The sequence below is a fragment of the Nocardia sp. NPDC020380 genome (assembly GCF_044386975.1).
GTDB lineage: Bacteria > Actinomycetota > Actinomycetes > Mycobacteriales > Mycobacteriaceae > Nocardia.
Genome location: NZ_JBIRVQ010000003.1, coordinates 115,035 through 229,366, shown reverse-complemented (window position 1 = coordinate 229,366; position 114,332 = coordinate 115,035). Strand labels below are relative to the sequence as shown.

The window sequence follows — 114,332 nt, the reverse complement described above, 5'->3', positions numbered from 1 at the left end:
TTCGCCAAGCAGGAGGGCCTCACCGCCATCGTCAAGGGCCTGCGCGACAGCAACGACTTCGGCTACGAACTGCAGATGGCGCAGATGAACCGGAAGCTCACCGGCGTCGACACCTTCTTCATCGCCACCAACCCCGCCTACGGCTTCGTCTCCAGCTCCCTGGTCAAGGAGGTCGCGGCCTACGGCGGCGATATCGCCGACCTGCTACCGCCCACGGTCCACAAGCGCCTCCTCGCCCGCCTGGCCGAACGCAAGAACTGAACCCGGACCCACCCGCGCGGCCGGGCGCCTTGCCTCATTCGACCTCCGATCGCAGCCGCACGATCCGGACCCGGCGGGCATCCGGCGCCGTCGCGGGCTCGATACGCCCATCGGGCCGCAGCGCCCGCCGCCGGGACAGGGCCGCGCGCAATCGCCGCCCCACCCGATCATGGACGAGATCGTCCCAGGTCCACCGCACCACCTCGAAACCCAAGGCGCGCAGGTAGTTCTCCCGGATCTGCTCCCGATGCACGGCGGCCGCCACATCCTGCCCCGGCCCGAGCAGCCGGCCGTGCCGGATGGGCCCGTCGAACTCGCACAACACCCCCTCCGCCGCGTAATAGAAATCCACCCGCGCCACGAACCGCCCATCCGGCGTCAGCACATTCCCCTGCGAGCGGGGGAGCGGCAGCCCGTGCCGCCGGATCATGATGCGGCTCAACGACTCCCCGATACTCTGACTGCGCCCGTCGATCAGCTCCACCACCCGCCGAGCCTGCACAATTCCGTGCCGCCCAGCCGCCCCCGCAAGCTCCCGCGCCAGCTCATCCCCGGCGATCCCGAAGGCCCCCGCCAGCGCATCGCCCGCCACCACCGCCGCATCGACCGGCAGCGTGAGCGCCAGATCGACGATGGTCCGCGCCGGCGCCGTCACCAGCAGCCCCTCCACCTCGGCCGCCGAATCCAGTGGCGACCCATGCACTTTCGTCAACGCCCGCACCCGGCCGCCACCCCGCCGATTCCGCGTCACACACACCCGCTCCAACGGCGTCCGCCACAATGTGGTCCCGTACACCACCGCCGCCGACTGATGACTGACCACCGTCTGCTCACTCATTTCGGCCACTACAACATCGATGAGCTGCCGATGCCCCTCCCGCCGCCCCGCTGCGGAGGCGGCTTCCGATGTTCCGGGCCCGCCGTGTCCGGTGATCTTCCGCAGTGCGGAACCGTGTGCCGCACACTGCCTTCCGGTCCGGCTCGCAGGCGCACCGCCCGCCCGCGTGCTCATTCCGACTCCGGGCGCGGGCGTGAGCGGTGGGTGGGATGGAAGCAGGGGGTGGGGTGGTGGGGGAGATGCGGGGGTTTCGGGCCTGGCGTATTCCGGCGTCGCCCAAGGCATCCGCGCCGTTGCTCCATGTCGGGGCCCCTTTCGTCGTTGGTTGCCCGGTTTGACGCAGACACGACGAAGGCGGTTCCGGTGACATACCGGAACCGCCCGAACGGAATTCGCAGGGGTCAGAAGACCCAGAGACGGAGGGTGAGGAAGCGGAGAGTGCCGACGGCGGCTGTGATTATCACCACCGCAATGGCTTCCGCTATATCGTCGAGGCCGGGCGCGGCCACCGTGAGCAGTGCCAGTGCACCCGAGCTGATGGCCAGGCCGGCCAGCGCCAGGGCGCCGCCCTCCACTTGTGCCGTGTACCAGCGCACCCGGTCGGCCGCATTGAAGGTGAGGCGCCGGTGCAGCTCGTTGGCCACCGCGGTGCTCACGATCGAGCCGATCAGATTGGCCACCTGCGGGCCGTCGCCGTGCAAGGCCAGGAAGAGCAGAACATAGCCGACATTGCTAAGCCCGCCGACCAGGGCGAAGCGAATCAGCTGCGCCAGTACGTGTTCGCTACGAAGCCATTCACCGATACGTGCGAGCCGCCGAGTCACCGTGTACCGCACAACGTCGTAGACATACGCGGTCGCGAACCCGGGTACGGGTACGACAGCCCGCTCCTGGACATCGAGGACAGCCATTGTCTTTCCCATCGAACAGGTCGAGCGCGCGCACAGGGTCACCGCCGCGGCTCGACACTTTCCTGCTGTATGAATTTAACATCAACTGGAGGGGTTTCCTCCACTTGATTTTGTGGGATGGGAAACAGTGCGCGACACGCCGTGTCGGACCTTGTTGACAGCGCGAAGGCAGGCAGACTGGCGGAAGCGGAGTGTCCAGCCGTGAGTCCTGGCAGGAGAGTGGGGTAGCACATGTACCGGGTATTCGAAGCGCTCGACGAACTCGTGGCCATCATCGAAGAGGCGCGCGGCATTCCACCGACCCGCAACTGCATCGTCCCGCGGGGTGAGGTTCTCGAACTCCTCGACGACGTCCGCGAGGCCCTCCCCGGCGAACTCGACGACGCCCAGGACGTGCTCGACCACCGCGACAAGATCGTCACCGACGCCCGCGTCGGCGCCGAGACCACGGTGCAGACCGCCAACGAACAGGCCCACCACACAGTCACTTCCGCACGTGACGAAGCCGACCGCATCCTCGCCGACGCCAAGGCGCACGCCGACCGCATGGTCGCCGAGGCCCGCGCCCACGCCGACCACCTGGTCGCCTCCGCCGAGGCCGAAGCCGAACGTGTTGTGGCCGACGGCAATCAGGAATACGAGACGGTCACCGCCCGCGCCCGCGCCGAGGCCGACCGCGCCGTCGCCGCGGGCCAGGCCTCCTACGACCGCTCGGTCGCGGACGGCAAGGCCGAACAGGAACGCCTCGTCTCCGCCACCGAGGTGGTCCGCGCCGCGCACACCGAATCGGCCCGCCTCATCGACACCGCCCAATCCGACTCCGACCGCCTCCGGCAGGAATGCGACGACTACGTCGACGGCAAACTCGCCGACTTCGAGGAAACCCTGCACAGCACCCTCCGCATCGTCGGCCGCGGCCGCCACCAGGTGCGCAGCGGCTCGAGCGTCCCGGACTACGCCTCCGAGTTCCGCCCCGAGAGCAGTTCGGGTTTCCGCCCCGAGAGCTCGGGTTTCCGCCGCTGAACCGGCCGTTTGGGACTCTGTGCACGCTTCGGTATTGTTGAGTGGTTGCCCATTCCACCCCGAACGTGAGTGAGTCCTTCCATGCCTGCCCAATCCGGTAAAGCCGCGCGTCCTCGTCGCCAGACGATCGACGCGGGTTTCCTGCTGGACACCCGCAGTCTCGGACGCAAACCCGGATCGCTGCGTACGGTGCATCGCGCCTACGCCGTCCCGGACAAGATCGGTCTCGACATGGTCGGCATCCCCGCCGGCGCCGAGATCGAGATGGATCTCACAATGCAGTCGGTCTCCGAGGGCGTGCTCGTCATGGGCACCGTCACCGCGCCGATCGCAGGCGAATGCGGGCGCTGCCTCGAATCGTTCCCCGACGAGATCGAACTGCAGCTCACCGAACTCTTCGCCTACCCGGACAGCGCCACCGAGCAGACCACCGAGGAAGACGAGATCCACCGCCTGGTCGACGACATGATCGACCTGGAACCGGTGATCCACGACGCCGTCGGCCTGGAGCTCCCGCTGCAGCCGCTGTGTGAACCGGACTGTGCCGGACTCTGCCCGGAATGCGGCGTACGGATGGCGATTGCGGGTTCCGACCATGGTCATGAGATACTTGACCCTCGCTGGGCCGGGCTCGCGAATTTCGCTGTCACCGACGGTACTGCCGTCGATAGTTCCAGCCCTGGTACCGGTGCCGATGGCACCGTACCGACCCCGTCAGCCGAAACTGATTCAGAGGAGAAGTAGTCGTGGCCGTTCCGAAGCGCCGGATGTCCCGTAGCAACACCCACTCGCGGCGCAGCCAGTGGAAGGCCACCGCGCCGACCCTGATCACCTGCCCGAACCGGGCTTGTGGCCAGAAGACCCTGCCCCACATCGCCTGCCCGTCCTGCGGCACCTACAAGGGCCGTCAGGTCACCTCGGCGATCTGATTTCGCCGATTCTGCCGACCGTGACCGCCAGCAAGGACGCGGCGGACCTTCCCGCCGTGGGCGCCAGCGCCGACCACGCCAGCCTGCTCGAGGCACTCGGCGTGGACGTACAACCGGATTTGTTGCGCTTGGCGCTGACACACCGGTCGTACGCCTACGAGAACGGTGGGCTCCCCACCAACGAGCGCCTCGAATTCCTGGGTGACTCGGTGCTGGGCCTGAGCATCACCGAACGCCTGTACCTGGAGCACCCGGACAAGTCCGAGGGCGAACTCGCGAAACTTCGTGCGAGCGTGGTCAATATGCACGCGCTCGCCGAAGTCGCGCGTGGTCTCGGCGCGGGCGGCCTCGGCCGGCACCTGCTGCTCGGCAAGGGCGAAGAGCTCACCGGCGGCCGGGACAAGCCGAGCATCCTCGCCGACGGCATGGAATCGCTGCTCGGCGCCGTGCATCTCGAGCACGGCATCGACACGGCACGCGGCGTGGTGCTGCGCCTGTTCGCGGCACTGCTCGAACGCGGACCCCGCATGGGGGCCGGACTGGACTGGAAGACCAGCCTCCAGGAGCTGACCGCCGAACGCGGCATCGGCGTGCCCAGCTACGAGATCACCTCCACCGGACCCGACCACGACAAGGAGTTCACCGCCACCGCGGTGATCGGCGGGAAGGGTTACGGCCAGGGGGTGGGCCGCTCCAAGAAGGAAGCGGAACAGAAGGCCGCCGGCGCGGCGTACCAGGCGTTGAACGCCGAACACGCCGCCGCGGACAAGGCCGACGGTACCGCGCCGAAGAGCTAGGGCGTCATGCCTGAACTTCCCGAGGTCGAAGTCGTACGGCGCGGGCTCGCCGAACATGTGGTGGGCCGCGTCGTCGACAATGTGACCGTCAAACATCCGCGCTCGGTACGGCGGCACGCGTTCGGCGCGGAAGACCTCGCCGGCCGGCTCACCGGACTGCGCGTCGACTCCGCGCAGCGGCGCGGCAAATTCCTGTGGCTCACCTTCGACGAGCCCGATACCGCCCTCGTCGTGCACCTCGGCATGAGCGGGCAGATGCTGGTCCAGCCCGCCGACGCGCCGCTGGAGAAGCACGCGCACATCATCGCCACCCTGGACTCCGGCGCCGAACTCCGGTTCGTGGATCAGCGGACCTTCGGGGGCTGGCAGGTCTCCGATCTGGTCGAGGTGGACGGGACGCTCGTGCCCGAACCCGTCGCGCACATCGCGCGCGATCCGATGGATCCGCTCTTCGACCCGGATCGGGTCGTGCAGAAGCTGCGTGGCAAGCAGTCCGAGATCAAGCGGCTGCTGCTGGATCAGACCGTCGTGTCCGGGGTCGGCAATATCTACGCCGACGAGGCGCTGTGGCGGGCCAGACTGCACGGTGAACGGGTATCGGCCAAGCTGACCAAGCCCGCGCTGCAGAGTCTGCTCACCGAGACCCAGGCCGTCATGGGTGAGGCGTTGCAGGCCGGTGGGACCTCTTTCGACGCGCTGTACGTGAACGTGAACGGTCAATCCGGGTATTTCGAGCGGTCGCTCAATGCCTACGGCCGCGAGGACGAACCGTGCCGGCGCTGCGGTGCGCTCATGCGCCGGGAGAAGTTCATGAATCGTTCGTCCTTCTCCTGCCCGCGCTGCCAGCCCCGCCCGCGCGGCTGAAAAACCCCGTCCGACCGGCTGACGAGCCGTGCCACCGACCGCACCGTCGCTGCCGAACCGCGGTGCGCGGGGTGCGAAGTCGAGTCGAGCCTCCCTATCGAAGGCTTTGAGGCGCTACCTTTTTGACAGCGGCATGTGTGGTGCCGGCTGGAGGAACGAATGCGCAAACTGACCTACTACGTCTCGGCCACCATCGATGGGTTCATCGCCACCGAGGACGGCTCGGTGGACTTCTTCCCCGTCGGGGGCGATCACAGCCCCGCGATCATCGCCCAGTACCCCGAAACCCTGCCCACCAAGGTGCGCCAGGTATTCGGGCTGGACCGGAAACCGTGCCAGAACTTCGACACCGTCGTCATGGGCCGCAAGACCCACGACTTCGGCGTGCGCACCGGCACCTCGAGCCCCTACGCGCACCTACGACAGTTCGTGGTGTCCCGCACGCTGCCCGAAGCGCCGGATCCGGATGTCGAACTCATCGACGGGGATCCGCTCGCCCGCATCCGGGAACTGAAGCGGGAGAAGGGACTCGGCATCTGGCTGTGCGGCGGCGGGGAACTCGCGCAGACGCTGCTACCCGAGATCGATCAGATCCTGCTCAAGCTGTACCCGATCGTGCTCGGCACCGGACGCCCGCTGTTCGGCGCCGGCGCCGCCCTGCCCGAGCCCACGCGATTCCGGGTGCTCACCAGCCGCGTCTTCGAAGACGGTGTGGCGTTCATCAAATACAGCCGGGTGCGCTGAAACCTGTTGCGGGCCCTACTGCGGAATGCGGTGGGGCACGAAGGTCGAGGTGTCGTCGGTGATCAGGCCGACCGTTTCGCGGATGCCCAAGCCGGCGGAGGTGTCGCCGACGATCCAGGCGCCCAGCACCGGGCGCATACCGTCGAATTCCGGTAGCGGGTCCAGCAATTGGTAGACGTAGCCTTCCTCGCCGTAGACGCCGCCGGTCGCGGTCTCCATGCCCGCGCCGACGATCGTCATGTTCGCGCCCTCACGGCCGAGCTTGGGCTTGCGAATGTATTCGGTGAGTTCGTGCGGGTCGTCGAGGTAGGCGGGCAACAGGTTCGGGTGGCCGGGGTACATCTCCCACAGCACCGCGAGGATCGCCTTGTTGGACAGCAACGACTTCCACAGCGGCTCGATCCACATGGTCTGCGGGAGCGACCTCACCACGCGCTGGCCGAACTCGTCGTCCAGCGCCCACTCCCACGGGTACAGCTTGAAGAGGGCCTCGATGGGGGCCTCGGCGAGATCGACGAAACGGTCCAGCTCCGTGTCGAATCCGACATCCTCGATGGGGAGGGCCACCGTGTCGAAGCCGGCCTCGGCGGCGGTCTCCTGCATGTAGGCGGTGGTGACATTGTCCTCACCGGAGGAGTCCGCGCCCGACCAGCTGAAGTGCAGGCGTGACGTGGGGAGCGCCTCACGCATCTCACCCCAGCGCTCGACCAGCTTCTCGTGCAACGAGTTCCACTGATCGTCGTCCGGGTGGGTGTCGGTGAGCCAGTGCCACTGCACGATTGCCGCCTCCAGTAGGGAGGTGGGGGTATCGGCGTTGTACTCCAGCAGTTTCGCGGGGCCGCGGCCGTCGTATCGCAGGTCGAAGCGGCCGTAGATGTGCGGATCCGAACGCTTCCAGGAGTTGGCGACGTGCTCCCAGGTCCATTGCGGCAGACCGAAATCCGCGAAACGCTCGGTCACGATGACCTGTTCGACGGCGTGCAGGCACATCGTGTGCAGCACCTCGACCTGCGCCTCCATGGCGAGGATCTCGTCCATGTCGAACTCGTAGTGCACCGATTCGTCCCAGTACGGCCGGGGCTGACCGTTGGCGTCCATGCCCGGTGACCCGTAGACCAGGCCTTGGCTCTCGATGATCCGCTGCCAGCCCGGTCGCGGGGCGCTGCGCACTCGACGCACTAGGAACCTCCGTGAAGCCGCGCGCCCAGTCCGCCGCGCTGAATCGTGCTGCCGCTCTTGGTCTTGATGGTCGCGCCGCTCGGCGCGGAGATGGAACCGCCGGTCGGCGCGTGGCCGATGCTGCCGGTGCCGCCGTAGTAGTAGCGGTAGGAGTGACCCGCCAGGAAGAAGAAGCCCGGATTGATGCCGCTGCCGTGGTTCTCCGCGTCCGAACAGTAGTTGTCCGGGACGACGATCTCCTGATTGTCCGACGTCGCGGTCACGGTCTGGCCATTGCCGATCGGCACCTGCTCACCCTGCTTGGCGACCACCGTGCAATACGCGGTCACCTCGGGCCCGTTCCACGCGTCGTACGCCAGATACCCGGCCCCCACCAGCGCGGCCACACCCACAATGGCGCCACCACCGATGAGCAGCTTCTTCCGATTCCGCCGCTTCGTCTCAGCAGCCTCGGCCTCCGCCAGCGCCTGCTCCTCGGCCCGCTTCCGCGCCTTCTCCCGAGCCCGCGCCTCCGCCACCGTAGGCGGCCGCGGCCGCGTGACCCCCGCCTCCTGCACCTCGATCTTCCCGCGCCGCGGCGGAGCATCCTCCACGCCGGGCATCGCATTCGCGGATTCGACTGTGGGAACAGGCATCTCGAACGCCGGCGGATACCCCAGCGGCGGCACCCCGAGATGATGCGGCGCCTCGCTACCGGGCCCGCCGTGCTCCGCCGGATTGTCCTGCGCCGCACCGAACATGGGCGTCCCGAACCCGCCAGCCGGTGTGCCGAACCCACTACCGGGTAGGTCAGGCTCCGCACCACTCGGATACGCGAGCGTCGGCTGGTACCCACCGGCCCTCGGCGATTCCTCGGCGAACGGGTTGGTCAACTGCGGTCCGCCGAAAGCGAGATCGCCGCTCCCGGCACTCGGCCCCTCGTGGCCCGCGGCCTCACCGAACGGCAGCGTCGGATGAGTGCCGGACGGCGGCGCACCGAACTGCGCTGCGGGCGTGGACGGTTCCCGCCCAAACGGGGTGGTCGCCTGCGGGCCGGTTCGTGGTGTGCCGGAATGGCTCTCACCCGCCGGAGAATCCTGTGCTGCAGCCGCACCGAACGGCAGGGGCGGCTGCTGGTCCGCGGGTAGTGCTCCGAATTCGCCACCGGGCGCGGGGGATATCGGCGATTGCCACTCGAAGGGCGTAGTCGGTTGGGGGTTCGTCGAGGGCGTGCCGCGGGTGGTCGAATCGTCTTCGGCGGGTGCGGGTTCGCCCGGGGTGGGGTGGGGCGGTGGGGTGTGGGGGTAGGCCGATTCGCCCGGGTGGGGGGTGTTCGGGGCGTCGCCGGGTGCGCCGTTGGGGTGGTCACTGGACATGGTGCGACTCCCTGGACTGTGTGCGCACTATCGTTCTTCGAATCCTGACATGCCGCCCTGGGCGGCACTCCAGTCTTCCACCACCAGGTTTACCCGTCCCGGTGATTCCCCGGAACGTAGCAGTTCCAGGAGCTTCGCGCAGCGGTCGCGCGGGCCCTCCGCGATGACGTGGACGCGGCCGTCACGGTGGTTGCGGGCATAGCCGGTGAGGGCGAGTTCCAGGGCGCGGGAGCGGGTCCACCAGCGGAAGCCGACGCCCTGGACGTCACCGTGCACCCAGGCGCTGAGACGAGCCTGGTCAGCGGTCATTCGTCGACGGTGAAGGTCAGGTTGACGGTGGTGCCGGCCTTGAGGGTGCGGCCCACCGTGCACACCTTGTCGATGGCGCGCTGCGCGGCCACCAGCAGGCGCTCCCGCGCGTCCTTGTCGAGTTCGCTGAGGTCGAGCTCGAACTGCTCGGTGAGTTCCGGATAGACCTCGTTCTCGCGGTCGGCGTCGCCGGAGACCCGCACGGTCGAGTCGAAGTCGTCGCCGAGCCGGCGGGACAGCGTGAAATCGGCGCTCAGGCCGGTGCAGCCCGCGAGGGCGATCTTCAGCAACTCGCCGGGCGTGAAGGCGCCGGGCACGCCCGCGGAGGCGATGAGCACCTCGCCGCCACGATTGTTGCGCCCGATGTAGGCCCGGGTCCCGGTGCGCTCGGCCCACAGTTCGACCGGCTGATCGGCCGTCGCGGGAACAGTGGGCTGGGGTGCGGCGGTCTGCTCGGACATGTCTAGATCCTCCCATTGGCTCCGGATGTGGCTGCCGTGGGTACGGAACGCGGATTGGATCAGCGGAATTCCGCCACCGGGCTCACAGGCCCGCCACGACCTCCGGTGTGACGGAGGTCAATCCGCCCGTGGCCACGAAAGCGGCGAGGGCCAGCGCGTCGGCGGCGGGCGGGTACTTGGGATGCGGGACCGCGATGACCGTCATGCCCGCGGCGTGCGCCGCGCGCAGGCCGTTGCTAGAATCCTCGATGGCCACGCACTGTTCCGGGCCGATGCCCAGTCCGGCCGCGGCGGCCAGGTAGCCGTCCGGCGCGGGCTTGCCGCGTTCCACTTCCTCGGTGGAGACCGTCGCCTTGAACAGGTCGGTGACGCCCATGTGATCGAGCACGACATCGATGAGCCGGCGCGGCGACGAGCTGGCCAGTCCGAGGGTGTAGCGGGCCGCGAACGTCCGCACGGTCTCGACCGCGCCGGGCATCAGCGGCAGGTGATCGGCGTACCGGGCGGCCATGCGGGAGATGACATCGTCGGCCACCTCGGCGGGCGTGCGGCGGCCGTCCAGCAGATCGGTGCTGAGGTACTCGGCCCATTCGGCGGTGCTCATGCCCATGAGCCGGTCCTGGGTGTCGGCGAGCCAGCGGCCGTGCAGTTCGCCGATGTAGGCGCGCCGCACCTCCTCCCAGATGGGCTCGGTGTCGATGAGTACGCCGTCCATGTCGAAAACGATTGCCGCAACAGCCATGTGCACCATCCTCTCGTGCCGGTGTCCACTGGTTGGGATCACCCCGCCGAACGGCGCCGGGAACCCCGCATCCTGGGTAGCGTCCAATCAAAAGACATGCCGTCTAGTGAATAACGAGGTGACCCGTGAGCGCGGTCATGGACATCTACGATCCGGGGCTCTACGTGGACGGCCCGATCCACGAGATCTTCACCGAGCTGCGGCAAACCAGGCCGGTGTACTGGCAGGACATGCCCGGCGAACCCGGCTACTGGGCGATTCTCACACACGCCGATCTCGCGCACGTGGCGCGGAATCCGCATTTGTTCTCCGCCGAACGCGAGGGCGTGATCCTGGAGAACCAGCCCCCGGAACGACTCGAGCAGACCCGCAACATGCTGCTCATGATGGATCCCCCGCGGCACACCGAATACCGCCGCCCGCTCGCCGAGCACTTCAAGGCGCGCGTGGTCGGCGAGATGGAGGACCGCGTAAGGGAATTGACCCGCGCCCTGCTCGACGGCGTCGACGGCGACGTCGAGTTCGTGCACGATGTGGCGGGCGTACTCCCCAGCCAGGTGGTGGGCGGCCTGTTCGGAATCCCCGCGCAGGACTGGCCGAGCCTGCGGCGGTGGGCGGAACAGTCCACCAGCCAGCAGGATCCGGAACTCGTCGGCGATTTCGACGTGCAGGCAGAGCTGACCAATATGGCCATCTACGCCATCCAGTTCAGCATGCGGCGGCGGGCGGTCGCGCCGCAGGCGGATCTCACCTCGCTGATCCTGGCCGGGAACTTCGGCGGAAAAGCCATGTCGGACTTGGAGTTCGGCAGCTTCTTCACCCAGCTGGTGACGGCGGGCAACGACACCACCAGGACCATGCTGTCCTCGGGATTGCAACTGCTGCTGCAACATCCGGAGCAGCTGGCCGCCCTGCGAGCCGATCCGAGCCTGATTCCCGGTGCGGTGGAAGAGATCCTGCGGTTCGCGAACCCGCTGCACTACTTCCGCCGCACCGCCACCGCCGACACCGAGATCCGCGGCGTCCCGATCAAAGCGGGCGACAAGGTGGCCATGTGGTACACCTCGGCGAACCGGGACGAGGGGGTGTTCGCCGACTCGCAGCGCTTCGATATCCGGCGCAACCCCAACCCGCACTTGTCCTTCGGATTGGCGCAGCACTTCTGCCTGGGCGTGCATCTGGCCCGGCTGGAGGGGCGGGTGTTCTTCGAGGAACTGCTCGCGCGCTTCCCGCGCATCGAGCAGACCGGTGACGCCCGCCGTATCCGATCCAATCTGAACAACGGCCTGAAGTCGTTGCCCCTGCGCCTGACCCGCTGAGAACGGGTCAGGACTGGAAGCGGTAGCCCATGCCGGCCTCGGTCAGCAGATGCTTGGGCTGTGACGGATCGTCCTCGAGTTTGCGCCGCAACTGCGCGAGATAGACGCGCAGATAATGGGTTTCGGTGGCGTAGGACGGTCCCCACACCTCACGCAGCAGCTCGCGGCGGCCGACGAGCTTGCCGCGATTGCGGACCAGCATCTCCAGCACACCCCATTCGGTGGGGGTGAGGTGCACGTCGTGGCCGTGCCGGGTGACCTTCTTGGCGGCCAGATCCACTGTGAAGGATGCGGTTTCGATCACCGGTTCGGCGGTGTCGGCGGCGGTGCCGGCCGAACGGCGGACCGCGGCGCGCAGGCGGGCCAGCAGTTCGTCCATGCCGAAGGGTTTGGTGACGTAGTCGTCGGCGCCCGCGTCGAGGGCCTCCACCTTGTCGGAGGAGTCGGTGCGGGCGGACAGCACGATGACCGGTGCGGTGGACCAGCCGCGCAGGCCCTGCAGCACCTCGATGCCGTCCATATCGGGCAGGCCGAGGTCGAGGACCACGACATCGGGGTGTTTCTCGGCTGCCGCACGCAATGCCGCGGCCCCGTTGGACGCGGTGGTCACCTCGTAGCCGCGGACCGACAGATTGATGCGCAGGGCGCGCAGAATCTGTGGTTCGTCATCGACCACCAGGACTTTCGTCGGCGCCGGCGCCGTGTTGGTCACTCGTTCTCCTGTTCATCGCCTGCAGTCGGATCGCCTGCGGGTAGATCGATCACCATTGTCAACCCTCCGCCGGGGGTGGGTTCGGCGTGGACGGTCCCGCCCATGGCGTCCACGAAACCGCGGACCACGGACAGGCCCAGGCCGACGCCGGTGGAATTATCGCGGTCGCCGAGCCGCTGGAACGGCTCGAACAACTGATCCTCCAGGCCGGTCGGTACGCCCGGTCCCGAGTCAACCACGGTGATGGCCACTCGCTTCCCGATACGCTCCGCCGTGACCCGTACGGGTGTGTCGGTGGGGGAGTACCGCACCGCATTGTCGATGAGATTGGCCAGAACGCGTTCCAGCAGGCCGGGATCCGCCCGCACCGCGGTCGTGCCCACCTCGACCTTCACCCGGTCGATGGCCACCCGGCGCAGTCCGCGCGTGCCCATGCCCATCAGCGCATGATGCACCACCTCGTCGAGGTAGATCTTGCGGTTCTGCGGTTTGATCACCCCGACCGCGAGCCGCGAGGAATCGAGCAGATTGCCGACCAGCGCGGTCAGCTGATCCACCGACTCCTCGATGGTCTCCAGCAGTTCGGCCGTGTCCTCGGGCGAGAATTCCACATCGTCGCTGCGCAGACTGGAGGCCGCCGCCTTGGCCGCGGCCAGCGGGGTGCGCAGGTCGTGGCTGACCGCCGACAGCAGCGCCCGCCGCAGCTTGTCCGCCTCCATGACGGCGCTGGCCGCGCTCGCCTCTTCCTGTAGCTGTTTCTGATGGACCAGGCCCGCGGCCTGATTGGCGACCGCGCCGAGCACGAGGCGGTCTCCGGAGGCGAGTGGACGACCCTTGAACAGCAGCCAGTGCATATCGTCGCCTGCTTCCAGAGCGGTTTCGGCGTCGGCAACCTTGGTCGGCGGGTGTTCGCCGACCGTGGCAATGACCTCGTCATCGGTGACCAGCGCGACCGCGTCCTGGTTGTAGGTCTCGCGGGCACGTTCCAGCAGATCGGGCAGGTCGGCGCCGTGCAGCACCGAACCGGCGAACAGCGTCAGCAGTTCGGCCTGGCGAGAAGCCTTGCGCGCCTCGCGTGTTCGTTTCGCGGCCACATCCACCAGTGCCGCCACCGCGACCGCCACCACCAGCAGCACCACGATGGTGAGGAAGTTGTCGAGCTGGGCGATGGTGAGGCTGTAGCGCGGACTGGTGAAGAACCAGTTGAGCAGCAACCCGGACAGCAGGGCCGACAGCGCGGCCGGGGCGACGCCACCGAACAGCGCCACCACGAGGACGCCGATGAAGAACAACGCGGACTCGCCGCTCAGATCCAGCCAGCGGTCCAGCCAGAAATAGGTGACCAGGCAGACCAGCGACGGCACCACGATCGCCGCCGACCAGGACCGCAGCTGGCGTTCCCGATGGGTGAGGGCCGACCAGCGGAAACTCTGCTTGGCCTCCTCGTGGGTCACCATGTGCACGTCGATCTTGCCGGACTCCTGCACCACGGTCGCGCCGATGCCCTCGTCGAGCATGCGCGCCCAGCGGGAACGCCGCGAGGTGCCGAGCACCAGCTGGGTGGCGTTCACCTGGCGGGCGAAGTCCAGCAGGGTGCCGGGGACGTCCTCACCGGTGATGGTGTGCAGGCTGGCGTCGAGGCTGGTGGCCAGGTCGCGCAGCCGGTTCAGGCGTTGCGTGGAGACGCCGGCCAGCCCGTCGCCGCGCACGATGTGCACCACGATCAGTTCGGCGCTGGATTTGGCGGCGATGCGGCTGGCGCGGCGGACGATGGTCTCGGATTCCGGGCCGCCGGTGACGGCCACGACCACGCGTTCGCGGGCCTCCCACGTGGCCGTGATCTTGTGGTCCGCACGGTATTTCGCGAGCGCGGCATCCACCTGATCGGCCAGCCACAGCAGCGCGAGCTCGCGCAGTGCGGTGAGATTGCCGGGGCGGAAGTAGTTGCGCAGTGCCGCGTCGACCTTGTCGGCGGCGTACACGTTGCCGTGGGAGAGCCTGCGGCGCAACGCTTCCGGGGTGATGTCGACCAGCTCGACCTGATCGGCGGAGCGAACCACCCAGTCCGGCACGGTTTCCCGCTGCACGATCCCGGTGATCTGCTCGACCACGTCGTTGAGGCTCTCCAGATGCTGCACGTTCACGGTGGACACCACGTCGATGCCCGCGTCGAGCAGTTCCTGTACGTCCTGCCAGCGCTTTTCATGCTTGCTGCCCGGCGCGTTGGTGTGCGCGAGCTCGTCCACGAGCACGACGGCGGGGCGGCGGCGCAGGACGGCGTCCACATCGAGTTCCGGCAGTGTGGTGCCGCGGTATTCGAGCATCTTCGGCGGGATCCGTTCGATCCCGCCCAGCATCTCCGCGGTCTTGGAGCGGCCGTGCGTCTCCACCACCGCGGCCACGACATCGCGCCCGCGTTCGAGCCGGCGACGTGCTTCGGAGAGCATCGCGAAGGTTTTGCCCACACCGGGGGCAGCGCCGAGGTAGATGCGTAGTTGGCCGCGTTTCACTCGTCCATCATTGCGTGTCGGGTGCGTTCGATCGGCCGGGCCGCGCGAACGGCACTACGATTTCCCCCGGACGTGGCCATGGCCCGCAGGCACAGTGCGGCGCCGAGGAAGCCGAGGATCACCATCAGGGTGACGGCGAGGTCCGGCAAGGTCGTCTCCTTAACTCGAATGTGTGGCCGAGGGCCCGGCCGGCTGCGGATAGGTTCGGCCGGGCCCTCCTCTGTCTACCGTCGGAGCTGCTGAAACGGCTCGCACTGACGATTTCTATACGGGTCGGCCGGTGGATGTTGACAGCATCTGTGCGCCACGCCACGGGCCCCTGTAAGCAGGCCGTCAATGCGCACGTCTGCGACGCTAAGAAGCCGTAAAGGACCTCGATCCCAGTCAAACCGGGCGCTTGACTCACTCCCGGCGCATCTCGAATGCGTCTTGAAAGAGGAAGGTTTCGAGAAATGTCCGTCGTGGTGTTCACATTGCTGACCGTGGCGATCTTCGCCCTGTTCGGCTTGATCCAACGCGGGGTGGAGAAGCTGTGACTCAGAACATTGTCGGTCTGGTCCTGGCTATCGGCATCGCTGTCTACCTGGTCGCGGCTCTGCTGTATCCGGAGAGGTTCTAGGTGAGCACCACTACCGCAGGGATCATCTTCGCTGTATCCCTGATCGTCGCGCTTGCCCTGGTACACGTCCCGCTGGGCGATTACATGTACCGGGTTTACAGCAGCGAGAAGCATTCCCGGGCCGAGAAGGGCATCTACAAGCTCATCGGCGTCCAGCCCGGTGTCGAAATGACCTGGGCCGTCTACGCACGCAGCGTGCTCGCCTTCTCGGCGGTCAGCGTGCTGTTCCTCTTCTTCCTGCAGCTGATCCAGGGTCATTTGCCTTGGCATCTCAACGATCCCGGCACCAAGATGACCGCGGATCTGGCGTGGAACACCGCGATCAGCTTCGTCACCAACACCAACTGGCAGAACTATGCCGGTGAGTCGACGATGGGCCATGTCGTGCAGGCCATGGGCCTGACCGTGCAGAACTTCGTGTCGGCCGCCGTCGGCATTGCCGTCGCCGTCGCGCTGGTGCGTGGTTTCGCCCGCCGGCACACCGGCGAACTCGGCAACTTCTGGGTGGATCTGGTGAGGGGAACCATCCGCATCCTGCTGCCGATGTCGATCATCTTCGCCGTCGTGCTCGTCGCGGGCGGCGTGATCGAGAACCTGCACGTCTACGACCAGGTCGCGACCACGGTCGGCAATACGGGCAAGCAGACCCTGCCGGGCGGGCCCGTGGCCAGCCAGGAAGTCATCAAGCTGCTCGGCACCAACGGTGGCGGCTTCTACAACGTGAACTCGGCGCACCCGTTCGAGAACCCGACCGCGTGGACCAACTGGCTGGAGATCTTCCTGCTGCTGGTCATCAGCTTCTCGCTGCCGCGCACCTTCGGCCGCATGGTCGGCTCGAAGAAGCAGGGCGCTGCGATCGCGGCCGTCATGGCCTCGCTGGCGATCCTCAGCTGCACGCTGATGAACCTCTTCCAGTTGCAGCATCACGGCACCGTGCCCAGTGCCATCGGCGCGTCCATGGAAGGCGTGGAAACCCGCTTCGGCGTATCGAATTCGGCGACCTTCGCCACCGCGACCACACTTACCTCGACCGGTGCGGTGGACTCGGCGCACGACTCGTACACGAGCCTCGGCGGCATGATGACCATGTTCAACATGCAGCTCGGTGAGGTCGCGCCCGGCGGTACCGGCTCGGGCCTGTACGGCATGCTGATCCTCGCGGTCATCACGGTGTTCATCGCCGGCCTCATGGTCGGCCGCACCCCGGAATACCTGGGCAAGAAGATCACGCCGAAGGAGATCAAGCTCGCCGCTTCGTATTTCCTGGTGACGCCGCTGATCGTGCTGACCGGCACCGCGATCGCGATGGCGCTGCCCGGAGAACGGGCCGGCATGGCCAATACGGGGGCGCACGGTCTGTCGGAAGTGTTGTACGCCTTCACTTCCGCGGCCAACAACAACGGTTCGGCGTTCGCCGGTCTGTCGGGAAACACGGTGTGGTGGAACACCGCGCTCGGCCTGGCCATGGTGTTCGGCCGCTTCATCCCCATGATCTTCGTGCTGGCCCTGGCGGGTTCGCTTGCGCAGCAAGGCTTCACGCCGGCCTCCGAGGGCACGCTGCCGACGCATCGGCCGCAGTTCGTGGGCATGGTCGCGGGTGTGACGATCATTCTCGTCGCGCTCACCTTCCTGCCCATGCTGGCGCTCGGCCCGCTCGCTGAAGGAATCCACTCATGACCACTCCCACCCTCGATTCGGCTCCGGTAGCCGAGACGCACGCCGGCTCCAAGGGGCGCGTGGCGAGCGGACTGTTCGACCCCAAGATGCTCCTGAAGTCCCTGCCGGACGCCTTCAAGAAACTGGATCCGCGCACCCTGTGGCGCAATCCGGTGATGTTGATCGTCGAGATCGGCGCCGTGTGGACCACCATCCTGGCGATCACGCATCCGACGTTCTTCGCCTGGGCGATCGTCGTATGGCTGTGGCTGACAGTGCTTTTCGCGAACCTGGCGGAGGCGGTCGCCGAGGGGCGCGGCAAGGCGCAGGCCGACGCGCTGCGCAAGGCCAAGACTGACACCGTCGCGCGGCGGCTGGTGGACTGGTCGCCGGGCGCGCGCGTGGTCGAGGAGAGCGTTCCGGCTCCGGAACTGCGGCGCGGCGACTTCGTGGTGGTCGAGGCCGGACAGGTCATTCCGGGTGACGGTGACGTCGTGGAAGGCATTGCCTCCGTGGACGAATCGGCCATCACCGGTGAGTCAGCGCCCGTCATCCGCGAATCCGGCGGTGACCGCTCGGCCGTGACCGGCGGCACCACGGTGCTGTCCGACCGGGTCGTCGTCAAGATCACGCAGGAGCCGGGCGGCTCGTTCATCGACAAGATGATCGCGCTCGTCGAAGGCGCCTCGCGGCAGAAGACCCCGAACGAGATCGCGCTCAACATCCTGCTGGCCGCGCTGACGATCATCTTCGTCTTCGCGGTGGCGACGCTGCAGCCGCTGGCCATCTTCGCCAAGGCCAACAACCCCGGCGTCGCCGACAACCTGGCGCTGGATCTGAACGGCGTCACCGGCATCGTCATGGTGTCACTGCTGGTGTGCCTCATTCCGACCACCATCGGCGCGCTGCTGTCGGCGATCGGTATCGCCGGCATGGACCGCCTGGTGCAGCGCAATGTGCTGGCCATGTCCGGTCGTGCCGTCGAGGCGGCCGGCGACGTGAACACCCTGCTGCTGGACAAGACCGGCACCATCACTCTCGGCAACCGCCAGGCTTCGGACTTCGTGCCGATGCCGGGTGTCACCCCCGACGAGATGGCCGATGCCGCACAGCTTTCCAGCCTCGCGGACGAGACTCCCGAGGGTCGTTCCATCGTGGTGTACGCCAAGACGGCATTCGGCAAGCGGGAACGCACACCGGGTGAACTGACCGGCGCCACCTGGGTGGAGTTCACCGCTCAGACCCGCATGTCGGGCGTGGACCTCTCCGATGGTCACCAGTTGCGCAAGGGTGCGGCCAGCGCCGTCACCGACTGGGTGCGGTCGCAGGGCGGGGAGATCCCGGAAGCGGTCGGCGTGACCGTGGACGGCATCTCGGCATCCGGCGGCACCCCGCTGGTGGTGGCCGAGGTGCGGAACGGAAAGGCCAAGCTGCTCGGCGTCATCCACCTGAAGGACGTCGTCAAGCAGGGCATGCGGGAGCGCTTCGACGAGATGCGCAAGATGGGCATCCGCACCGTCATGATCACCGGCGACAACCCGTTGACCGCCAAGGCGATCGCGGACGAGGCCGGCGTGGACGACTTCCTCGCGGAGGCGACTCCCGAGGACAAGCTCGCGCTGATCAAAAAGGAACAGGCCGGCGGCCGCATGGTCGCCATGACCGGTGACGGCACCAATGACGCGCCCGCGCTCGCGCAGGCCGATGTGGGTGTCGCCATGAACACCGGTACATCGGCGGCCAAGGAAGCCGGCAACATGGTCGACCTGGATTCCGACCCGACCAAGCTGATCGAGATCGTCGAGATCGGTAAGCAGTTGCTGATCACGCGTGGTGCGCTCACCACGTTCTCGATCGCCAACGACATCGCCAAGTACTTCGCGATCATTCCCGCGTTGTTCGTGTCGATCTTCCCGGGCCTGGATGTCCTGAACATCATGCGACTGCACTCCCCGCAGTCGGCGATCCTGTCCGCGGTGATCTTCAACGCGGTCGTCATCGTGGCATTGATCCCGCTGTCGTTGCGCGGCGTGAACTACCGTCCGTCGAGCGCGTCGAAACTGTTGAGCCGCAACCTGTACATCTACGGCATCGGCGGCATCGTCGCGCCGTTCATCGGGATCAAGCTCATCGACCTGATCATTCAATTCTTCCCGGGGATGTCGTAATGCGTATGTCAACCTGGATCCGTCAGCACATCGCGGCGCTGCGCGCACTGCTGGTGCTCACGGTGATCACCGGAATCATCTATCCGGCTGTGGTCCTGGGTATCTCGCAGATTCCCGGACTGAAGGACAAGGCCGACGGCTCGCTGATCACCAAGGACGGCAAGCTGGTCGGTTCCAGCCTGATCGGTCAGGCCTTCACCGACGGCAAGGGCAACGCGCTGGTGCAGTACTTCCAGACGCGGCCGTCGAACTCGGCGCCTTCGGATGGCAGCATCCCGGACGGCTACGACCCGACCAACTCCTCCTTCGGCAATATGGGCCCGGAGTCCATCGTGGACACCCTGGACCCCGCCGACCCGAAGAAGGACAAGCAGGCCCTGCTGAGCACGGTGTGCTCGCGCAGCCTGGCGGTTGCCACGCTGGAAGGTGTGGACGGCCACCGGCCGTTCTGCACCGGCGGCAGCCCGACCGACTCGGCCAGTGTCGGTTCGGTGCTGGCGGTCATCGGCCCGCGTGACGCGCACGGCAATGTCGAGCACCCGACCAAGGTGATCAGCGTCAACGAGGCCTGCTCGACCGATCCGAAGAACCCGACCAAGCCGTTCCAGCAGGCCTACCAGGGCGTCACGGTGGAATGCGCCCAGCGCGGCGTGGACTACTCCGACGGCCAGATCGTCCCGATCCGCGGCGACGCCTCGGTCGACACCGCGGTGCCGACCGATGCGGTGACCGCCTCGGGTTCGGGCCTGGATCCGCAGATCTCGCCGGCGTACGCGGCCATCCAGGTGGCCCGGGTCGCCAAGGCGCGCGGCGTTTCCGACGATCAGATCAAAGCGATGGTCGACTCCCACACCACGGGCCGGGCTCTCGGCTTCATGGGTGAGAAGACGGTCAATGTGGTTCAGCTGAACTACGACCTCGACAGCAAGTACCCGTTCAAGGGCTAGTTTCCCGCGAGCGAACCGGGCCCCGGCCACTCCACGAGAGTGACCGGGGCCCGCCGCATTTCACCACCGCCTGTTTCACAACTATGGGGGCGTATGGATTCGGTTAAGAATCCGTGCCTCCCCGCATGACCCCCGTCAACGGCCGGCGACCAGGGGGTCCCGTGGACATAGCGTCGGGTAATGAACAACCCGGCGGATGAGCTGTCCGCACTGCGTGCCCTGGTGAATCATCGCGGTGTCGTCGAAGTCATGGATCTGCTCGTGCAGGGTCCGCATACGGTGCGCGAACTCCGTACCGCGCTGGGGATGCGGCGGCCGGGCGTCTCGCGGGTGCTGCGGGTGGCCGCCGCCCACGGGGTGATCACCACGGACGGCTCCGGCAGCTGGGACGAACCACTGAGCCTGGACGGCCCGATCCGGTTGACCGGAAGCGGCTGGCGCATAGTCGAACTGCTGTCCAGCTTCGCGGTGTGGGAAGCGCTGTACCAGCGCTCCAACCCCGTGCGCGAGAACTGAACCCGCTCACCACCAGCCGAGGATCGGCTCCAGCTGCTTGCCCAGTTCCGGTGCGAGCGAACGCGAATAACTCGCGGTCAGGTGATGCTCGTCGTGGTAGATGAGGATATTGCCCTCCACCACGGTGCACTGGTCCGGTTCGCAGACCGCGTTGTTCAGGTCGATGAGATGCAGGTTCGGGAAGGCCGCCGCCGGTGCCGCCGCCGGGTTCTCCGGGGACAGCGCGTCCGCGCGCTTCATGCCGCAGCTGACGCGGTTGCCGCCGCCCGCCAGGCAGTCGATGGCGCGGTAGCGAATGCCATTGCGGCGCAGCCACGGAGTGTCACGGATGCCGACCACGTGCAGGCCGCGATCCTGCAGCGCCGACCAGACGTCCACATAGTCCTGCGGGACCTCGTCGCCGCCATTGTCGGCGGGGCGGGTGGCGGTGGTGAACACCCAGTCCGGCTTCTCCGCGGCGAGCCGATCCAGCACCTCGGCCGACCAGTCGCGGCAGTCCGGATTGTGCTGGCCCTTGTACATGGCATCGTCGGCCACGGTGAGCGGGCAGCCCATCTTGAGATAGACCTCGATGCGGAAACGATGCTGCTCGCCCAGGATCTGCAACGCCGGAATCCAGTGCTCGGCATGCGAATTGCCGACCACCGCGAGCACGCGCGGCGCGTTCTTGTCGCCGTAGGTGCAGGTGATGACCGAGCGGGTGTCGAAGTCGGAGATGCAGCCGTCACGCGTCGGGTAGGCGATATCGGCGGGGGCCTCCTGCACGGTCGGCCGCATGGGCGCCCGCGGCACCAGCGCATTGTCCGTGAGCGCCGCCGCACCAGGGTATTTGGCCGGATCCAGTTCGCCGACCGCGTGCGCGTTCGCGCTGTTGGTCCACTGCCAGGCCAGCGTGGACGCGAGCAGCAGTACTCCGACCGTGCTCACCGCGACGCCGGCGAAGATTCGGGCGCGGGCCGGGAGAGTTGGGGTGGCGCGGATACGCAGCGGCTCCTCGACGAAGCGGTTCGTCGCGTAAGCCAGGACCAGCGAGACCGCGATGATGACCGTGCCGCCGAGGATTCCGGCCCGGCGCTGATGCACTTCACCCAGGTAGAAGATGAGAATCGGCCAGTGCCACAGGTACAGCGCGTACGCGAAACTGCCCAGCTTCACCATCGGCCGGGTGGCGAGCAGCCGGTTCACCAGCGGCTGCTCCGCGGTCGCCCGGCCGGAGCCGGCGAGAATCAGCGCGGCCGCGGCGAGCACCGGGATCAAGGCGGCCGGACCGGGGAACACCGACGAGCCGTTGACCAGCCACCCGCACACGGCGATGGCGGCGATACCGGCCCAGGCGAGACCCTTGCGAATCAGGTTGGGCAGGTGCACATATGGTGCGGCCAGCGCCAGCAGCGCGCCGGCCAGGGGCTCCCAGGCGCGGGCGAAGGTGTCGTAGTAGTTCCAGCCCTGCTGGGTGGAAACACCGTGCGCGGCATAACAGAACGACGCCACCACGATGATCGCGAAGAGCACCGCGAGCGCCACCCGCAGCACGCCGGCCGCGCCGAGACGGCGCAGGACCGGATACCGCAGCGCCGCCGTGCGCGCCGAACCGAATCGAATCGCGATGCGGCACAGCCACGCCACCGTGGCGACGATCAGCAGCATGCCCAGGTAGCTCTGCCCCTGCACCGACATGGACCACAGGTGCTGCAACGGGCTCACCGACGGGTCGGCGGCCAGATAGTCCGACCAGGACAGCGCCAGATACCAGTTCTGGTAGTAGAACAGCGAAGCCAGCGTCTGCGACGCGATATCCGACCAGCGGGTGTGCGGCATCAGCACCACGGCCGCCGCCACCACGGCGCACAACACCACCACCATCGCGGGTAATAGTCGGCGCAGCGTGCGTTTCAGAGTGGCCGGAACCCCGACGGCGCCCGCATCGGAGCGGCGGACGAGCATGCCGGTGAAGAAGAAGCCGGACAGGACCAGGAAGACGTCCACGCCGCCGGACACGCGCCCGAACCAGATGTGGAAGGCCACCACGAGGGCGATCGCGATGCCGCGTAGGCCGTCCAGGTCCAGTCGGTAGGCGCTGGCGGGCTTCACCGGCGCGGCCTCGGGGCCGCTCTCCGGCGTGGTCGGCTGATCGGTGCTGGATATGGACATGGCGGCGACCATTGTCGCTTCCAGGTTGCTGAATCTCCCAATCGCCACACAGAAGTTGACCGTACTGTGCCCATTCCGCCAGGTCAGGAGAATGCGAAGTAGCGTAGCCAGAGATACGGCGCGGCCACGGCGACGGTGATCGCGGTCACCACCACGCCCTTGCGGGTGAATTCCCAGAACGAGATCGGATAGTCGGATCGGCGGGCGATGCCGAGCATGACCACGTTCGCGCTGGCGCCGACCGCGGTCAGATTGCCGCCCAGGTCAGCGCCCAGGGCCAGCGCCCACCACAGGGCGTGCCCCTTGGATTCGTGGTCGATGGACTCCACGAGCTGCGCCACCAGCGGGCTCATGGTCGCCACATACGGGATGTTGTCGATGACACCCGACAGCACCGCCGACACCACCAGGATCAGCATGGTCGCCACCAGCGCGTCCCCACCGGTCAGGTGGGTGGCGTACTCGGCGAGCCGCCGGATCACCCCGGTCTTCACCAGCGCGCCGATCATCACGAACAGGCCCGCGAAGAACAGCAGGGTCTCCCACTCCACCGCGGACAGATAATCGCGTTGCGGCAGACCGGAAATCAAGACCAGCGCACCCGCGCCCAGCAGGGCGACCAGGGCGGGTTCCACCTCGAAGTACGAGTGGCCGAAGAAGCCGGCGAACACGCACAACAGCACGACACCGCACTTGATCAGCAGTTTCGGATCGCGGATGGCTTCGCGTTCGTTCAATTGCATGATGTCGGCGGCACGTTCGGGGTCGACCGTGAAACTGCCGCGGAACAGGCGCGGCAGCACCAGCGTGAACACGACCAGTTCGATCAGCACGATCGGGGTCATATTGGCCACGAAGTCGTTGAAGGTGAGTCCGCCGCGGCTGCCGATGATGATGTTGGGCGGGTCACCGATGAGGGTGCCGGCGCCACCGATATTCGAGGCCAGCACCTCGGCGATCAGGAACGGCTGCGGCGGCACTTCCAGGCGCTCGCACACCAGCATGGTGACCGGCGCGACCAGCAGCACGGTCGTCACATTGTCCAGGAAGCCCGAACCGGTGGCGGTGATGAGCACCAGCAGGATCATCACCCGCAACGCGGAACCCTTGGCGCGCTTGGCCGCCCAGATGGCGGCCCATTCGAACACACCGGTCTGCCGCAGCACGCCGACGATGATCATCATGCCGAGCAGCAGGTAGATGACGTTCCAGTCGATACCCGTCTCGTGCGAATAGAAGACATCATCGGAGTCGACGATCCCGGCCGCGATCACCACGCCCGCACCGCACAAAGCGGCGGTGGTCTTGTGCACGCGCTCGGACGCGATCAGCGTGTAAGCGATCGCGAAGACCGCGATGGCGACGACGGTCATGGAGACCGCCGCGGCGGGTTCAGTTGGCGAGCGCCACTTCCAGCAGCCGCGAGGAGGTGATCACCCCGAGCAGCTTCTTCCCATCCTGCACCGCCACCAGCGGCGACTTGTACCGCGCCATGAGCGCCGCCACCTCGACGATATTGTCGTCCGCCTTGGCCGCCGGAATCTTGGTGAGCCGCTCCGGAATCACGTCGCGCACCTTCTTCCCGCGCAACCGCTTCGCCACCTGCCCGCACATGCTCTCGTTCAGCACCCCCGCCAGCGACGGATCGTCCTGCACATACTTCGGCACGATGAACAACACCACCTGCGACGCCGGCAACACCGAATGCGGCACCCCGGCCGCATCGGTGACCAGAATCCCCGGTAGCCGATGTTCGGCCAACAGCTTCGCCGCGTCCATCGCGTCGGAGTCCAAATCGATCACCGGGTATTCCTCGGCCATCTGAGCGGCATGCATAACTGCAGGATACGACGCCTTGCCGGGGTTCCACGTCAGAAGAATACGTCAAGATCGATTAGCCGAGTGACGGCGAAACCAGCAGGTCACTCACTATTCACAGCGACCGGTGGGGTGCGGCGGCGTACGGATTCCGTCAAGATCACTCCGGAGCGGCCTAGCATCGGAGGGGTGAAGACTTCCGATTTGGGCGCGAAGCTGTTGCGTACCCGCTGGTTTATGCGGGCTCCCATCGGATTGTTCCGGGCCAGACTGGGATTCGTGTTCGGGGGGCGGTTGCTGCTGCTCGAGCATCTCGGGCGGAAGTCGGGGCAGTGGCGGGATGCCGTGCTGGAGACCGTGGCTCGGCCGAAGCCGGACACCGTGGTGATTGCGTCCGGGTTCGGGACCGGGGCGCAGTGGTATCGGAATCTGCAGGCGCAGCCCGAGTGCCGGGTGAGTATCGGGGGGCGGTATCGGGCCGTGGCCGTGGCTCGGACGCTCGCGGATACCGAAGCCGTGTCGGTGCTGGCCCGGTACAAGTGCGAGCATCCGCGGGCTTACCGGGAATCGAGCGGCGTCATCGAGGCTGCCATCGGGGGCAGCATCGATGAGGTGCCGCTGGTGGAACTCACTCTGCGCGGCTGAGGAATTCGCGGCCGCGGGTCAGTGATGTAGCGGTTCCATGTGCAGGGGGACGCCGAGGCGGTTCCACATATTGATCTGGGCGGTGACCGCCACCAGGCCGGCGCGTTCGCCCTCGTCGAAATGCTTTTCGACGGCTGCCCAGACCTCGTCCGTCACGCCTTGGCGGTCGAGGCGGGTGGCGGCCTCGGCGTAGTCGAGGGCGGCCTTCTCGGTGCCGGTGAACTGCGCGGACTCCCACCAGGCGGTGAGGTGGGCGAGGCGGAGATCGGTTTCGCCGGCCTTGCGGGCCTCGTCGGTGTGCATGTCGATGCAGTACAGGCAGCCGTTCAGCTGCGAGACGCGCAACTTCACCAGATGCCGCACGGTGGCGTCGAGCGGGCCGTTGATGATGGCGATCTCGGCGGCCACCCAGCCCTTGTAGACCTCGGGGGCGGCCTCGGCCATGTTCATGCGCTGCATGATGTCGTCCTTTCATCCTCCGAATCGGATATACACCCTGGACGAGACGGCGCCGCGCTACGTGACGGGCGCCGGCCTGTGAAGCCGGTCACCCACCAGCGCGGCGACCACACCCAGTATCAAGGCCGCCCCATGGATGTTCGCGGCCGCCACCAGCACCACCCCCACGACCACCGGGAGTGCCGCGGCCGGGCGGCGCAGATCCACGCCCCGCGCGACGAGCACCCGCGACGGGCCGATGAACAACGCACACGCGACGATCGCGGGGACCAACGCCCACGCCGACAAGGTGGCGAACATGTCCGCACTCCATACCGCCACCGTCACGGCCGCCCACCCCGGTAGCCGGCCGTCCCGTCGCCACAACGCCACCGCAAGCGCCCCGGCCAGACCACAATTCGCGATCGAATTGCCGCCGCCCACCGGCTGCCACGCATACGCGATGAACTCCACGGCCACCCCGACCCCGAAATACTGGACCGCCCAGCGAGATCGGGGGAGCACCTGCTCGGCGAGCACACCGAGCACGGCGAGGAAGATCAAATTCACCAGCGTCCCGCCGACCCCGCCGTCCTGCACGAACAGCGCGGTCCCCGACCGCCACCAATCCCCGTGCAGCCCGGCCGGAGTCCGCTCCAGCCTGGCCAGCACCCCGGGCACCGGCCACTGCAGAACGTTCACGACAGCCGTCACCACGAACACGGCACACGTCAATGCCGGAAAGCGCCGCAACCCGATTCGATCCAGAACAAGCACACGCGCGAGATTAGCCAGCCGGTCCACGCGACAGCAGACCCGACTCGGACCGCCGCGGCAACCTCGGAAGCGACCACCCCGAGGCAGCCCGCTACCACACCCCGGTCCCGAGGCAACGACCCGCCGGAACCGGATCAGCGCACGGGCTCTGGCAGCGGCCACCGCTCCGGCCGGATGTCCGCGCCGGAGCCCCGCCCCCGAATTTCCCTGGCGGAGGCGGCCCGCCCCCTTGCGCGGGCCGCCTGGGCCACGATCAGGGCCGGGTCAGGGCGGCGTAGCGGGCGATGTGCTGGTCGGTGGTGCCGAACTCGTATTGGACGGCGGTGAGGCGCTTGAAGAAATGGCCGATGGCGAGTTCCTCGGTCATACCCATGGCGCCGTGCAGCTGGACCGATTCCTGGCCGATGCGGCGGGCCGCCCGGCCGATGGTGGCCTTGGCGGCGGAGGCGGCGCGGGCGCGTTCCGGCGCCGGGGCGTCCAGTTTGAGGGTGATCAGATAGGTTGCGGCCACTGCCTGTTCGAGTTCCAGGAGCATGTCGACCATGCGGTGTTGCAGGGCTTGGAAACTCGCGATGGGGACGCCGAACTGCTGGCGCTGCTTGGCGTATTCGACGGTGTCGGCGAGGACCTTGCGCATGGCGCCGACCGCTTCCGCGCAGACCGCGGCGATGGCCTCGTCCACGGTGGCGGCGATGGCTCCGCCCGCCTGCGCGAGCAGCAGGGCGTCGGCGGGCAGGCGCAGCTGTTCGAAGGTCAGATCGGCGGCCTGACGTTCGTCGATGGTGCGGTAGTTGTGCGCGGTGATCCCGGCAGGCGGATTCGCCGGGTCGTAATCGACTGCGAACAGGGCGATTTCGCCGTCCACCGCCGCGGACACCAGCAGATGGGTGGCGAGTGGGGCAGAGGTGACAACAGTCTTGACGCCCGTGAGAATCCAGTCCTCACCATCCTTTTCGGCGGTGGTGGCGACCTTGGTGTAGTCGTAGCCGGATTGCGGTTCCAGCGCGGCGAATCCGGTGATGACCTCACCGGCGACAATGCCGGACAGCAGATCCTCGGCGCGTTTGCCGGTGGCGCGGCGCAGCAGGCCGCCGCCCACCACCACGGTGTCGACATACGGTTCCAGCACGAGCGCGCCGCCCAGCGCCTCGGCGATGATCATGGTCTCGACGGGTCCGCCGTCGATACCGCCGGCGGATTCGGGCAGGGCCGCGCCCAGGATGCCGACCTCGTCGGCGAGTCCACGCCAGAGGTCCGGCTGCCAACCGGCCCCGACACGGGCTGCGGCACGGCTGTTCTCGAGGTGATAGCGGGCCGCGAGGAACTCCGTGACGGTGTCGCGGAGGAGTTCCTGTTCGGCGGTGAAAGTGAAGTCCACGACTACAGTCCCAGGGTTGCTTTGGCGATGATGTTGCGCTGAATCTCATTGGAGCCGGCGTAGATCGAACCGGCGCGGTCGTTGAAGTAGCGCAGCGGCGCGACCGCCTGCCACTCCTCACCCGTCACGAAACCGTCCGCGGGCGGGACGAACTCGGCGATCGGGCCACCCGGCTTGACGGCGTGCGGCTGGTAAGCGCGGCCCCGCGGTCCCGCCGCCTCCAGGGCGAGCTCGGTCAGCGCCTGGCTCAGTTCCGTGCCCAGAATCTTGATGGTGGACGCGGCCGGGCCGGGATCCTTACCGCTGGAAACCAGTGACAGCGTGCGGTATTCGAGGATCTCCAGCACGTCCGCGCGCAACCGGGCATCGGCGAGCTTGGCGCCGAAGGCCGGATCATCGATCAGCGCACCGCCGTTCGGGCCGACCGCGGTCTTCGCGGCCTGCGCCAGCTCCTCGGCCATGACCTGCAAGGCCGGCGCGGCCGCGCCGCCACCCCGCTCGAAGTTGAGCAGGTACTTGGCGACGGTCCAGCCGTCGTCGATCGCGCCCAGCACGTTCGCCTTCGGCACCCGGACCTGGTCGAAGAACACCTGGTTCTGCACCTGCTCGCCGGAAGTCATGACCAGCGGCCGGATCTGGATGCCGGGCGTGCGCATATCGATGAGCACGAAGGTGATGCCCTGCTGCTTCTTGGCCTGCTTCGACGTGCGCACCAGGGCGAAGATCCAGTTCGCCTCGGTGGCGTGCGTGGTCCAGATCTTCGAGCCGGTGACCACCAGATCCTCGCCGTCGGCGACGGCGGCCATGCTCAGCGAGGCCAGGTCCGAACCCGCCTCGGGCTCCGAATAGCCCTGGCAGAAGAAGACTTCGCCGGTGAGGATGCGCGGCAGGAAGAAGTCCTTCTGCTCCGCGGTGCCGAACGCCATGATGGCGTGCGAGACCATGCGGATGCCCATGGGGGAGAGGTTGGGCGCGCCGGCCAGGGTGCATTCGCGGCCGAAGATGTAGTGCTGGGTGAGGCTCCAGTCGCATCCGCCGTACTTCACCGGCCAGGCGGGGGCGGCCCAGCCGCGCTCGTGCAGGATGGCCTGCCATTCCATGCTGGCTTCGTGATCGGGGTAGACGCTCGTCGCGAGCCGGCCCGCCCGGCGTAGATCATCGGTTAACTTCTCGTCGAGGAAGTGTCTCACTTCGTCGCGAAATGCCAGATCGGCAGGGGACCAGTCCAGATCCACGGTGACTCCTTGTCAGAGAACTGGCACTAACCATCTCACCGGGTACGGGCCTCTGGCAAATGTGCGGGCACCCGCCCTCACTTAACGCCATTGACATTCCACTGTGGCTGGTTATCATTGGATGCATACATTCCAATGTGGAACGTATCTCCGAGAGGATGCGACATGGACATCACCAGTGGCACCCGCGCCTCCGATGCCGAGCGCGCGCAGGTTGCCGACCAGCTCGGTCGTCATATGTCCGACGGCCGCCTCGACCTAGCCGAATACAACGAACGCCTCACCCGCGTCTACGGCACCGCCACTCGCGAAGACCTGGCGCTGGTCCTGCAGGACCTGCCGAAACTGTCGAAAACCACTGCCGCGCAGGCCGCTTCACGCACCCGCCTGCCCATCTGGCAGCGGATCGAAGGCAGCGCCTGGCTCGGCGTCGGCGTGCTGTGCCTCGCCATCTGGGCCGTGATCTCCCTCGCGGCACACGAATTCACCTACCCGTGGCCGATCTGGGTCATCGGCCCGTGGGGTGCCGCGCTGGTCTTCCGGGTCGTCATGGGCTGGGAATCGGCTGCCTGGCAGCGGTTCCGGACCCGCTGAGCATGCGGTCATGTCCGGCTATCCGGTACTGCTGGCTTCACATGTAATGGTGGGCACCGCCGGGCTGCTGCTCGGCCCGGTGCTCGCATGGGCCGACGCGCGCGCCTGGCGGCAGGCCCGCGGCCTCGGTGACTGGTACCTGGGAGTGCTTGCCGCCGTGTGTCTTACGGCCACCGGCATGGTGTGGTGGCGTCGCCACGATCTGTGGTGGCTCATCCCGGTTTCGGCGCTCACGTTCACGCTCGGGGTGCTGGGCCGGCGGGCGGCGGGGCGGCCGGCGGGCTGGACGCATGCCTACGTGCACGGACTGGGCGGTTCTTATATCGCCTTGTGGACGGCCACGCTCGTCGTGGCCTTCGCCATCGACGGCCCCCTGTACGGCTCGGCCCAATTGGTGGCCTGGCTCGGGCCGACCCTGGTCGCCCTGCCCCTGCTCGAGCTCTGGCGGCGGCGCCTCCCCGCCCCCGTCGCGGTCCGCTGACCGGCCCGGAACACGCAGCAGCCCGGCGTATCGGATACGCCGGGCTGCTAAGCGCGTGCTCGCGAGTTATCGCGAATTACGCAGGCTTGATGTTCTCCGCCTGCGGGCCCTTCTGGCCCTGCGCGATGTCGAAGGAGACCTTCTGGCCCTCCTGCAGCTCGCGGAAGCCCTGGGAGGCGATGTTCGAGTAGTGCGCGAAGACGTCGGGGCCCCCGCCGTCCTGCTCGATGAAGCCGAAGCCCTTTTCCGCGTTGAACCATTTCACGGTGCCGGTAGCCATTGAGCGACCTTTCCTTTTCTGGGTGAATCCGCACCTTGCGGATCCGGTGTCGCCGTTCAGTACCACTGAAAAAACAAATACGCGCCTGCTGGGTGTCTTGCAGGCGCGTACAGAAGTCTGTGAGAACCACAATTGCAACGGCTAGAGCCTACCTGATCTTTCGCTCATCCGACGAATCGCCTGTAGCGACGGCGTTTCACCCCACCCGCCGAACGCGCTTCCCGGCATACCCGGAGCAACCGGGGGTGAGGGGGTAGTCTGAGCCGCTGTGCACCTGAAGAGTCTGACGCTGAAGGGTTTCAAGTCCTTTGCGTCCGCGACGACGCTGCGATTCGAACCGGGGATCACCTGCGTGGTCGGGCCCAACGGCTCCGGAAAATCGAATGTCGTCGATGCCCTCACCTGGGTCATGGGTGAGCAGGGCGCGAAAGCGCTGCGGGGCGGGAAGATGCAGGACGTCATCTTCGCCGGAACCACAGGGCGCGCGCCACTCGGTCGTGCGGAAGTGACGCTCACCATAGACAACTCCGACGGCGTGCTCCCCATCGATTACTCCGAGGTGTCGATCACGCGGCGCATGTTCCGCGACGGCGCCGGCGAGTACGAGATCAACGGGAACACCTGCCGGCTCATGGACGTGCAGGAACTGTTGAGCGACTCCGGTATCGGGCGCGAGATGCACGTCATCGTCGGTCAGGGGCAGTTGTCGGCCATCCTGGAATCCCGGCCCGAGGACCGGCGCGCCTTCATCGAGGAGGCCGCGGGTGTGCTCAAGCATCGGCGGCGCAAGGAGAAGGCCGTCCGCAAGCTGGATGCCATGCAGGCCAACCTGGCTCGCCTCACCGACCTCACCACCGAGCTACGCCGGCAGTTGAAGCCGCTCGGGCGGCAGGCCGAGGTGGCGCGCCGCGCCGCGACCGTGCAGGCCGAACTGCGGGACTCGCGACTGCGATTGGCCGCCGACGACCTGGTCACGCGGCGGCGCGAACTGGAGAGTCAACAGAGTAAAGAGGCCTATGCACGCGAACAGCACGTGAACGTGCAGGCCGAGCTGGATGCCGCGAATGCGGCGCTGGCACAGCAGGAATTCGAGCTGTCGCGGCTGACCCCGAGCGCGGAGGCCGCGGCGCAGACCTGGTTCCAGTTGTCCGCATTGACCGAACGTGTCAATGCGACTATCCGGATCGCGCGAGATCGGGCGCGCAACCTCACCATCGAACAACCGACCGGTACCGGCCGCGATCCGGAACAACTCGAACGCGAAGCCGAACGCGTCGAAGCCGAAGAAGCCGAACTGCTCGCCGCCGTCGAGATGGCCACCGAAACCCTCGAAGCCGCACGCGATCAACTCCACGAACGCGAACAAGCCGCCAAGGCCGCCGAACAGGCCCACCTCGCAGCCGTCCGCGCCATCGCCGACCGCCGCGAAGGCCTCGCCCGCCTCTCCGGCCAGGTCGACACCCTGCGCAGCCGCGCCCAATCCGTCGACGGCGAAATCGCCCGCATCTCCGCCTCCATCGCCGAGGCCCGCACCCGCGGCGCCGACGCCGACGCCGAATTCGAGTCCGTCCAGGCCGAACTGAGCGAACTCGACGCCGGCGAGGCCGGCCTCGACGCCCAATACGAACACGCCGCCGAGGCCCTCGCCCACGCCGACCAGCGCGTCACCGAACTCCGCGAAAAGGACCGCGAGGCAGGCAAACGCGTCGCCTCCCTCACCGCCCGCATCGAAGCCCTGAACATGGGCCTCCGCCGCAAGGACGGCGCCGCCTGGCTGCTGGAAAACCGCACCCACGGACTCCTCGGCCCGCTTTCCGGCCTCCTCCGCGTCCACACCGGCTTCGAAACCGCCGTAGCCGCCGCCCTCGGCCCCCTCACCGACGCCGTAGCCGCCGACACCGCCCCGACCGCCCACGCCGCCGTCCACGCACTCAAGGAAGCCGACGGCGGCCGCGTAGCCCTCGTGTACACAGACGGCGCCGCACCGGCCTCGTACGGCGCTACGGGTGAATCGGCCGGTGCGGCAGCCGGATACACCGCCGCATCGAACGGCTCCGCAAACGGTGGGGGACAGGCCGGTCCGCCGCTGCCGGGGTCGGCGCGCTGGCTGGCCGAGGTGGTGGACTGCCCCGGACATCTGCGGGCTGCCATCGGTGCGCTTACCGCGGGTATCGCTGTGGCAGAGGATCTTGCGGCCGCGACACAGGTGGTCGCGGCGCGGCCCGAGCTGCGGGTGGTTACCCGCGACGGAGATCTGACCGGGCCCGGATGGGTGCTGGGCGGATCCGAACGGGTACCGAGTCTGCTCGAGGTGCAGGCCGATATCGACTCGGCCACCACCGAACTCGCCTCCTGGCAGCGGCAGGCCGAGGAGCTGGAAGCCGCGCTGGCGGGCGCGCTCGCCGAGCAGACCGATCGCAAGGAAGCCGTCGATCACGCACTGCTGGCCCTGCACGAATCCGATCAGGCGCTGGTCTCGATCTACGACCGGCTCGGCCGGCTCGGCCAGGCCGCGCGCAGTGCCCAGACCCAGTGCGAGCGCCTGCTGGCCCAGCGCGCCGACACCGAAGCCGGACGCGAGGAAACCCTCACCAAACTGGCCGAACTCGAAGACCGGCTGCGGCATTCGGAACTCGAACAGGACGGGATGGATCCCGAAGCCGCGGGCACCGAATCCGCGGGACTGCTGCGCGAGGAGGCCGCGGCCGCCCTCGCCGAGGCCCGATCCATGGAAGTCGAAGCCCGCCTCGCCGTCCGCACCGCCGAGGAACGCGCCGAATCCGTGCGCGGCAAGGCGGATTCGCTGCGCCGCACCGCCCGCGCCGAACGCGAGAACCGCGCCCGCGCCGAACGCGCCCACGCCGCCCGGCGACAGGCCTCCGCCGTGGCCGCCGTCGTCGCCGAATCCGCGGAGAAGGTCGCCGCCGAACTCGAGCTCGTGGTGGCCCAGGCCGCCGCCCGCCGCGACGAATTGGTCCGGCGCCGCACCGAATTCGCGGCCCAGGTCGACCAGACCAAGGAACGCGCCCGCGCCCTCGCCACCCAGCTGTCGCAGCTCACCGACGCCGTGCACCGCGACGAGGTGGCCCGCGCTCAGGCGGCCCTGCGCATCGAACAGGTCGAGACCACCATCTCCGAACAGTTCGGCATCTCCCTCGACGACCTCATCGGCGAATACGGCCCGGACGTCCTGATGCCGCCCACTGCCCTCGAACTCATGGAGTACGAGCAGGCCAAGGAACGCGGCGACCAGGTCAGCGAACCGCAGCCGATGCCCTACGACCGCGCCACCCAGGAACGCCGCGCCAAACGCGCCGAGAAGGACCTCACCACCCTCGGCAAGGTGAATCCCCTTGCGCTGGAAGAGTTCGCGGCCCTCGAGGAACGCTACAACTTCCTCGCCACCCAGCTCGAGGACGTCAAGAAGGCCCGCCAGGACCTCCTCGACGTGGTCGCCGAGGTGGACGCCCGCATCCTGCAGGTCTTCACCGAGGCCTACGAGGACGTGGAACGCGAATTCGTGCACGTCTTCAGCAAGCTCTTCCCCGGCGGCGAGGGCCGGCTGCTGCTCACCGATCCGGTGAACATGCTCGCCACCGGCGTCGAGGTCGAGGCCCGCCCGCCGGGCAAGAAGGTGAAGCGGCTGTCGCTGCTGTCCGGTGGTGAGAAATCCCTTGCCGCCGTGGCCTTCCTGGTCGCGATCTTCCGCGCCCGCCCCTCACCGTTCTACGTTATGGACGAGGTCGAGGCCGCGCTGGACGACACCAACCTGCGCCGCCTCATCACCCTGTTCGAGCAGCTGCGCGAGAAGAGCCAGCTGATCGTCATCACCCACCAGAAGCCCACCATGGAGATCGCGGACGCGCTCTACGGCGTGAGCATGCGCGGTGACGGCATCACGCAGGTCATCTCCCAGCGCCTCCGCGGCGAGAACCTGGTCGGCGCGGCAGCGAGTTGACGCGCCGCCGGTGCTCGGCGGCAATGGATTTCAGGCGGACGGGCGGATCAGCTCGTCCGCCAGCCACTGCGCGATTCCGGTGGTGAAGGGCGGCCGCAGGCCGAGGACGATGTGCCGGAAACCGGCATCGATGACCGCGCCGATCGCCTTGCGTGTGTCGGCGGGCTGGTCGTAATCGACCGGGACGTGCACGGATCGGGTGATTTCGGCGGGGTCGCGGCCGATCTCGGCGCAGTAGCGGTCCAGGACGGCACTGCGTTCCGCCAGGTCTGCGGCGTCACCGCCGCCCGGGATGTTCCAGAGGTCGGCATGTTCGGCGACCACGCGCAGGACGCCGGAGGAGCGGCCGGCGATCAGGATCGGCGGATGCGGGCGCTGTACGGGTTTCGGGTTACCGAAGGCGCCGGTGAGGTCGTAGTAGGTGCCGTGGAAGTCGAAGGGGACCGGTTCGGTCCATTCCTTCCGGATGATCGTGCAGGCCTCGGCGAGACTGCCGACCGCGTATTTCGCATCGTGGTAGGGGAGTCCGTGCGCCTCGTACTCGCGCCGGGCCAGGGGATGACTCGGCCGGGAACCGGCGCCGATGCCGAAGTCGAGTCGTCCGCCGGAGACGATGTCGACGGTGGTGGCGATCTTCGCCAGTACCGCGGGTGGCCGGAATCGATTGCTGGTCACCATGATTCCGAGTCGTAGCCGCTGAGTTTGCGCGGCCAGCGCGGAGAGCAGGGTCCAGCCCTCGAATATCGGGCCGTCGATCGGCCCGCCGATCGGCATGAGGTGGTCGAAGAGCCAGGCGTGCTCGATCTCGGGGATCGCGTCGGCTTCTTGCCAGACGTGCTGGATGTCCTGGTATTCGACCTGCTGGGGAGCGGTGGCGATACCGAAGGTGAGTGGGGTGTTCGTCATGTCGAGCCTGTCCTTCCGTGCTGGTCACGGCCGACTGCAGAGCAAACGGAACGCTGCTCCGATAATGATACGGAGCAGCGTTCCGTTTTGGCAAGGGCTCGGCGCGACGACGATCCGGCTAGCCCGCGAGTCGCGACTTCAATTGCGCGGCACCGGTTTCGGTGAGCCACGCCTCGAACGTGTGCAGCGACGGCAGGATCTCGCGCAGCGCGGGGATATCGGCATGCCAGCCCTCGTCCTCCGTCCGGGTCAGCGTCCAGACCCGCGCGATCTGCGCGCCGAGTGCGACCGCCTCCGATTCGGGAACCTCCTCGTATCGCACCGGATAGCCGGTGTGCTCGGTGATCAAGGCCAGCGCGGCGGGAGCGGTCAGCTCGTCACCGGCCAGCTCCAACGTCCGGCCGTGAAAGCGGTCCGGGTCGGCGAACGCCAATTCCGCGAAGGCCGCGATATCGTCCAGCGCGATCGACTGCACCGCCTTGCCTGCTGGGAACAGATGCCGGTGCACGCCGTCGGTGATGCCGTCCACCGGGGCGTTCTGCATCAGGAAGTTCTCCATGAAGCGCACCGGACGCAGCACGGTCCAGCGCAGATCGCTCGCCTGCAAGGCCCGCTCGATGCGCCGCTTCCCCTCCGCGCCCCAGGACTTCTCCTTCTTGAACGAGGCGACGCCGGTGAAGACGATCTGCTCCACCCCGGCCTGCCGGGCCGCCGCCAGCACCGCCTCCCCACGCCCCGCCTCCACTTCGACATTCCAGCCCGCCGGCCCGAAGACCGCGGGCGGCACCAGGAACACCGCGTGCGCCCCGGCCACCGCCGGGCCCAAGGTCTCCGGCGCGTCGAAATCGCCGACCGCCACCTCCGCGCCGAGTGCGGCGAGTTCCTGCGCCACAGCGGATTCCGGATCGCGCACCAGGATGCGGACCGGCCGGCCCGCCGCGAGCAGTCGCCGCGCGGTGGCGTGGCCCTGCTTGCCGGTGGCGCCGGTGATCAGAACGAGGTCGTTCCGAGCAGACATGTTCACCCTGTTTCTTCGGTAGTATTCGGGTCGGTCGACCCGTATTCGAACGCTAGATGCGTACGAAACCGGTTGGCGAGCACCGGAAAGGAACCGCGTAACGAAATGTCCGCGCCCACCCTGCCCCGCACCGGCTCCGGCCCGCGCGCCGATGCCCGCCGCAACCGCGCCCTCGTCCTCGCCGCCGCCCAGCGCGTCCTCGCCGAACGCGGCACCTCGGTCTCCTTGGCCGAGGTCGCCCGCCAGGCCGGCGTCGGCGCGGGCACCGTGTACCGGCATTTCCCCACCAAGATCGCACTGGTGGAAGCGGTCATGCAGCAGCGCATCGACCGCCTCACCGCCGTGGCGCTCCGCCATCGCGGCGCACCCGATCCGGGCGCCGCTTTCTTCGCCTTCTGCACCGAAGTGGTGGTTTCCAGTCACCGCAATCAGGCCGTCTGCGACCTCATGGGCGAGGACGGCTGGCCGCGGGAACTCATCCGCGACGCCGGCACCCGCTTCCACACCGCCATCTCGGACCTGCTCACCGCCGCCCAGCAGCAGGGCGCCGTACGGCCCGGCATCGAACTCTCCGACGTCCTCGCCCTGTTCGTCGGATGCGTTGCCATCCAGCGCCTCTCGCCCGAACCCGGCCTGTCCCGTCCCGCAGCCTTGGTCCTGGACGCCCTGCGCGCTACCCGCCCGCCTGCCACCGTAACGAAAGCCGAAACTGCCCCCGCGGGTCGTGACGAAAGTCGCCGCCGTAACGAAACCCCGGCCACGCACTGCCCGATGTGTGCGGCCCCCGTTCGTCCCACCGCCACCGGCCGCCCCGCTCGCTACTGTTCCTCCGCCTGCCGTCAGAAGGCCCACCGACGCCGCCACGCAACGACATCGGTGCGGTCGGCGGCGGGTGATGTTGCCGTGTAAGGGTTTCGAACAGACTGCCTTGCTCAGCTGCGCGAATCGCCCTGCGCGCGTATGCCGTCCAGGATGATGCCGACGACGCGGTCGACCGTGTCGGGGCGGGACTCGGTGTGGGCGGGGATCTGCAGCATCATCAGCACCTCTATATCCGGCAGGCCGATATCGGGGCGGAGATCGCCGTCGGTGTGTGCGTGGTCGATCAGCTGACGTAGTTGATCGAAGAGCAGGTTCCGGGTCTTCGTCACCGCCGGGTCGTCCTTGACCAGTTGGTGTGCGGCGGGCTCGATGGCCGCGGCTTGGGCGCCCAATTGCATTTCGGCGCATTCGCGGAGTACGCGGCAGAGGGCCGACCAGGCCGTGGGCTCTTCGCGCCGGGCTGTTGTCACCAGTTCGACGATATTGGCCATGTGCGCCGCCGCGGTGGCGGTGAGCAGGGCGTCGCGGTCGGGGAAGCGGCGGTAGAGGGTGCCGACGCCGACGCCGGCCCGGTCGGCGATGTCCTTCATGGGCACGTTGGCGCCGCGTTCGCAGAACACCTCCAGGGCGGCGCGCAGGATCTGGTCGCGATTGCTGCGGGCGTCGGCGCGCAACTGGTCGGCCGTGGTCCTCACCTCCGGGCAAGTGGACGAAATTCTTCCGCTTAGCGTAGCATCGGTTCAAGTGGACGAAAATCGTCCGGTTATCCCGATCGGGGAGTAGTCATGAAGACATCGGTATTGATCTCCGGGGCCGGCGTGGGCGGCTCGACCCTCGCCTACTGGCTGGCCGACAACGGATTCCAGGTCACCGTGGTGGAACGCGCAGGCGCGCAACGCTCCAGCGGCAACCCGGTCGACGTGCGCGGACCCGCCGTCGACGTGGTGAACCGGATGGGTGTCCTGCCCGAATTGCGTAAGGCGGCGACATCCGTGGATCGGATCAGCTTCGTCGACGCGAAAGGTGCGGTGCGCGCCTCTGTCCGCACCGGCGGCACGAGCGACGGCGCCGGGGAAGAGGTCGAACTGCCGCGCGCCGAACTGGCCGCCATCCTGCTCGACGCCGCGCGTGATCGCGCCGAAATCCGGTGGGGCGACACCATTACCGGCCTCACCGACGACGGGCAACGGGTCGCCGCGACCTTCGCGGAATCGGCGCCCGCCACCTACGACTATGTGATCGGCGCGGACGGCCTGCACTCCGGGGTCCGGCGTCTCGTCTTCGGCGAGGAGCGGGAGTTCGTGCGGCACAAGGGGTTCTACGTGGCGACCCTGCCGATCGAGCGGGCGCTCGGCCGCGAGCGCGAGGTGATCATGTACAACACGCCCGGACGGTCGGTATCCGTGCATCCCGCGGGCGGAAAGCCACTGGCGGCCTTCATCTTCCGCGGCCCAGAAACGCCCGACTACGACTATCGGGATACGGCACAGCACAAGCGGCTGGTCCTCGCCGCCTACACCGGGCGCATGGGAGCGTTCGGCGACCTGCTCGATCAGGTCGGCGCAGCGCCCGACCTGTACTTCGACGCCGTCTGCCAGGTCCGCATGGCGTCGTGGTCACGCGGCCGCGTCGCACTGCTCGGCGACGCCGGATCCAGCCTGTCCCTCTTCGGCGACGGTTCCACCCTCGCCATCACCGGCGCCCACACCCTCGCCGAGGAACTGACCCGCACGCCCGCCGACCCGCACACCGCCTTCACCCGCTACGAACACCGCCACCGCCGCCTGCTCGCCCCCAAGCAGCGCGGCTTCCGCCTGGCCGGAGCCCTGATGGTGCCGGCCAGCCGCCCCGGAATCCTCGCTCGCGACACCGTGGTACGACTGCTCCCGCGCATCTGAGCCCCTGCTCTCGCGCATCGGAACCGATCCGGCTCAGAGTAGGTCGCTGACGTCGTCGGGGACGTCGACCGCGTATTTGCGGAGGGTCTCCATGGGAACCACCTCCAGGGCGTTCTCGTGGGTCGCGGCCAGGATCACCGGTGCGGCCACTCCGTCCTCGTGGGCGTGCAGCCAGCGCACCGCCACCACGCACCAGCGGTCGCCGGGCTGCAGGCCGGGGAAGTTGTTCTCCGGCCGCGGGGTGATGAGGTCGTTGCCGATCGATTTCTGGTGCTCCAGGAATTCCGCGGTGACCACGGTGCACACGGTGTGGCTGCCAAGATCTTCGGGCCCGGTGCTGCAGCAGCCGTCCCGGTAGAAACCGGTGAGAGGATCGGTGCCACACTCCTCCAGCGGTCCCCCAAGCACATTTCGATCGTTCACGCCGCCGATCCTATTGTCTCGGTGTCGCATTCGCCGCTCCTTCCGCACTGTGGTGCGTTGTCGAGCAGACCGGTCGGTCGTTGTTCGGATTCGAACCACTCCACCCGGCGTGTCCGCCGCATCCGCGGCGTACATCTGTGATAGATGACACTGCTCTCCGACGCGTCGGTAGGTGTGTGAATCGGGCATACAACTGCCTCTGAAAGGATGGGGCCGTGACGACTGCAGAAGTTTGGATCCTCCTCGCCGCGATCGTTGCGGTCCTGCTCGTGGCGCTGGTTGCCGGTTATGCCCTGAACAAGCGCCGCCGTATCTCGCTGACCCCGGAAGCTGCCGAAACCCAGGAGCTGACCGACCGGTCCGGCGGCTACACCGCAGCCGGAGGATTCAGCTTCAGCCAGGGCGGCAAACCCGCCCCCGAACCCGTCCGGCTCCAGCGCACCGACGACGAGGGCCAGCCCCACATCGGCGACGACGCCGCCATCCCGCGCGACGCGGCGAAACGCACCATCACCAACGTCCCCCTGCCGGATCCCGAACAGGGCCCGGAGGCTGCGCCCACCAAGACCCCACAGCCGGGTCCCGGCAAAGCCCCGCAGTCCGCCGCCGGCAAGGCCCCGCAGTCTGCCACCGGAAAGTCCGTCACTCCGGCTGAATCCACGTCGTCCGCCGGCGATGCCGCGACCGCTGCCACCGGTGAATCCACCGAGGCGGAGAGCCGGACGGCTGCAACGTCTACCGGACAGCCGGCCGCCGCGACCGCCGGTGAAAGCACCGAATCGGGCACTGCCGCGGAGTCGTCCGAAGCCGCTGCGACCGAATCCGGCCTACCCGCCTCGAGTTCTGCCGAGTCGGCCGCTGCCGACGCCGCGGCAGCCGACCTCGCCGCCGCCGACGCCGAGGTAGCCGCGGTCGAGGCCCTCGAGGCCGAGGCCGCCGAAGCGGGTTACGCCGCAGCCGAAGTCGCTGCCGCCGCCGGCGCCGCTGTCGCCGCACGCCCCGCGCCGGCCGAAAAGGCCGCACCTGCCGAGGTTTCCGGCCCCCACGAGGAGATCGACCCCACCACGGGCCGGCTGACCCGCCTACGCGGGCGGTTGTCCCGCTCGCAGAACGCCGTCGGCAAGTCGCTGCTCGGCCTGCTCGGCGGTGGCGACCTCGACGAGGATTCGTGGGAAGAGATCGAGGACACCCTCGTGATGGCCGATCTCGGCACCGCGAGCACCGCGAAGATCGTGGACCGCTTGCGCGAGGAGATGGCGTCCCGCAGCGTGCGGACCGCCGCCGATGCGCGGGCCGTCCTGCGCGAGGTGTTGATCGAGGCGCTGCGGCCGGAGCTGGATCGCTCGATCCGCGCGCTGCCGCATGACGATCATCCGTCGATTCTGCTGGTCGTGGGCGTGAACGGCACCGGAAAGACCACCACCACAGGCAAATTGGCGCGCGTCCTGGTGGCCGACGGCCGCCGGGTGCTGCTGGGCGCGGCGGACACCTTCCGTGCGGCGGCGGCCGATCAGCTGCAGACCTGGGGTGAGCGGGTCGGCGCGGACACCGTGCGTGGCAAGGAGGCCGCGGATCCGGCGTCGGTCGCGTTCGACGCGGTGAGCGTGGGCATCGAGCGCGGTGTGGACGTGGTGCTCATCGATACCGCGGGCCGCCTGCACACCAAGACCGGCCTGATGGACGAGCTGGGCAAGGTCAAGCGCGTGGTGGAGAAGAAGGCGAAGGTCGACGAGGTCATCCTGGTGCTGGATGCCACGGTCGGCCAGAACGGCCTGACGCAGGCGCGTGTTTTCGCCGAGGTGGTCGATATCACCGGTGTGGCGCTGACGAAGCTGGACGGAACGGCCAAGGGCGGCATCGTGTTCCAGGTGCAGCACGAACTCGGCGTACCAATCAAACTGGTCGGTTTGGGCGAGGGCGCGGATGATCTTGCTCCCTTCGAGCCCGGCGCCTTCGTCGACGCACTGCTCGGTTAACCCGCGACTACCAGCGCAAATCCATAGAACAAAATCATCCTCACAACACGGTCGTAACACTGGCGCGATCCGGGAAACCTGAACGCAACAGTGTCCTCTCATCCGTTCACCTACGCGAAACGCCGCAGGATCACGGCTGAAACACCGACTGACGAATCTCATTGCAGGCTTTATCGCAGGTTGCTGCAGAGCCAGATGATGAGGAGGACAAAAGGTGCCGTACCCCTTGACCGGCTTGCCGGACACCGGTGACACCGCATGGATGCTGGCGAGTTCCGCGCTCGTGCTGCTGATGACCCCTGGACTGGCGTTCTTCTACGGTGGCATGGTCCGTAGCAAGCACGTGCTCAACATGATCATGATGAGCGTCAGTGCCATGGGCATCGTGGGCGTGCTCTGGGCTATCTACGGATTCTCGGTTTCATTCGCCAACAACAAATTCGGACTGATCGGTGATCCGACGCAGTTCTTCGGACTCAAGGGCATGATCGGCCCGGACGCGGCGGCCAAGACGGCCTCCTCGCCCGAAGCCGACATCGCACTGGCCGGTAACACGCACATCCCGATGACCGTGTTCGTGGCCTTCCAGCTCATGTTCGCGATCATCACGGTCGCCCTGATCTCGGGTGCGGTCGCCGACCGTCTCAAGTTCGGCGCCTGGGCGCTGTTCGCCGCGGTGTGGTCCACCGTCGTCTACTTCCCGGTCGCGCACTGGGTCTTCGACGGCAACGCCACCGACGCCAACGGCAACATCGTGCACGAGGGCGGCTGGATCCTGAACAAGCTGCACGTGGTCGACTTCGCGGGTGGTACCGCGGTGCACATCAACGCCGGTGCCGCGGGTCTCGCCCTCTGTCTGGTGCTCGGCAAGCGCAAGGGCTGGCCGAAGACCCCGATGCGGCCGCACAACCTCCCGTTCGTCATGCTCGGCGCCGGCCTCCTGTGGTTCGGCTGGTTCGGATTCAACGCCGGTTCTGCGCTGTCCTCCAACAACTCCGCCGGCTCCACCTTCCTGACCACCACCTTCGCCACCTGTGCCGCCATGCTGGGCTGGCTGCTCGTGGAGAAGCTGCGTGACGGTCACGCCACCTCGCTGGGCGCCGCGTCCGGTCTGGTCGCGGGTCTGGTCGCCATCACCCCGTCCTGTTCCTCGGTGAACGTGCTGGGTGCGCTGGCCGTCGGTGCGGTCGCCGGTATCGTCTGCGCGCTCGCGGTCGGCCTGAAGTACAAGTTCGGCTTCGACGACTCGCTCGACGTGGTCGGCGTGCACATGGTCGGCGGCATCATCGGCACCCTGATGGTCGGCCTGGTGGCCACCAAGGAGGCGCCGGCCGGAGTCAAGGGTCTGTTCTACGGTGGCGGTGTCGATCAGCTCTGGCGGCAGGCCGTCGGTGCGGGCGTCGTCCTCGCCTACTCCTTCATCCTGACCCTGATCATCGCCCTCGCGATCAAGTACACGATCGGCCTGCGCGCTTCCGAAGAGGAAGAGTTCGAGGGCATGGACGAGTCGGAGCATGCTGAAACGGCATACGATTTCGCTGCTGTGGGTGGTACGGCGCGTACCGCCGCCGTCAAGGAGGCATGACGAAAATGAAACTGATCACTGCGATCGTCAAACCGTTCACGCTCGAGGACGTCAAGACCGGGCTGGAGCAGGCGGGCGTGCTCGGCATGACCGTCAGCGAGGTCCAGGGCTACGGTCGCCAGAAGGGCCACACCGAGGTCTACCGCGGCGCCGAGTACTCGGTCGACTTCGTACCGAAGGTCCGCGTCGAGGTGGTTGTGGATGACGCCTCCGTCGAAAAGGTCGTCGAGGTGATCGTCGAGGCCGCCCGCACCGGAAAGATCGGTGACGGCAAGGTCTGGGTGACTCCGGTGGACGCGATCATCCGTGTCCGCACCGGCGAACGCGGTTCCGATGCGCTCTAAATAGAAGACGGATCCAGTGGCGGCCCCGGCCTCCCGTCGGTGTCGAACCGGCGGAAAGCCGGGGCCGCCCCCGTGCACGGTGATGAACTGAATCGATGGGTGGTGGGTTGTGGGTTTCCAGAACGGTGAGAAAGTCTCCAACGGGGCATCGGACCTGGTCCGGGCCCGCGACCAATTGCTCATCGAGGCCGGCGGACCCGAGGGGAACGGGCGCAACGCGCGCCTCGACCCGGAAGCCCTGCGACAGGCCATGGTCGACCTGTTCGAACTGTGGCTGACCACCAAGGGACACGAGGTCGGCATCACCGCCGACAGCGGACTCGCCATCGTCGCGGTGGGCGGCCTGGGCCGGCACGAGATGCTGCCGTACTCCGATCTGGATCTGGTACTGCTCTACGACGACGTCGATCCGCAACGGGTCGCCGAGGTCGCCGATCAGCTCTGGTACCCGCTCTGGGACGCGCACATCAAGCTCGACCACAGCGTTCGCACTGTCCCGCAAGCGCTCCGGGTCGCCGCCGACGATCTCACCGCCGCGCTGGGCCTGCTGGACGCCCGGCACATCGTCGGTGACGAAGGCCTGAGCACGCTGCTGATCAGCGGGGTGCGCCGGGACTGGCGGGCCGGAATCCGTTCACGCTTCGAGGAACTCATCGCCCAGACCGAAACCCGTTGGCGGCGCAGCGGAGAGATCGCGCACCGCGCCGAACCCGATCTCAAGAACGGGCGCGGCGGCCTGCGCGACATCCAGCTGCTCGATGCCCTCGCCATCGCACAACTGACCGACGCCATGCCGGGGCTCGGTCCGGACGTGCCCGGCGGCGGGCTGAAACAGGCGCATCGCCGCCTGCTGGACGTGCGCACCGAACTGCATCGGGTAGCGGGCCGCGCACGAGATCAATTGCGCGCCCAGGACGCCGACGAGATCGGCGCGGCCCTGCGCATCGGGGACCGCTTCGACCTCGCCCGCACCCTGAGCGATGCCGCCCGCACCGTCAGCTATTCGACCGATGTCGGCTTGCGGACCGCGGGCAACGCGCTGCCGCGGCGCGGCCTCGCGCGCCTGCGCCGCGTCCCGGTGCGGCGACCACTCGATGAGGGGGTGGTCGAGCACGCCGGTGAGGTGGTGCTCGCGCGCGACGCCCGCCCGCAGCGCGATCCCGGGCTGATCCTGCGCGTGGCCGCCGCCTCCGCGCAGACCGGATTACCCATGTCCGCAACGACTTTGAACCGCCTCGGCGAGGACGCGCCCGAACTACGCGAGCCGTGGCCCAAGGAAGCGCTCAACGATCTGCTGGTGCTGCTGGGCGCGGGCCGCGGCACCGTCGAGGCCATCGAGGCGCTGGACCGGACGGGCCTGTGGGGCAGGCTGTTTCCGGAATGGGGTGTGGTGCGCGATCTTCCGCCGCGCGACGCCATTCACACCTGGACTGTCGACCGGCATCTCACCGAGGCGGTCGCGCAGGCGGGTGCGCTGTCGACCCGCGTGGCCCGCCCGGATCTGCTGCTGATCGGCACGCTGCTGCACGATATCGGCAAGGGGCGCACGGAGGATCACAGTCTGGTCGGCGCCGAGCTGGCCGTCTCCATCGGCAAGCGGCTGGGCTTGTGGCCCGCCGATGTGCAGACGGTGTCGGCCATGGTCCGGCATCATCTGCTACTGCCCGATACCGCGACCCGCCGCGATCTGAGCGATCCGGAGACGGTGAACATGGTCGTGAAGCTGCTGGACGGGGATCCGCAGCTGCTCGAATTGCTGCACGCCCTGGCCGAAGCGGACGCGCTGGCCACCGGGCCCGGGGTGTGGAACGACTGGAAGGCCTCGCTCATCGGCGATCTGGTGCGGCGCTGCCGGATGGCCATGGCCGGTGAGGAACTGCCCGCGCCCGAATCGATTCCGGACGAATTGCGCCGGCGCGCGGAAAGCGGTGGCGTGCACGTGGATCTGGAGCCGGGGGAGGGGCGCTACCACCATGTGGTGACCGTGGTCGCTCCCGATACTCCTGGACTGCTCTCGGACGCGGCCGGCGTGCTGGCCCTGCATTCGCTGCGGGTGCTGTCGGCGAATCTGGCGAGTGTGGGCGCCTCGGCGATCGACACCTTCGTGGTGGCGCCGCGGTTCGGTGATCCGCCGGACCCGGGTCTGCTGCGCCAGGAATTGATCCGGGCCATCAATGGCGATCTGGATCTGGGGACGGTGCTGGCGCGGAAGGAACGGGAGGCGGGCGGTACCCAGCGCAGTCCGTACGCGCAGGCGCAGCCGCGGGTTTTCTGGATCGAGACGACGGAACCGGGCCGGGTGTTGCTGGAATTGCGGGCCGAGGATCGGATCGGATTGCTGAGCCGGCTGGCCGCGGCGCTGGCGGACGCGGGCGTGAATGTGTCGTGGTCGAAGGTGGTGACCATGGGTTCGGTGGTGATCGACACCTTCTGCCTGGATCTGGGGGCCTCCGACACGCCGCAGCGACGGGCGGAGATCGAGGTGGCGGTGTTGTCGGTGGTGCCGCCGCAGCAACCGAAGAAAACGCCCGAAGCGGACACCGAAAACGGATCTACCTCTGTTTTCTGACCGATCGCCAGGCTGTGGGATTAACTGGCAAACCTTGTGTTCGCCAGTTAATTGGATCGTTGCGAGCAATTTGCTGAAATACCGATCAAGTGACCGGCATCACACCCTAATATCGCTTTCGGCCCAAGCTGTCGCAAGCATGAGGGGAGCAGGTCGGTGGCAATTGAAGTTGTTTCGGCGTCAATGATGACGAGCGATATGACCTCGCACATCGCCCGCTGCGTCGGCGGCGACCGCTGGGTCGTTTCCTGGCTGCCGGGCCGCACCCTCACCGGGCAGCAAGCTGTGACGGCCATGACCATCGCCTCCACCGTGGCCGAGCACGAACCCACGCCCGCCGAATGGGCGATGGTCGACGGACTCGCCCTGGAACTGGGCCTGACCGCCCGCGAGGCGGTGTTCATGGTCGCCAGCGAGAAGCACGACCTACGCCGCATCGCACCCCTCGCGCCCCGGCCGCGCGACCTCGAGTAGCGACCTCGGGAGCAGCCGGTACAACAGCACTGCTCCGGTCCCACTACCCTGGTATGACGAGTGACAGTCCCTCGAGAATCCAGGAGCGCGATCGGTGTTCGAATCCCTTTCCGACCGGTTGACCGGTGCCCTCAAGGATCTGCGCGGCAAGGGGCGGCTGTCACCGGCCGATATCGACGCAACCGCGCGTGAGATCCGGCTCGCCCTACTCGAAGCGGACGTCGCCCTCCCCGTCGTGCGCACCTTCATCGCCAAGATCAAGGAACGCGCCAAGGGCGCCGAGGTCTCCGCGGCGCTGAACCCGGCTCAGCAGGTCGTGAAGGTCGTCAACGAGGAGCTCATCGCCATCCTCGGCGGCGAGACCCGGCGCCTGCAGTACGCCAAGAACCCGCCGACCGTCATCATGCTCGCGGGCCTGCAGGGTGCCGGTAAGACCACCCTCGCCGGCAAGCTCGCCAAATGGCTGAAGTCCCAGGGGCATACGCCGCTGCTCGTCGCCTGTGACCTGCAGCGTCCCGGCGCGGTCACTCAGCTGCAGGTGGTCGGTGAGCGTGCGGGCGTGCCCGTATTCGCCCCGCACCCCGGCACTTCCATCGGCGGCGGCGAGAATCCGCTCGGCGTCTCGGCTTCCGATCCGATCGATGTCGCGCGCGCCGGTATCGAAGAGGCCAAGCAGAAGCAGTACGACATCGTCATCGTCGACACCGCGGGCCGCCTCGGCATCGACTCCGAGCTGATGTCGCAGGCCGCGGGCATCCGCGATGCCGTGAACCCGGACGAGATCCTGTTCGTCCTCGACGCCATGATCGGCCAGGACGCGGTCTCCACCGCCGAGGCCTTCCGCGACGGTGTCGGCTTCACCGGTGTCGTGCTCACCAAGCTCGACGGCGACGCCCGCGGTGGCGCCGCGCTGTCGGTGCGTGAGATCACCGGCCAGCCCATCCTTTTCGCGTCCACGGGTGAGAAGCTCGAGGACTTCGACGTCTTCCACCCGGACCGCATGGCCAGCCGCATCCTCGGCATGGGCGACCTGCTCACCCTGATCGAGCAGGCCGAACAGGTCTACGACGCACAGCAGGCCGAGGAGGCCGCCCGCAAGATCGGCTCCGGCGAGCTGACTCTGGAGGACTTCCTCGACCAGATGCTGGCCATCCGCAAGATGGGCCCCATCGGCAACCTGCTGGGCATGCTCCCCGGCGCCGGCCAGATGAAGGACGTCCTCGCCCAGGTCGACGACAAGCAACTCGACCGCGTCCAGGCCATCATCCGCGGCATGACCCCCGCCGAGCGCGCGAACCCGAAGATGATCAACGCTTCCCGCCGCCTCCGCATCGCCAACGGCTCCGGCGTCACCGTCACCGACGTCAACCAGCTGGTTGACCGCTTCTTCGAAGCCAAGAAGATGATGGGCGCCATGAGCCGCCAAATGGGCTTCCCCGGCGCCCGCGGCAACAGCAAGAACAATAAAAAAGGCAAGAAGGGCAAGAAGGGCGGCCGCGGCCCCACCCCGCCCAAGGTGCGCGGCGGCTTCCCCGGCATGCCCGGCCTCCCCGCCGGCATGCCCGACATCTCCAACCTCCCCGCCGGCCTCAACGAACTCCCCCCGGGCCTGGAAGGAATCGACCTCTCCCAGTTCAACTTCCCGAAGAAGTAACGAGCACCAGCCCCTCCGAACGCCCGGCCGGATCCCCCGGCTGGGCGTTTCGTATTGCGGCGGATCAGATTCCGAGTCGCGTGGCGAGGCCGTCGAGCAGGGCGGTGAGGCCGAGTTCGAATTGGTCGGTGAGGCAGGTAATTGTTTCGAATCGTCGGCGCTGGGATGCTCTGAAGCGCAAGCCAATACGCGCGAGCCACGCGCGATATACCTGATGAGGGTGAGTGGACGGCATGTCAATCACGATCAACGGCACCGTTGCGCCCGGATACGAACCGGTCGCCGACGCATTCGCCGCCAACTTCGACAAACACGGCGACATCGAGGCGGCCAGCAAGCTCGTCGAAGCGCCGCCACCCGACCTGCGCGGCCTCACCCCCGACCAACTGCCCGAACAGTTCCGCAGCCTGCTGGAAGTCGCCCTGGACCCGAACTCCCTGTTCAACGGCACCGACACCGTCGGGCAACTCGACTACAACTCGCCGCGACTGCATCGAGCCGAACTGCCCGCCTCCAACGGCATCGGCACCGCCCGCAGCCTGGCCCGCATGTACGCGGCCCTGATCGGCGAGGCCGACGGCGTCCGCCTGCTGAACGACGACACGGTCACCGCCGCCATCCAGCAGCAGACCCACGGCCTCGACCGCGTGACCCGGCTGCCGATGCGCTGGGGCACCGGTTACCAGCTCCCCACCCCGCCCTACCTCCCCTGCGGCGGCCCCGCCTCCTTCGGTCACCCCGGCCGCGGCGGCTCCCTCGCCTTCGCCGACCTGAGCCAGAACCTCGCCTTCGCCTACGTCATGAACTACGGCATCAACGGATCGCCCGACACTCGCGCCACCGACCTCGTCGCCGCCCTGGGCTGACGCGCGGTCACCGAAAAGCGCTGGGAGTCAATGACACCCGGTGCGCTCCACACGCGCACCGGGTATACGTCACCGTCCCCTCGGACGTGAGATGCCGCGAGAGCACGCGGAACGGCCGATCGATCGGCCACCCGCACCGGGAGCACTGGCTTTCCGTCGAACACTGCGCGTCTGATCCGGTCATGTGGCCAGTGTTCGCCGGGGCGTAGGCTCGGGTCCATCGCATAGTTCCGCATCGAAACGTTCGGAAATTCCACATGATCGATCCGCGCCTGCAGACACTGCGCGTGCTGCGCCAGCACGGGACCGTCACCGCGACGGCGGCCGCGCTGCACCTCACGCCGTCCACGGTGTCGCAGCAATTGCGCGGACTGGCACGGGAACTCGGGGTGGAACTGCTCGAACAGGTCGGGCGGCGAGTGCAATTGACGGCCGCGGCGCATGCGCTGTTGCGGCATGCGGATCTGCTGGCGGCCCAATCCGAGCGGGCGCGAGCCGAATTGGCCGCGCATCGGACGGGGATCGCGGGGCTGCTGCGGATCAGCGCGATGCCGACCGCGTTCACCGCGCTGGTGGCGCCGGCTGCCGCGCGGCTGCGGGAGGCCAATCCAGGGTTGACGATCGAACTCGTCGAGGACGAGTCGATTCACTGCTTCGACCTGCTGCTGGCCGGGGACACCGATATCGCGTTCGTGCTGCCCGCGCCCGGGACGCCTGCCCCGGACGATCCGCGCTTCGATCAGCGTGTGCTGCTGGAGGAACCGATGGATCTGCTGGTGCCCGCCGGGCATCGGCTGGCGGGGCGGGAAACCGCCGAACTGGCCGAGGTCGCAACGGATCCGTGGATCTCGGGGCGGGAGTGGATCACTCACCATCTGGTGGTGTCGTCCGCCTGCGCGGCCGCCGGGTTCACGCCCCGGATCGTCGGCCGGACAGTGCATTTCAACGGTGTCGCGGCAATGGTGGCGAACGGTTTCGGAGTCAGCCTGATCTCGCGGCTGGCGCTGATCCCACCAGGGATGGCCGTGGTCCGGTTGCCATTGCACGGTGACACCGTCCCGATCCGCCGCCATCTCACCGTGGTGCGCCGCGGCGCCCGCGAGCATCCGGTCATCGCCGAAGGGCTGCGGGTGATCCGGCAGGTGTGCCGCGCCCGCACCGATGTGACCGTCCTGGACGAGTAGGCCCCGAGTAGCTTGTTCTGTAGCGAGACAGAGCCTGCGAGGCGAGGAGGCGGTATGCGTCTGCACTTCCGCGGGGTGGTGCTGCCCGGCGAGGACGTCCGTGACCTGTGGGTACACGACGGCGTCGTGTCCTTCACCCCGATAGCCGGCGCCGACACCGTGCACACCTCCGGCTGGATCGTCCCCGGCCTGGTCGACGCCCACTGCCACGTCGGCATCAAATACGGTGGCGGCCACGAGGATTCCGCCGGCGCCATCACCCAGGCCGAGGTCGAACGCGACGCCGGCGCCCTGCTCCTCCGCGACGCCGGTTCCCCCATCGACACCCGCTTCCTCGACGACCGCGAGGACCTGCCCCGCATCATCCGCGCGGGCCGCCACATCGCCCGCCCCAAGCGCTACATCCGCGAACTCGGCATCGATCTCGACGACGAACGCGACCTCCCCGACATCGTCGCCGAGCAGGCCCGCCGCGGCGACGGCTGGGTGAAGATCGTCGGCGACTGGATCGACCGCGCCGTAGGCGACCTGGCCCCCCTCTGGTCCGACGCGATCCTCAAGGAAGCCATAGACGCCGCCCACCGCGAGGGCGCCCGCGTGACGGCCCACGTCTTCGGCGAGGACGCCCTCCCCGCCCTCCTCGAAGCCGGTATCGACTGCATAGAACACGGCACCGGCCTCACCGACGACACCATCGACCTGATGGCCCGCAACCACACCGCCCTGGTCCCCACCCTCATCAATATCGACACCTTCCCCGGAATAGCCGACACCGCAACCAAATTCCCCGCCTACGCCGCCCACATGCGCGACCTCCACCGCCGCTCCCGCGAAACCGTCGCCAAGGCCCACGAGGCAGGCGTCCCCATCTACACCGGCACCGACGCCGGCGGCTCCATCCGCCACGGCCTCATAGCCGATGAAATCCAAGCCCTCGCCGGCGCCGGCTTCACCCCCCACGACGCCCTCGGCGCCTCCGCCTGGAACGCCCGAACCTGGCTCGGCCACCCCGGCATAGCACCGGGCGCCCCCGCGGATTTCGTCGTCTACCAGCAAGATCCCCGCCTCAACCTCGCCACCCTGGCCTCGCCCGCCTGGGTCGTACTCCGCGGCCGCATCTATAACCGCCGGGACCCGGTGACCGCGAATCGGTAGGTGAATTCGTCGCCGCGGGAGCAGGTTTCGCTGCGATTAAGATCACATCCTCCGCAATAGCGGACATCTCGATCACCAAATGGTGGGGGACACCATGCACGACAATCCATCCGACCCGCCCCTCCCGGCCACGTCGTCCAACCCGGTCCAGCCGAGCGAGCCCGCGCCCGAGCCGAGCGAGCCCGCGCCCGCGATCGACCCGGCACCCGCGAACGAGCCTGTGGCCCAAGCAGAACCGCTGCCCTCGCCCGCGCAATCGCTGGGGCCGTACGGTGAGCAGTTTCCCGCCGCCTCAGCGGCATCTGCATTCGCGCCACCGTCCGAGCCGTGGCAGGTCCAGCCGTCCGCGCAGTCCTGGGCCCGCCGCTGGTGGGTGCTGTTGACGGCCGCGGTGGTGATCATTCTCGGCGGGGCGGCGATCCTCGTCGCGGCGGTGACGACGAAGCCTGCGCGAGTTGCCTTTCCGGTCGACGGGTGTGTGTCGCTCGTGCCCGCCGCGGCGGAGAGTGTGCGGCCGGTCGAGGAGAGCTGCGGCAACAGCGCGCGGGCGCTGTACCGGATCGTGGCCCGCGGGGCGGTGGTCTATCCGGTCGACACGGCGTGCACGAAGTACACCGAGGCGACCAAGGCGGTGGCGCAGCCTCTCGACGGCGGCGACCGGCCGAAAGCGGTGTTGTGCCTGGCACCGACGCGATTCAATCTGACCGACCCGGGCGCCCTGCTGAACGGCGACTGTGTGGGCGTCCAGGCCGCGGGCGAGAGCATCACCCGCGTGGACTGCGACATCACACCGATGCCGGCGCGAGTGCTCGCCATCGAGTTGCATCCACAGATTCCCGTCACCGATCACGCGTGCCAGGACCATCCGCTCGCGCGCAGGGCGTACGCGCAGGCGTCGCTGGGTGGCCGGGCGGTCGTGGTGTGTGCCGTCGATGTGGATCCGAAGTCGTTCGACAGCGCCCAGAACGGCGATTGCAGCGACGGCCGGTCCACGACGGTCGTGTCGTGTTCGGACCCGGCCGCTGTCGAGCGCGTGCTGACGGTGCAGACCATGTACGGCACCCCGCCCTCGCCGGAATGCGCGAACCATATGGGCGCGAACGCCGCCTCCACGACGAGCACCCCCACGACCGATCTGGTCATGCTGGTCTGCCTGGGCCCGGCGAATCTGAAGGATTCCCGTTACGCCGGGCTCGGCGACTGCATCGCCGAGGACGACCCGAACAGCGATTCCGCCGCGGCCACCCGTCTCATCGACTGCGCCGACCCCAAGGCGCTCTACCAGGTCACCGACCGGCACGAATCCAATGACAACCATTGCCCGGCCGGGACCGCCGTATCGCTCACCTACGGCCCGGGGGTCACGAACGGGACCACCATTTGCATGCGCCGCCGGTGAGGCCCAGGTCCCGGGCCGATTTCATCCGGCGATGGGTGCTCTGGCAGAATGGACGATCGTCCTCGTCCGAGGGCAGTGTCAGCCCGTCTCCGGTTACGTACCGCGCGGCGGTCACAGCACTCGACGCAAAACCGGGCCCGCCTCGAGCGGGTCGCTGAATTGCGACCGTGACCAAATCAGGAAGGCACAGCTCATGGCTGTTCGTATCAAGCTGACCCGCATGGGTAAGATCCGCAACCCGCAGTACCGCATCGTCATCGCCGACGCCCGCACCCGTCGTGACGGCCGCGCGATCGAGTCGATCGGCCTGTACCACCCGAAGGAAGAGCCCTCGCTCATCCAGATCGATTCCGAGCGTGCCCAGTACTGGCTGTCCGTCGGCGCGCAGCCGACCGAGCCGGTGCAGCGTCTGCTGGAGATCACCGGTGACTGGCAGAAGTTCAAGGGCCTGCCGGGCGCCGAGGGCACCCTGAAGGTGAAGGCTCCGAAGCCCACCAAGCTGGAGCTGTTCAACGCCGCGCTGGCCGCCGCCGACAACGAGCCCGTTGCCGAGGCCGTCACCCCGAAGAAGAAGGCCGCCAAGAAGGACGAGGCCGCCGAGGCCGAGGCCGCCACCGAGGCTGCCGAGTAAGCGTGAACGAGCGCAGCGAGCGAACCAACGGCGGAGCGCCATCGGCGGTCTTGCCGGAGGCGAGCGCCAGCGAGGTGGAGGCATGACCGCCGTTGTCGCCGATGCCGTCGAGCACCTGGTGCGCGGCATCGTCGCCAATCCCGACGACGTCCACGTCGAGCTGATCACCAGCCGACGTGGCCGGACCGTCGAGGTGCATGTGCACCCGGACGATCTGGGCAAGGTGATCGGGCGCGGTGGTCGTACCGCGACCGCGCTGCGCACGCTGGTCGCCGGGATCGGCGGTAAGGGCATTCGCGTCGACGTGGTCGACACGGATCAATAGATGGAACTCGTCGTCGGGCGGGTCGCCAAGTCGCACGGTGTGCGTGGCGAACTCGTCGTAGATGTCCGCACCGACGAGCCGGAACTGCGGTTCGCGCCCGGCAGCATCCTGAAGGGAAAGCTGCCGCGCGCGAAGCAGACGCAGGAATTCGAAGTGGAGTCGGCCCGGGAGCACTCGGGCCGGCTTCTGCTGCGTCTGGACGGTGTCGAGGATCGCACGGACGCGGATGCGTTGCGCGGCATGCTCTTCGTCGTCGATACCGCGGATCTGCCGCCGTCGGAGGATCCGGACGAGTACTACGATCACGAACTCGAGGGCCTGCGCGTCGAACTCGGCGACGGCACTCTCGTGGGCACGGTGCGGGAAGTCCTGCATTCCGCTGCGGGCGAACTGCTTTCGATCACGGCCGGGGACGCGTTCCCGCCCGCCGGCCGAGAGATCCTGGTGCCCTTCGTGAACGCCATGGTGCCGACGGTGTCGCTCGCCGACGCCCTCATCGTCATCGATCCGCCCGAGGGTCTGCTGGATCCGGAGTAGCGCGATGCGTATCGACGTAATCACCATCTTCCCCGAATACCTCGAACCCCTCCGAACGGCCTTGCTGGGCAAGGCCATCGACAAGGGCCTGCTCGAGGTCGACGTGCACGACCTGCGCCGCTGGACGCACGACGTGCACAAAGCAGTGGACGACACCCCGTACGGGGGCGGCCCCGGCATGGTCATGAAACCGACCGTGTGGGGTGACGCCCTCGACGAGGTATGCCCCGACGACGCCCTCCTGGTGGTCCCCACCCCGGCGGGCGTGCCGTTCACCCAGGCAACCGCCCAAAGATGGTCTGCCGAACAGCACATCGTCTTCGCCTGCGGCCGCTACGAGGGCATCGATCAGCGCGTCTTCGACGACGCCGCCCGCCGCGTGCGCGTCGAAGAGGTCAGCATCGGCGACTACGTCCTCATCGGCGGCGAAGCAGCCGTACTGGTCATGACCGAGGCCTTCGTTCGCCTCATTCCGGGCGTACTGGGCAATCAGCAATCCCACGAACAGGATTCGTTCTCCGACGGCCTCCTCGAAGGCCCGTCCTACACCCGCCCCGTCTCCTGGCGCGGCCTGGACGTCCCCGAAATCCTGTTGTCCGGCAACCACGCCAAGATCGACGCGTGGCGTCGTGAGCAGTCTTTGGAGCGCACACGCGAGCGCCGCCCGGACCTGTTACCCGAATAGTGATCGGGCGGCGGTAGTGTCTGCGGGCGTGACGACAGCCTCCGAAACCGTCAGCGCAGAGACCACTGGTGCCGAGAGCACCGTCCGCCTTGCCAGCATCGGCCGGCGCATCGCCGACGAGCTGAGCGTGGGGGAGGGGCAGGTGCGTGCCGCCGTCGAACTCCTGGATGGCGGGTCGACCGTGCCGTTCATCGCCCGGTACCGCAAGGAGGTCACCGGCGGGCTCGACGACGCGCAGCTACGCACCCTCGACGAACGCCTGCACTACCTGCGGGAACTCGACGAGCGCCGGACGTCGATCATCGAATCCATCCGTGGCCAGGGCAAATTGGAGCCCGAGCTGCATGCGTCGATCATGCTTGCCGAGACCAAGGCCCGGCTCGAGGACATCTACCTGCCCTTCAAGCCCAAGCGCCGCACCAAGGCTCAGATCGCGCGCGAGGCCGGGCACGAGCCCGTGGCCGACGCACTGCTGAACGATCCCGCCACCGATCCCGCCCAGTACGACGCCGAACAGCTGGACGGCGCCCGCGCCATCCTGGTCGAGCGTTTCGCCGAGGACGCCGACCTGGTCGGTGAACTGCGCGAACTCATGTGGGAGCGCGGCCAGGTCACCTCCACGGTGCGCGCCGGCAAGGAAGAAGCGGGCGCGAAGTTCGCCGACTACTTCGAATTCAACGAGCCCTTCAGCAAGCTGCCCTCGCACCGCATCCTGGCGCTGCTGCGCGGTGAGAAGGAAGAGGTGCTCACCGTGCACCTCGAACCCGACACCGAGGAACTCGAAGAGGGGCAGCGGTCGATCTACGAGGGCCGCATCGCCATCAAGTTCGGCATCGCCGAGCAGGGCCGCGCCGCCGACAGCTGGCTGCTGGACACCGTGCGCTGGGCCTGGCGCACCAAGCTGCAGGTGAGCCTGGGCATCGACACCCGAATGCGGTTGCGGCAGTCCGCCGAACGCGACGCCGTCGACGTGTTCGCGGCCAACCTGCGCGACCTGCTGCTGGCCGCACCGGCCGGCACCCGCTCCACCATGGGCCTGGACCCGGGCTACCGCACCGGCGTGAAGGTGGCCGTGGTCGACGCGACCGGCAAGGTCGTCGCCACCGAGGTCATCTACCCGCACAAGCCGCAGGGACAGACCGAGAAGTCCCTCGCCGTGCTGGGCGCACTGGTCGCCCGCTTCAATGTCGAGCTCATCGCCATCGGCAACGGCACCGCCTCCCGCGAGACGGACGCCCTTGCCACCGAGCTCATCTCGCGTATCCCGGAGAACAAGCCCACCAAGATCGTGGTCTCCGAAGCGGGCGCCTCGGTGTACTCGGCCTCCGCGTACGCCTCGGCGGAACTGCCCGATATGGACGTGTCGCTGCGCGGCGCCGTCTCCATCGCCCGCCGCCTGCAGGACCCGCTCGCCGAACTGGTGAAGATCGACCCGAAGTCCATCGGCGTCGGCCAGTACCAGCACGACGTCTCCGAAACCCTGCTGGCCCGCTCGCTGGGCGCGGTCGTCGAGGACGCCGTGAACGCGGTCGGCGTCGACGTGAACATCGCCTCGGTCCCGCTGCTCTCGCGAGTCTCCGGCATCTCCAATTCGATCGCGGAAAGCATTGTGGCGCACCGCGATGCCAACGGCCCGTTCCGCAGCCGCGCCGGCCTCAAGGACGTCCCGCGCCTGGGCCCCAAGGCCTTCGAGCAGTGCGCGGGCTTCTTGCGCATCCGCGAGGGCGACGACCCGCTGGACACCTCCGGCGTGCACCCCGAGGCATACCCCGTGGTGCGGCGCATTCTCGATGCCAGCGGCAAGGGCATCAAGGAGATCATCGGCAACAGCTCCGCCCTGCGCGCCCTGCGTCCCGCGGACTTCACCGATGAACAGTTCGGTGTCCCCACCGTCACCGACATCATCGCCGAACTCGAGAAGCCCGGCCGCGACCCGCGCCCCGAATTCAAGACCGCCGAATTCGCCGCGGGCATCGAGAAAGTCGCCGACCTGCAGCCCGGCATGGTGCTCGAAGGCGTCGTCACGAATGTCGCCGCCTTCGGCGCCTTCGTCGACATCGGCGTCCACCAGGACGGCCTGGTGCACGTTTCGGCCATGTCCCACAACTTCGTCAAGGACCCGCGCGAGGTCGTGAAGTCCGGCGACGTCGTGAAGGTCAAGGTCCTCGAGGTCGACCTCCCGCGCCAGCGCATCGGCCTCTCCCTCCGCCTCGACGACGAACCGGGCAAACCCGAACGCGGCGAAGGCCGCCCGCGCGGCAACCAGGGCGGCCAGCGCCAGGGCGGCCAGGGCGGCGGCAACCGCCAGGGCGCCCAGGGCGCCAACCGTCAGGGCGGCCAAGGCGGCAATCGCCAAGGCGGCCAAGGTGGTCAGGGCGGCAACCGCAACCAGGGCAACCGCAACCAGCCCGCCCCCAGCGGCTCGATGGCGGACGCCCTCCGCCGCGCCGGCTTCGGCCGCTAGTCACACCTGAAAACCCCGGGCGGCCCGCACAACTCGCGGGCCGCCCGGCTCCGTCTCACGCCGCCTCGACCGCGAGAGGGCACTGGTGGTGGTCGCTACTCGCGAAATGCCGCAACCATTGCCCGGTGATCGCCTGTCCAACACTGTTGGGCGAGTTCTACTTCGGTAGGGGCGAGCCGACTCGGTGCAGGGTGCCGTCGGGGTCCACGTAGCCGAATTCGCGGAGGCCGTAGTCGGCGTCGACGGGGGCGACGAGGCGGCCGGGGAGGTCGGCGCGGGCCCATTCTTCGTATACCGCATCGGCGTCGGAGACGTAGAGGTAGACGGCGGCGCCGGAGCGGAGGGGGTCGTGTTCGTCCCATTCGGTGAGGTGCAGGGAGACCGCGCCGCGTTCGGCGAATCCGTATCGGGCGTCGCCGTCGTAGGCGTGCGCCTCGAATCCGAGTCGCCGATAGCGTTCGAGTGCGGCGTCCAGGTCCAGCACCGGGATTATCGGTGCGACGCTCTCGAACTCGATGTCGTCCGCCATGAGGACTCCGTTCGGTCGACGGCAGAGGCTGCTTCGTGCCCGCGACCCTACTCGCGAATTCCCTGCCGGTAGCCGACCCGCTGCCTGCGGTTCATCCCGCTGACGGTGTCGCGGCGCACAATGGCGCTGGACGGGTCGAGCTCGATGAGGACTGGCGTGGGTAGCGTGGCTGGAGTTGGTTACCGCAGGGCGAACCTGGAGACGACTGAGACATGCATATACGCCGATGGTGGGAAGACGTCGTGATCGGACACGGTCGTTTGCCTTTGGCGTGCTTACTGCTCGGCTTCATCGTCGGGTTCATCCTGATCCGGATCAGCGTGCGGCTCATCCGGAAACAGGTGCGCTGGTGGCCGGGCAATCTGCGTGCCGGCGATGTGCACATCCACCACATGGTGTTCGGCGTGATCCTGGTGCTGACGTCCGGTGTGGGGTTCGTCACTCTGTATCAGAGTCCGGTGGGCGTGATCGCGGCAGTGGCGGCGGTGTTCGGTGTCGGCGCCGCGCTGGTGCTGGACGAGTTCGCGCTCATCTACTACCTGCGCGACGTGTACTGGGAAGAGCAGGGCCGGACTTCGGTCGACGCGGTGTTCGTGGCGGTCGCCGTGACCGGGTTGCTGCTGATGGGTTTCCATCCGCTGTGGCTGCTGGACATCAGTGACGTGCGGGACATCCGCAGCGATCCGAATGTCCCGGAGCGGGTCTTCACGATCCTGTTCGCGCTGGTGAATCTGATGCTGGCGGCGATCGTGATCGCCAAGGGGAAGATCTGGACCGGTCTGTTCGGCATGTTCTTCCTGCCGCTGCTGGTGGTCGGCGCGCTGCGCCTGAGCCGTCCGGGCGCGCCGTGGGCGCGCTGGCGGTACGCGAACCGCCGTGGGCTCATGCGCCGCGCGATCATCCGGGAGCGCCGCTATCGGCGGCCGGTGATCCGCGCCAAGATCTTCGTGCAGGACCTGGTGGCCGGTAAACCCGATGTCGCGCACGTCCGGCGGGCCGCCGAGGCCGAGCTGGTGCGCACGGTCGTCCCGGCGCCGCCCGCGCCGCCGTCGGAACACCCCTTGCTGTTCGGTAGCCGAAAGGTTGCTGACTGACGACGGGCGTGCCAGGGTTGACCCATGAGCTACGTTGTCGGCGACTACCTGCTCGATCGGCTCCACGAACTCGGCGTCACCGAAATATTCGGTGTACCAGGCGATTTCAACCTCGAATTCCTCGACCACATCGTCGCGCACGACGGCATCCGCTGGATCGGCGGCGCCAATGAGCTGAACGCCGGCTACTCCGCCGACGGGTATGCCAGGCTGCGCGGCATCGGCGCCGTCGTCACCACCTACGGCGTCGGCGAGCTCAGCGCGGTCAACGCCATCGCGGGCAGTTACGCCGAGCATGTGCCCGTGGTGCACATCGTCGGCGTGCCCGCCAAGGACATCCAGGCCAATCACCGCGTCATCCACCACACCCTCGGCGACGGCGACTTCCATCATTTCCGGCGGATCGCGGCAGAGGTCACCTGCGCGCAGGCCGACCTCGGCACGGCGGACGCCTGCCAGGAGATCGACCGGGTACTGAATTCGGTACGCGTGCACCGGCGTCCGGGCTACCTCATGCTGGCCACGGACACCGCGCGCGTCGAAGTGTCCCCACCGACGACGCCCCTCGCCCCACCGCCCGACTTCAGCAGCGCGGGCGCACGGGCTGCTTTCGAGGTGGATGCTCGCGAATTCCTCGCCGGCAAGCAGGTGACGGTGCTCGCCGACATCTTCGTGGACCGGGTGGGGGCGACCGACCTGCTGCGCACCCTTGTCGACAGCCGCCGCTTACCGCACGCCACGCTCGCGTGGGGCAAGACCGTGGTGGACGAGTCGGCCCCCAACTTCCTCGGCATCTACGCCGGCGCGGCTTCTCCGCCTGCGCTCCGGGCCGCGATCGAGGACGCCGAACGCTTGGTGACTATCGGCGTCCAGTACACCGACAGCATCACCGCGGGCTTCAGCCAGCGCATCGACTCGCGCCGCACCATCGATATCGGCCCGGAGCGCACTGTCATTGGCGGTGTCGACGCCTACGCGCCGCTTTCCCTCACCGCGGCCCTGGAGATCCTCACTGATATCGCGGGCGAATTCGCCGATCCCGCACCGATTCCCGCGGCCGACCCGGGAACTGCCGCTCCCGACCCCCTGATCGATGACCTCGCACTGACCCAAGCCACGCTCTGGCCCCTCGTCGCCGAAGCCCTCGGCAACAACAATGTGGTTGTCGCGGACCAGGGTTCCGCCTTCTTCGGCCTGGCCACCCTGCACCTCCCCACCGGTATCACCTTCTTGGGCCAGCCCCTGTGGGGTTCCATCGGCTACGCCCTCCCCGCCGCTCTCGGTGCGGGCCTGGCCTGCCCCGACCGCCGCGCGGTCCTGGTGATCGGCGACGGCGCCGCCCAGCTCTCCATCCAGGAACTGGGCACCTGGATCCGTGAACGCCTGACCGGCGTGATCATCCTGGTCGACAACAACGGCTATGCCATCGAACGGGCCATCCACGGCCCCGCCGCCCCTTACAACGACATAGCCCCCTGGCGCTGGGCGGAACTCCCGCACGCCTTCGGCGGCGACCGCCACTCGGTCCTCACCCTGCACGCGGGCACGGTCGGCGAGCTGAAAGAATGCCTGCGCGCCGCCGAGGAGGCCCCGGACAAACTGGTCTTCCTGCAGGTTGTGACCGGCACCACGGACTACCCACCGCTGGTCGCCGACATCGCCGCGGCGCTGACCCGAGCGAATACCCGGACCTAGGGTCGATTAACGGAGGTCCGGGGCGATCTGGCACAATGCTCAGGTTGCTTTGGGCGCGCTGTGCATGCGCCTGGGCACCGCCCAATTATCCGGAGCACGAACCGGTCGAGCACTCGCATCAGCGACGTGGCCACCAGGTTCCTCTGTTCTTGCGAACTCCAAAAGGACGGAAATGAACACTCTCGACTTCGTCGATGCAAACTCGCTGCGCAATGACATCCCGGACTTCCGCCCGGGTGACACGGTCAACGTGCACGTGAAGGTTATCGAAGGCAACAAGGAGCGCGTCCAGGTCTTCAAGGGCGTGGTGATCCGCCGGCAGAACGGTGGCATCCGCGAGACCTTCACCGTGCGCAAGGTGTCGTTCGGTGTCGGCGTGGAGCGCACCTTCCCGGTGCACAGCCCCAACCTCGACAAGATCGAGGTCGTGACCCGCGGTGACGTGCGTCGCGCCAAGCTGTACTACCTGCGCGACCTGCGCGGCAAGGCCGCCAAGATCAAGGAAAAGCGCTGATATAGCTTCTCCGAGAATGTCGAGTAGCCCGGCACCGCATGCTTCTTCGCGGTGCCGGGCTACTCTGTTCCGGTGACAGACGAGAGTGAGTCGGTGACAGTGTCCGGGCCCGGCGACGACGGGGCGGAGACCCCGAAAGTGTCGAGGAAGGACCGAAGGAAGGGCGGCGCCAAGAAGCAGCGGCCGTTCTGGCAGGAACTGCCGATGCTGATCGGCTTCGCGGCGATCATCGTCGCACTGCTGGTGACCTTCATCGGACGGCCGTATGTCATTCCCTCCCAGTCCATGGAACCGACGCTGCACGGCTGCTCGGGCTGCACCGGTGACCGGATCTACGTGGAGAAGCTGAGCTACTACTTCGGTGATCCGAAGCCGGGCGACGTGGTGGTTTTCGTCGGGCCGACCGACGACTGGAACAAGCACTACAAGTCGATCCGCTCGTCCAACACCGTGGTGCGGGGTGTGCAGAACGTGCTGTCCTGGTTCGGCCTGGTGCCGCCGGACGAGAACGATCTGGTGAAGCGGGTCATCGCCACGGGTGGTCAGACGGTGAAATGCTGTGACGCGCAGGGCCGCATCCTCGTCCAGGACAGCCCGAACGGGCCCTGGAAGGCGCTCGATGAGCCGTATGTGAAGTTCAACAGCCCGTTCAACCCCGCGCAGCCGGATGTGCCGTTCAATGCGGGCGGTCGCGCTTTCGGGCCCGTCACGGTGCCGAAGGGGAATTTGTGGGTGATGGGTGACAACCGGGCCGAGTCCGCGGACTCCCGGTACCACATGAAGGACGAGTTGCAGGGCACGGTTCCGGTGAAGGACGTGCGCGGCAAGGCTGTCTTCAAGATCTGGCCGCCGAGCCGGATCGGGCCCGTCAGCGAACACGACCCGCAGACGAACTGAGCGCTGCGGGATAATCGACAGGTGGGGAATACGGCGAGCGGTGCCACCCGAGCCAAACCCGGCGGGAGCCGGAAAGACCGCGGTGGCAAGAAGATTCAGCGGATCGAACGCGGTGAGTGGCCGCCGCGCGTGGTCATGCGCCCGGCGGGCGGGCTGCGCACCCTGGAGGCCGCGCTGATCCGCAGCGGGCTGGGCCCGGTGGCGGGCGTGGACGAGGCGGGTCGCGGGTGCGCGGCCGGGCCGCTGGTAGTGGCCGCTTGTTTGCTACCGCCGAAGGCGTACACCTCGCTGGCGGGTCTCAATGACTCGAAGAAGCTCAGCGAGAACGTCCGCGAGGAGCTTTTCCCGATCATCAAACGGCTGGCCCTGGCCTACCGGGTGGTCGTGATCCCGGCCTGGGAGATCGACGCCATCGGCATTCACGTGGCCAATATCGAGGGCATGCGGCGGGCGGTGGCCGGGCTGGATCCGGTGCCCGGTTACGTGCTCACGGACGGCTTCCGGGTGCCGGGTATTCCGGTGCCGTCACTGCCGGTGATCGGCGGTGATGCCTCCGCGGCATGTATCGCCGCGGCCAGCGTGCTGGCCAAGGTGACCCGGGACCGGATGATGGTCGAACTGGACACGCAGCTGCCCGGCTACGGGTTCGCCGCCCACAAGGGCTACAACACCCCCGAACACAACGACGCGCTACAGCGGCTGGGCATCACCAGTGAGCATCGCCGGTCGTGGCGAAACGTCCGGGAGACCGGCCGAGTGGCTACCGACACGGCGTATGCGGGATGATGTCTCTACACGCAGTGTGGCGATAAGGAGGACGTTCCACCCGATGAGCGCCGAGGACCTCGAGAAGTACGAAACCGAGATGGAGTTGTCCCTGTACCGGGAGTACAAGGACATCGTCGGTCAATTCTCGTACGTGGTGGAGACCGAGCGCCGCTTCTACCTCGCCAATTCCGTCGAGCTGCGCCCGCAGAACGCCGATGGCGAGGTCTACTTCGAGGTGCGGATGTCGGATGCATGGGTGTGGGACATGTACCGGCCCGCACGCTTCGTGAAGCACGTTCGAGTCATCACCTTCAAGGATGTCAATATCGAGGAGCTGGAGAAGCCCGACCTGCGGCTTCCCGAGTAGTACACAGGCTCCACGTTATCCACAGGCCGGCCGTTTCCCCAGGTCGGCAGGGCCGGGCCCAGGCGGGGTCCGGTCATGCTGGCTGAATGGCACAGCATCTCGCGCTCGGAGCGCACGGGGAGGAACTGGCGGCGCGGTTTCTGCGCGACGCCGGGATGGAGATCATCGCCCGCAACTGGCGTTGCCGGTACGGCGAACTGGACGTCATAGCCCGCGATGGCGACGTCACGGTCTTCGTCGAGGTGAAGACGCGCAGCAGCCTCGTCTGCGGCCGGCCCGCCGAGGCCGTCACCTATCTCAAGCAGCAGCGCATCCGCCGCCTGGCGGTCACCTGGCTGCACGAGCAGCCCGGTCCGTGGCTGCATGTCCGCTTCGACGTGGTGTCGGTGCTGCTCCGGCCTGCTCGCGAGCCGGAGATCCGGCATTTGCAGGCGGTGTTCTGAAATGTCTTTGGGGAGAGCGTTTTCCGTCGCCGTGAGCGGCGTGGAGGGGCAACTGGTCGAGATCGAGGCGGATATCGGGCAGGGGCTGCCGTCGGTCCACCTGGTGGGACGGCCCGATACGACCTTGCAGGAATCCCGCGATCGGGTGCGGGCCGCGGTCACCAATACGGGGGAGAAATGGCCTGATGGCCGCGTGATTCTGGCCCTGTCCCCGGCCACTCTGCCGAAGGTCGGCAGCGTTTACGATCTTGCTCTGGCTGCTGCCGTGCTCGATGCGGCCGGCGTGATCCCGTCGCATCGCCTGGCCGATGCGGTGCTGCTGGGTGAACTGGCTCTGGATGGACGTGTGCGGCGTGTGCGCGGCATCCTGCCCGCCGTGCTGGCGGCCCGGACCGCCGGACGGCGCACCGTCGTGGTGCCCGCCGCCGCGCTGCCCGAGGCCGGTCTGGTCGACGGTATCCGGGTACTCGGCGCGGCAACCCTGTCCGAGCTGATGGATTGGCTGCGCGGCGGTGGCGAACTCGCGCTGCCGGAGGCGGTTCCGACGCCGGTCCGCCCGCCCATCGGCGACCTGAGCGAGGTCGTCGGCCAGGACGAGGCCCGCTGGGCGCTGGAGGTCGCCGCCGCCGGCGGCCACCACTTGCTGCTCACCGGCCCGCCCGGCATCGGTAAAACCATGCTGGCGCAACGCCTTCCGGGACTTCTCCCGCAGCTGCGGGAATGCGATTCACTGGAGGTGACAGCCATCCATTCGGTGGCGGGCATCCTCTCGGACGATCACCCCTTGATCACTGCACCGCCCTTCGTAGCCCCGCACCATTCGACCTCCGTCGCAGCCATGGTCGGCGGTGGTTCGGGTTCGGCCCGCCCCGGCGCGGTCAGCCGAGCTCACCGCGGCGTCCTGTTCCTCGACGAATGCGCCGAGATCTCGGCGAAGGTCCTCGAGGCCCTCCGAACTCCTTTGGAGGAGGGCGAGATCCGCATAGCGCGCCGAGACGGCGTAGCCCGCTACCCTGCCCGCTTCCAACTGGTCCTGGCCGCCAACCCCTGCCCTTGCGCCCCCGCCCGCGATATCGACTGCATCTGCGCCCCACTGGCCCGCCGCCGCTACCTCGGCAAACTCTCCGGCCCCTTGATGGACCGCATAGACCTGACAGTCCAAATGCATTCCCAAGCGGCAGGCGCTTTCAGCGGCGACGAAGTCGAATCCAGCGAAGTGGTCCGAGCCCGGGTAACGGCAGCCCGCACCGCCGCCGCCCAACGCTGGTCCACCCTCAACATGTCCACCAATGCCGAGGTTCCCGGCCACGTTCTCCGCCAACAGTTCCGCCTCCCCAAAGAGGCTCTGGCCCCGGTCGAAACCGCCCTCCGTCACGGCCGCATGTCCGCCCGCGGCGCCGATAGAGCAATCCGGGTCGCCTGGACAGTCTGCGATCTGCGCGGTGGCGACTGTCCCTCCACTCAGGATGTTCTGCAGGCCTTGAACTTCCGTCAGCGAGGCATCGCATGACCACTTCAAGGCCGGAAAATACGGCCGCACAGCGCGATCCGGCAGTCAAGCCTGATGAGTCGGTGATCGGCGAGGCTCCGGCAGCGGCTACCGCACTTCCGGAATCCGAACAGGTGGAGGCTATTTCGACGATGGTGTCGCCGTCGGTGAGGGCCTCTGACCAGGGCCGGTGCGAGCAATCCTCGCCTGTGAGTCGGTGCGAAGCTGGAATGGCCGCGGCAGGCGGCGGGAGTGCACAGGAGAGTAGGCCCGAATCAGGAGCGGCGGTTGGATCTGGGGTGGATGAGCGGCGGTTGGCCTGGGTCTACCTGTCGCGGGTGGTGGAGGGGCCCTGTGCGGCGTTGTCGGCGTTGATCGAGTCGGTCGGGGTGGTGGAGGCGGCTCGGGCGGTGCGGGAGTGTGCGTTGCCGGACGCGCTGCGGGGGCCTACCGAGTTGCGGCGTGGAATCGACCGGGCCGAAAAGGATTTGGCGCATATCGAGCGGTTGGGTGGGCGGGTTGTCACGCCGGATGATGCGGAGTGGCCTGCGTGGCGGCTGTTGGCGTTGGGGCAATTGGATTCGAAGAAGGATGAGGCGGCAGCCGTGCCGCTGGTGTTGTGGGTGCGGGGGCAGCGTTCGCTGCTGGAGTGCGCCGAGCGAGCCGTCGCCGTGGTGGGAGCGCGGTGCAGTACCGGGTATGGGAACCACGCGACCGGGGAGATTGCGGGGGAGTTGGCTGTCAGGGGGTGGACGATCGTGTCGGGGGCGGCATTCGGGATCGACGGGATGGCGCATCGGGCCGCTTTGGCTGTCGGTGGGCTCACCATCGCAGTACTCGCGTGTGGGCCGGACCGGCCCTATCCGGTGCAACACGATCGCTTGCTGGCCGAGATCGCGGATACCGGATTGGTCGTGACCGAGTATGCGCCAGGGACTTCGGTGCGGAAGCACTACTTTCTGGCACGGAACCGGCTCATGAGCGGTTCTCTGGGGGTCCCGGGAGGTTGCATGAGTCCGGCGAAGGTCTCTGTGCAGCTCAGAGGCTTGCTGGAGCGTAGCAGCCTCGGCAACAGGTGTCGTGGAATTCGCCGTTCCAGGAAAGGATCTGGGCGCAATGGGCAAACGGGTCCTGATCACCGGATCGCGGAATTGGCAAGACCGGCAAGCCATTCGAGACGCCTTGGCCGAGGTCTGGTCGCCGGACGCCGTTCTCGTGTCCGGAGCCTGTCCGACCGGCGCTGACGCGTTGTGCGAGGCGTGCTGGAACCATTGGGGCGGTCAGGTCGAACGCCATCCCGCCGACTGGAATCAGTTCGGGAAAAGCGCTGGTCCGCGCCGTAACGCGGCCATGATCGAGCTCGGTGCCGACGTCTGTTTGGCCTTCATTCGTGATGGTTCGAAGGGCGCGAGTCAAACCGCTGCGCTGGCGCAACGTGCTGGAATCCCAACTCGCATAATCCGTTCCGAAGAGGCCGCGCTTGCGCGGCCCTGATTTTGCTCGGCCGCCAGGCCGAGCAAAATCAGGGGGTTCTCTCGTTCGCGAACGGTCAACGCTTGTTCAACTTGGCGATGAGTTCGCGGTTGGCTCCGCGGGCGGCGTCGAGGTCCGCGTCGCGGTCCTCGAGCTGGCCGGTCAGGTCGACGACCTGTTGTTCGAGTTCGATGATGCGGCGTTGGAGTTGTTCGATGTCGGTCGGGGCGCCCAGGCCCGACTCGCGCCATGCCTGCTCGCCGAGCAGTTCGGAGAGTTTGCGTTCGAGCTGGGTGACGTGGCTGGCCTGGCGGGCCAGCCGTTCTTGGGCGTTGGCGAGATCGGCTTGCAAGGAGGCCCTGCTGACCAGCGCCCCGCCCGGGTCGGGGTTGTTCAGGTCGGCCTGGGCGGCATGGATGAGCGCGAGCAGATCCGGATGCCGATAGGGAAAAGTGCGGTCGACTCCGGCGGCGCGGGCGATCGCCGAGACGCTGATTTCTCCTCCGGTGGTGCGGGTTTGGTTGATCGCTTTGATCACTCGCTGGCGTCGCCGGGCCGAGTCGGCGCGGCGGCCCGCGACCATGGGATTGCTCATGCGGTTCGCTCCGGTCGAAGGTCGGGCGAGGGTTGTCGGATGCTCGGAAGGCCCAGGCCGACAACTTGATTGCGCGCTTTGCGGACGACGGTGATCGCGTCGTCGATCTGGGCGCGTTCCTCGGCGGTGAGATTGTCGAGGTCGGCTTTGACTCGGGAGATCAGGCGGCGGATGCGGGTGATCTCCTCGTGGGAGGGCATGGCCTCGGCCTTGGCCCAGGCGTCGGCATCGACGCTGGCGAGCAGCCGTTCGCGGTTGCGCAGCAGGTCAGCCAGATAGGCTTCCAGGTCGGGCAGGTAGGAGACGTCGGTGCTGAAATGGGCGCAGCCGACGCAACGGAATCTGACCGGGCAGTCGCCGCCGCCGGCGGCGACGTTGGTCGGTTCGCTGCAAAGTCCGTATGGAACGGCGACCTCGCCGACTCCGCGGCGGATGTGTTCGGAATCCAGCAGCGTTTTCGCTTGTCGCCAAACACGATTGCCGTGTCGGTCGAACTGCATTGTGGTGACTCGGTCGACTGCCTCGCGGCGGCGTTGTTCGCCGACGCGGTAGTAGGCCTGAGTGGTTTCCATTTGGCGGTGGTCCATGAGCTCTCGCAGAACATCGACCGGAACCCCAGCATCGGCATGCCGTTGGGCATAGGTGTGTCGATAGGCATAGGGGACCATGCGTTTCTTGTCGAAGGGCAGCAGCTGCGTCACCACCGAGCCGTCGATCGTGACCGGGGCCGTGACGGTGATCTCGGGCAGGCCGGCGACCCAGTCGCGGTGACGTTGCGAGACCCAGCCGTCGGTGATCGCCTTGGTTCCGAATGGGTTTCGGGTCGTGGTGGGCAGCAGTTTCAGGGTGTGTGTCGGCTGGTCGGGGAACCGTTGGCGCACTCGTGCTTGCTGTCGCGTGATCAGCGTCGCGGTCGATTCGGCGACCGGGAGCCGCCGCCGAAGGCGGTGGGCTTTGAGGTTGTCATAAACGAGGACCGGTTTGCCGTCGCCGTCGCGCTCGAGGCAATCCAGTTCGAGCTGACAGATCTCGTCGGGTCGGCGGCCGGTGTCGATGAGAAGTTCAACGGCGACACGAACTTCCGGCGCGGTTCCCGCCTCCAGCCAGTCCAGATGCGCGCAGAGGTGCGTCATGACCTCGGCGGGCAGATCCCGCCCGGCCTCGGCGTCCTCGGGCTCGTCGGGAACGTCGTCAGCGGTGAGAGCGAAGTCTTCGGGCAGCCCATGCAAGGGCTGCCCTTGGCGGGTCAGGCCCTGCGCCCGCATCTCGACGAGCATCTTGCGCAGGTTCCGGATCCCGTTGATGCGCTGGTAGGAACTGATTTCGCCTTCGCTCTGGAGATAGGCCAACCGGTTGAGGAAGTTGGTGATGTCGGTCCGGGCCAGCATCGAGGGGACCTCGCCGCGGTCGGCGCGCTGCAGGCGCAAGCTCTCCGACAACCAGGCCAAGGCATTGAGGCGGTTCTGGACGATGCTTGAGGCGCCGCCGCCGCGGCGGCGCGGCAGATCCTCGTGCGCCCAGGACTTGGCCGCGGTGCGCAGCCAGGGCTGGGAGAGCTCGGTGAACCGCAGCGTTCCGCCTCGTGCGCCGAACACGACAGCGTCCCAAATATCTTTGTGCCGTTCGATTTCCGGCGTCGTGCGCAGGCGACGCGCCGCGGTGACGAACCCGTTGCGCAGCGCCCGCGAGCCGGTTCCCAACTCGGCCGGATCGGCGTCCTCGACCGAGGAAATCTGGTGGGCGCGAAGCTGATCGACCAGCGGCCGCAGGATGCTGTGCTGGGTCTTGATGCCTTGCGCGGTGCGCTGCTGCAGGCCGAACAACACTTCGGCGACCACTCGGTCCGGCAGGCCGAAGAGGCTCACCTCGCCGCCGACCGCGACCGGCGGTTGAGTGCGCTGCCAGTGCTGTTCGTCCAGGTCAGGGGCCGGTGTCCGGCGTCGATGCGTCGCCCAGCGACCGGTGTGGGTGTGGCAGTAGTTGCCTTTCCCGATCCTGTCGCGGGTGCAGGACACCACTTGGCAGGGCCCGAAGGACGGCAGTCCGACGACATCGTCGAGCGCGACGAATTCTTCGAGCGTCACCTTCTTGATCGAAACCCGCTGGTAGTCGTGGGCGCTGCAGAGGCTCCTCTTGCGTGTGCTCCAGGGCCGCTGACAGCCGGGAACCGAACACAACCCGATGCGCATCTGCCGCTTGCGGATTCGTTCGACCGCAGCGAACTCGTCGAGGTCGGGTTGGTCTTCGCTGTGCCATCGCTCTTCGCAGGACGGGCATAACCATCCAGCTCGCTGGGTCGCTCGGTCGCAGTTGGTGACCCGGCAGAGATTCCAGCCCAGCAGCGGATGGGCCTGCGGGAAGCTCACGACCGCCCATTCGGGCGTCCAGCCGACCGTCTCGACGAATTCCGGCGTGATCGCGGCCCAGAGCCCCGCCGTGATCTCCTCGGCCGCTGACGCGGTGCGTGCCAGCGCGCGCGTCACCGGTTCGCCTCCGTCAACGCCCGCGGCGTCGGGACGCGGTCGACCGCCGCGCGCAGCCGCTCCCGCGACGGATGCATGTAGGGCTCCGCCGAACTCGGGCTGACGTGGCCCATTAGCTTCTGAATCTCGTCGAGTGCAGCGCCGGAATCAGCGAGATTGCTGGCGAAGGCATGCCGGCATTGGTGCGGCCGGACGCGCCGCTCGATCCCCGCCCGGGCGGCCAGCCGATCGAACAACTCGTTGAGCGCATCCGGTGTCATCGGGGCCCCGATCGGGGCCCGGAACAAGTTGACCAGCAGGAAATCGCTGTCGGCTGCCGCCGGAATCGCCTGTCGCTCAAGCAAATACTGATCGACCGCGCGGACGACCAGGAAATCCAGGGGAACCCAACGCTCGTAGCGGGATTTTGCCCAGGCGCCGTTGATGTTCTCGCGCCGGACGACATGCAGATGCGGTCCGGCGACCGTGCAGCCCAGCGCCTTGCTGTCGGCGAGCAGATGCAGATCGCATCGTCGCAGGCCAGCGGCTTCGCCGCGGCGCAGCCCGACCCGCGACAGCAGCAACACGATCAGCCGATCCCGCGCCGAGTAGCAGGCCACGAACAACGCGACGATCTCCTCGTCGCTGGCTCGATCCACCGTCCTGCCCGGCTCGTGCAGCAGATGCCGAGACCGCAGCCGCTGAACCAGTTGCCCATCCTCGCCTTGCAAAACCGCTGGCAGATCGCGGACTCCGGCCACTTCGTAGAGCGCTTCGAGCACCCAGCGCGGCGCCTCGTTCTGGGCGACCGCGAACACCAGAAACCCTCGAACCGCCACCAGAATCCGGTTGATCCGCTTCTCGCTGCGAACCGCTATCGCCCCCGGACCCGGTATCACGCCGTCGCGTATCCCTTGTGCCGGAACGTATTTCAGCCATGTCATGAACAGGCCCATATCCGCGGCCGCCGTCGTCCAGCTCCGGCCGGTGAGCACGCACCAGCGCAGAAACAACGCCACCCCGCCGGCATACGCCTTGGTCGTCGACTCGGCCCGGTCCCGCCCGAATCGCAGCTCGCGCAGAAACCGGTCGGCCACCAGCACCACCGACAACTCGTCGTCCAGCACCGTCCAATACCGGCTGCCCGCCGGAACTCGCACTACGAACGCTCGCACCTGGACTTGCTCCCTTCGTCGTCACCAACAGGACGCCACAGAGCTACACACCCAGAGAACGTTCGTAGAACTCACCCGACCGGTGCTGTACGCAACAACCCACCACACTGCCGATTCCCCGAGAGAACGCCGCACTGGCCGATGGTGTCGTGGTGGTGGAGGCCGGAGCGCGAAGCGGTGCCCGCAATACCGTGAAATGGGCTCGGCGCCTGGGACGTCCGGCCTTGGCGGTGCCGGGGCCCATTACTTCGGCTTCCTCCGTGGGCTGTCATCGGATGATCCGGGAGGGGGAGGCGTTCCTGGTCACCAGCGCCGATGAGGTGCTGGATGAGGCGGGGCCGCTGCGGCTTTCGCTGCCGGGTGTGGTGCCGTCGGCGCCGGAGGAGAACCTCACCGGGGACGAGGCGCGTATCTGGGCGGCGCTGCCGTCCGTCGGGTCGAGACTGCCGCGTTCGCTCGCCGATGGCTCGGGGCTCACGCTGCCCGTCACTCGCGCGACATTGACATCACTGGAGCTCGCGGGGCTGGTGGCCTGTGACGAGAACGGCTGGTATCGCGTCGCGCAGCGCGGTCAGGAGGTGCGGATGAAGGCTTGACCGGCGGGCCGAATAGCAGAACACTCAGGGTAGGCAACTCAATACACGAATGTATCGAATGGGGTCCGTGATGACCGAGTACGACGTAGTGATCCGGGGCGGCATGGTGTTCGACGGCAGCGGTGCGGCACCGGTCGCGGCCGATGTCGGAGTGCGGGACGGGAAGGTCGCCGCGATCGCGCCGGGGCTGCCGGATGGTGTGCGCACGATCGATGCGGCCGGCCGGTGGGTGATGCCCGGAATCCTCGACGTGCATACGCATTACGACGCCGAAGCCCTGGTGGCGCCCGGTCTCGGGGAGTCGGTCCGGCACGGTGTGACCTCCGTCGTGCTCGGCAACTGCTCCCTGTCGACGGTGTACGCGGGCGCCGAGGATTGCGCGGATATGTTCGCGCGGGTGGAGGCGCTGCCCTGGGATATCGTGCACGGCGCCATCAAGGAATCGAAGACCTGGCAGGATCCGGCGGGCTATGCGGCGGCGCTGGAGTCGCGGCCGTTGGGCGCGAATGTGGCCGCGTTCATCGGGCATTCGGATATTCGTGCCACGGTGATGGGGCTGGGGCGCTCGGTGGATGCGGAGGCCCGCCCGACCGATACCGAGCTGGCCGCCATGCGCCGGATGCTCACCGACGCACTGGATGCCGGGTTCGTCGGCTTGTCCACGATCCGCAGTTCGTTCTCCAAGCTGGAGGGCACGCGTTTCCCAGCCCGGCAGCTGCCGTCGACCTATGCCACCTGGCGTGAATACCGCCGCCTGAACAGGATTCTGCGCAAGCGCGGCCGGGTGCATCAGAGCACGCCGAATCTGGCCATGCCCGCCGAGGTCGCGCTGTATCTCGCGCAGAGTGTCGGGTCGCTGTTCCGGCGGCCGCTCAAGACCACGCTGATCGCGGCGGCCGATGTGAAGGCCGATCGCCGTGCGTCCTGGGCGGCGACCTTCGCCGCGACTCTCGCGAACCGGTTCGGTGGCGAGTTCCGCTGGCAGCATCTGCCGGTGCCTTTCGAGGTCTATGCCGATGGCGTGGATCTGGTGGTGTTCGAGGAGTTCGGTTCCGGCGCAGCGGCATTGAATGTCCGTGATGAGATGGAGCGCGGCAAGCTGCTGGCCGACGAGTCCTATCGTCGCCGGTTCCGCAAGGATGTGGCCAAGCGTTTCGGTCCGCGGGTGTGGCATCGCGATCTGTACGACGCCGAGATCATGGCCTGCCCCGACGCGTCGGTGGTCGGCAAGTCGTTCGGCGCGGTCGCCGATGAACGCGGTATCGAACCCGCCGATGCCCTGCTCGATCTGGCGGTGGAGCACGGTTCGAAACTGCGCTGGCGCACCACGATCGCCAATGACCGCGACGATGTCCTCGATCGTCTGCAGCAATCCCCGGTGGTGCAGGTCGGTTTCGCCGATTCCGGCGCGCACCTGCGCAATATGGCCTTCTACAACTTCGGCATCCGCCTGCTGGAACGCGTCCACCAGCGCGGCTTCATGCCCGTCGAAACCGCGGTCCACCGCCTGACCGGTGAACTCGCCGACTGGTACGGCCTGGACGCCGGCTACCTCCGCCAAGGCCACCGCGCCGATATCACCGTCATCGACCCCGCCGGTTTCGACGGCACCAGTTCCGCCTACGCCGAGGCCCCCTTCCCCGCCGGCGGCAGCCCCCAGCGCATGGTCAACCGCAATGACCGCGCTGTCACGGCAACCCTGGTCAACGGCCACATCGTCTACGCCGAAGGCGAATTCGCCGAGGGCTTCGGCACCACCCTCCACGCCGGCACCTTCCTACGCGCCACGGACCGCTGACAGCTCGCTACCTACCCCTGAGCGGGCGCGCTGGTCGCGCCCACCTCCGAGACGGGGATCGTGCCGGCGCTGTGGTGGATTCGGTCCAGTACGGGGGATCACGACACTGCGGCGCTGTGACGGAATCGGCCCAGTATGGGGATCGCGGCACTGTGGCGATTCGGTCGGGTGTGAGGAGGCGCGGCCCTCTGGCGAATTCGGTCCGGTGTGAGCGAGCACGGCGTTGTGGTGGATTCGGATCGGTGTGGGCGGCGCGGGGGCTTGCGTTCGCGGGGGAGGGCGGTGAACGTGGGGGGATGCGTGAACTGCCCGAGGATCTGGAGGCGTTGCTGACCGAGTACGGGCGGCATTTGCGGCTGGGGCGGAATCGGTCGGAGCATACGGTGCGCGCGTATGTGGGGGATGCGCGCGGACTGCTGGAGCATCTGCTGGGGCGGGGCGCGGATTCGGGTGTGGGGGAGGTGGATCTGGCGTTATTGCGGTCGTGGCTGGCGGAGCAGGCGGCGGGCGGGGCGGCGCGCACGACCATGGCGCGGCGGGCCTCGTCGGCGCGCACCTTCACGGCGTGGCTGACGCATACCGGGCGGCTGGCGGCGGATCCGGGGCCGCGGCTGGGGTCTGCGCGGGCGCATCGGGTGTTGCCTTCCGTGCTGGGGAAGGAGCAGGCCAGGGCGGCCATGGATGCCGCGGAATCCGGTGCGGCGCAGCGTGATCCGATGGCCCTGCGGGACCGGCTGATCGTGGAGATGCTGTATGCCACCGGCATCCGGGTGAGCGAGCTGTGCGGGCTCGATATCGAGGATGTGGATCGGGAACGGCGGCTGGTGCGGGTGCTGGGCAAGGGCAACAAGGAGCGGGCCGTGCCGTTCGGCGGTCCCGTCGAAGGGGCGCTGGAGGATTGGCTGCGCCACGGTCGGCCCGCCTTCGCTACCGCGGCCTCGGGACGGGCGTTGTTGCTCGGCCGCCGCGGTGGCCGCCTCGACCAGCGTCAGGCCAGAACCGTTGTGCACGAGGTCGTCTCGGCCATCCCGGGAGCGCCCGATATGGGTCCGCACGGATTTCGTCACACCGCCGCGACGCATCTGCTGGAGGGCGGCGCGGATCTGCGTGTGGTGCAGGAGATCCTGGGCCACGCGAGCATGGCGACCACGCAGCTCTACACACATGTGTCGATCGAGCGCCTCAAGAAGGTCCACGATCAGGCTCATCCGCGCGCATGAGACCGCTGCCGGAAGCCCGAGATTCCGACGAGGCCGAGTCTTATGCAGTGGTGCCAGGGTCTCCGGAATCGCCGGTCATCCTGCATGTTCCGCACTCGTCGCGGGAGATACCCGCCGTGGTCCGCGCGGACATCCTGCTCGACGACGCCGCCCTCGAGCACGAGCTCGACCTCATCACCGACGCCCATACGGCATTGATCGCCGCCGAGACCGCGTCATTGTCCCGGGTTCGCCCCTGGCAGTTCGTGAATCGGCTGTCCCGCCTGGTTGTCGACCCTGAGCGGTTTCCGGACGAGCGGGAGGAGATGCTCACGGTCGGTATGGGTGCGGTCTACACATCCACCACGCACCGCGCGCCGCTGCGCCCTCCGGACTTCGATCCGAAGCCGCTGCTGGAGCGCTACTTTCACCCGTACGCGCAGGCCATGACAGCTGCCGTCGCCGACCGCCTGGCCGCAACCGGCCGCGCGATCATCCTGGACGTGCACTCCTATCCGACCGTCCGCTTGCCCTACGAACTGCACGGTGGCGGCCCGCGTCCGCCGATCTGCCTGGGCGCCGATACCTTCCACACCCCGCCCGCCTTGCTGGCCCGTGCGACGGAGGTTTTCAGCGATTTCGGTGGAGTAGGTGTGAATTCTCCGTTCGCGGGTACCTATGTGCCGTTGGATTTCTACGGCAGCGAGTCGCGGGTGGCGGCGCTGATGGTGGAGATCCGCCGCGACACCTACATGGCCGAGCCCGGCGGCCCGCCCGGTCCGGGAATGACCGGCCTGGCCGCGGCGTTGGCAGCACTCATCACCGACATCTAGTAGTTGGCGTCATATTTTGGTGTATCGACGACCTATCGGAATTCTGCTAGTGTCACTTAGGTAATCCTAATTACGGAGGTGGCTCTTGGCACGCTCGCGCACGACCCTCACGGTTCAGCACACGATTCGGCTCACCGATCACCTGATCCGCGTACATCTGGGCGGACCCGGCTTCGCGTCCTTCCATCCGAACGAATTCACCGACGCCTACGTCAAGCTGGTCTTCCCCGGACCCGACGGCGAAACCGTCCGCACCTACACCGTGCGCTCGGTCGATCCGGCCGCCGAGGAGATCGCCATCGACTTCGTCTACCACGGTGACGAGGGTGTGGCCGGCCCCTGGGCCGCGGCCGCCGAACCCGGCGACACCATCGAGCTGATGGGCCCGGGCGGCGCCTACGCCCCGCGTGCCGACGCCGACTGGTACCTGCTGGCCGGTGACGAATCCGCGCTGCCGGCCATCGCGGCCGCCTGCGCGGCGCTCCCGTCCGATGCGGTCGGCAGTGTCTTCGTCGAAATCGCCGGTCCCGCCGACGAACTCGCCTTCGTCCACCCCGAGGGCGTCGACCTCACCTGGGTGCACCGCGGCGACACCGCCCCCGGTCAGCTGCTGGCCGCGGCCGTCCGCTCCGAGCCTTGGCGCGACGGCCAGGTCCACGTCTTCATCCACGGCGAAGCCGAAGCCGTCATGCACAACCTCCGCCCCTACGTCCGCAAGGACCACGGCGTCCCCGCCGACTGGGCTTCCATCTCCGGCTACTGGCGTCGCGGCCGTACCGAGGAGGGCTTCCGTCGCTGGAAGGCCGAGCTGGCCGAGACCGAAAAGGCCGCTCCCGCCGGCGTGTGACCTACCGCACCTACGTCCGGGCCGTCGAGGTGGAAGCTGTTTCCTCCCAGTCGATGTGGTGGTCGTAGGTGCGGCGCATGGACTTGGAGTTGGCCATGCGGGGGAGCGCCAAGGGCATGAAGACTGCCATCAATGCGCGGCCGACGGGGCCCGCGGCCTTGTTGCGGTTGACTCTGGCGGCGCGCTTGATGATTTCTTCGACGGCAGTGGGCCAGGACGACCGCATCTTCTATGGCCAGCGATGCGCCCTGACCCGAACTGCCGGCCCCTGCCCCTGCGTGACCGCCTGCGCGCCGAGATCCCCCGCGCAATGAAGGCCCGCGACCGCGACGCCACCAAGGCCCTCCGCTCGGCCCTCGGCGCCATCGACAACGCCGAGGCCGTCGACGCCTCCGACGTCCAAGCCGGCGCCATCGAATCCAGCACAGTCGGCCTGGGCACCGCCGAACGAGCCCGCCGCCACCTCACCGAATCCGACATCGAAGCCATAGTCCGCAACGAAATCACCGAACGCCTCACCGCCGCAGCAGAATACGACTCCCTCGCCGGCGGCGCCGACCGCGCAGCCGCCCTCCGCGCCGAAGCCGCCGCCCTCACCGCCCACCTCGACGGTTAGGTCGGGTCAGCGGGGGCGGATGGCGTTGATGTAGCGGGCGGCGAACCAGCGTTGGATGAGGCGGACGATGGGGCCGCCGAGGCGGGTGTACCAGGTGCCGGGGTTGGAGAAGGCGGCGACTATGGCGTGGACGGAGTCGTCTGCGGGGTCGTATTCGACGGCGAAGAGTTCTTCGCCGCTTTCGGGGTGGCCGGGGAGGGTGCCGTAGGCGAAGCCGCGGCGGTTGGGTTCGTCGACGACGTAGACGACTCGGCAGGGGGCGTCGACGCCGATGGGGCCGAGGCCGAGGCGGACGGTCAGGTGGGTGCCGGGTTCGGCGGTGGGGGTGCTCGCGTGCTGGAAGATGGCGGTGGCCTTCTGCATTTCGTAGGCGAGGATCTGATTGCCCGCGGTCTCGAAGACGGCGCGGCCCGAGCCGATGCGGCGGCGGAGGCGGAAATGGTCGTAGCCAGGGGGGAATTCGCCCTTGGTCGCGCCGGGATCCGGGTAGGAGAACGGGACGGTGGCTGGCTCGTGCGACATGGCTTCAATCCTTACGCGTGCGGGATGGACTGGGTAGGACTGGCCTCGATCAGGGTGGGTCCACTGGTTTCAGGCGGAGTGGGCCGTGGTGGAGGAGGCCTAGGGGATTCAGGTATTCGCGGCCGCGGCGTAGGCCCCAGTGGAGGCAGGCGGGGGCGGGGCAGCCGGGGTGGCCGGGAACCACGGTGCCGAGGGGGTCGCCGCGATTTACTCTGCGGCCCAAGGGGATCGAGGCGGTGACCGGTTCGTAGGTGGTGCGGAGTCCGCCGGGGTGGTCGACGGAGACCACCGGCTTGCCCGCGACCGTACCGGCGTAGACGACGATGCCATCGCCTGCGCTGAGCACGGATTGCTCTGGTGTTGCGGCCAGGTCTACGCCGCGGTGGCCGGGGAGCCAGTCGTGTTCGGGGTTGTCGAAGGCGCGCACTATCGCGGGCCGTGGTCGCAGCGGCCAGTCGAAATCTCCGGTGGGTGCGGCCAGCGCGGTCCCGGCGGCGAACACCGGACCGAGCAGTAGGGCGATCATCATCGACATGACCGGGCGCATGTACCCAGGTTGCGCTTGCCCGGCCTTAGCCGGGATACCGTTGTCGGCGATTGTGGATGGGTTTCCCGATTGTGAACAGCGTTATTGTCAGTCCAGCCGGTAGGAGTACACCGCGCATGACCGCCCCGGAAACCGAAGAGCCGCAGCTCGATTACCGTTTCACCCTCGCCAACGAGCGCACCTTCCTGGCCTGGATGCGGACCGCGCTCGGCCTGCTCGCGGGTGGTGTGGCGGTGCACGAGCTGGTGCGGCCCTTCCGGCATCACGGGGTGCGCACGGCCGTGGGCATGGCGTGCATCGTCCTGGCGGTCATCATCGCGGTCGGCGCGTACGGCCGCTGGCGCAAGGTGCAGGCCGTCATGGAGGCCGGCGGCGTGCTGCCGCGCACGGTGATGGTGCCCATCCTCGCCTTCGGTATCGCGGTCATCGCGGCGCTGGCGAGCATCGGCCTGCTGCTGTCGTGACCGGGTTCACCCCGCGAATGATCGAGCACCGGCGATGACCGAGAGCAAGGAAGCGGGCTTGGCCGCCGAGCGCACCTCACTCGCCTGGCGTCGCACCGCCATCGGTGCCATGGCCAATCTGGTGCTCTTCATGAAGGTCGCGTTCAAGAGCGGTTTCTGGCCGGTCACCGTTCTCGCGTTCGTCGCGATCGCGGCGCTGGCCGTGGTGACGGTGGTCTGTGTAGGTCGTAGCCGCGTGCTGCATTCGCATCGAAAAGGCAACTGGAGCAATGGCCGTCGCGCGATCACCGTCATGTCGGGTGCCATCGGCTGTGTGGTGGTGACGGCGTTCGTCATTTCGATCGCGTACGCGGCATCGCTGCCTTGACCTGCCGCGCTTGCCATTCGGCGCGCTCGATCGCGTAGTGCCGCATCGGCCCCAGTACTCCCTGCGCAGTCCCGATGCGCCGCATGCCCAATCGTTCGACGACCGCCACCGAACCGCTGTTGCCCTCATCGACCTCGGCCAGCACCTGCGGTAATCCGAGCCCGAAGCCGTACTCCAGCACTGCGAACGCGGCCTCACCTGCGAATCCTTGCCCCCAATACGCGGGATCCAGGCTGTAGACGACTTCGATTTCGGGCCCGCCGTCGAGCCGCCGCAGCCCGGCAGTGCCGATGAGCGGCCCGGATTCGGCGGATCGCAATAACCAGATCCCGAATCCCGCTGTGGCGAAATCCTTTTCGGACGAGGAAATCACCTCCGCGACTTCCTCGTCGGTGAGTATTTGCCCATCGAACAGGAATTGCCGAACCAGTGGTTTGCGCCACAGTTCGCACAGCTCCCGCAGCTCGCTTCCGTGTACCGGAGTGAACGTCATTCGCTCGGTTCGCACGACCCTCACGCTAGGCTGCTGAACACCCCGTAAGCACCGGGTTTTCCCTTGTCCGAGGCCCCGATTTCGGTCTGGGGGACCTCCTGCGTAAACTGGGTCAGCGGTTTGCGTGAGCGCGAACCGACTTCGCGCGCCCGCTTCGAGGGTCGTCGGCTGGTCCCCTGAGCATTTGCCAGAGGGTTCCGGTGGCCGCGGGCGCCAGGGCAGGGATCGCCGATCCCTGTGTCAACCAGCAACGAGAGGAAGTTACGGAGCCATGGCTGTCGTAACAATGAAGCAGCTGCTCGACAGCGGCGCGCACTTCGGTCATCAGACCCGCCGGTGGAACCCGAAGATGAAGCGTTTCATCTTCACCGACCGCAACGGCATCTACATCATCGATCTGCAGCAGACGCTGACCTACATCGACAAGGCCTACGAGTTCGTCAAGGAGACCGTTGCCCACGGCGGCACCGTCCTCTTCGTCGGTACCAAGAAGCAGGCCCAGGAGTCGATCGCCGCTGAGGCGACCCGTGTCGGCATGCCCTACGTGAACCAGCGCTGGCTGGGTGGCATGCTCACCAACTTCTCGACCGTGCACAAGCGGCTGCAGCGCCTGAAGGAGCTGGAGTCGATGGAGCAGACCGGCGGTTTCGAGGGTCGCACCAAGAAGGAAATCCTCATGCTGACGCGTGAGAAGAACAAGCTGGAGCGCACCCTGGGCGGCATCCGGGACATGGCCAAGGTTCCCTCGGCCATCTGGGTTGTCGACACCAACAAGGAGCACATCGCCGTCGGTGAGGCTCGCAAGCTGAACATCCCGGTCATCGCGATCCTGGACACCAACTGCGATCCCGACCTGGTCGACTACCCGATCCCGGGTAACGACGACGCGATCCGTTCGGCCGCGCTGCTGACCAAGGTCGTGGCCTCCGCTGTTGCCGAGGGCGTGCAGGCTCGTGCCGCGCGTGCCACCGGCGATGCGAAGCCCGAGGCCGGCGCCGGCGAGCCGCTCGCCGAGTGGGAGCAGGAGCTGCTGTCCCAGGCCGCCCCGGCCGCCGAGGCTGCTGCCGAGGCGACCGCGGAGCCCGCCGTGGAGACCGCTGCCGAGGCGGAGCTGAAGGAAGACCCGGCCACCAAGACCCCGGCCGACTTCTGATCCACCCGCCGCGAGGCAATGTTCACCTTGCCGACCCTTGTTTTTGAATGGGCACTGCCGTTCGATGACGGTCGGCAAGGTGTGACCACCACAGACTTTCACTCACAAAGGGAGGCTCGCCCGAGATGGCGAACTACACCGCCGCCGATGTGAAGCGGCTCCGCGAGCTCACCGGCTCCGGAATGATGGACTGCAAGAAGGCGCTCGAGGAGAACGCGGGCGACTTCGACAAGGCCGTCGAGTTCCTGCGCATCAAGGGCGCCAAGGATGTCGGCAAGCGCGCTGAGCGCTCGACCGCCGAGGGCCTGGTCGCCGCGCAGGACGGCGTCATGATCGAGATCAACTCCGAGACCGACTTCGTCGCGAAGAACGCGGAGTTCCAGGAGCTGGCGAACAGCATCGTCGCCGCGGCCGCCAAGGCCCGCCCGGCGGATCTGGATGCGCTCAAGGCTGTCGACCTGGGTGGCAAGACCGCCGACCAGGCCGTGCAGGAGCTGGCCGCCAAGATCGGCGAGAAGCTCGAGCTGCGTCGCGCCGTGTCCTTCGAGGGCCCGGTCGCCACCTACCTGCACAAGCGTGCCACCGACCTGCCGCCCGCCGTCGGCGTGCTGGTCGAGTACAAGGGTGAGGGCGAGGCTGCCGCCGACGCCGCTCGCGCCGCCGGTATGCAGGTCGCGGCCCTCAAGGCCAAGTACCTGACCCGCGAGGATGTCCCGGCCGAGGTCGTCGCCAAGGAGCGCGAGATCGCCGAGGCCACCGCCAAGGAAGAGGGCAAGCCCGAGGCTGCCCTGCCGAAGATCGTCGAGGGTCGCGTGAACGGCTTCTACAAGGACGTCGTCCTGCTGGAGCAGTCGTCGGTCACCGACAGCAAGAAGACCGTGAAGGCGCAGCTGGACGAGGCCGGTGTCACCGTGACCCGTTTCGCTCGCTTCGAGGTCGGCCAGGCGTAATTCGCCTGCACAGTCGAAAAGGCCCCTCGCCCATCGGATTCCGATGCGCGGGGGGCTTTTGCGTGAGGCGGGTCGGTCAGAGGCCGGCGGGCAGGCTGCCGGAGGACAGCGAGGTCAGCAGGCCGGAGGGGGACAGGCCGCCGGGGTTGTTGCCGGGGATCGGGCTGGTCAGCAGGTTCGAGCTGCCGGTGCCGGTGCCCGGCGTGGTGGCGACGTCTTGCGGGGCGTTGGCCGGGGTGAGGGGGATTTCGGCGGCCGCGGTTCCGGCTGCGCCGAGCAGTCCGGCTGCGCTGAGGGCGAGGGTGGCGAGCCCGGTGCGGACCGCTCGGTTCTTCGTGATCATGGGCCCGAATACTATTTGAAATGCTTTTATTTCAGTAGGGATTGAGGCCATCAATTTTCAGGCGCAGCCCCGAAATATTCTCGGCCGCAGCCGAGGCGGACAGTAGCAGCTCCGTCAGCTCGGCGAGATAGTTTTTGTTTTCCCGTCGGTGGTGTGCACCCAGTCGTCGAAGGTCATGAGGCTCGGGTGGAAGGCTCGCAGGGCGGGTATGTCGATGGCCGGTACGGGGCGGGAGTTGAAGAAGGCGAACATCTTTCCCACTTGCTCGTCGAAGGCGCTGATTCGCTCGATCGGGATCTGCGCGGTGCGGGGGGTCAACCCGGCTGCGCGGGCGAGGATTTCGGCGATGCGGGTGGGTGGTAGTACATCGCCTGCGATCTCCAGGGTGCGGCCCAGGAGCTGGTGCGGCCGTTCGAAGGCGACGGCCGCGAACTGCCCGATGTCGTGGATGGCGATCAGGGGCATCGGGGTCGCGGGGTCGACGGGGAGGGCGAGTACCAGGTGGTCGCCGTCGCGGGTGGGCCGGTTGTAGGTGGCGAAGTTGTCCATGAAGGACACCGGGCGCAGCACGGTGGCGGGCAGCGCGAGCGACCGGATGTATTCCTCGATGTGTTCCTTGGCGTCGTAGTACTCGATGCCGGACCCGGCGCCGACGCCGTTGAGCGAGCTGTACACCAGGTGGCTGATTCCGGCCTTGGCGGCGAGGTCGGCGACGGTGCGGCCGTGTCGTTCCTCGGCGGCGACGGCGTCGAGGCTGATATTGGCGCCCACCATCATGGTCATCATGAGGAACACTCCGTGCGCGCCGTCCATGGCCGTGCGCAGGGAATCCTCGTCGCCGAGGTCGCCCGGGATGAGCTCGGCGCCCGCGTCGGCGAGCGCACGGGCGGCCGGGGCGCCGGTATTTCGGACGAAAGCCCGTACTGGCCAGCCTCTTTCGAGGAGTGCGCGGGCCGCCGCCCCGCCCTGCCGGCCGGTTGCGCCGATCACCAGTACGGGTCCCTTGTGCTCGTCCATGTCCTGCTCCAGGTTCTCGAATCTGGTGATCACGGTAGGAATTCGCACGCGGAGCTGTCCTGGTGGCGATACTGCTAGGTAGGAGTCTGTACAGGGGAAACTCGAAATGGTAAGCGGCAACGGTACTCCCGGATCGGCCGCGGCGCGGCATGCCCAGCTGGGGGAATTCCTGCGTGCCCAGCGGGCGCGGCTGCAGCCGCACGATGTGGGGTTGCGCCCTTATGGCGATCCGGCGCGCCGCCGGACCCCGGGCCTGCGCCGCGAGGAGGTCGCCGAGCTGTCGGGCGTGGGGCTGACCTGGTACACCTGGCTGGAGCAGGGGCGCGAGGTGGATGCGAGCCGGCAGGTCATCGACGCGCTGGCCCGCACGCTGCGGCTGGATCCGGATCAGCATCGGCATCTGCGTTTCCTCGCCGGTCTCGCGGAGCCGGAAGCCGATGGTGCGGAGTCGGATCGGACGCGATTGTGGCGCATGGTCGATGCGGTCATGCCCAGTCCGGCGTCGATCTACGATTCGGCCTTCGATTATCTGGCCTGGAATCGGGCCTATGCGCGGGTGCGTGACGATCCGCTGGAATTGCCGCCGCAGCGCCGCAATGTGCTCTGGATGATGTTCAGCGACAACAACAATCGGCGTCACCTCAAACATTGGGACGAGGCGGCGCGGGCGGTGCTGAGCCAGTTGCGGGATGCACTGGGCCGGCACCCCGGTGATCTGCGGCTGCTGGAACTCATCGACGGATTGTGCGCGGAGAGTCCCGAATTCCGTCGATGGTGGTCGGAGTATCCGGTGCGGCGTTTCCGGCCGGCCGTCATCACCGTCGAGCATCCGCGGGCCGGTCCGATCGAGCTGGAGTTGTTCCAGTGGCGGCCGGTGGAGGATCCGACCCTGCTCATGGTGGTGCAGGTGCCCGCGAATGCGGTGGCGGCGGCGCGGGTGACGCGGTTGCTGGCGCCGGAATGGGGGCCGGATGCGGCGAATCCGTGAGGTGAACAGAGGGTCGGGTCGAAGGCTCGGGCCCGCGTGGTGCAGGATAGACAAAGTTTGTTGCCGTCCCGAGCGATTCACTGGCCGGGATGGTCTTTTCCTGTGCGTGCACACGCTCACTGCCGAGGACAAGGAGACCGATGACGGACCCGGATACGGCGCCCGACCGCAAGGGCTATCGCCGAGTGCTCCTCAAGCTGGGTGGCGAAATGTTCGGCGGTGGACGCGTCGGCCTCGACCCAGATGTGGTGCAGACCGTCGCCGAGCAGATCGCGGAGGTCGTCGAGGACGGTGTCCAGGTCGCGGTCGTGATCGGCGGCGGCAATTTCTTCCGCGGCGCCGAACTCGAGGAGCGCGGCATGGAGCGCGCTCGCTCGGACTATATGGGCATGCTCGGCACTGTGATGAATTCGCTTGCGCTGCAGGATTTTCTGCAGAAGCAGGGCATCGACACCCGAGTGCAGACCGCCATCACCATGGGGCAGGTCGCGGAACCGTACCTGCCGTTGCGTGCGAAGCGGCATCTGGAGAAGGGCCGCGTCGTGATCTTCGGCGCGGGGATGGGTATGCCGTACTTCTCCACCGATACCACCGCGGCGCAGCGCGCTCTGGAGATCGGTGCGGAGGTGGTGCTCATGGCGAAGGCCGTGGACGGTGTCTTCACCGCCGATCCGCGGGAGGACCCGACCGCCACCATGTACACGGAGGTCACGCACAAGGAGGTGCTGGAGCGTGGGCTGAAGGTTGCCGACGCCACCGCATTCAGCCTCTGTATGGACAACCAGATGCCCATGTTGGTGTTCAATCTGTTGACAAAGGGCAACATTGCCCGTGCCGTCGCCGGTGAGAAGATCGGCACGCTGGTCCGGTCGTGACCGCGACGACAAGAACGATGACGCAGTGGAGGAATCGCCGTGATTGAAGAAGCGCTCTTCGACGCCGAGGAAAAGTTCGAGAAGGCCGTCTCGGTGGTGAAGGATGACCTGGGCACGCTCCGGACGGGTCGCGCGAATCCGGGCATGTTCTCCCGGGTGGTCGTGGACTACTACGGTGTGCCGACGCCGATCACCCAGATGGCTTCCATCACCGTGCCCGAGCCGCGGCTGCTGGTCATCAAGCCGTACGAGCAGGCGCAGCTGGGACCCATCCAGACCGCGATCCGTAACTCGGATCTGGGTGTGAACCCGACCGACAATGGCGACATCATCCGGGTGAGCGTGCCGCAGCTCACCGAGGAGCGCCGCCGTGACATGGTGAAGCAGGCCAAGTCGAAGGGCGAGGACGCCAAGATCGCGATCCGTAATGTGCGCCGCAAGGCCATGGAGGAGCTGGGTCGTATTCAGAAGGACGGCGAGGCGGGCGAGGACGAGGTCGGCCGCGCCGAGAAGGAACTGGACAAGACCACGGCAAAGTACGTCGCGCAGGTCGACGAACTGGTGAAGCACAAGGAAGCTGAACTGCTCGAGGTCTAGGGACGGCCGGCGGCGCCGGCCGGGGGTAGGGACGAACGGACGATCAAGGTGAGCGACGGGACAATCGTGGCCGAAGAAACAGCCGCCGCCGGCAATGCGACGCCGCCCGATACGGGTGGCGCCATGCCGGATTCCGGGGTGGTTGTGCCCGATTCGAGTGCGGCGGGGGCTGATTCGAGCCTGGCGGGACCCGGTTCGGGTGCGGCGGGGCCGATTTCGGGTCCTGCGGGGCAGGACGCGGGCCGTAATGGTGCGGCGCCCGCCTCGAAGGCCGGGCGGAATCTGCCCGCGGCGCTGGCGGTCGGGTGCGCGCTGGGGTTCTCCCTCATTGCGATCCTGTTGTGGGCGCCGAAGGTGCTGATCGGCGTGATCGCGGTGGCGATCGCGGTGGCGACCTGGGAGGTCGCCAAGCGGCTGCGCGAGGCCGATGTCCTGGTGCCGCGGATTCCGCTGCTGGTGGGCGGGCAGGCGATCATCTGGCTGGCGTGGCCGTCGGGTCCGCAGGGCGTGCTGGGGGCGTTCGGGGCGACGGCGCTGAGCGTCATGATCTGGCGCCTGTTCGATCACGGCTTGTCGGCGACGCCGCGAAACTATTTGCGCGATACCGCGATTGCGATCTTCACGCTGTCCTGGATTCCGCTGCTGGCCGCGTTCGCGGTGCTCATGCTGCTGGAGCACGACGGCAATCTGCGGGTGCTGACCTTCATGATCCTGGTGGTCTGCTCGGATGTGGGCGGCTATGTGGCGGGGGTGTTGTTCGGTAAGCATCCGATGGTGCCGCACATCAGCCCGAAGAAGTCCTGGGAGGGCTTCGGCGGTTCGCTGGTGTTCTGTGTGATCGGCGGCCTGCTGACGGTGACGCTGCTGCTGCAGGCGAATTCGATGATCGGTGTGCTGCTGGGTGTGGCGCTGGTGCTGGTGGCGACCTCGGGTGACCTGATCGAATCGCAGGTCAAGCGGGAGCTGGGCATCAAGGACATGGGGACGTTGCTGCCCGGGCACGGCGGCATCATGGATCGGCTGGACTCCATGCTGCCGTCGGCCTTCGTGGCGTGGCTGGTGCTGACGGCGCTGTTGTAGCGGTTGCCCGTGTGCCGGGGGTCCGGGGGTGAAACCCCCGGGCCCCTTCCTATTTCGCCGTCTTCTTGGCGGCGCGGCGGAGTTGCAGGATCCGGTAGCCGCCCACCAGGGCGGTCACCAATGCGCCCATGATGACGGCCAGGAGTACGAGTACTCCGATGGGCAGGTTCCACTGCCACGTGAACAGCTGGACGTGGGCCTGCTCCAGGTTCTGCAGGATGAAGATCAGTACGACGATTCCGAGTACTGCGGCAGCTACGAGACCGACCCAGGCATAGCCCGCTCGGGTCTTCAGTACCCCTTGGCCCTTTTTCTGTGTGTCCTTGTTCGGGGTCGGTTCCGCCCCGGATGCTGGTACGGCGGTCATGAGTTGATCATTGCCGATTGCTATCAAAGGTGCACGTATCTGGTCGTCTTGGCGCGAATGTCGGGCCCGAACGGCGTGGATTCCGATCGAGGTGGGACACTGGACGGGTTATGACTGCCGCTCCCTTGCCCCTCGTCTTCGATGCCCCGCGCCGCGGTATGCCGCCGCGCCACCTCGCCGACCTCGACGCCGCCGAGCGTCGCGCGGTGGTCGAGGAGCTGGGCCTGCCGAAGTTCCGGGCGGATCAGATCGCGCGGCAGTACTACGGCCGGCTGGTGGCCGACCCGCAGCAGATGACCGATCTGCCCGAGGCGCTGCGCGCGAAGGTGGGCGAGGCCCTCTTCCCGCAGCTGCTCACCGAGATCCGCCACATCGAGTGCGACGACGGCACCACTCGCAAGTCCCTGTGGCGCGCCAATGACGGCACCCTGCTCGAATCCGTCCTCATGCGCTACCCGGACCGCAATACCCTCTGCATCTCCAGTCAGGCCGGCTGCGGCATGGCCTGCCCCTTCTGCGCCACCGGCCAGGGCGGCCTCAACCGCAACCTCTCGACGGCGGAGATCGTCGATCAGGTGCGTGCGGCGGCCGCGGCGCTCCGCGACGGCGAGGTGGCGGGCGGTCCCGGCCGTCTGTCCAACATTGTGTTCATGGGTATGGGTGAGCCGCTCGCCAACTACAAGCGCGTGGTGAACGCGGTCCGCCGCATCACCTCTCCGTCCCCGGAGGGTTTCGGCATCTCCCAGCGCTCTGTGACGGTCTCCACGGTCGGCCTGGCCCCCGCGATCCGCAAACTGGCGGACGAGGACATGACGGTGAGACTGGCCGTCTCCCTGCACACTCCGGACGATGAACTCCGAGACACCTTGGTGCCGGTCAACAACCGCTGGCCGGTAGCCGAAGTCCTCGACGCCGCCCGCTATTACGCCGACAAGTCCGGCCGCCGCGTCTCCATCGAGTACGCGCTGATCCGCGACATCAACGACCAGGGCTGGCGCGCCGACCTGCTCGGCAAGAAGCTCCACAAGGCCCTGGGCCCCCTCGTCCACGTCAACCTCATCCCCCTGAACCCGACCCCCGGCAGCAAGTGGGACGCGAGCCCCAAGCCGGTCCAGGACGAATTCGTCCGCCGAGTCCACGCCCAAGGTGTCACCTGCACCGTCCGCGATACGCGCGGTCAGGAGATCGCCGCCGCCTGCGGCCAGCTCGCCGCCGAAGGCTAGTCAAGCGGATCCGTGTTGTCGACGGCATCCCTGGCCGAATATCGTTGCGGCACAGTCAGCAACGTGCTCTAGGCTCGGCAGGACTGAAGAAAGTGCAGGGGGTCTGGGCTTCGCTGGGATTTGAGCCGTACGTCGGTAGTAAGGATATTTGGATTCGATCCGCCTATGAGTGCGAGCATACATATGCCGAATTTGCTCGAAAAGTGGACAACCTGGCTACTGCCTCGTCGAATGAGGTGTGACAAAGGGCAGTGAATCCAGGGCGAAGGCGGTCGATGCCGAGGAGTAGCCGGACGCTCGGAGTGCCAGCCTGCTGAGCGCTCCGGCGCCGCCCGATCTGGGCGCTTCGGTGGACTGGTCGAGCTCGAGCGGATCCGACGCTCGGTAGCCCAGGGCTCTGATGCGGTCATGACGCTAGGCTGACGGCATGAGCGAGGCTATCGATTGGTCATGGCTGCGTACCTCGATCCCGATTATTGATATGGCCATGTACCTGGGTATGCCGGAGGATATCGCCCGTTCCGTCGAGATTCGGGACGGCATGATCGTGCACTGCGAGTCGCCCTCGCCGAATCATGTCGCGATCAGCGACAACATCAAAGGGGCACTGCGCGACGCGGTTTCCAAGAGGCCGAGCGGTGCGCCGTGCCTGCGGGCCAGCGGTGAGCTCGACATGTTGGTTTCCGAGGTTCCCTTCCACTACAAACGGCCGGACGCGATCGTGTATCGCTGTATCGACGAGCCGCGAGGCAAGTGGAAGACCAAGCCGACGGCGTCGGACACTCTGCTTGTCGTCGAGGTTGTATCGCCGAATACGGTGACCGCGGATTTGGTGGAAAAACGTGCGGACTACGCACGACTGGGCATCCCTTACTACTGGATTGTTCGCATGGTGCAGGACGACGGCCCCGCAGCGTCGATCGAGATGTTGCGGCTCACCGCCGACGGGACGTATGTCCGGGAGAATATGTCATTGCGGCCACGGGGGGACGCGGTGGCGGTCGATGCTGCGGACCCGCTCGATGTGACTATCAGCTGGAATCAACTCGATCTCGGTTTGGACTGATCCTCGCTCGCAGACACGGCGGCTATGGTGTTGCGGGCAGCTTGCGACGGAAGGCTGGACGAAAAGACCCGCGAGGCGGCGTTTCACCGCATCGCGGGCCGTGGGAGCTGTCAGCTCGCTCGTGGCTCAGTGCCACCCGCCTCGATGATGCCCGTGACCCCACTGGTCGAAGATCGGCCGGAAGAAGTCGAAGAACGGGTGAAAGAGCTGAAACATGGTTCTCTCCAAATAATTCGGTGATGCACCGCGCGAATCCGTTTGTGCCGCACGGTGATCGGTCTTATCCGTATTCAAGATCGGTGCCGACGTCTTCCAATCTGCCGTGGCGGGCTGTACGTGCCCTCGCATTGTGCTGGAAGATTGCTGGGAATCAACGCCGGCGGCGATATCCCGCACGCGCGGTCGGGAAATCGCCGTCGCCTGCAGCCGACTCGCGGCGGCGGGCCCAGGTCCGCGTCCGGCACGTAGACTGGTGAGTGGCGCCGGCAATAGCTGAGCCCTTTTTCAGGCCTCTCTGCGGTCGAATTTTCACATCGCGATGCCGCCCGACTTTCTCGAAGGGGCGAATGTGGCAACTACCGTTGAAGGGGACGAAAGCGAGTCCCCGGCACTCCGTCGGGCACGTAAGGAAGCCGAGCTCACCGGGAGCGGGGACTCGACGCGGGCGTATCTCAAGCAGATCGGCCGGGTTCCGCTGCTCTCCGCGGACGAGGAAGTCGATCTGGCGATCCGGATCGAGGTGGGGCTTTTCGCGGCGGAGAAGCTACGGATCGAGTCCGAGACGCCGTCGGGCCTCACCGCCCCGTATCGCCGTGACCTGGCGCGGGTGGTGCGGGACGGCGCGGATGCCAAGAGTCATCTGCTCGAGGCGAATCTGCGCTTGGTGGTCTCGATCGCGAAGCGGTACACGGGGCGCGGTATGGCGTTTCTCGACTTGATCCAGGAGGGCAATCTGGGTCTGGTGCGCGCGGTCGAAAAGTTCGACTACAGCAAGGGATTCAAGTTCTCGACCTATGCCACCTGGTGGATTCGCCAGGCGATCACCCGCGCCATGGCCGATCAGGCTCGTACGATCCGCATTCCCGTGCACATGGTGGAGATCATCAACAAGCTCGGTCGGGTGCAGCGTGAGTTGCTGCAGGAGCTGGGCCGCGAGGCCACGCCCGAGGAGCTCGCCAAGGAATTGGACATCACCAGCGCGAAGGTCCTGGAGATTCGGCAGTACGCCCGGGAACCGATCTCGCTGGATCAGACGATCGGCGACGAGGGGGACAGCAACTTCGGTGATTTCATCGAGGATTCCGAGGCTGTCGTCGCGGTCGAGGCGGTGGCCTTCGTGCTGCTGCAGGAGCAATTGCAGTCGGTGCTCGGCACTCTCACCGAGCGGGAGGCGGGGGTGGTGCGGATGCGATACGGGCTGGGCGACGGTCAGCCCAAGACCCTCGACGATATCGGGAAGGTCTACGGCGTCACGCGTGAGCGGATCCGGCAGATCGAGTCGAAGACGATGTCGAAGCTGCGTCATCCCTCGCGCGCACAGTCATTGCAGGGCTACCTCGAGTAGCCCGCCGCGTCAGCGAGTCGGTCAGGCGGCCATATCGCCGGTCAGCGGTGCGCGGCCGATGGTGGTGCGCAGGGTGTCGAGGGGGAGGGTGCCGTCGGCCATCGAGCGGCGCAGGCGGTGGATGCCCTGCAGGTCCTTGCGGATGGTGTCGGCGATGTCGACGCGGCTGTCCGGGTCGTCGATCCAGTCGACGGGGACCTCGTGGATGCGCAGGCCCGCGCGCTGGCCGATGACGAGCAGTTCGGTGTCGAAGAACCATTCGTTGTCGTGGACGAGGGGAAGTACGCGCCGGCCGACCTCGGTGCGCATGGCTTTGAATCCGCATTGCGCGTCGGAGAAGGAAGCGTGCAGCGACATCTTCAGGATCTTGTTGTAGCTACGCGAAATGAATTCACGCTTCGGCCCCCGCACGACCCGCGACCGGCGATCCAGCCGAGTCCCGATAGCGAGGTCGGAGTGTCCCGACACCAGCGGCGCTACCAGGGGTAGCAACCCGTTGAGGTCGGTAGACAGATCGACATCCATGTAGGCGACCACCTGAGCGTCGGAAGCCAGCCAGGCAGTGCGCAACGCCCGCCCGCGCCCCTGCTGCTCGAGGTGCAGCACCCGCACATTGTCGTATTCCTCGGCCATGATCTCCGCGACCTGCAAGGTGCAGTCGGTGCTCGCATTGTCCGCGATCGTGATCCGGGCACTGAACGGGAATCCCGCGTTCAAGTACTCGTTCAACCGATGCACGGTAGCCCCGAGATCCTCTTCCTCGTTGTAGACCGGGATCACGATATCGAGAACCGGTGCAACCCTGGCAATTTCGGCCTGCTTCGCCTCTCGGGGCGTAGTCACGATCTGCGTCATACCAACTACTCTGCCGCGCCCCCTTTCCACGAACCTGTATGCAGCCTGTGAGGTTGCTGCGCGCGTTTCCGGCCTGCGGTCTCAGTTGCCGAGGAGGCGGGCTTTCTCGGCGGCGAATTCGGCGGCTGTCAGGGAGCCTTCGCGGTAGAGGCGGGCCAGTTCGGTCAGTTGGTGGATGCGGTTGGATTCGGTGGAGTCGGACTGGGGGTGCCAATGTTGTTGGGGGGCATCGACTTGCAGGGAGTGAGGTGTGGGGGTGTAGCTGGTTCTGGGGGTGTGGCCAGTGGGGGTGGGGGCGATGGTTACTCGTTTGTGGTTGTGGGGGGCTGCGTAGATTTCGACTGTTTGGCCTTCGCGGATGGTGCTGGTGGTTATGCGGCAGGTGGTTTCGTAGGGGTGGTTGCCTGGGAGGGTTACGCGGAGGCGGTAGCGGTAGACCATTTTGCCGAAGCGGCCTATGTCGGGGGCGCCGCCGATCATGGTGTTGGTTTCGTGGGCGGAGAGGACTACTGCGGTGCCGTGGATGCCGCGCTTCAGGAGGCGTTTGTCGTTGTTGCCCATGGCTGCTTGGGCGAGGTACATGCCGTAGATGAAGGGGCCCCACCAGACGACGACCACTACGAAGACGGCCAGGGCTATCTTCAGCGGGTGGGGGAGGCCGGGGATCTTGTTGATGCCCAGGATGGCTGGGAGGAAGGCGACGGACATTACGACGAAGAGGGTCCAGGAGATCACGGACAGTTTGCCGACGGTCATGGCATTACCACCTGAGGAGAGGGCGGTCGTGCGGCCGCTGGGGATATTGTCGCCCGGGCGAGGGTCGGTCACTACTGTTGAGATTCATGGCCGAATCGGATGATCAGTACGACGTGATCGGGAAGGCTTACGAGCGGGCCAAGTTCATTCCGACGGGACTGGCCGAGCAGGCCACCTTGCTGTCGGCGCTGCCGGATCTGAGTGGTAAGGCCGTGCTGGATGTCGCTTGTGGCACCGGGTTCTATCCGCGCAAGTTCGTGGATCTCGGTGCGGCGCGGGTCGTTGGCGTCGACTCGTCGCACGAGATGGTGGCGTATGCGCGGAGCGTGGAAGCGCGGGAGTCGCGGGGGATCACCTATCACCGGGTCGATGCTGCGGAGTTGCCGGTGCTGGGGGAATTCGATGTGGTGACCGCGGTGTGGTTGCTCGGATATGCGGATGATCCTGCGGCGCTTGATCGTATGGCCGGCAACCTCGCCGGCAATCTGGCGCCCGGTGGCATCTTGGCGGTGGTGGTGCCGAATCCGGATGCGGACTGGGATGTGCTGCCCGGCGATTACGGGCGCTACGGGTATCAGGTTGTGCAGACCGGTGAGTTGACGTTCCGGATGCCGGTGTCGGTGCGGGTGCTGGGTAAGCCGCCGTTCGCGTTCGATTCGTTCTTCTGGCCGGCGGGCGCGTTCGATGGCGCGCTGGAGCGGGCCGGTCTTACGACCGTCACGCGGCAGCCGACGGTTGTGCCGGACGATGATCGCGGCGCCGAGTTCTGGGCCACCCTCGCGCGGAGCCCCAGCTTCGCGGTCTTCACTGCTGAGCGGGCGGCGGATCGGTAGGCGTCGACTGGAATAGTTGGGCCGATGGAAGGACTGAACTCGCGGGGAGTCTGGGCGGGCAGGCTGTTCGGGGCCGGTGTCGCGCTGGCTGGGGGAGTGGTGACGACTCTGGTCGGCGCGAATCTGTGGCTGCGAATGTTGGCTGCCGGGCGCTTGTTCGATGTTGCAGATGCGCCGGTTGTGCCGGTGGTGATCGTGCCGGGGGCGAAGATCGGTCCGGATGGGGCGCCCATGGCGTATCTGCGTGGGCGGCTCGACGTCGCGATCGAACTACTGGCGGCGGGGAAGGCGCGCGAGATCTTGATTTCCGGAGACGCGCGGGGGAATTCAGGGGACGAGATCGCCTCGATGAGAAGGTATTTGGTGGATCGAGGGGTGGATCCGGCGGACATTCGCGCGGATGGAGAAGGGGTTTCCACCCGCGCGACCTGCGATCGCGCATGGAGTGTCTACAGCATCGATCTGGCCGCCGTCGTCACGCAGCGGCAGCATCGGGTGCGGGCGGTTGCGTTGGGGCGGGCGGCCGGGATCGATGTTGTCGGTGTTGCCGCGTATTGTGACTGTCGTCGAAGGACGCTGGTGCGCAACACTATTCGGGAGTGGTTTGCGGGACCGAAAGCGGTGGCGGGGTTGATTCGGCGGGGAGGTTTTCCGGGAAGTGGCAGGCGACCTGGTGGCCGTTGAAGTCGAGGACAGGCGGGTCGATCTGGCCGCAGATGTCCTGGGCTTTCCAGCAGCGGGTGTGGAAGCGGCAGGCGGCCGGCGGGTTGAGGGGGCTGGGGACGTCGCCGGAGAGGCGGATGCGTTCGCGTTCGGTGCGGCCCTCGGGATCGGGGATGGGGACCGCTGAGAGGAGGGCGACGGTGTAGGGGTGCATGGGGTGGGCGTACAGGTCGTCGCGGGCGGCGCGTTCGACGATGCTGCCGAGGTACATGACGGCGATCTGGTCGCTGATGTGCTTGATGACGGCCAGATCGTGCGCGATCACGATGTAGGTGAGGTCGAATTCGTCCTGCAGGTCCTCGAGCAGGTTGATGATCTGGGCCTGCACCGAGACGTCGAGGGCCGAGACGGGTTCGTCGGCGACGATCAGCTTCGGCTGTAGCGCGAGGGTGCGGGCGACGCCGATGCGCTGCCGCTGGCCGCCGGAGAACTCGTGCGGATATCGGTTGTAGTGCTCGGGATTCAAACCGACGAGTTCGAGCAGCTCCTGCACGCGTTTCTTGCGGTCGTCCGGCGACGCCGTGCCCTGTACCCGCATCGGCGCACCGATGATGGCGCCCACCGTCTTTCGCGGATTGAGCGAGGAATACGGGTCCTGGAAGATCATCTGGATATCGCGCCGCAGTGGCCGCAGCCGCCGCTGGGACAGCGTGGTGATGTCGTGCCCGTCGAAGACGATCGAGCCTTCGGTGGGATCTTCCAGCCGCAGGATGAGCCGCCCGGTAGTTGTTTTCCCGCAACCGGATTCGCCCACCAGCCCGAGGGTCTGCCCGCGCCGCACGGTGAGGTCCACGCCGTCGACGGCCTTGACCGCGCCGACCGTGTGCCGCAGGATCACCCCTTTGGTCACCGGGAAGTACTTGCGCAGCCCGGTGACCTCCAGCAGTGGCGCGCCCTCGGCCGGCGGGTTGTCGAGTTCATTGGTCACTGTCGTTCCGCTCGCTCGTGACGAGTGCCGGTGCAGGCGAGATGACCGGCAGGATTTCCTCGTTCCAGATGTCGACGCGCTGTTCCACGGTCAGGTGGCAGGCGGCGGTGTGTCCCGTGCCGACTTCGCGCATGGCCGGTATCTCGGTGGGGCACAGTCCATTCGTGCGTTCGGGATAGGCGCAGCGCGGGTGGAACGCACAGCCGCTGGGCACATGGATCAGGCTGGGCGGCGTGCCCTTGATCGGCAGCAACCGTTCGGACCCGCCGCCGTCCAGTCGTGGCATGGAGGTGAGCAGCCCCCAGGTGTAGGGATGTGCGGGGGCGTGGAAGAGCGTGCCGACCTCGGCGTACTCGACGGCCTTCCCGGCGTACATGACCAGTACGTCGTCGGCGATCTCGGCCACCACGCCGAGGTCGTGGGTGATGATGACGACCGCGGAGTCGAACTCGCGCTGCAGATCCCGGATCAGGTCGAGGATCTGCGCCTGCACGGTCACGTCCAGCGCCGTGGTGGGTTCGTCGGCGATGAGCAGTTCCGGATTGCAGGACAGGGCCATGGCGATCATGGCGCGTTGCCGCATGCCGCCGGAGAACTGATGCGGGTATTCGTCCACCCGCCGTTGCGGTTGCGGGATGCCGACGCGGTCGAGCAGGTCGATGGCCTGCCGGCGGGCCTGCTGTTTGGTGACATCGTTGTGCAGCCGGTAGGCCTCGATGATCTGTCTGCCGATGGTGAAGTAGGGATTCAAGGCGGTGAGCGGATCCTGGAAGATCATCGCCATCTTGCTGCCGCGCATGCGCCGCACTTCTTCCGCAGGCGCGGAGGCGATGTCGACGCCGTCGAGCAGCACTTCCCCGGACACGACGGTGCGGCGCCGATCGTGCAGGCCGAGCAGTCCCAGGCTGGTGACCGTCTTTCCCGAGCCGGATTCGCCGACGATGCCGAGGGTGCGTCCGCGGTCGAGCTGGAACGACACCCCGTCGACCGCCTTGACGACGCCGTCGTCGGTGGGGAATTGGATGCGCAGATCCCGCACGCGCAGAAAGGGTTCCGTGTTCGGTGGCGTCTCGCCCGTGCTGCTCATGCCAGCCTCACCCTCGGATCGATGACCGCGTACCCGATGTCGACGATCGTGTTCGCCACCACGATGAAGAACGCCGCGAACAAGGTCACCCCCAGTACGACCGGCAGATCGCTCTGCTGGATGCCCTGAATGGTGAGCTGCCCCAGCCCTTGCATGGAGAAGGCCACCTCGGTCAGCACCGCGCCGCCGAGCAGCAGCCCCAGATCCATGCCGAAGATGGAGACGATCGGCGTGAGTGTGCCGCGCAGCGCGTGCCGCAGCACCACGGTGCGTTCGGGTAGCCCTTTGGCGCGGGCGGTGCGGATGTAGTCCTCGTTCATCGTCTCCAACATGCCCGCGCGGGTGAGCCGGGTGTACAGGGCGCCGTAGGTGAATGCGGTGGTGATCCACGGCAGGATCAGGTTCTCCACCCATTGCAGGGGATCGGTGGTGAGGTCGACGTACTGGTCGGACGGCAGCAGGTGCAGGGTGTTGACGAACAGGGCCAGTGCCAGCAGGCCGGTGAGGAACACCGGCAGTGACACTCCGACCAGGGAGATGGTCATGGCGACCCGATCGAACACGGTCCCCTTGCGCAGTGCCGAGATCACCCCGGTGGTCACCCCGCCCAGCAGCCACAGCACGGCGGCGCCGCCCGCGATGGAGAGGGTGACCGGCGCGCGATTCAGCAGCAGCTCCCACACCGGTGTGGAGGTGCGCCACGAGTACCCGAAACACGGTGCCGCGCAATGGATGCTGTAGGAGCCGCCGTTGTAGTCACGCCCGACCACGAGCCCCTTGACGAACTCCAGGTACTGGATCGGCAGCGGCCGATCCAGTCCCAGCTGCACGATGATCCCGTGCAGCACATCGGGTGTCGGCTCCCGCCCCGCGTAGCGCGCGGCGAGAGCTTCGGTGGAGACGCCTGCCAGCTTGGGCAGTCCGAAGAAGATCAGGAATGCCACCAGCGTGGTGATCAGCAGGACGAGTACCGCGAACAGTATCCGGCGGATGACGAATCGCAGCACGGGGCAATCACTTCAACCCGAGTTGGGTGTAGTCGTACATGCCGTAGCCGTACTGGATATGGACGTTGGTGAGGTTGTCCGGCCGGTAGATCAGCGACTTGCTGTAGATCAGCGGCATGATGGTGGCGTCCTGCATGACGGCGTCGTCGATCTGCCGGTAGACCGCGGCGCGGTCCGGGATCGCGGACAGTCCGACCACCTTGTTGAACAGCGCCGTCACGGCCGGGTTGGTCTCTTCTTCGAAGTTGTAGTTGCCCGACTGGGTGATGGCCTGCGGGTCGGTGGTCGCGAAGAGGAAGCCGTAGCCGGTCGGGAAGTCGGCCTGCCAGCCCGACAGCATGATGCCCAGGTGGTTCTGATGGACGGAGGCCGGCGCCCCGAGGACGGTCGGCAGATCCTGTGACGGGTAACCGAACAGGTTGGTCTGGATACCGACCCGCGCGAGCGCCGCCTGGACGGCTACGGCCGCGTCCTTCTCCTTCGGCCGGTCGGAGCGGAACGCGACGGAGGTGGTGAAGCCGGCGGGCGAACCGCACTGGGCCAGTTCGCTCTTGGCGGCATTCAGGTCGCCGGTGTTGTCCGGTCCGTTCGGGTAGGTGTTGCTGGTATTGCTGTCGATCCACGGGGGCAGGAAGTCGCTGGCGATATTGCCGCCGACCGCGCCACCGTAGGCGGCCTGCACAGTGGTCTTGTCCACGGCGTATTCGATTGCCTTGCGGCAGTGGACATTCGGAATGATAGTGCTGTTGATTCCGGCATACCATTCGAACCCGCTCAGCGGGTCATCCGCATGCGTTTTCAGGGTGGGCGTGGAGAGGATCCTGGCGCGCGCGTCCGAGGACACACCGGTGCCTGCGAGGTCTACTTGTGCCGAACCGTTGATCAGGTCGGAGTCGACCGTCGACTGAGTGATGTTGGGGCGGAAGATGATCTTGTCGGCCAGTTGTTTCACCTGCGGGCTGCCCGCTTGGGTCCAGTTGGGATTCTTGACCAGCACCGCCTGCTTACCCGGGTCGTAGCTCTGCAGCATGTACGGGCCGGAGGAGACGTAGTGGTATTCGTAATTGACGCCGCCATTGGGCCCCGTGTCCGCGTCCGGCGGTACCGGCGGGGTCTCCATGATGACGATATCGTCGAATTCGGCGAACGGCGCCTGGAGATGGAAGACGACGGTGTAGTCGTCGGGCGTGGTGATGCCCTTGAAGTCGTCGAGGTTGGGATCCTTGTACGGTCCCGGATAGTTGTTGGGGTTGATCAGATACTTCTGGAAGTAGACCGGCCCCTTGTTGAGCACATCCGGCGCGAAATTACTGCGCGCCACAGCGTATTTGACGTCCTTGGCGGTGATCGGCTCGCCATTGCTGAATTTCAGGCCCTGCCGGATGTGGTAGGTCCAGGTGGTCAGATTGTCGCTGGGCGTGCCGAGGTCGGTCGCCAGATCGGGCACGATCTTGGGCACGGTCTGCCCGGGCGTGACGCTGTCGAAGGTCAGCAGCGGTGTCGCGAAGAGCCGGGTGAAGTCCTGCGAATACGCGTAATAGGTGTTGCCGGGATCCATCGAGTCGAAGTCCGAGGACATCTCGTAAACGAGTGTTCCCCCTTGATGATCGGAGGGATTGACCACCGAGGTGCTGGCCGCGTCGTAGGTGCCGGAGCCGCTGCCGCTGCTCGCGCCCCCGCAACCCGCCACCACGAGCGCGCCGGCGAAGGTCGCGGCCGCTATGCCCAGGGAGTGTGTTCGTTTCATCGGTTGTGCCCTCATTTCACTAGCACCGAAATCGCGCCCGGCAGCGCGTCTATCGACTTGATCTAGGGTCGAACGCATCGCGCAGGCCGTCGCCGAAGACATTGAAGGCGACGACCGCGATGAGTAGTGCGAGACCCGGCATGAGCACCAGGTTCGGATCGACGCTGTAATGCTCGACGGCGTCGGACAGCATGCCGCCCCAGGTCGGGGTCGGGGGAATGATGCCGACCCCCAGGAAGGACAGGGCGGCCTCGAAGAGAATATTGATGGGGATCAGCAAAGTCGTGTAGACGAGGATCGGCCCGACCAGATTCGGCATGATCTCGCGGAAGATGATGTAGCCCGGCCGTGCACCCATGGCGCGTGCGGCGTCGACGAATTCCTGTTCGCGCAGTGACAGCACCTGCCCGCGAATGATGCGGCCGGGATAGGCCCAGTTGAAGAATCCGATGACGAAGATCAGCAGGACGACCCGCAGCGTATTGCCGCTCAATCCGAATGCGCTGGTGGGGAATACGCCGACCATGGCGATGGAGAACAGCAGCAGCGGGAAGGCGAGGAAGATATCCATGGCGCGGGCCAGCACGGTATCGACCCAGCCGCCGAAGTATCCGGCGATGACGCCGATTCCGACGCCGAGGATCAGCGACAGCACCGTCGCCAGCGTGCCGATCAGCAGCGAGTACCGCGCGCCGACCACGATGCGCGCCAGTTCGTCCCGCCCGAACGGGACGTCGATGCCCAGTGGATGCGCCCCCGAGATACCGGAGTGGAATACGCCGTGGATGGGCCGGCTGAGCTCCGGATCCACCAGGCTCGCATGCGCATCCGTCGGCGAGGTCACCACATAGGGCCCGAGGATCGCGATGAGCACCAGCAGTACCACCACGATGCCGCCGCCCATGGCGACCTTGTCGCGGCGCAATCGCATCCAGGCGATGCGCCCGGGCGAGCGTCCTTCGATGTGCTCGGCTGTCAATGGGGCTACCACCGACACCTGCGCGTCAGTGACTTCGATCGGCGCTACCACGTAACCACCTCCGGCGTCGGACTCGGCTGTTCGTGACAGTCGAGCACCCCGCATACCCGCCCGGCGAGTTTCGCCTAAGGCGCGCAACGATATTCACGGAGCACCGTGCAGACCCGGTCACCGTGTGTGAAGACAGGGTAATCACATTCGGACTGGTACGTACCGCAATCCGTCAACACCGCCCCGAACCGTGCGAGATGCACGTGCAGCGGACCCCCGAGCCATGCGTTCCGTATCTGAGTGTCGGGGATGAAATCGACAGTTCAACTGTACAGTTGAACTGTCGAGTGTAAGGTAGAGAGTTGTAGGTTTCGGCTCGTCGAATGAACGGAAGAGGTTGAACGGCAATGGACTTCGGCATTCACTTCATCGACTTTCTGCCCGGGGACGCTACTGCGCTGGGGCCCACGCTGGCTCGGACCGCGGTGGCGGCGGAGGGGGCGGGGGCGAGCATGTTCACGTTGGCCGACCATCTGTTTCAGATGGAGGCGGTGGGGCGGGCGGGGGATCCGTTTCTCGAGGGGTACACGAGTTTGGGATTCCTTGCGGGGCAGACGGAGACGATTACGTTGACGATGCTGGTCACGGGGGTGACCTATCGGTATCCGGGGGTGCTGGCGAAGATCGTCAGCACGTTGGACGTGTTGTCGCAGGGGCGGTCGATGCTGGGGTTGGGGGCTGCCTGGTACGAGCGGGAGCATCTGGCGCTGGGGGTGCCTTATCCGGCATTGCGGGATCGGTTCGAGATGCTGGAGGAGACGCTGCGGATCTGCTTGCAGATGTGGAGTGCGGATGATGGGACCTTCGAGGGGAAGCATTATCAGCTGGCGGAGACCATCTGTGAGCCGCAGCCGATCCGGCGGCCGCCGATCCTGCTGGGCGGCAGCGGGGAGAAGAAGACGCTGCGGATGGTGGCGCAGTATGCCGACGTCTGGAATACCACTACGCCGTTGGACGAGTTGCCGCACAAGCTCGAGGTGTTGCGGCGGCACTGCGCGGACGTCGGGCGCGATCCGGCGGAGATCCTCTGCTCCGCAGGGCTTTTCGCGGATCCGTTCGCGGATACCGATGGATATCTGAAGACCGTCGAACGGTATGCCGAGCTCGGGTTCGGGTTGTTGAATGTCGGGCCGGTGCCCGGTAATCCGGATCCTGCGGGGTGGGTGGAACGGTACGGCGAGCAGATCGCACCTCGGCTCGCCGAGATCGGGTGATACGCGCTGACTGCTGATGCGAAGGCCCGCACCGCCTTCGAAGGGCGATGCGGGCCGTTCATCGGCGCGGCCGGGGCCCGCTACTCGGCGGGATCACCGTCGTGCCGGAACTTGGCCGCACGGCCGCCGAAGTGGACGTACCGCTGTCCGCCGGGCAGATGGTGGAAGGTCACCGACGACCAGCGGTCCATGCCGGGCAGGTGCACCGCGAATTGATCCTCGGCGACGGGGACCATGGGCAGGTCGGTTTCGGGTGCGAATTCGGCGAGCAGTCCGGTGCCGGCCATCCGCAGGACGAGACCGTCGTCCTTGCTGAGGACCTCGATCCGCTGACCGGCTCGCTCGTAATGGCCGGTGTACCGGTCCGCCTCGACCTCGGCTTCCGACCGCGTGGGCCGATACTGCTCCCGGGGCGTGACACCCGCCAAAGCCGCTATCTCGGCGGACAATTCGTCGAACAGGCCGACGGCGACGCCATTGGTGAGGATGGTGAACGCGAGCTTGTGCTCGGGCAGTACCTGCAGCAGTGCGGTCTGGCCGAGCGTGCCGCCGCTGTGGCCGAACACGCGGTCACCGTTCCAGTCGGCGCGCCACCAGCCCAGGCCCCACGAATCGATCTGCAGGCCGTTCGGCTGCGGGAGCACGAACTGCTCGGACTGCATCTGCCTGGCCGCATCGGCCGACAGCAGGCGTTGCCCGTCCGCGGCGACACCGTCGTCGAGATGCATGCGCGCGAAGGTCAGGACATCGCGGGCGGTCGTGGTGATCAAGCCGGCGGGTCCGGCGTGGCGAGGCAGCACCCAGCGGTTCGCTCGGCGATACCCGTCCGGGCCCGGCAGATGCCCCACCGCGGCCCGATGCAACAGCGCCTCCTCGGGCAGAGTCACGGTGTGCCGCAAGCCGAGTGGCTCGAAGACCAGCTCGCGCATGGCCGCGTCCCAGGTGGTGCCGGTGAGCGCCTCGATGACCCGGCCGGCCAGGCTGAAACCGGCATTGCAGTAGGACCAGAGCGTCCCGATCGGGAGGATGCATTCGGCGTGCGCCAGACCGGCGGCATAGCGTTCGAGACAGTCGTCGCCGCGGCCGGACTCGTCGTCGAACACATCACCGTCGATGCCGCTGGAGTGGGTGAGCAAGTGACGCATGGTGATTCGGGCGGCGGTGTCCGGATCGGACAGTCGCAGTTCCGGCAGCAGCTCGGTCAGCGGCGTGTCGAGATCGAGCTTGCCCTGATCCACCAGCCGCATGACGGCGGTGGAGGTCCACACCTTGCTGATGGACCCGATCTGGAACAGCGAGTCGGTCGTGGTCTCCACCCCGGTGTCCGCATTCAGCACACCGTAGGCGGCCTCGACGATCTGATCGCCGTGCGAAATGGCCAGCGACACACCGGGAATACCCTGCCGCGACGCGAGCTGCTCGAGCCGCCGCTGCCAGTACGCGGCATCCAGCGGCGCGATGGCGGTCACCGCCCCGGCCGGACCGTGGGCGCGGGTGTGCGCGATCACCCAGTCGACGAGGCGGCGGTTGTAGTCGGCGCGGTGCGAGGGCTTGCCCTCGAGAATGAAAAGGTGTGTGGCGCCGGGGTAGATCACCAGCTCGGTGGGTATGCCGCGCTCGTGCAGCGCGTTGTACCACTGCTCGGCCTGCCCGAGCGGGCAGCGCGCATCGGCCTCTCCGTGCAGTACGAGGGTCGGCGCGCTGACGCGATCCACGTGCGCCAGCGGCGACATGGCCGCGACCTTGGCGGGATCGTCCCAATAGGTGGCCCCGAACTCCGTGCCGGCGAAGTAATCTCCCGCATCGGAGGTGCCCATCATGCTCACCAGATCACTGACCACGCCGCCGGCGACCACCGCGGCGAAACGATCCGTGCGGGTGGGCAGCCAGCAGGACGTGTAACCGCCATAGCTATAGCCGCACAAGGCGATTCGCGCCGGGTCGGCCAGCCCCTCGGCGATCAGTTGATCGATCGGCTCCAGGAAATCGCGTTCATCGGCCACACCCCACCCGCCGACCACGGCGCGCATGAACGACTCACCGTAACCGTCGCTGCCGCGCGGATTGAGCAGCAGCACCGTCCAGCCGCGGGCCGCGAGGATCTGGTGGTAGGCGTGCGTGGTGTCCCACACCGCATTCCACGCATTGTGCGGGCCGCCGTGCACATCCACCAGCAGCGGCCCGGAGGTCGTCGCCGGGTCGCCGAGCAGCCAGCCGTGCACTTCGGTGCCGTCGGAGACGGTGAACACGCGCTCGCGCACCGGAACCGGCGTGACATCCGGCAGGGCCGTCGCGGTGTGCGAGGTGAGTGCCTGCTCGGCGCCGGAGTCCAGGTCGAGCAGCACGATCTCGCCGAAACTGCCCGCGCCCGACACGGCGACAGCGGCCGAGTTCCCGGCGACCGACAGGCCCGAGACCAGGCGATCACCGTCGAGCAGCTTGCGCACACCGGCCTCGTCACGCACGTACAGGTGAGTGAACCCGCGGTCACGCGCGCAGAACAGCACGCCGCCCGCCGTCACCTGCGGCAGCGCGCCCGGATAACCCGTCGCGCCCGCCATGACATTGCGGTCGAATCCGGCGGTCAGCTCGGCGGTTTCGCCGCCGTCCAGCGGGATCCGCAGCAGACCGTTATTGCGGACATCGGTATCGGGAGCGCCGATCGCGATCAGGCTGTCGCCCTCCGCGCTCCAGATCACCGCCGCCACAGCGCCTTTGGTGGAGCCGACCTGCTCGGGAATGACTCGGGTACCGGCGGCGTCCACGACACGCGCGGCAGCGGCGATGACATTGCCGTCATCCGAGAGCGAGTCGGCGAAAGCCAGCCGCTCACCATCCGGCGACCAGGCCGGTGTCTCGGCATAGAAGTCCCCGTCGGTCACCTGCCGCACCGACCGGTCGGCAAGATCGAGCACGAACACCTGCGACCGCATACTCCGCAACATTCCGGTGCCATCGAGCTTGTAATGCCGCCGCGCGGTATGAATCGGTGCGGCAGCGACACTCCCAGGCACCTCGCTGCGGGGCGATGCTTTCCTTCCGGCCGCAGCGGTGCCGTCCGAGGTCTCGGCCTTTGTCTTTGCCGGACGCCCGAGCGGCGCCGCCGTATCCACCGGCGCGGCGAAGGCGATCCGGGTGCTGTCCGGACTCCACACCGGACGTCCTGCCCCCAGCGGTAGTTCCGTCAGCTGTTCCGGCTCCCCGCCGTCGGCGGGCAGCAGCCACACCTGAGCAGGGCCATCCCCCGCGCGCAGGAAGGCGATCCAGCGGCCGTTCGGGGACCAGCATGGATCGGTGTCGGCGTGGCCGCGGGTCAAGCGGATCGGCTCGCCACCCGGCCGGACCTGCCACAGTGATCGATTGTCGCGGTCCGCGTCACGATCCACCGTCCGCAACACGTACACCACGCGACTGCCGTCGGGAGCGATCGCCGGATCCGACGGCAGGGCCACCCGGTCCAGGTCGGCGAGATCCAGTGGTCGAGAATTCGTCACGTCTTGCTCCTTCTCTCATCTGTTTCTCCATGGTGCGGGCGAGAATCCGGGCCGGCCTCGGAGCCGGCCATGAACCGGCGGCCCCGGATTCGTACGCCGCTACGAGGCGCCTCGTCCGCACCCGCTCGATGCTCTGGATGCCGATATCGCGCCGGAACGCCTCCGGCGCGAGCAGATTCGGCCTGACGGGTTGAAAGGGAGTGCTATGTCCGGAACACGGATGCCCGAACGGGTCGTGGTGGTCGGGGCCGGGATCGTCGGCCTGTCGTGCGCGTGGTCGTTGCAGGAGCACGGGGTCGAGGTGGAAGTGCTGGACAAGGCGCATCCGGGTGCGGGCGCGTCCTGGGGTAATGCCGGCTATCTGACACCGTCGCTGACCGTACCGCTGCCCGAGCCGTCCCTGTTGCGCTACGGGATTCGCGCCGTCCTCGACCCGCGCTCACCGGTCCGGCTGCCGCCCAGCACCGACCCCGAACTCGCCCGCTTCCTGCTGCGCCTGATCCGGCACTGCACCGGCGCCCACTGGGCGCGGGCCATGGCGATCTACCGCGACCTGAACGCGCGGATCTACGCGTCGTACGACCGGCAGCGGGACGGTGGAATACCGTCGCGCACCGCGGAAACCGATGTGCTCGCCGCCTACACCGACGCACATCAGGCGAGCGGGTTGCTGCACGAGTTCGAAGGCGTCGTCGCCAGCGGGCAGGCGGTGGACATGCGCATGCTGACCGGCGATCAGGCGCGGGAACTCGCGCCGCAGCTGTCGGGGCGGATCGGTTGCGGCGTGCAGATTCTCGGGCAGCGGTATCTGGACCCCGTCGCCTACGTCGCCGCGCTGGCGGACGGCATCCGTGCCCGGGGCGCGAAGATCACGGAGAATGCCGCGGTCACCGCCGTGGAACGACGCGAGGGGAAGGTGATCGTCCAGGCCGGGAGCACGCGGCGGGAGGCGGACGCGGTCGTCCTCGCCAATGGCGCCTGGCTGCCGGAACTCGCCCGGCCGCACGGCGTCCGGATGCCGCAGTACGGCGGCCGCGGCTACAGCTGCAGCGTGGCGGTGGCCGAACCACTGCGCAGTCCGCTGTACTTCCCGGCCACCCGAGCCGCGCTGTCGCCGCGCGGCGACCGTATCCGAGTCGTCGGCGTCATGGAATTTCAGCGGCCCGATGCCCCATTGAACCGGGCCCGCATCGAGAGGACCCTGCGCGGCATCCGCCCCCTGCTGGACGGAGTGGACTGGGCGGATGTGCGCGAAGAATGGGTCGGCGCACGCCCATTGACCGCCGACGGCCTGCCCCTAATCGGCGCCAGCGCCACCGAAGGGGTCTTCGTCGCGGGCGGTCACGGCATGTGGGGCGTCACGCTCGGCCCGCTGACCGGGCAACTGCTGGCCGAACTCATGTGCACCGGAGTACGGCCCCGCGAACTCGACGCGCTAGATCCGCTGCGTTGAACAGCCGCTCCAGGTCCGCCGCACTCGCCTTGCCGAGGTGCGGCGGATCGGGGAGGCGATCAAGCCGCGGCCGATTCGTCTGCCGGGCCTGCGGTGTCCTGCCAGATCGCCGCGAGCAGTGTGGTGATCTCACGCGGAGTGCTCGCCGTGGTGCGGGCCGGATCGCAGACCGTGAGCGCGCGGAACTGCTCGGGAGCCGCTGCCGCGAAAAGCTTTCGGAGATCCGCGGAGTCGACATCCGGGTGGACCGCGGCGTTGCCCTCGTAGCCGATGACGAACCGGCAGCCCGGCATTCGTGATTTTCGACGAGGGCGGGGAGGCGGTTCGCCGCGAAGCTCGGAAGCGCTGCCGACACTGAGGAGACTGGTTATGACGCGATCCGGGACAGCGAAATCCGGTGCGCCCCTGAGCGCTTGGCTGACACTGGCCGCTGTGGCCGTCGGCACCCTGGTGGTGCTCATCGACGGGATGGCGGTCATGGTGGCCATGCCCGCCATCGCGGAGGATCTGCACGCGAGCCCGGCCGGGATCCAATGGGTCGGCAACGCGCAGTTGCTGGCGCTCGCCGGGTTGACGATCCCGGCGGGAACCCTTGCCGACCGGATGGGGCGGAAGAAAGCATTCCTGCTGGGTGTCGGCGGATTCGCGCTGTGCTCGCTGCTGTGCGGGCTGGCGCCCTCGATCGGGCTGCTGCTCGCCGCGCGCGTGGTGCAGGGCGCGTTCGGGGCGCTGTTGATGCCTGCCGGTTTGGCGGCGATCAGGGCGGCCTTTCCGGAACGGAGGTTGCCGGCGGCGGTGGGTGTGCTGGGGTCGGTTGCCGCGGTGGCGGCGGCCTGCGGGCCACTGCTCGGCGGAGTGCTCGTCCAGCACGGGAGTTGGAGGTGGACGTTCTTCGTCAATGTGCCGTTCGGCATTGTCGGTGTGGCCGTGGGTGTTTGGGTGATGACCGAATCCGCGGTGCGTGTGTACAAGCGGATGGACCTGGCCGGCGCGGCCTCGTCGACGATCGCGATAGTCGCGGGCGTCTGGGCGATTACCGATGCACAGGATCACGGGTGGAATTCCCCGCGGACCATCGGCCTGGGCATGGTCGGTGTGCTGGCGTTCGCGACGTTCATCGTGGTGGAACGCCACGTCCGGAATCCCATGGTGCCCTTGGGATTGTTCCGCAATCGGTCGTTCACGGCGGGTCTCGCGCTGCTGACGTTGACCGTCTCGGTGCTCTCCGCCGTCATCTTCTATCTGATGTTCTTCCTGCAAGGCGCGCAGGGCAGAAACGAGACCGCGGCCGCGGTGGCGCTGCTCCCACTGACTGTTGTGTATGCCGTGTCACCACTGATCGGCGGTGTGCTGGTGCAAAAGATAGGCGCCAGAACCACACTCGTGATCGGCGCGGTGTGCAATGCGGTCGCCATGACGCTGATGCTGCGGCTCACCGTCGACTCCGGATTCGCGATCTCGGCGCCGCCGCTGGCATTGATCGGTGTCGGCGTCGGTTTCCTGCTGGTCGGTTCGGTGGATGCCGTGCTCGCCGGCACGCCCGTCGACAAGGCGGGCGTCACCGCCGGCGTCAAGGAATCCGTGCAGCAACTGGGCGGAACGCTCGGCGTCGCGATCTCGGGAACCGTGCTCATGACCCTGGTCGGCGCACGATTCCCGGCTGCCGCCAGGAACGCCCTCGCCGGCACGCCCGCGGCCGGACTGGCCGATGACCACGCCGTACAACAGCAAGTGGCCCTCGGGTTTCCGGAGGCGTCGCAGCAGGCGCTGGGCCGCAGCCTGGAACAGTCGGGCACCCCGCCCGACCAGGCACACCACCTCGTGGACACGCTCACCGACGTGGCCCACCGAACCTTCACCGACAGCCTCCACGTCGTCTACGGCGCCGGCATCTGCGTGGCCGTCCTCGCAGCCCTGCTCGCACTCCTGGTGCGCAACAACACATCCCGAGCCGCCGATGCGGCTCGGTCGTCCCGCGCCGTTGTGGCCGGGGGAGGGGAGGTCAGTGTGAGCGGGCCGGTTCCGCCGCCGTGCGGGAGCGGTGCAGCCGGTGCAGGCGCAGATCTATCTGGGCCTCGAAGCGGGCATCCGGGTCGGTGAGGTCGAGGCCGCCGACCTCGCAGAGGCGGGTCAGGCGGTAGCGGAAGGTGTTGGGGTGGACGTGAACCGCGGTCGCTGCCTTGGTGATGTCGCCGAAGGCTTCCAGGTAGGCGGCGAGGGTGCCGGTCAGGTCGCCGCGATGCTCGGCGTCGTAGCGGAGGAGGCGGGCCACCGCGTCGCCGTAGGGGCGGTCGTCGAGTTCGGCGGCTTCGGCGAGGCAGGCCAGCATCAGGTCGGGGCGTACGGATCGGACTGTCGCCAAGCGGTTTCCGCGGCCGCGCTCGCGCAGGATGCGGAGCACGCAGTCGGCGTCGGCCCGGGATCGGATGATGTCGCAGGGCTCGCCCACCGCGCGGCCGATGCCGATGTGGAGGACCGTGCGAGCGCCCATGCGCTCCAGGAAATCGGTGGCGACTCGTTGAGCCGTGGACTCGCCGTCACAGGAGCCAGGGAGGGGGAGCAGGCCGTAGACCATTTCGCCGAGCATGGTCGCGGCCGCGGAGGGATGCAGCGCGCTGAGGTGAAGGGCGAGTGCGTCTGCGACGCGGCGGATTTCGGCGGCGCGGGCCACCTCATCGCAGTCCTCGTCGGGAGCATCGAGTTCCAGGGCGAGGACACAGACCGATCTCCCGCCGATGCCCAGGCGTCGCGCGGTGTCCGCGGGATTGCCGGTCTGCTCCAGCAGCCGGGCGACCAGTTCGGCGCGGGGGCGGGCATCGGCCGTCCGCCCGGCGCGGTCCCGCAGCAGATGCAGCGCAACGATTTTCGTCGCCTCGGTGAACGCGCGTCGGCGATGCTCGGTCAACGGCTCGGACACCACCGCCCACAGCGAGCCGAGCACGTCCTCCCCGGCCCGCACGGCAATCGCGGTGCGCGGCTTGAAGCCCTCGGCCAGCGCGGGGATATAGACAGGTTCGCGGCTCCGGTAGATCTCGCGGAAGACGCCCTGCTCCAGCAACAATCGCTGATACTGCGCAGGCACCTGCCGGCCCAGCACCGTCTGCACGCGGCCCTCATCGGTGCGGTCCTGCCCGCTGGAGAAGGCGAGCACCCGCGACGACCGATCCTCGATCGTGATGGGGGCGTCGAGCAGCGCACCGATCGCATTCGCCAGCTGGAACAGATCACCGCTGGGATATTCGGCGGCCGCGTCACCGCGCTCGGGCAGATCGATCAGCGTGCGCAACAGGAACACCAGCTGCTCCCACGAGGTGGCCCGGCTGACCTCCAGCACCGTGATCCCGGCCGCGTCCGCCGCCTGCCGGACGGCCTCGTCCATCGGAGCCTTGAGCAGCAAGGCCGCGGCCCCGCGACGCCGGAGTTCCGCGAGCAGCATTGTGGCAGTGGCGGAATCGGCGACACCCACACCGAGCAACAGTCCGTCGGCGGCGACATCGACGCCATCGGCCGGATCGTAGATCGACACCGATCCGACAGGCCGGTCGGTGGTGACCGGACCCGCCACCCGACGCAACAGCGTGCTACCCAGCGCATCGATGATCCGGCCCAGCCGAGGGCAGTGCGGCTCACTCATGGCCTCACCGTGCCCGGCCGCCGATGCGTCCGCAATGGTGGCAGCCTCACCGCTCATGACCAGCCTCCCGGCCGGGCCAGCGGCGCCGTCAGCAGTTCGAGCCCGGCTTCGAAGACCTCGTCCTCGGTGGGCGGATGGGCCGCCGCGCGAGCAATTCCGGCGAAACCCATTGCGCACCTTGCCGCTAGAGTGAGTCCCCGAACAGTCGGCTGAACAGGGATTCACCAGTGACAGAACCTCGGCACGAGGTGCACGACCGGGCCACGTGGGCCGAACTCTTCTTCGATCTGGTGCTCGTCTTCGCGGTCACCCAGGCCGCGCATCTGCCGGTGGCGCAACCGGGTTGGGCCGCAGTCGGGCGAACGGTATTGCTGCTGGCCATCATGTGGTGGTCGTGGGTCGGCACCGTCCTGGCAGTGCACGGCGTCGAGGATTCGGACCGGCAGCGGTTCTTCCTCTTCGCCTGCGGACTGTGCGCCTTCGTCATGGCCATCACCGCCCCGCACGTATTCACCGGCCACACGCAGCCGATGCTCTTCGTGGTGGCGCACTTGATATTGCGACTGCTGCTCTGGCAATCCGTCCGCCGCAAAGGCGCCTACGCCCACGCCGGCGCCTTCGGCAGCCTGCTCAGCCCCTACACCATCAGCCTCGTCAGCGCGCTACTACTGGTCGCCGCCGCCGCGGGCCCGCCCGGCCGAGTTCGCGACACCCTCTGGATCCTCGCCGTCGCCCTCGCCTTCATCGGCCCGGCCCTCCTCGCCCGCCGCCTGAGCCACGTCCAATTCGGCGCCACCCACCTACCTGAACGTTTCGGCACTTTCGTCATCATCGCCCTGGGCGAAATGCTCGCCTCGGTAGGCGCGCAAGCAGCCGCCGCCCACCTCGGCGTCCTGTCCTGGACCAGCGTGATCCTGATCTTCCTCCTGGCCTTCGGCCTCTGGTGGCTCTACTTCGCCTACGGCTTCTCCGCGGTAGAACACTCCTTGCGCACCAACCAAGTCCGCGGCACCGTGGTCCGAGACGTCCTCAGCTACGGCCACATGCTCCTCGTAACCGGCCTCGTCCTGGCAGCCGTAGGCGCCAACACCATGGTCGAAACCCCCACCGCCCCACCCCACACCCCCCTCGGCTACCTCCTCCCCTTGGGCGCCACCCTCTACGTCACCGCCTTCTGCTGGACCCGCTGGCGCATGTTCGGCGCCCCCACCACCGGCCGCACCACCACCGCCCTCCTCCTCGCAGCCCTCACCCCCACCGCCCCCTACCTCCCCCAACTGGCAATGCTCATCACCGTCACCACAATCATCCTCACCCTCAACGCCTACGAACACTGGATGGTCTCCACCGCCCGGCCCCTCCCGCTGGTTCGCCGGCGGTCGGCTGTCTAGTCACGTCGGGCTCTGGTCAGGACTTCGTCCTCGGTGAGTGCATCCGCGTGGCGGCTCAAGCACATCGGGGTGGTGAGCTTGGCGAATCCGGAGCCATCGGTGGCTCCGTAGAAGCGGCCGGGTGGCAGGCGGGCGATGTCGTCGAGCTGACTGCCTTTCGAGCGGGCCAGTTCCTGGGCGGCCTGCATATGCACGGAAGCATTGAGGCGGCCGATGAACTGGGTCGCGGTATTGCCGGTGACCATGGGGTGCAAGGCCTTCGGCGCCTGGGTCGCGAAAACCAGGCCGAGGCCGTACTTGCGTGCCTGCGTGGAGAGGGTGAGAGTGCTGTCGGTGGACGGCGTCTTCACCCGCGACGGGGCGAAGGTCTGGGCCTCGTCGAGCACCAGCAGACCGCCCAGCGGGCGATCACCGGCCGGATTCCGCTTGATCCAGGCGAACAGGGCGAGTTCCAGCTGACTGACGAAGGTTTGGCGCTGCTCGGGTGTGGCCAGGCCGATGCAACTGATCACCGAGATCCGCGCACGCTTACCGCTGCTCGGCGTGAGCAATGCGCCGGGATCGAGCCGCTGGCCCGCACCGCCGAACACCGGATCATTGATCATGGCCGCATGCAATTGGTCGGCCATTTCCTGACCCAGCCGTGACGCGTCCCGGACCGTGCTCACGCCGTCCGGCAGGGCTGCGAGCAGCGCCACGAAGTCGCCCAGGTCATTACCGCCACCGCGGGCGAAATCGGTCAGCGCCTCGGTGAGAACCGCGGTGCCGGTCGCGAGCTTCCGCCCGGTCAGTCCCGCGCGCGGAACCAGGCTCGCGACGGAAGCATCGATGGCGGTGCGGAATTCGTCGGCATCATCCAGCACGCCGGTGAAGTCCGGCAAGGGATTCAACGCCAGCGGCCGGCCGGTCTCGCGCCGTGGCGTCCAGACGACCACCTCGGTCTCACCGAAGTAGCGGTCGGCCGGCGCGTCATCGTGCGGGTCCCACCGGTCCGGCGGCGCCGGCCAGCGATCACCCAGCTGCGCGAGGTCATTGTTGGTGTCGATCACGATCGACGAAATACCGTGCAGGGCCACCGATTCCACGAGACGCTTGAGGAGGACCGTCTTGCCGGAGCCGCTGCTGGCATACAGCGCTGTGTGCTTGCGCAACTGTTTCAACGGGATTCGGAAGCTCGCGCCATTGTCGATATTGCGTCCGAGGGCGATCGTCGGTGTGGTATCGGCTGCAGGGTTCGGCAGGACCGGCTGGACGGTCGGCGCGACCTGATTCGAGACCGGCGGGTTCTCGACCGTCCGCTCGTCACGCTCGGGTTGTCGGGTATGCGGAAGTGGCTCCGGTTCACTCTTTTCGGATGTCGCCACGACCCAATCGGATGTCACCGACCCGAGTATCCGGTCGAACAACTGCGAGCTGCCCGCAGGCCGGCGCACCTCCAGCCAGCTGCTGAAGCCCGGCGTCGTGGAGTCCGCGATCAGCGTCTCCAAAGCAGCGAAGGTGCGCAGATCATCGCCCGAGATCGGCAGCGCGATGCCCTGCGCCGCTTCCATTTCGGCGACCGCCGCCACCGTGACAGGCCCGGCGGAGAATGCCTCGTTGCGCAACACGATCAGATGCCGCTTCGCGCTGCCGGGCTGGATCTCCGCCTCCAGGCAGGCCGAGCGCAGCCGGGTGAGCACCGCCCGCGGATGGCTGTGTGCGATGGCCCGGAAGCTCCAGTGCTCCTCGTCCTCCGTGGATTCGTCGAGGGTGCGGCGGAGCCGGCCGTGGAGTGCGGGCCGGACCTTCGTGTGCGGATCCACGCTCAGGGTCTGGCCGCCCGCGCCTTGTTCCATTGCGTAGCAGCGCAATGCCGCATCCAGCAGTGCGGGCATCCGGTCGTCTTCGAGCTTCGGGTCGAGTGGGCCGATCACATCGGCGCTCGCACGCAGAGTCTCGAATCGTGTATCCCACGCGGCCAGTTCTGCCGCTGTCGGCCCTGTCGCCGTGACCGCGATATCGCGAGCAGGTTTGCCGAATTGCGTGAGTTCACTGACCTCTTTCACGGCCAGGCAATGCCGTACATGCTCCTCCACGAGCTGGAGCAGGCGACGCGGCGTGTATTTCGTGACACTGGGATCGTCGAATGCTTTCGGGAGGACCGGCCAGGTCGGATACGGCGGTTCGAAACCCGACTCCCCGTACAGGTTTCCGAGATGACGTTCGACGATCGCGGTGGCCATATCGGCCGACGGCATCTTCGTAGTCAAATTCAGCACGGTGAAGCGGTCGACGGCGGAGTTCACACCGCGAGTGGCGATGAGATCCCAGGACTTCGGGATGCACGCGGCCACGATCAGGGTGCGAACAGTTTCCTCGCGCATGCGCATCAGGCCGTCGGCGAGCCGGTTGGCGAGACTGTCCTCGTCCCTGTCGCCCGATCGGGCTATCACACTGTCGATTTGATCGACGGCCAGCACGATCGGTCCACTGAGTGCGAACAGCCGCGACATATCGTGGAAGACCAGCTGGGGATCCCGGCCGGCGCTGCGGAACCCCCATGCCTTCCGATCGTCCGCATCGATACCGTCCGGCAAAGTGAGGAAGCTGTGCCCGACCTCGCGCTGATCCATCCGATTGGCCTGGAACAGGATCAGGGCTCGTAACGTGTCCTGACACTCGAAGGCCACGTCGGCATCGAGTTGCATGACCCGGCCGAGGAATTCGTGGAGGTCATCCTTGCTCAGCGGGATATTGCCGCGTAGTCGCATGCGGAGCTCGGGGTCACAGCCGGTGCGCCCGATGAGCACGTCCAGCATCCGGCCGAGCTGCCCACCATCCGAATCCGTCAGCCGGGTGACGACGCCGTGCACCGCGCCGGTCCAGAACGATTGGCCGTCCAGCAGTTTGGGCATGAAGAAGAAGCCGCCCTCGCGCTGCACATAATGGCGTAGCCAGCCGAGCATATGAGTCTTGCCGACTCCGGCATCGCCCCTGAGCACGAACCCGGTCGGAGTGCTGTCCGGCCGATTCTTGGCGCCCTGCACGGCCCGGGTGATGGCATCGACGGCCGGGGTATGCAGCCCGTCGACGTGATAGCGCATCGGGCTCCACACCTGGTCTGGTCCGAGCACGCTGCTGAACTGGACCGATGCGAGCGCCTGATATTCCGCTTCGTTCACTGTGGCACCTCGATCGCGAGCAGATGGCGCGGGGTGCCGCCCAGCACCAGCGCGGCCTCCAGATCCGCTGCGGTGAGTGTCTTCTGATCCGACTCCGCGCGAATATGCACGCCGTCCCTGCGCGCCAGCGACTCGAGCGCCCGGTCCACCTCCCCGCGCGGAACATCGCCCAACCGCTCCCGCAGCAATGCGAGCCGCAGGTCGGAGCCCTTACCCCGGGTCAGCTCCGCGTACGCGGCCTCGACCTGGCCCGCCACATCCGGCCGGAAGATGTCGGCGAGCGTCTGCCCGCTGTCGTCGAGGTGCCGGTGCAGCCCCGCGAGCACGGAATACAGTGCGCCCCCGGCACTTCCGGACCGCTCGGGACGCTCCCGGGACAGCTCCTCGGTGCACCACACCGCGCCTCCGTCGGTGAGCTCGTGTACGTAGGCCCGGCTCACCATGGTGCTGGCGACCAGGTCGAGATCATTGAGGTGCCTGCGG

At 67.4% G+C, this 114,332-nt stretch carries 109 protein-coding genes and 3 pseudogenes (2 of these 112 cut by a window edge); 67 read left to right on the top strand and 45 right to left on the bottom strand.

The genetic code is table 11. The features are described from left to right. On the top strand, positions 1-261 hold the 3' portion of the coding sequence (coaD, locus tag ACH438_RS08535) for a pantetheine-phosphate adenylyltransferase (RefSeq protein ID WP_397002734.1). Its footprint begins 225 nt before the window's first position; 261 of the gene's 486 nt are visible here — the last part of the coding sequence; its start codon lies off the left edge, out of view; it ends in the stop codon at positions 259-261. A gap of 34 nt (positions 262-295) precedes the next feature. Here coaD and ACH438_RS08530 read toward each other — a convergent pair whose 3' ends face one another. Further along, on the bottom strand, positions 296-1,099 hold the full coding sequence (locus ACH438_RS08530; RefSeq protein WP_397002732.1) for a hypothetical protein: 804 nt from the start codon (positions 1,097-1,099) through the stop codon (positions 296-298). A 401-nt stretch (positions 1,100-1,500) separates the two neighbouring features. Then, complete coding sequence (locus ACH438_RS08525) at positions 1,501-2,010, bottom strand: GtrA family protein (RefSeq protein ID WP_397002730.1); 510 nt, start codon at positions 2,008-2,010, stop codon at positions 1,501-1,503. 231 nt (positions 2,011-2,241) lie between these two features. Between ACH438_RS08525 and ACH438_RS08520 the strand changes: the two genes are divergently transcribed. From ACH438_RS08520 to ACH438_RS08495, 6 genes are all read left to right on the top strand, one after another. Beyond that, complete coding sequence (locus tag ACH438_RS08520) at positions 2,242-3,033, top strand: DivIVA domain-containing protein (protein WP_397002728.1); 792 nt, start codon at positions 2,242-2,244, stop codon at positions 3,031-3,033. An 81-nt stretch (positions 3,034-3,114) separates the two neighbouring features. Then, complete coding sequence (locus ACH438_RS08515) at positions 3,115-3,777, top strand: YceD family protein (protein ID WP_397002726.1); 663 nt, start codon at positions 3,115-3,117, stop codon at positions 3,775-3,777. Between the two features lie 2 nt (positions 3,778-3,779). Beyond that, positions 3,780-3,962 (top strand): 50S ribosomal protein L32, encoded by a 183-nt coding sequence (rpmF, locus tag ACH438_RS08510; RefSeq protein WP_397002724.1) that lies wholly within the window; start codon positions 3,780-3,782, stop codon positions 3,960-3,962. 20 nt (positions 3,963-3,982) lie between these two features. Continuing rightward, on the top strand, positions 3,983-4,759 hold the full coding sequence (rnc, locus tag ACH438_RS08505) for a ribonuclease III (RefSeq protein ID WP_397002722.1): 777 nt from the start codon (positions 3,983-3,985) through the stop codon (positions 4,757-4,759). A 6-nt stretch (positions 4,760-4,765) separates the two neighbouring features. Then, complete coding sequence (gene mutM / locus ACH438_RS08500; RefSeq protein WP_397002720.1) at positions 4,766-5,623, top strand: bifunctional DNA-formamidopyrimidine glycosylase/DNA-(apurinic or apyrimidinic site) lyase; 858 nt, start codon at positions 4,766-4,768, stop codon at positions 5,621-5,623. 159 nt (positions 5,624-5,782) lie between these two features. Further along, complete coding sequence (locus tag ACH438_RS08495) at positions 5,783-6,367, top strand: dihydrofolate reductase family protein (RefSeq protein WP_397002718.1); 585 nt, start codon at positions 5,783-5,785, stop codon at positions 6,365-6,367. A gap of 15 nt (positions 6,368-6,382) precedes the next feature. Here ACH438_RS08495 and ACH438_RS08490 read toward each other — a convergent pair whose 3' ends face one another. The 5 genes from ACH438_RS08490 to ACH438_RS08470 all read right to left on the bottom strand — a co-directional run bounded on the left by ACH438_RS08490 (position 6,383) and on the right by ACH438_RS08470 (position 10,413). Further along, entirely contained in the window at positions 6,383-7,546 is a 1,164-nt protein-coding gene (locus tag ACH438_RS08490) for a glutathionylspermidine synthase family protein (RefSeq protein WP_397002716.1), read from the bottom strand. After that, positions 7,546-8,901 (bottom strand): hypothetical protein, encoded by a 1,356-nt coding sequence (locus ACH438_RS08485; protein ID WP_397002714.1) that lies wholly within the window; start codon positions 8,899-8,901, stop codon positions 7,546-7,548. Before ACH438_RS08485 ends, ACH438_RS08490 begins: the two co-directional genes overlap by 1 nt. Before the next feature lie 27 nt (positions 8,902-8,928). Then, on the bottom strand, positions 8,929-9,210 hold the full coding sequence (locus tag ACH438_RS08480; protein WP_397002712.1) for an acylphosphatase: 282 nt from the start codon (positions 9,208-9,210) through the stop codon (positions 8,929-8,931). Then, positions 9,207-9,671, bottom strand: a complete 465-nt coding sequence (locus tag ACH438_RS08475) for an OsmC family protein (protein WP_397002710.1) — start codon at positions 9,669-9,671, stop codon at positions 9,207-9,209. Before ACH438_RS08475 ends, ACH438_RS08480 begins: the two co-directional genes overlap by 4 nt. Positions 9,672-9,753: 82 nt before the next feature. Then, positions 9,754-10,413 (bottom strand): HAD family hydrolase, encoded by a 660-nt coding sequence (locus ACH438_RS08470; RefSeq protein ID WP_397002708.1) that lies wholly within the window; start codon positions 10,411-10,413, stop codon positions 9,754-9,756. Between the two features lie 125 nt (positions 10,414-10,538). On the opposite strand from ACH438_RS08470, the gene ACH438_RS08465 reads away from it, so the two are divergent. Further along, positions 10,539-11,732, top strand: a complete 1,194-nt coding sequence (locus tag ACH438_RS08465) for a cytochrome P450 (RefSeq protein WP_397002705.1) — start codon at positions 10,539-10,541, stop codon at positions 11,730-11,732. A gap of 7 nt (positions 11,733-11,739) precedes the next feature. On the opposite strand, the gene ACH438_RS08460 is transcribed toward ACH438_RS08465, so the two are convergent. The 3 genes from ACH438_RS08460 to ACH438_RS08450 are packed head-to-tail and all read right to left on the bottom strand — an operon-like array spanning position 11,740 to position 15,103. Continuing rightward, positions 11,740-12,444 (bottom strand): response regulator, encoded by a 705-nt coding sequence (locus ACH438_RS08460; protein ID WP_397002703.1) that lies wholly within the window; start codon positions 12,442-12,444, stop codon positions 11,740-11,742. Then, positions 12,441-14,954, bottom strand: coding sequence for an ATP-binding protein (locus tag ACH438_RS08455; protein ID WP_397002701.1), 2,514 nt, complete (start codon positions 14,952-14,954; stop codon positions 12,441-12,443). Before ACH438_RS08455 ends, ACH438_RS08460 begins: the two co-directional genes overlap by 4 nt. After that, the gene (locus ACH438_RS08450; RefSeq protein WP_397002699.1) at positions 14,951-15,103 is read right to left on the bottom strand and encodes a hypothetical protein; all 153 of its coding nucleotides are present in this window, start codon (positions 15,101-15,103) and stop codon (positions 14,951-14,953) included. Before ACH438_RS08450 ends, ACH438_RS08455 begins: the two co-directional genes overlap by 4 nt. A gap of 383 nt (positions 15,104-15,486) precedes the next feature. Here ACH438_RS08450 and kdpF point away from each other — a divergent pair, with 383 nt between their 5' ends. From kdpF to ACH438_RS08425, 5 genes are all read left to right on the top strand, one after another. Next, positions 15,487-15,573 (top strand): K(+)-transporting ATPase subunit F, encoded by an 87-nt coding sequence (gene kdpF / locus ACH438_RS08445; protein ID WP_397003699.1) that lies wholly within the window; start codon positions 15,487-15,489, stop codon positions 15,571-15,573. Continuing rightward, positions 15,574-17,250 carry a potassium-transporting ATPase subunit KdpA gene (kdpA, locus tag ACH438_RS08440; protein WP_397002697.1) on the top strand — a complete coding sequence of 559 codons (1,677 nt, stop codon included), beginning with the start codon at positions 15,574-15,576 and terminating at the stop codon, positions 17,248-17,250. It abuts the gene before it with no gap. Beyond that, a complete protein-coding gene (gene kdpB, locus ACH438_RS08435) occupies positions 17,247-19,397 on the top strand; it encodes a potassium-transporting ATPase subunit KdpB (RefSeq protein WP_397002695.1) in 2,151 nt (716 codons plus the stop codon). The genes kdpA and kdpB overlap by 4 nt, the downstream gene beginning before the upstream one ends. Next, entirely contained in the window at positions 19,397-20,344 is a 948-nt protein-coding gene (locus ACH438_RS08430; protein ID WP_397002693.1) for a potassium-transporting ATPase subunit C, read from the top strand. Before kdpB ends, ACH438_RS08430 begins: the two co-directional genes overlap by 1 nt. 180 nt (positions 20,345-20,524) lie before the next feature. Next, the gene (locus ACH438_RS08425; protein ID WP_397002691.1) at positions 20,525-20,860 is read left to right on the top strand and encodes a hypothetical protein; all 336 of its coding nucleotides are present in this window, start codon (positions 20,525-20,527) and stop codon (positions 20,858-20,860) included. A 6-nt stretch (positions 20,861-20,866) separates the two neighbouring features. On the opposite strand, the gene ACH438_RS08420 is transcribed toward ACH438_RS08425, so the two are convergent. From ACH438_RS08420 to ACH438_RS08410, 3 genes are all read right to left on the bottom strand, one after another. Continuing rightward, on the bottom strand, positions 20,867-23,011 hold the full coding sequence (locus ACH438_RS08420) for an acyltransferase family protein (RefSeq protein WP_397002689.1): 2,145 nt from the start codon (positions 23,009-23,011) through the stop codon (positions 20,867-20,869). An 83-nt stretch (positions 23,012-23,094) separates the two neighbouring features. After that, entirely contained in the window at positions 23,095-24,384 is a 1,290-nt protein-coding gene (locus tag ACH438_RS08415; protein WP_397002687.1) for an SLC13 family permease, read from the bottom strand. A 19-nt stretch (positions 24,385-24,403) separates the two neighbouring features. Further along, positions 24,404-24,847 carry a CBS domain-containing protein gene (locus tag ACH438_RS08410; RefSeq protein WP_397002685.1) on the bottom strand — a complete coding sequence of 148 codons (444 nt, stop codon included), beginning with the start codon at positions 24,845-24,847 and terminating at the stop codon, positions 24,404-24,406. 171 nt (positions 24,848-25,018) lie between these two features. Between ACH438_RS08410 and ACH438_RS08405 the strand changes: the two genes are divergently transcribed. After that, entirely contained in the window at positions 25,019-25,474 is a 456-nt protein-coding gene (locus ACH438_RS08405; RefSeq protein ID WP_397002683.1) for a nitroreductase family deazaflavin-dependent oxidoreductase, read from the top strand. A gap of 18 nt (positions 25,475-25,492) precedes the next feature. Here the strand turns inward: ACH438_RS08405 and ACH438_RS08400 are convergent, their stop codons facing one another. The 4 genes from ACH438_RS08400 to ACH438_RS08385 form a co-directional block, all read right to left on the bottom strand. Then, complete coding sequence (locus ACH438_RS08400; RefSeq protein WP_397002681.1) at positions 25,493-25,933, bottom strand: carboxymuconolactone decarboxylase family protein; 441 nt, start codon at positions 25,931-25,933, stop codon at positions 25,493-25,495. Positions 25,934-25,990: 57 nt separating this feature from the next. Continuing rightward, a complete protein-coding gene (locus ACH438_RS08395; protein ID WP_397002679.1) occupies positions 25,991-26,689 on the bottom strand; it encodes a rhomboid family intramembrane serine protease in 699 nt (232 codons plus the stop codon). A gap of 253 nt (positions 26,690-26,942) precedes the next feature. After that, positions 26,943-28,067, bottom strand: a complete 1,125-nt coding sequence (locus ACH438_RS08390) for an acyl-CoA dehydrogenase family protein (RefSeq protein WP_397002677.1) — start codon at positions 28,065-28,067, stop codon at positions 26,943-26,945. A 2-nt stretch (positions 28,068-28,069) separates the two neighbouring features. Continuing rightward, positions 28,070-29,302: an acyl-CoA dehydrogenase family protein gene (locus tag ACH438_RS08385; protein WP_397002675.1), complete on the bottom strand. Its 1,233-nt coding sequence runs from the start codon at positions 29,300-29,302 to the stop codon at positions 28,070-28,072. A gap of 165 nt (positions 29,303-29,467) precedes the next feature. On the opposite strand from ACH438_RS08385, the gene ACH438_RS08380 reads away from it, so the two are divergent. Both ACH438_RS08380 and ACH438_RS08375 read left to right on the top strand, forming a co-directional pair. Then, positions 29,468-29,896, top strand: coding sequence for a DUF1707 domain-containing protein (locus ACH438_RS08380; protein WP_397002673.1), 429 nt, complete (start codon positions 29,468-29,470; stop codon positions 29,894-29,896). A gap of 10 nt (positions 29,897-29,906) precedes the next feature. After that, entirely contained in the window at positions 29,907-30,377 is a 471-nt protein-coding gene (locus ACH438_RS08375) for a hypothetical protein (RefSeq protein ID WP_397002671.1), read from the top strand. 76 nt (positions 30,378-30,453) lie between these two features. Here ACH438_RS08375 and ACH438_RS08370 read toward each other — a convergent pair whose 3' ends face one another. Continuing rightward, positions 30,454-30,657: a cold-shock protein gene (locus ACH438_RS08370; RefSeq protein ID WP_194898450.1), complete on the bottom strand. Its 204-nt coding sequence runs from the start codon at positions 30,655-30,657 to the stop codon at positions 30,454-30,456. A gap of 268 nt (positions 30,658-30,925) precedes the next feature. On the opposite strand from ACH438_RS08370, the gene smc reads away from it, so the two are divergent. After that, positions 30,926-34,615, top strand: a complete 3,690-nt coding sequence (gene smc / locus ACH438_RS08365) for a chromosome segregation protein SMC (protein ID WP_397002668.1) — start codon at positions 30,926-30,928, stop codon at positions 34,613-34,615. Positions 34,616-34,645: 30 nt separating this feature from the next. On the opposite strand, the gene ACH438_RS08360 is transcribed toward smc, so the two are convergent. Both ACH438_RS08360 and ACH438_RS08355 read right to left on the bottom strand, forming a co-directional pair. Further along, entirely contained in the window at positions 34,646-35,521 is an 876-nt protein-coding gene (locus tag ACH438_RS08360; protein WP_397002666.1) for an LLM class flavin-dependent oxidoreductase, read from the bottom strand. A gap of 118 nt (positions 35,522-35,639) precedes the next feature. Further along, positions 35,640-36,539, bottom strand: a complete 900-nt coding sequence (locus ACH438_RS08355) for an NmrA/HSCARG family protein (RefSeq protein WP_397002664.1) — start codon at positions 36,537-36,539, stop codon at positions 35,640-35,642. Positions 36,540-36,644: 105 nt separating this feature from the next. On the opposite strand from ACH438_RS08355, the gene ACH438_RS08350 reads away from it, so the two are divergent. After that, complete coding sequence (locus ACH438_RS08350; RefSeq protein WP_397002661.1) at positions 36,645-37,448, top strand: TetR/AcrR family transcriptional regulator; 804 nt, start codon at positions 36,645-36,647, stop codon at positions 37,446-37,448. A gap of 23 nt (positions 37,449-37,471) precedes the next feature. Here the strand turns inward: ACH438_RS08350 and ACH438_RS08345 are convergent, their stop codons facing one another. Beyond that, positions 37,472-38,056 carry a TetR/AcrR family transcriptional regulator gene (locus ACH438_RS08345; protein WP_397002659.1) on the bottom strand — a complete coding sequence of 195 codons (585 nt, stop codon included), beginning with the start codon at positions 38,054-38,056 and terminating at the stop codon, positions 37,472-37,474. Between the two features lie 90 nt (positions 38,057-38,146). On the opposite strand from ACH438_RS08345, the gene ACH438_RS08340 reads away from it, so the two are divergent. After that, entirely contained in the window at positions 38,147-39,259 is a 1,113-nt protein-coding gene (locus ACH438_RS08340) for an FAD-dependent monooxygenase (RefSeq protein ID WP_397002657.1), read from the top strand. A 33-nt stretch (positions 39,260-39,292) separates the two neighbouring features. On the opposite strand, the gene ACH438_RS08335 is transcribed toward ACH438_RS08340, so the two are convergent. After that, positions 39,293-39,682 (bottom strand): DUF2237 family protein, encoded by a 390-nt coding sequence (locus tag ACH438_RS08335; RefSeq protein WP_397002655.1) that lies wholly within the window; start codon positions 39,680-39,682, stop codon positions 39,293-39,295. A gap of 215 nt (positions 39,683-39,897) precedes the next feature. Between ACH438_RS08335 and ftsY the strand changes: the two genes are divergently transcribed. The 15 genes from ftsY (at position 39,898) to ACH438_RS08260 (ending at position 57,530) form a co-directional block, all read left to right on the top strand. Beyond that, positions 39,898-41,658 (top strand): signal recognition particle-docking protein FtsY, encoded by a 1,761-nt coding sequence (gene ftsY / locus ACH438_RS08330; RefSeq protein ID WP_397002653.1) that lies wholly within the window; start codon positions 39,898-39,900, stop codon positions 41,656-41,658. A 214-nt stretch (positions 41,659-41,872) separates the two neighbouring features. Then, complete coding sequence (locus ACH438_RS08325; protein WP_397002651.1) at positions 41,873-43,243, top strand: ammonium transporter; 1,371 nt, start codon at positions 41,873-41,875, stop codon at positions 43,241-43,243. 5 nt (positions 43,244-43,248) lie between these two features. Then, positions 43,249-43,587, top strand: a complete 339-nt coding sequence (locus tag ACH438_RS08320) for a P-II family nitrogen regulator (protein ID WP_040811017.1) — start codon at positions 43,249-43,251, stop codon at positions 43,585-43,587. A 109-nt stretch (positions 43,588-43,696) separates the two neighbouring features. Continuing rightward, on the top strand, positions 43,697-46,156 hold the full coding sequence (locus tag ACH438_RS08315) for a [protein-PII] uridylyltransferase (protein ID WP_397002649.1): 2,460 nt from the start codon (positions 43,697-43,699) through the stop codon (positions 46,154-46,156). A 198-nt stretch (positions 46,157-46,354) separates the two neighbouring features. Next, entirely contained in the window at positions 46,355-46,630 is a 276-nt protein-coding gene (locus tag ACH438_RS08310; protein WP_397002647.1) for a hypothetical protein, read from the top strand. 94 nt (positions 46,631-46,724) lie between these two features. Beyond that, complete coding sequence (ffh, locus tag ACH438_RS08305; protein ID WP_397002645.1) at positions 46,725-48,284, top strand: signal recognition particle protein; 1,560 nt, start codon at positions 46,725-46,727, stop codon at positions 48,282-48,284. 233 nt (positions 48,285-48,517) lie between these two features. Beyond that, complete coding sequence (locus tag ACH438_RS08300; protein ID WP_397002643.1) at positions 48,518-49,150, top strand: serine hydrolase; 633 nt, start codon at positions 48,518-48,520, stop codon at positions 49,148-49,150. Positions 49,151-49,407: 257 nt separating this feature from the next. Beyond that, positions 49,408-50,334, top strand: coding sequence for a LysR family transcriptional regulator (locus tag ACH438_RS08295; protein WP_397002641.1), 927 nt, complete (start codon positions 49,408-49,410; stop codon positions 50,332-50,334). A gap of 54 nt (positions 50,335-50,388) precedes the next feature. Then, on the top strand, positions 50,389-51,489 hold the full coding sequence (locus tag ACH438_RS08290) for an amidohydrolase family protein (RefSeq protein ID WP_397002639.1): 1,101 nt from the start codon (positions 50,389-50,391) through the stop codon (positions 51,487-51,489). Positions 51,490-51,583: 94 nt separating this feature from the next. Next, positions 51,584-52,888 carry a hypothetical protein gene (locus ACH438_RS08285; RefSeq protein WP_397002637.1) on the top strand — a complete coding sequence of 435 codons (1,305 nt, stop codon included), beginning with the start codon at positions 51,584-51,586 and terminating at the stop codon, positions 52,886-52,888. 193 nt (positions 52,889-53,081) lie between these two features. Continuing rightward, positions 53,082-53,519 (top strand): 30S ribosomal protein S16, encoded by a 438-nt coding sequence (gene rpsP / locus ACH438_RS08280; protein ID WP_397002635.1) that lies wholly within the window; start codon positions 53,082-53,084, stop codon positions 53,517-53,519. An 82-nt stretch (positions 53,520-53,601) separates the two neighbouring features. After that, positions 53,602-53,844: an RNA-binding protein gene (locus tag ACH438_RS08275; protein ID WP_067574801.1), complete on the top strand. Its 243-nt coding sequence runs from the start codon at positions 53,602-53,604 to the stop codon at positions 53,842-53,844. After that, positions 53,845-54,381, top strand: a complete 537-nt coding sequence (rimM, locus tag ACH438_RS08270; protein ID WP_397002633.1) for a ribosome maturation factor RimM — start codon at positions 53,845-53,847, stop codon at positions 54,379-54,381. A 4-nt stretch (positions 54,382-54,385) separates the two neighbouring features. Continuing rightward, positions 54,386-55,066: a tRNA (guanosine(37)-N1)-methyltransferase TrmD gene (gene trmD, locus ACH438_RS08265; RefSeq protein ID WP_397002631.1), complete on the top strand. Its 681-nt coding sequence runs from the start codon at positions 54,386-54,388 to the stop codon at positions 55,064-55,066. A 28-nt stretch (positions 55,067-55,094) separates the two neighbouring features. Next, the gene (locus ACH438_RS08260; protein WP_397002629.1) at positions 55,095-57,530 is read left to right on the top strand and encodes a Tex family protein; all 2,436 of its coding nucleotides are present in this window, start codon (positions 55,095-55,097) and stop codon (positions 57,528-57,530) included. A 157-nt stretch (positions 57,531-57,687) separates the two neighbouring features. On the opposite strand, the gene ACH438_RS08255 is transcribed toward ACH438_RS08260, so the two are convergent. Further along, positions 57,688-58,047 carry a bleomycin resistance protein gene (locus ACH438_RS08255; protein ID WP_397003696.1) on the bottom strand — a complete coding sequence of 120 codons (360 nt, stop codon included), beginning with the start codon at positions 58,045-58,047 and terminating at the stop codon, positions 57,688-57,690. A gap of 230 nt (positions 58,048-58,277) precedes the next feature. Between ACH438_RS08255 and ACH438_RS08250 the strand changes: the two genes are divergently transcribed. The 10 genes and pseudogenes from ACH438_RS08250 to ACH438_RS08205 all read left to right on the top strand — a co-directional run bounded on the left by ACH438_RS08250 (position 58,278) and on the right by ACH438_RS08205 (position 66,820). Then, the gene (locus tag ACH438_RS08250) at positions 58,278-59,153 is read left to right on the top strand and encodes a hypothetical protein (RefSeq protein WP_397003694.1); all 876 of its coding nucleotides are present in this window, start codon (positions 58,278-58,280) and stop codon (positions 59,151-59,153) included. 24 nt (positions 59,154-59,177) lie between these two features. Then, positions 59,178-60,848 carry an alpha-keto acid decarboxylase family protein gene (locus tag ACH438_RS08245; protein ID WP_397002627.1) on the top strand — a complete coding sequence of 557 codons (1,671 nt, stop codon included), beginning with the start codon at positions 59,178-59,180 and terminating at the stop codon, positions 60,846-60,848. A gap of 172 nt (positions 60,849-61,020) precedes the next feature. Beyond that, complete coding sequence (gene rplS, locus ACH438_RS08240) at positions 61,021-61,362, top strand: 50S ribosomal protein L19 (protein ID WP_397002625.1); 342 nt, start codon at positions 61,021-61,023, stop codon at positions 61,360-61,362. 72 nt (positions 61,363-61,434) lie between these two features. After that, positions 61,435-62,259, top strand: a complete 825-nt coding sequence (gene lepB / locus ACH438_RS08235; RefSeq protein WP_397002623.1) for a signal peptidase I — start codon at positions 61,435-61,437, stop codon at positions 62,257-62,259. Positions 62,260-62,361: 102 nt separating this feature from the next. Next, the gene (locus ACH438_RS08230; protein WP_397003692.1) at positions 62,362-63,045 is read left to right on the top strand and encodes a ribonuclease HII; all 684 of its coding nucleotides are present in this window, start codon (positions 62,362-62,364) and stop codon (positions 63,043-63,045) included. Between the two features lie 43 nt (positions 63,046-63,088). Continuing rightward, positions 63,089-63,394: a DUF2469 domain-containing protein gene (locus tag ACH438_RS08225; RefSeq protein ID WP_011210678.1), complete on the top strand. Its 306-nt coding sequence runs from the start codon at positions 63,089-63,091 to the stop codon at positions 63,392-63,394. An 86-nt stretch (positions 63,395-63,480) separates the two neighbouring features. Continuing rightward, a complete protein-coding gene (locus ACH438_RS08220) occupies positions 63,481-63,837 on the top strand; it encodes a YraN family protein (protein ID WP_397002621.1) in 357 nt (118 codons plus the stop codon). Position 63,838: 1 nt separating this feature from the next. Then, on the top strand, positions 63,839-65,347 hold the full coding sequence (locus ACH438_RS08215) for a YifB family Mg chelatase-like AAA ATPase (protein ID WP_397002619.1): 1,509 nt from the start codon (positions 63,839-63,841) through the stop codon (positions 65,345-65,347). After that, a pseudogene (locus tag ACH438_RS08210) lies at positions 65,344-66,252 on the top strand (DNA-processing protein DprA); the annotation flags it as partial. The gene ACH438_RS08215 and the pseudogene ACH438_RS08210, both read left to right, overlap by 4 nt. 154 nt (positions 66,253-66,406) lie before the next feature. After that, on the top strand, positions 66,407-66,820 hold the full coding sequence (locus tag ACH438_RS08205) for an SLOG family protein (RefSeq protein ID WP_397002617.1): 414 nt from the start codon (positions 66,407-66,409) through the stop codon (positions 66,818-66,820). Between the two features lie 55 nt (positions 66,821-66,875). On the opposite strand, the gene ACH438_RS08200 is transcribed toward ACH438_RS08205, so the two are convergent. The 3 genes from ACH438_RS08200 to ACH438_RS08190 all read right to left on the bottom strand — a co-directional run bounded on the left by ACH438_RS08200 (position 66,876) and on the right by ACH438_RS08190 (position 70,983). Then, positions 66,876-67,394 (bottom strand): DUF6262 family protein, encoded by a 519-nt coding sequence (locus tag ACH438_RS08200; RefSeq protein WP_397002615.1) that lies wholly within the window; start codon positions 67,392-67,394, stop codon positions 66,876-66,878. After that, positions 67,391-69,259, bottom strand: a complete 1,869-nt coding sequence (locus ACH438_RS08195; RefSeq protein ID WP_397002613.1) for a site-specific integrase — start codon at positions 69,257-69,259, stop codon at positions 67,391-67,393. The genes ACH438_RS08200 and ACH438_RS08195 overlap by 4 nt, the downstream gene beginning before the upstream one ends. 614 nt (positions 69,260-69,873) lie before the next feature. Beyond that, the gene (locus tag ACH438_RS08190) at positions 69,874-70,983 is read right to left on the bottom strand and encodes a tyrosine-type recombinase/integrase (protein ID WP_397002611.1); all 1,110 of its coding nucleotides are present in this window, start codon (positions 70,981-70,983) and stop codon (positions 69,874-69,876) included. 155 nt (positions 70,984-71,138) lie between these two features. Here ACH438_RS08190 and ACH438_RS08185 point away from each other — a divergent pair, with 155 nt between their 5' ends. The 5 genes from ACH438_RS08185 to ACH438_RS08165 all read left to right on the top strand — a co-directional run bounded on the left by ACH438_RS08185 (position 71,139) and on the right by ACH438_RS08165 (position 76,304). Continuing rightward, complete coding sequence (locus ACH438_RS08185) at positions 71,139-71,627, top strand: DNA-processing protein DprA (protein ID WP_397003690.1); 489 nt, start codon at positions 71,139-71,141, stop codon at positions 71,625-71,627. Positions 71,628-71,697: 70 nt separating this feature from the next. Next, positions 71,698-73,425, top strand: coding sequence for an amidohydrolase family protein (locus ACH438_RS08180; RefSeq protein ID WP_397002609.1), 1,728 nt, complete (start codon positions 71,698-71,700; stop codon positions 73,423-73,425). A gap of 296 nt (positions 73,426-73,721) precedes the next feature. Next, positions 73,722-74,645, top strand: coding sequence for a tyrosine recombinase XerC (locus ACH438_RS08175; RefSeq protein ID WP_397002607.1), 924 nt, complete (start codon positions 73,722-73,724; stop codon positions 74,643-74,645). Positions 74,646-74,695: 50 nt separating this feature from the next. After that, positions 74,696-75,457, top strand: a complete 762-nt coding sequence (locus tag ACH438_RS08170) for an N-formylglutamate amidohydrolase (RefSeq protein WP_397002605.1) — start codon at positions 74,696-74,698, stop codon at positions 75,455-75,457. 85 nt (positions 75,458-75,542) lie between these two features. Next, entirely contained in the window at positions 75,543-76,304 is a 762-nt protein-coding gene (locus ACH438_RS08165; protein WP_397002603.1) for a siderophore-interacting protein, read from the top strand. 10 nt (positions 76,305-76,314) lie between these two features. On the opposite strand, the gene ACH438_RS08160 is transcribed toward ACH438_RS08165, so the two are convergent. After that, complete coding sequence (locus tag ACH438_RS08160) at positions 76,315-76,530, bottom strand: hypothetical protein (protein ID WP_397002601.1); 216 nt, start codon at positions 76,528-76,530, stop codon at positions 76,315-76,317. 15 nt (positions 76,531-76,545) lie between these two features. Between ACH438_RS08160 and ACH438_RS08155 the strand changes: the two genes are divergently transcribed. Further along, the gene (locus ACH438_RS08155; protein ID WP_397002599.1) at positions 76,546-76,920 is read left to right on the top strand and encodes a hypothetical protein; all 375 of its coding nucleotides are present in this window, start codon (positions 76,546-76,548) and stop codon (positions 76,918-76,920) included. 6 nt (positions 76,921-76,926) lie between these two features. Here ACH438_RS08155 and ACH438_RS08150 read toward each other — a convergent pair whose 3' ends face one another. Both ACH438_RS08150 and ACH438_RS08145 read right to left on the bottom strand, forming a co-directional pair. After that, the gene (locus tag ACH438_RS08150) at positions 76,927-77,442 is read right to left on the bottom strand and encodes a DUF1990 family protein (RefSeq protein WP_397002597.1); all 516 of its coding nucleotides are present in this window, start codon (positions 77,440-77,442) and stop codon (positions 76,927-76,929) included. Positions 77,443-77,491: 49 nt separating this feature from the next. After that, positions 77,492-77,989: a M23 family metallopeptidase gene (locus ACH438_RS08145; RefSeq protein ID WP_397002595.1), complete on the bottom strand. Its 498-nt coding sequence runs from the start codon at positions 77,987-77,989 to the stop codon at positions 77,492-77,494. A gap of 116 nt (positions 77,990-78,105) precedes the next feature. Between ACH438_RS08145 and ACH438_RS08140 the strand changes: the two genes are divergently transcribed. After that, complete coding sequence (locus tag ACH438_RS08140; protein WP_397002593.1) at positions 78,106-78,453, top strand: YidH family protein; 348 nt, start codon at positions 78,106-78,108, stop codon at positions 78,451-78,453. A gap of 58 nt (positions 78,454-78,511) precedes the next feature. Continuing rightward, positions 78,512-78,820 carry a DUF202 domain-containing protein gene (locus ACH438_RS08135; RefSeq protein ID WP_397002591.1) on the top strand — a complete coding sequence of 103 codons (309 nt, stop codon included), beginning with the start codon at positions 78,512-78,514 and terminating at the stop codon, positions 78,818-78,820. Here the strand turns inward: ACH438_RS08135 and ACH438_RS08130 are convergent. Further along, positions 78,786-79,328 carry a GNAT family N-acetyltransferase gene (locus tag ACH438_RS08130; protein WP_397002589.1) on the bottom strand — a complete coding sequence of 181 codons (543 nt, stop codon included), beginning with the start codon at positions 79,326-79,328 and terminating at the stop codon, positions 78,786-78,788. The two genes, ACH438_RS08135 and ACH438_RS08130, sit on opposite strands and share 35 nt — an antisense overlap. A 256-nt stretch (positions 79,329-79,584) precedes the next feature. Here ACH438_RS08130 and rpsB point away from each other — a divergent pair, with 256 nt between their 5' ends. Beyond that, a complete protein-coding gene (gene rpsB / locus ACH438_RS08125; RefSeq protein WP_397002587.1) occupies positions 79,585-80,466 on the top strand; it encodes a 30S ribosomal protein S2 in 882 nt (293 codons plus the stop codon). A 125-nt stretch (positions 80,467-80,591) separates the two neighbouring features. Further along, a complete protein-coding gene (tsf, locus tag ACH438_RS08120; protein ID WP_397002585.1) occupies positions 80,592-81,416 on the top strand; it encodes a translation elongation factor Ts in 825 nt (274 codons plus the stop codon). A gap of 76 nt (positions 81,417-81,492) precedes the next feature. Here the strand turns inward: tsf and ACH438_RS08115 are convergent, their stop codons facing one another. Together ACH438_RS08115 and ACH438_RS08110 are read right to left on the bottom strand one after the other, a co-directional pair. Then, positions 81,493-81,759 carry a hypothetical protein gene (locus ACH438_RS08115; protein WP_397002583.1) on the bottom strand — a complete coding sequence of 89 codons (267 nt, stop codon included), beginning with the start codon at positions 81,757-81,759 and terminating at the stop codon, positions 81,493-81,495. Positions 81,760-81,873: 114 nt separating this feature from the next. Further along, positions 81,874-82,824 (bottom strand): NmrA/HSCARG family protein, encoded by a 951-nt coding sequence (locus ACH438_RS08110; RefSeq protein ID WP_397002581.1) that lies wholly within the window; start codon positions 82,822-82,824, stop codon positions 81,874-81,876. A gap of 58 nt (positions 82,825-82,882) precedes the next feature. Between ACH438_RS08110 and ACH438_RS08105 the strand changes: the two genes are divergently transcribed. The 4 genes from ACH438_RS08105 (at position 82,883) to ACH438_RS08090 (ending at position 86,316) form a co-directional block, all read left to right on the top strand. Next, positions 82,883-83,764: a helix-turn-helix transcriptional regulator gene (locus tag ACH438_RS08105; protein ID WP_397002579.1), complete on the top strand. Its 882-nt coding sequence runs from the start codon at positions 82,883-82,885 to the stop codon at positions 83,762-83,764. Between the two features lie 140 nt (positions 83,765-83,904). Further along, positions 83,905-84,639: a UMP kinase gene (gene pyrH / locus ACH438_RS08100; protein ID WP_397002577.1), complete on the top strand. Its 735-nt coding sequence runs from the start codon at positions 83,905-83,907 to the stop codon at positions 84,637-84,639. 39 nt (positions 84,640-84,678) lie between these two features. Then, complete coding sequence (gene frr, locus ACH438_RS08095; RefSeq protein WP_397002575.1) at positions 84,679-85,236, top strand: ribosome recycling factor; 558 nt, start codon at positions 84,679-84,681, stop codon at positions 85,234-85,236. A gap of 48 nt (positions 85,237-85,284) precedes the next feature. After that, positions 85,285-86,316, top strand: coding sequence for a phosphatidate cytidylyltransferase (locus ACH438_RS08090; protein WP_397002573.1), 1,032 nt, complete (start codon positions 85,285-85,287; stop codon positions 86,314-86,316). A gap of 49 nt (positions 86,317-86,365) precedes the next feature. On the opposite strand, the gene ACH438_RS08085 is transcribed toward ACH438_RS08090, so the two are convergent. After that, positions 86,366-86,683 (bottom strand): lipopolysaccharide assembly LapA domain-containing protein, encoded by a 318-nt coding sequence (locus tag ACH438_RS08085; RefSeq protein ID WP_397002571.1) that lies wholly within the window; start codon positions 86,681-86,683, stop codon positions 86,366-86,368. Positions 86,684-86,793: 110 nt separating this feature from the next. Between ACH438_RS08085 and rlmN the strand changes: the two genes are divergently transcribed. From rlmN to ACH438_RS08070, 3 genes and pseudogenes are all read left to right on the top strand, one after another. Further along, positions 86,794-87,906: a 23S rRNA (adenine(2503)-C(2))-methyltransferase RlmN gene (gene rlmN / locus ACH438_RS08080; protein ID WP_397002569.1), complete on the top strand. Its 1,113-nt coding sequence runs from the start codon at positions 86,794-86,796 to the stop codon at positions 87,904-87,906. 427 nt (positions 87,907-88,333) lie between these two features. Further along, positions 88,334-88,972: a Uma2 family endonuclease gene (locus tag ACH438_RS08075; protein WP_397002567.1), complete on the top strand. Its 639-nt coding sequence runs from the start codon at positions 88,334-88,336 to the stop codon at positions 88,970-88,972. 589 nt (positions 88,973-89,561) lie between these two features. Further along, positions 89,562-90,536: pseudogene (locus tag ACH438_RS08070) on the top strand (RNA polymerase sigma factor); the annotation flags it as partial. 24 nt (positions 90,537-90,560) lie between these two features. Here ACH438_RS08070 and ACH438_RS08065 read toward each other — a convergent pair. Then, positions 90,561-91,391 (bottom strand): annotated as a pseudogene (locus tag ACH438_RS08065) (dolichyl-phosphate beta-glucosyltransferase); the annotation flags it as partial. 81 nt (positions 91,392-91,472) lie between these two features. Continuing rightward, on the bottom strand, positions 91,473-92,219 hold the full coding sequence (locus ACH438_RS08060; protein ID WP_397002565.1) for an SHOCT domain-containing protein: 747 nt from the start codon (positions 92,217-92,219) through the stop codon (positions 91,473-91,475). 14 nt (positions 92,220-92,233) lie between these two features. Here ACH438_RS08060 and ACH438_RS08055 point away from each other — a divergent pair, with 14 nt between their 5' ends. Further along, on the top strand, positions 92,234-92,980 hold the full coding sequence (locus tag ACH438_RS08055) for a class I SAM-dependent methyltransferase (protein WP_397002563.1): 747 nt from the start codon (positions 92,234-92,236) through the stop codon (positions 92,978-92,980). Positions 92,981-93,004: 24 nt separating this feature from the next. Continuing rightward, on the top strand, positions 93,005-93,664 hold the full coding sequence (locus ACH438_RS08050; RefSeq protein ID WP_397002561.1) for a vancomycin high temperature exclusion protein: 660 nt from the start codon (positions 93,005-93,007) through the stop codon (positions 93,662-93,664). Here ACH438_RS08050 and ACH438_RS08045 read toward each other — a convergent pair. Genes ACH438_RS08045 through ACH438_RS08025 form a run of 5 tightly spaced genes read right to left on the bottom strand, consistent with a single transcriptional unit; the run spans position 93,570 to position 99,502 of the window. Next, positions 93,570-94,631: an ABC transporter ATP-binding protein gene (locus ACH438_RS08045; RefSeq protein ID WP_397002559.1), complete on the bottom strand. Its 1,062-nt coding sequence runs from the start codon at positions 94,629-94,631 to the stop codon at positions 93,570-93,572. The two genes, ACH438_RS08050 and ACH438_RS08045, sit on opposite strands and share 95 nt — an antisense overlap. Next, positions 94,621-95,718, bottom strand: coding sequence for an ABC transporter ATP-binding protein (locus ACH438_RS08040; RefSeq protein WP_397002557.1), 1,098 nt, complete (start codon positions 95,716-95,718; stop codon positions 94,621-94,623). Before ACH438_RS08040 ends, ACH438_RS08045 begins: the two co-directional genes overlap by 11 nt. Then, positions 95,715-96,725: an ABC transporter permease gene (locus tag ACH438_RS08035; RefSeq protein ID WP_397002555.1), complete on the bottom strand. Its 1,011-nt coding sequence runs from the start codon at positions 96,723-96,725 to the stop codon at positions 95,715-95,717. Before ACH438_RS08035 ends, ACH438_RS08040 begins: the two co-directional genes overlap by 4 nt. Before the next feature lie 7 nt (positions 96,726-96,732). Then, entirely contained in the window at positions 96,733-98,472 is a 1,740-nt protein-coding gene (locus tag ACH438_RS08030; RefSeq protein WP_397002553.1) for an ABC transporter substrate-binding protein, read from the bottom strand. Between the two features lie 49 nt (positions 98,473-98,521). Beyond that, entirely contained in the window at positions 98,522-99,502 is a 981-nt protein-coding gene (locus tag ACH438_RS08025) for an ABC transporter permease (protein ID WP_397002551.1), read from the bottom strand. A 347-nt stretch (positions 99,503-99,849) separates the two neighbouring features. Between ACH438_RS08025 and ACH438_RS08020 the strand changes: the two genes are divergently transcribed. Continuing rightward, positions 99,850-100,716 carry an LLM class F420-dependent oxidoreductase gene (locus tag ACH438_RS08020; RefSeq protein ID WP_397002549.1) on the top strand — a complete coding sequence of 289 codons (867 nt, stop codon included), beginning with the start codon at positions 99,850-99,852 and terminating at the stop codon, positions 100,714-100,716. 80 nt (positions 100,717-100,796) lie between these two features. On the opposite strand, the gene ACH438_RS08015 is transcribed toward ACH438_RS08020, so the two are convergent. Continuing rightward, positions 100,797-104,210 carry an LpqB family beta-propeller domain-containing protein gene (locus tag ACH438_RS08015; protein WP_397002547.1) on the bottom strand — a complete coding sequence of 1,138 codons (3,414 nt, stop codon included), beginning with the start codon at positions 104,208-104,210 and terminating at the stop codon, positions 100,797-100,799. 205 nt (positions 104,211-104,415) lie between these two features. Here ACH438_RS08015 and ACH438_RS08010 point away from each other — a divergent pair, with 205 nt between their 5' ends. Then, complete coding sequence (locus ACH438_RS08010) at positions 104,416-105,663, top strand: NAD(P)/FAD-dependent oxidoreductase (protein ID WP_397002545.1); 1,248 nt, start codon at positions 104,416-104,418, stop codon at positions 105,661-105,663. Positions 105,664-105,722: 59 nt separating this feature from the next. Here the strand turns inward: ACH438_RS08010 and ACH438_RS08005 are convergent, their stop codons facing one another. Beyond that, on the bottom strand, positions 105,723-105,956 hold the full coding sequence (locus ACH438_RS08005) for a hypothetical protein (RefSeq protein WP_397002543.1): 234 nt from the start codon (positions 105,954-105,956) through the stop codon (positions 105,723-105,725). A 76-nt stretch (positions 105,957-106,032) separates the two neighbouring features. Here ACH438_RS08005 and ACH438_RS08000 point away from each other — a divergent pair, with 76 nt between their 5' ends. Beyond that, positions 106,033-107,763 carry an MFS transporter gene (locus ACH438_RS08000; protein ID WP_397002541.1) on the top strand — a complete coding sequence of 577 codons (1,731 nt, stop codon included), beginning with the start codon at positions 106,033-106,035 and terminating at the stop codon, positions 107,761-107,763. Here the strand turns inward: ACH438_RS08000 and ACH438_RS07995 are convergent. Then, positions 107,666-109,354, bottom strand: coding sequence for a helix-turn-helix domain-containing protein (locus tag ACH438_RS07995; protein ID WP_397002539.1), 1,689 nt, complete (start codon positions 109,352-109,354; stop codon positions 107,666-107,668). The two genes, ACH438_RS08000 and ACH438_RS07995, sit on opposite strands and share 98 nt — an antisense overlap. Before the next feature lie 170 nt (positions 109,355-109,524). On the opposite strand from ACH438_RS07995, the gene ACH438_RS07990 reads away from it, so the two are divergent. Beyond that, positions 109,525-110,688: a low temperature requirement protein A gene (locus tag ACH438_RS07990; protein WP_397002537.1), complete on the top strand. Its 1,164-nt coding sequence runs from the start codon at positions 109,525-109,527 to the stop codon at positions 110,686-110,688. On the opposite strand, the gene ACH438_RS07985 is transcribed toward ACH438_RS07990, so the two are convergent. Then, positions 110,685-113,849, bottom strand: coding sequence for an ATP-binding protein (locus ACH438_RS07985; protein WP_397002535.1), 3,165 nt, complete (start codon positions 113,847-113,849; stop codon positions 110,685-110,687). The two genes, ACH438_RS07990 and ACH438_RS07985, sit on opposite strands and share 4 nt — an antisense overlap. Continuing rightward, positions 113,846-114,332: the 3' portion of a hypothetical protein gene (locus ACH438_RS07980; protein ID WP_397002533.1), read on the bottom strand. 122 nt of this gene lie beyond the right edge of the window; the window shows 487 of its 609 coding nt (coding positions 123-609); its start codon lies beyond the right edge, outside the window; it ends in the stop codon at positions 113,846-113,848. Before ACH438_RS07980 ends, ACH438_RS07985 begins: the two co-directional genes overlap by 4 nt.

What these genes read in the sequence shown, in the direction of transcription:
- ACH438_RS08215 (WP_397002619.1), top strand. Translation starts at nt 63,839, where the DNA reads ATGTCTTTGGGGAGAGCGTTTTCCGTCGCCGTGAGCGGCGTGGAGGGG.
- ACH438_RS08050 (WP_397002561.1), top strand. Translation starts at nt 93,005, where the DNA reads ATGGAAGGACTGAACTCGCGGGGAGTCTGGGCGGGCAGGCTGTTCGGG.
- rpsB (WP_397002587.1), top strand. Translation starts at nt 79,585, where the DNA reads ATGGCTGTCGTAACAATGAAGCAGCTGCTCGACAGCGGCGCGCACTTC.
- ACH438_RS08300 (WP_397002643.1), top strand. Translation starts at nt 48,518, where the DNA reads ATGTCAATCACGATCAACGGCACCGTTGCGCCCGGATACGAACCGGTC.
- ACH438_RS08175 (WP_397002607.1), top strand. Translation starts at nt 73,722, where the DNA reads ATGCGTGAACTGCCCGAGGATCTGGAGGCGTTGCTGACCGAGTACGGG.
- trmD (WP_397002631.1), top strand. Translation starts at nt 54,386, where the DNA reads ATGCGTATCGACGTAATCACCATCTTCCCCGAATACCTCGAACCCCTC.
- ACH438_RS08275 (WP_067574801.1), top strand. Translation starts at nt 53,602, where the DNA reads ATGACCGCCGTTGTCGCCGATGCCGTCGAGCACCTGGTGCGCGGCATC.
- ACH438_RS08000 (WP_397002541.1), top strand. Translation starts at nt 106,033, where the DNA reads ATGACGCGATCCGGGACAGCGAAATCCGGTGCGCCCCTGAGCGCTTGG.
- ACH438_RS08115 (WP_397002583.1), bottom strand. Translation starts at nt 81,759, where the DNA reads ATGATCACGAAGAACCGAGCGGTCCGCACCGGGCTCGCCACCCTCGCC.
- ACH438_RS08420 (WP_397002689.1), bottom strand. Translation starts at nt 23,011, where the DNA reads ATGTCCATATCCAGCACCGATCAGCCGACCACGCCGGAGAGCGGCCCC.
- ACH438_RS08485 (WP_397002714.1), bottom strand. Translation starts at nt 8,901, where the DNA reads ATGTCCAGTGACCACCCCAACGGCGCACCCGGCGACGCCCCGAACACC.
- ACH438_RS08295 (WP_397002641.1), top strand. Translation starts at nt 49,408, where the DNA reads ATGATCGATCCGCGCCTGCAGACACTGCGCGTGCTGCGCCAGCACGGG.
- ACH438_RS08225 (WP_011210678.1), top strand. Translation starts at nt 63,089, where the DNA reads ATGAGCGCCGAGGACCTCGAGAAGTACGAAACCGAGATGGAGTTGTCC.
- ACH438_RS08340 (WP_397002657.1), top strand. Translation starts at nt 38,147, where the DNA reads ATGAAGACATCGGTATTGATCTCCGGGGCCGGCGTGGGCGGCTCGACC.
- ACH438_RS08040 (WP_397002557.1), bottom strand. Translation starts at nt 95,718, where the DNA reads ATGAGCAGCACGGGCGAGACGCCACCGAACACGGAACCCTTTCTGCGC.
- ACH438_RS08150 (WP_397002597.1), bottom strand. Translation starts at nt 77,442, where the DNA reads ATGTCGCACGAGCCAGCCACCGTCCCGTTCTCCTACCCGGATCCCGGC.
- ACH438_RS08415 (WP_397002687.1), bottom strand. Translation starts at nt 24,384, where the DNA reads ATGACCGTCGTCGCCATCGCGGTCTTCGCGATCGCTTACACGCTGATC.
- ACH438_RS08160 (WP_397002601.1), bottom strand. Translation starts at nt 76,530, where the DNA reads ATGCGGTCGTCCTGGCCCACTGCCGTCGAAGAAATCATCAAGCGCGCC.
- ACH438_RS08010 (WP_397002545.1), top strand. Translation starts at nt 104,416, where the DNA reads ATGTCCGGAACACGGATGCCCGAACGGGTCGTGGTGGTCGGGGCCGGG.
- ACH438_RS08105 (WP_397002579.1), top strand. Translation starts at nt 82,883, where the DNA reads ATGGTAAGCGGCAACGGTACTCCCGGATCGGCCGCGGCGCGGCATGCC.
- ACH438_RS08180 (WP_397002609.1), top strand. Translation starts at nt 71,698, where the DNA reads ATGACCGAGTACGACGTAGTGATCCGGGGCGGCATGGTGTTCGACGGC.
- ACH438_RS08530 (WP_397002732.1), bottom strand. Translation starts at nt 1,099, where the DNA reads ATGAGTGAGCAGACGGTGGTCAGTCATCAGTCGGCGGCGGTGGTGTAC.
- rplS (WP_397002625.1), top strand. Translation starts at nt 61,021, where the DNA reads ATGAACACTCTCGACTTCGTCGATGCAAACTCGCTGCGCAATGACATC.
- ACH438_RS08495 (WP_397002718.1), top strand. Translation starts at nt 5,783, where the DNA reads ATGCGCAAACTGACCTACTACGTCTCGGCCACCATCGATGGGTTCATC.
- rpsP (WP_397002635.1), top strand. Translation starts at nt 53,082, where the DNA reads ATGGCTGTTCGTATCAAGCTGACCCGCATGGGTAAGATCCGCAACCCG.
- ACH438_RS07995 (WP_397002539.1), bottom strand. Translation starts at nt 109,354, where the DNA reads ATGAGCGGTGAGGCTGCCACCATTGCGGACGCATCGGCGGCCGGGCAC.
- ACH438_RS08005 (WP_397002543.1), bottom strand. Translation starts at nt 105,956, where the DNA reads ATGCCGGGCTGCCGGTTCGTCATCGGCTACGAGGGCAACGCCGCGGTC.
- ACH438_RS08350 (WP_397002661.1), top strand. Translation starts at nt 36,645, where the DNA reads ATGTCCGCGCCCACCCTGCCCCGCACCGGCTCCGGCCCGCGCGCCGAT.
- mutM (WP_397002720.1), top strand. Translation starts at nt 4,766, where the DNA reads ATGCCTGAACTTCCCGAGGTCGAAGTCGTACGGCGCGGGCTCGCCGAA.
- ACH438_RS08515 (WP_397002726.1), top strand. Translation starts at nt 3,115, where the DNA reads ATGCCTGCCCAATCCGGTAAAGCCGCGCGTCCTCGTCGCCAGACGATC.
- ACH438_RS08145 (WP_397002595.1), bottom strand. Translation starts at nt 77,989, where the DNA reads ATGCGCCCGGTCATGTCGATGATGATCGCCCTACTGCTCGGTCCGGTG.
- ACH438_RS08220 (WP_397002621.1), top strand. Translation starts at nt 63,481, where the DNA reads ATGGCACAGCATCTCGCGCTCGGAGCGCACGGGGAGGAACTGGCGGCG.
- ACH438_RS08520 (WP_397002728.1), top strand. Translation starts at nt 2,242, where the DNA reads ATGTACCGGGTATTCGAAGCGCTCGACGAACTCGTGGCCATCATCGAA.
- ACH438_RS08155 (WP_397002599.1), top strand. Translation starts at nt 76,546, where the DNA reads ATGCGCCCTGACCCGAACTGCCGGCCCCTGCCCCTGCGTGACCGCCTG.
- ACH438_RS08140 (WP_397002593.1), top strand. Translation starts at nt 78,106, where the DNA reads ATGACCGCCCCGGAAACCGAAGAGCCGCAGCTCGATTACCGTTTCACC.
- ACH438_RS08020 (WP_397002549.1), top strand. Translation starts at nt 99,850, where the DNA reads ATGGACTTCGGCATTCACTTCATCGACTTTCTGCCCGGGGACGCTACT.
- ACH438_RS08410 (WP_397002685.1), bottom strand. Translation starts at nt 24,847, where the DNA reads ATGCATGCCGCTCAGATGGCCGAGGAATACCCGGTGATCGATTTGGAC.
- ACH438_RS08370 (WP_194898450.1), bottom strand. Translation starts at nt 30,657, where the DNA reads ATGGCTACCGGCACCGTGAAATGGTTCAACGCGGAAAAGGGCTTCGGC.
- ACH438_RS08085 (WP_397002571.1), bottom strand. Translation starts at nt 86,683, where the DNA reads ATGACCGCCGTACCAGCATCCGGGGCGGAACCGACCCCGAACAAGGAC.
- ACH438_RS08375 (WP_397002671.1), top strand. Translation starts at nt 29,907, where the DNA reads ATGTCCGGCTATCCGGTACTGCTGGCTTCACATGTAATGGTGGGCACC.
- ACH438_RS08245 (WP_397002627.1), top strand. Translation starts at nt 59,178, where the DNA reads ATGAGCTACGTTGTCGGCGACTACCTGCTCGATCGGCTCCACGAACTC.
- ACH438_RS08285 (WP_397002637.1), top strand. Translation starts at nt 51,584, where the DNA reads ATGCACGACAATCCATCCGACCCGCCCCTCCCGGCCACGTCGTCCAAC.
- ACH438_RS08055 (WP_397002563.1), top strand. Translation starts at nt 92,234, where the DNA reads ATGGCCGAATCGGATGATCAGTACGACGTGATCGGGAAGGCTTACGAG.
- ACH438_RS08480 (WP_397002712.1), bottom strand. Translation starts at nt 9,210, where the DNA reads ATGACCGCTGACCAGGCTCGTCTCAGCGCCTGGGTGCACGGTGACGTC.
- ACH438_RS08400 (WP_397002681.1), bottom strand. Translation starts at nt 25,933, where the DNA reads ATGCAGCGCATGAACATGGCCGAGGCCGCCCCCGAGGTCTACAAGGGC.
- ACH438_RS08320 (WP_040811017.1), top strand. Translation starts at nt 43,249, where the DNA reads ATGAAACTGATCACTGCGATCGTCAAACCGTTCACGCTCGAGGACGTC.
- rimM (WP_397002633.1), top strand. Translation starts at nt 53,845, where the DNA reads ATGGAACTCGTCGTCGGGCGGGTCGCCAAGTCGCACGGTGTGCGTGGC.
- tsf (WP_397002585.1), top strand. Translation starts at nt 80,592, where the DNA reads ATGGCGAACTACACCGCCGCCGATGTGAAGCGGCTCCGCGAGCTCACC.
- ACH438_RS08425 (WP_397002691.1), top strand. Translation starts at nt 20,525, where the DNA reads ATGAACAACCCGGCGGATGAGCTGTCCGCACTGCGTGCCCTGGTGAAT.
- ACH438_RS08470 (WP_397002708.1), bottom strand. Translation starts at nt 10,413, where the DNA reads ATGGCTGTTGCGGCAATCGTTTTCGACATGGACGGCGTACTCATCGAC.
- rlmN (WP_397002569.1), top strand. Translation starts at nt 86,794, where the DNA reads ATGACTGCCGCTCCCTTGCCCCTCGTCTTCGATGCCCCGCGCCGCGGT.
- ACH438_RS08075 (WP_397002567.1), top strand. Translation starts at nt 88,334, where the DNA reads ATGAGCGAGGCTATCGATTGGTCATGGCTGCGTACCTCGATCCCGATT.
- ACH438_RS08290 (WP_397002639.1), top strand. Translation starts at nt 50,389, where the DNA reads ATGCGTCTGCACTTCCGCGGGGTGGTGCTGCCCGGCGAGGACGTCCGT.
- ACH438_RS08475 (WP_397002710.1), bottom strand. Translation starts at nt 9,671, where the DNA reads ATGTCCGAGCAGACCGCCGCACCCCAGCCCACTGTTCCCGCGACGGCC.
- ACH438_RS08430 (WP_397002693.1), top strand. Translation starts at nt 19,397, where the DNA reads ATGCGTATGTCAACCTGGATCCGTCAGCACATCGCGGCGCTGCGCGCA.
- ACH438_RS08360 (WP_397002666.1), bottom strand. Translation starts at nt 35,521, where the DNA reads ATGACGAACACCCCACTCACCTTCGGTATCGCCACCGCTCCCCAGCAG.
- ACH438_RS08310 (WP_397002647.1), top strand. Translation starts at nt 46,355, where the DNA reads ATGACCTCGCACATCGCCCGCTGCGTCGGCGGCGACCGCTGGGTCGTT.
- ACH438_RS08525 (WP_397002730.1), bottom strand. Translation starts at nt 2,010, where the DNA reads ATGGCTGTCCTCGATGTCCAGGAGCGGGCTGTCGTACCCGTACCCGGG.
- ACH438_RS08380 (WP_397002673.1), top strand. Translation starts at nt 29,468, where the DNA reads ATGGACATCACCAGTGGCACCCGCGCCTCCGATGCCGAGCGCGCGCAG.
- kdpB (WP_397002695.1), top strand. Translation starts at nt 17,247, where the DNA reads ATGACCACTCCCACCCTCGATTCGGCTCCGGTAGCCGAGACGCACGCC.
- ACH438_RS08355 (WP_397002664.1), bottom strand. Translation starts at nt 36,539, where the DNA reads ATGTCTGCTCGGAACGACCTCGTTCTGATCACCGGCGCCACCGGCAAG.
- ACH438_RS08200 (WP_397002615.1), bottom strand. Translation starts at nt 67,394, where the DNA reads ATGAGCAATCCCATGGTCGCGGGCCGCCGCGCCGACTCGGCCCGGCGA.
- pyrH (WP_397002577.1), top strand. Translation starts at nt 83,905, where the DNA reads ATGACGGACCCGGATACGGCGCCCGACCGCAAGGGCTATCGCCGAGTG.
- ACH438_RS08030 (WP_397002553.1), bottom strand. Translation starts at nt 98,472, where the DNA reads ATGAAACGAACACACTCCCTGGGCATAGCGGCCGCGACCTTCGCCGGC.